Here is a 115,343-nt window from a genome sequence, read left to right on the forward strand (position 1 = left end):
TCGGGTTATCCGCGCAAACGGCATTCGCGCAACAGGCGCCGGCCGTGGTCGTGGCGCCGGCCGCCATCATGGACCTGCGCGAAAGCGTGGACCTGACGGGCAAGGTGACGGCGATCCAGAAGGTCGACATTCGCGCCCGCGTCTCCGGCTTCCTCGAAGCGGTCAACTTCACCGAAGGGCAGAAGGTGACGGCTGGCACGGAACTCTACCGGGTGGAAGACGGCGCCTATCGCGCCGCCGTGCAGGAGATCGAAGGCCAGATCGAAGCGGCCGAAGCAGCCAAGGAACTGGCTATCCTCGAACGAGACCGCGCCGAACAGCTTCTCACGACGAAGACGATCTCCCAGGCCAAGGTCGACGAGGCGCATGCCGAAGTCCGCAAGGCGGAGGGCGACCTGATCCGGCTGAAGGGCAGCAAGGACAATGCCGACCTCAACCTTTCCTACACGAAGATCGTCGCCCCCTTCGACGGCATCATCGGATTGACCGGCGCCGATGTCGGCGCGCTCGTCGGACCCGACAGCGGGCCGCTGGTGACCTTGACCCGGCTTGATCCGATCTACGTCCAGTTCCCGGTGGCAACCGCCCTCTACCTCACCTATCGCGAACGCGTGCTCAAGGGCGAGATCAGCGGCGGCGCCAATGTCGGGCTGGGGCTGCCGAACGGCACCGAGTACAAACAAAAAGGCACGATCAACTTCATCGCCAGCAACGTCTCGCAGGGCACCGACACGGTGACGGTGCGGGCCGAATTTCCCAATCCGGACAGCATCCTGCTCGACGGTGCGCTGGTCAGGGTGATGCTCGAGCAATCCGACAAGCAGGATGTGCTCGCCGTCCCGCAGCAGGCGATCCAGCGTGACCAGCAGGGCGCCTTCGTCCTGGTCGTCGACGGCAGCTCCAAGGTGGAGCTTCGCCGCGTCGACGTCGCCCGCAATACCCGCGGCCAGGCGGTGATCAGCAAAGGCCTGAAGGAAGGCGAAAACGTCATCACCGAAGGGGCCGGCAAGGTGCGGCCCGGCATCACCGTCGACGCGGCCACGGCGGCAGGTGGCTAAGCGATGATTTCAGAGATCTTCATCGATCGCCCGCGTTTCGCCACGGTCATTTCGATCGTGCTGACCCTGGCGGGCCTGCTCGCGCTTACCCGCCTGCCGATCGCGCAATTCCCCGACATCGTGCCGCCGCAGGTGAGCGTCACGGCAAGTTATCCCGGCGCTGGCGCCGACGTGGTCGAGACCACCGTCGCCCAGCCGATCGAAAGCAAGGTCGTCGGCGTCGACGACATGCTCTACATGAAATCGACCAGCGGCGCCGACGGTTCCTATACGCTCACCGTCACCTTCGCTGTCGGCACCGATCCCGATATCGCCACCGTCAACGTGCAGAACCGCGTGTCGCTCGCCGAGGCCGGGCTGCCGGCGGAGGTCAAGCAGAGCGGCGTCAGCGTGCGCAAGAAGTCGTCTGCGCTGATGCAGGTGGTCGCTATCTACGCCGCGGACGAGAAGCAGAGCTTCGATTCGCTCTTCCTGTCGAACTACGCCACGATCAACGTGCTCGATACGATCAAGCGCGTGCCTGGCGTCGGCGACGCCCAGCTCTTCGGCGCGCAGGACTATTCCATGCGCGTCGTGCTCGACGTCGATCGCATGACCAGTCTCGACCTGACGCCGACCGACGTGATCAACGCGCTGAAAGCTCAGAACGTCCAGGCCGCGATCGGCCGTATCGGCGCCCAGCCGATGACCGACGATCCGCTGTTTCAGCTGAATTTGCAGACGCAAGGCCGCCTCACCGATCCCAAACAGTTCGAGGATGTGGTGCTGCGGGCAAGGCCCGACGGATCCTACGTGCGCATTCGAGATGTCGCGCATGTCGACCTCGGCGCCGCCAGCTCCGATTCCAACGCCCGCATCAACGGCAAGCCGGTCGCCATGATCGGCACCTATCAGGCGCCGGGCGCCAACGCGCTTGCAGCCGCCCGGGGCGTGCAGGAGGCGATGGAGCGGCTGTCGAAATCGTTCCCGCAGGGCCTGACCTATTCGGTCGCCTACGACACGGCCCAGTTCGTCGAAGCCAGCGTCGACAACGTCGAGGAGACACTTCTCGAAGCTTTCGTCCTCGTCATCATCATCGTCTTCCTGTTCCTCGGGAACTGGCGGGCGACGCTGATCCCGCTGGTTGCCGTTCCGGTCGCGCTCATCGGCACCTTCGCCGTGCTGCTTGCGATGGGCTTCTCGCTCAACACCGTGTCACTGCTTGCCATGGTGTTGGCGATCGGCATCGTCGTCGACGACGCAATCGTGGTGGTCGAGAACGTCGAGCGGGTGATGGAGGAAAATCCGGGCCTGTCGGCGGCCGAAGCCGCCCGGCGCGCCATGGGCGAAATCACCGGCGCGATCGTCGCGATCACGCTTGTATTGCTCTCTGTTTTCGTGCCCGTCGCCTTCATTCCGGGCCTGAGCGGGCAACTGTTCCAGCAGTTTGCCGTCGCCGTCTCGGTGTCGATGGTGATTTCGGCGATCAACGCGCTGACGCTGAGCCCGGCGCTCTGCGCGGTGCTTTTGAAGCCGCATCATGGACCAAAGCGCGGCATACTCGGCTACATCTCGCGCACCATCGACAAGGGGCGTGACGGCTACGCCTATGTGGCCGGCCACATCGCCCGACGGGCGATCATCGGCCTTGCTCTTCTGGCTGTCGCTTTCGTCGCCACCGGCTTCCTCTTCAAGGTCGTGCCGACCGGCTTCCTGCCGGCGGAAGACCAGGGCGCATTCTTCACCGAAATCCGACTGCCGGAAGGCGCGTCCTACAACCGCACGGATGCGGTGGTGCAGCAGGTAGAGACGATGCTCGGCGGCATCGAGGGGGTCGCCAATGTCATCAGCGTCACCGGCTACTCCTTCCTCGACGGTCTGTCCAAATCCAACTCGGCTTTCGCCATCGTCACGATGAAGCCGTTCGCCGAGCGCTCGAGCCCTTCTTCGGGCGTCGAAGCGGCGATCCGCACGGCCATGGGCAAGGGACAGGCGATCCGCGGAGCGCAGATCTTCGCCTTCAATCTGCCGCCGATCATGGGCCTGGGCACCGGCTCGGGCTTCGAATACCAGTTGCTCGACCTGCAGGGCCGGTCCGTCGCAGATCTTTCGGCAACGGCCGGCGGGCTGATCATCGCCGCCAACCAGAACCCAGCGCTCGGGCCGACCTTTACCACCTATTCGGCGAGCTCGCCGCAGCTCTATCTCGACATCGACCGCGACCGGCTGCAGTCGCTCGGCGTCTCGGTGAGCGACCTCTTCACCACGTTGCAGGGCACGCTCGGCAGCTACTACGTCAACGACTTCAACCTGTTCGGCCGCACCTGGAAGGTGACGATGCAGGCCGCACAGGCCGACCGCAACGCGGTGGACGATATCCAGCGCCTGCACGTGCGCAACGCCAGCGGCGACATGGTGCCGGTCGCCTCGGTCGCCAAGGTCGACTACATCGTCGGTCCGCAGTCGATCGTGCGCTACAACAATTATCGCTCGATCACCCTCAACGGCCAACCGTCCGCCGGCCATTCCTCCGGCGAGGCACTTGCCGCCATGGAGGCGCTGTCGGCCTCCACGCTGCCGCCAGGTTACAGCTACGAATGGACCGGCACCGCCCTGCAGGAACTGGAAGCGGCCGGCAAGACGACCGCGATCCTGGCGATGGCCGTGCTCTTTGCCTACCTCTTCCTCGTCGCGCTCTATGAAAGCTGGACGATCCCGGTGCCGGTGCTGCTGTCGGTCGCCTTCGGCGTCTCGGGCGCGCTGCTCTCGATCCTCGTCGCCGGGCTTTCCTTCGACATCTACGCCCAGATCGGCCTTGTCGTCCTGATCGCGCTCGCCTCGAAGAACGCGATCCTGATCGTCGAGTTCGCCAAGGCCCACCGCGAAGCCGGCGCGTCGATCGTCGATGCGGCGATCGAGGGCGCACGCGCCCGCTTCCGCGCGGTGATGATGACGAGCTTCGCCTTCATCGTCGGCCTGCTGCCGCTGGTGGTCGCCAAGGGAGCCGGCGAACTCAGTCGCCGTGCGGTCGGCACCGGCGTTGCCGGCGGCATGCTCGCCGCAGCCCTGGTCGGCATCTTCGTCATCCCGGCACTCTACGTCGCCTTCCAGTGGCTGCGGGAACGCGGCCACAAGCTCGTGGGCATTTCCAGGCATCCGGCGGTCGAAGGCGAAGCGGCGGAAGGCAAGGCCGAGACGCCGGCCGGTCACTAAGGCCGGCCTGGCCCAAAGGCTGGGGAGTGAAGGGCCTCTCCGGTCCGGCGAGCTCCATCGAGACAGTGGTGGACAGCGACACCTTTTCGGGAGGTGTTAAGCAGAGGTTGCCGACAGGCGGATGCCTTGCTCGGCGAAGTAGGTTTCGAGGGCCTCCGGCCGTGCTCCCTCCGTCACCAGCGCCACGTAGGTGTCCGGGCGCACCAGATAGGCCGCATCCCGCGCCAAGCCTGCACCCGCCTGTTGCGGTCCCCATGGGAAGACGTGAAGCGGCACGTGCTTTGCCGCGCACCATGTCCGGATGTCGCCGCCCGCTCCGCCATAGACATGCACCTGCCACGCGATGGCTGCTAACGAAGCATAGTTGTCGAGGCCATTGACGCGCACCCAGGGCAGCCGGTCACCGCCTTGCACCCGACCGTGCGCGGTGCGGCTTAAGGGGCTGCCGCGATAGTTGAGCTGCGTCTGCGACAGGATGCGGAACAGGAACTCCCTGACACCGCCGACGCGGTAAGCGATGCCCGCCAAAGCGGGGGCGATCTGAACGCGCAGAAAATCCGCAACGCTGCCGTCCGCCGTCACGAAAGTGAACAACCGGTCGGTGGTTTCGACGAGCTGCCGGGCAAACCTGATCCGTTCGGCTTCAAAACTGTCGAGCAGGCTGTCGGGCGCATGCGCTTTGAGGACCGCTGCAAGCTTCCAGGCCAGATTAACCGCATCGCCGATGCCGGTGTTCATGCCCTGGCCGCCGACCGGACTGTGCACATGCGCCGCATCCCCCAGCAGGAACACGCGACCGCGTCTGAAGCGATCGGCGACACGATGATGCACACGATAGGTGGAGAACCAGTTGACCTTGTCGACGGTGAGGCGAAGGCTCTCAATGGCGCGATGGCTCACATCGGCGAAGGTAAGGTCGTCTGCATCCTCCCGCGTCTCCCGCACGAGACCGATGAGGCGGCCCCGCCCCTCGGCATAGGCGAGCAGAGCGACGAAATCGCCGGTCTCGAGCGAAATATGGGCTTCGCCATTCGCCGTCGCGCCGCTCACGTCAACGTCGGCGACGTAAAAGGTCTGGTCGTAGGTCCCGCCTGCAAAATCGACCTCCAGCCTCTGCCGAACCGGCGAGCGCGCGCCGTCGCAACCGGCCAGATATTGCGCCGTGCAGACTTCCGAGCCGCCATCGGGTAAGCGCAGCCGCGCGCTCACCCCGGCGGCATCATGCGCGAAGTCGACAAGCTCGGTCTGCCGCTCGACCTTCACGCCCAAGGCCGCAAGTCGGGCCTCGAGCAGCCGCTCGTGATGGTCCTGCGGATAGACAAGAACGAAGGGATAGGGCGTCAAATTTCCGCCGGTCGGGCTGAAGGATATGCGCGCCTTGACCCTGCCCTTCGCCCAGAGGTTGACCGAGGGGTTGCGGTGCCCCGCTTCGACCACGGCATCGGCCAGATCGAGTTGCCGGTAAAGCTCGAGCGTTCGCGCATGCACCACCATCGCCCGCGACGTCGGGCCGGGACCAACGTTCTTGTCGATGATGCGGACCTTCACGCCCTGGGCGGTCAGCCAGAGAGCCAGCACCAGGCCGGTCGGCCCCGCGCCGACGATCAGCACATCCTGTTTCACCCTCTCCTCCCCGCTCGCACTGCCGGCGGCCCGGTCGCATCGGGATTTGGGTTTCTCCGCCAGTAACAGCAGCCTACGCGCAGGTGACGGCAGATGCCAAGCAGTGCCGCGGGACCCGCCTTGAGCCTTGCCCGACGGACGCAGCCTTGGATCAGCCGCGCGCCCTCAAATTGGCGATCAACTGCTGCTGGCCGACACGGATCACCTGCTCCATCGCAATGCGTGCGCCTTCCTCGTTGCGCAGGCGGATCTGCTCGACAATGCGGATATGCGCGACGGCGACGCGGTCGATCTCTGCGCCGTCGGCGGCCGCATTGCTCAGCTGAAAGACGCCCATCAGCGCCGCCTCGATCAGGCTGCCGACCGTCTGCATGAACGGATTGAGGGAAGCCTCGAGCAGCCGCAGATGGAATTCGAGATCCGCGCGCGCCAGCGTCTGCGCTCTATGGCCGGCATCGCCCATGGCGACGGCCAGGCGCATCATCTGGGAAATGTCGGCATCCGTGGCGCGCCTAGCCGCCAGTCCAGCCGCATAGGGTTCGAGCGCCAGGCGGACTTCACTCACATGGCGAAGAAACGCCTCGTCGACGCCGGCCCGGAAATGCCAGGAGAGCACGTCGCCATCAAACAGGTTCCAGTTCGCCTGCGGCATGACGCGCGTGCCGATGCGGGCCCGGGCGACGATCAGCCCCTTGGCGGCGAGCGTCTTCATCGCCTCGCGCAGGACCGTGCGCGAAACATTGAAACGCGCCGCCAGCTCGACATCGCCCGGCAGGATGTCTCCGACCGCGAATTCTCCTGCGACCACCGCCTGGCCGAGCTCCTCGACCACGAGCCGGTGGCTCGTGCGCTTGCGCGGCTGATGGAAGGACGGCCACATCGCCCTCTGCCTCACGCCCGCTGCTGGCGCTGGCGCGAAACGAAGATGATGCCCTTCTGAAGCAGAATGAAAGCAAAAAGCAGGAGCCCGATCAGGATCTTCGTCCACCAGCTCGACAGCGACCCGTCGAAGGTGATGTAGGTCTGGATCAACCCTTGAATGAGGATGCCCACCAGCGTGCCGGCAACGAAGCCTGAGCCTCCGGTCAGAAGGGTGCCGCCGATGACGACGGCGGTGATGGCGTCGAGCTCGACGCCGACAGCGGCAAGGGAATAGCCGGCAGAGGTGTAGAGCGAAAAGACGATGCCGGACAATCCCGCCAGCAAGCCCGAAAGGGCATAGATGCGGATTGTCGTCGCTGCGACCGGCACGCCCATCAACCGCGCCGTCGCCGTGCCGCCGCCGAGCGCATAGACATTGGTGCCGAAGCGTGTGCGGTGTGCGATCAGGATACCGATCGCAAAGACGAGCAGCATCAGCCCGCCGATCAGCGTGATACGGCCGCCACCCGGCAGCTTGAAATAAAGCCCCTTCAAGGTCGCGTAGAAGGGATGCCTGATCGGAATGCTGTCGATCGACAGCACGAAGGCCATGCCGCGCGCGAGGAACATGCCGGCCAGCGTAACGATGAAAGGGGGCATTTCCAGATAGTGGATGATCGCCCCCATCGCCGCGCCGAAGAGCGTCGCGATCGCCAGGACCATTGCGAAGGCGATGAGCGGGTGGATGCTTGTGTGTTCCAGCACCACAGCGAGAAACACGCCGGTAAAGGCGATGACCGAGCCGATCGAAAGATCGATGCCGCCGGAGATGATGACGAAGGTCATGCCGACGGCGGCGATACCGAGAAAGGCGTTGTCCGTCAGAAGGTTGCCGATGACACGCGTCGACAGCATGTTCGGATACTGCGCCACGCAGAGCGCGTAGCCGAGCAGGAAGATCACGAGCGTCGCGGTGAGCGGAAGATATTTGGGCTTCATTTTGCGGCTCGCTCGCTTGGGTTTCTCGCGCCGCGCGCCGGCACGAGGAAGGCAAAGGCGGTGCGGAACCGCGGCGACTGAAGCACCAGGATGAAGACGATGATCGCAGCCTTGATGATCAGGTTGAACTCCGGCGGGAAGCCGGAGAGAAGAATGCCGGTGTTGATCGCCTGGATGATAATGGCGCCGAGCACAGATGCGGCGATGCTGAAGCGGCCGCCAAGCAGGGACGTGCCGCCAACGACGACCGCGAGAATGGCATCGAGTTCCAGCCACAGACCGGCATTGTTGGCATCCGCACCGCGGATATCGGCGGCGGCGATGATGCCGGCGATGGCGGCGCATAGCCCGGAAAGGACATAGGCGGCGATCAGGAGTACCGGCGTCAGCACGCCGGACAGCGTGCTCGCCTGGCGATTGACGCCGATCGCCTCGATCAGCATGCCGAGCGCGGTGCGCCGGACGAGCAATGCGATCAATATGCCGAAGACCAGCCAGATCACCACCGGCATCGGCAGGCCGGCAAAGGAACCGCTGCCGATGAAGATAAGGCCGGGATCGTTGAAGGTCAGGATCGCACCCTCGGTGATGAGCTGGGCGATGCCGCGTCCGGCGACCATGAGGACCAGCGTCGCGATGATCGGCTGGATGTCGAGCACCGCGACCAGCACCCCATTCCAGAGACCGCAGAGAATGCCGACGCCGAGCGTAATCAGCAGCGTTGCGGCGAGCGAATGCCCCGAGGTAATCGCGGCGGCGGCGGTTGCCCCACAGATCGCCATGACGGCGCCGACCGAGAGATCAATACCCTTGGTGGCGATGACGACCGTCATGCCGATCGCCAGAAGCACCACCGGCGCGCCGCGATTGAGGATATCGATGAGGCTGCCATAGAGGCGGCCGTTCTGGATCTGCAGATTGAGGAAGCCGGGAAACACCAGCGATACGGCCACGACGATGATGCCGAGCGCGATCAGTTGCGGCAGCAACCGGTTGAAATAGAGCCTGAGGAACGACGTCACGACGTCCTCCTTTCATCGGTTGCGGCGATCGCTTCGACGATCTCACCGGCGGTGATCCGGCTGCCATCGAGTTCGGCGACATGGGCCCGATCGCGAAGCACGATTACCCGGGTGCTGTAGGCGACCAGTTCCTCGATCTCCGAGGAGACAACGATCAGGGACAGGCCCTTCTCGCGCAGCGCCTCGATCAGCTTGACGATTTCCGCATGGGCGCCGACATCGATGCCGCGCGTCGGCTCGTCGAGGATCAGGAATTCCGGTTCGGTGGCGAGCCAGCGTGCGAGGATCGCCTTCTGCTGGTTGCCGCCGGACAAGAGCTTGATCGGCTTCTCCCGGTCGGCGGTGCGGATATCGAGCGCGCGGATATAGTGGTCGGCCAGCCGGTTCTGCTCCGCCCGCGAGATCGGCCGGGTCCAGCCGCGACGGGCCTGCAGGGCGAGCACGATGTTTTCGCGCACCGAGAGATCGCCGATAATGCCCGATGTCTTGCGATCTTCCGGGCAGAAACCGAAGCGGTGGCGGATGGCGGCGCGCGGCGACGAAAGGTCGACCGCACGACCGTCGATTTCGGCCTCGCCGCTATCGGCGCGATGGGCGCCGAAGAGGAGTTCCGCGGTCTCCGTCCGTCCGGAGCCGAGCAGGCCGGCCATGCCGACCACTTCGCCGGCGCAAACGTCGAGATCGAAGGGACGGACACGACCTTTGCGGCCATAGTTGCGAAAGCGATAGCGCAACGGCCCTTGCTGGGCCTCCGAGCGCGGCGCATGGATTTCCGCCGCCAACTCGCGGCCGATCATCATCGCGATCAGTTCGCGGCGATCGAGGCCGGCGGTTTCGCGCGTCCCGACGAGCTGCCCGTTCCGGAGCACCGTGATCCGGTCGGAAATCTCATAGACCTGTTCGAGAAAGTGGGTGACGAAGACGATGCCGAGGCCGCGCATCTTGAGGCGCCTGACAATGCGGAACAGCATCGCCACCTCATGCGCATCGAGGCTTGCCGTCGGCTCGTCGAGGATCAGCACCTTTCCGGAGAGATCGACGGCCCGGGCAATCGCGACCACCTGCTGGATCGCGACCGAATAGCTGGCGAGATCGCGAGTGACGTCGATGTCGAGTTCGTAATCGGCAAGCAGATCCCGCGCGCGCCGGTTCATGGCACGGGTATCGACCATGCCGAAGCGGCGGGGCTGGCGCCCGAGGAAGAGGTTCTCGGCAACGGTCAGGTTCGGCAGCAGGTTGACCTCCTGGTAGACCGTGCCGATGCCGAGTGCCTGGGCCTCGAAGGTGTCGCGCGGATCGACCTCGGCATCGTCGAGCAGAATTGCGCCGCCATCGCGCCGGTAGGCGCCGGTCAGGCATTTGATCAAGGTGGACTTGCCGGCACCGTTTTCGCCAAGCAGCGCATGAACCTCGCCGCACCTGAGGTAAAAATCGACCTTGTCGAGAGCTCTGGTCCCCGGAAAGGTCTTTTCGATCCGGATCGCCTGGAGAATGTGGTCACTGGTCTGCATCGATACCGTCTCCGCGATGCTGGTATCTGCCGGCGAAAAGCGCAGCGCCTGGCTGCGGCAAGCTGCGCTCTTCAGCCGGAAACTCGAGAAAGAGCGTGGCCCGCGCGAGAAGCAGCGCGGGCCACGGCCGACGTCAGTAGCCGAGGCCCTTCTTTTCCTCGTAGACCTTCAGCGGCTCGTCGGCTTGCGTGTAGAGCTTAGATTCCGTCTGGATCCACTTCGGCGGCGCCGTGCCATCCTTCTGGAATGCGGCAAGCGCATCGAAGGCGGGACCGGCCATGTTCGGCGTCAGTTCGACCGTGGCATTGGCTTCGCCGGCGGCCATCGCCTGGAAGATATCCGGAACGGCATCGATCGACACGACAAGGATATCCTTTCCTGGCTTCAAGCCGGCTTCCTTGATCGCCTGGATGGCGCCGACGGCCATGTCGTCGTTGTGGGCGTAGAGCGCGCAAATGTTCTTGCCGCCGTCCTCGGCCTTGAGGAAGCTTTCCATGACTTCCTTGCCCTTGGTGCGCGTGAAGTCGCCGGTCTGGCTGCGGACGATCTTCAGATTATCGTGGCCGGAAAGCGCTTGTTCGAAGCCCTTCTTGCGGTCGATCGCCGGCGACGAACCGGTCGTGCCCTGAAGCTCGACGATGTTGCAGGGCTTGCCCGCGGTCGCATCGACCAGCCATTTGCCGGCCACATTGCCCTCATGCACGAGGTCGGAGGTGACTGCCGTCAGGTAAAGATCCTTCGACGAATCGACCGTACGGTCGAGCAGGATGACCGGGATTTCCGCGTCCTTGGCTTCCTGCAGCACTTCGTCCCAACCGGTGGCGACAACCGGGGCGACGAGGATGGCGTTCACCCCTTGCGCGATGAAGGAGCGGATCGCCTTGATCTGGTTTTCCTGTTTCTGCTGTGCGTCAGCGAATTTGAGGTCGATGCCGCGCTGCTCTGCCTGCTGCTTGGTCAGCGTCGTCTCGGCGGCGCGCCAGCCGGACTCCGAGCCGATCTGCGAAAAGCCGACGACCAGATCGGCCGCGGAAGCGCTGCCAAACGTGCAGGCAGCAAGGATCGTTGCACTCGCAAGTGCCTTGGCGATTTTCATGATTTCCTCCCAAAGAAAGCTGCCTCCACGCAGCCCATGAGAAAAAATCATATAATATTACTTTTGTAAACGGGGCACATTTCGCCTGTGACACGCCACGCGGTCGATTTTTTTCGCGAGAGGTTGGCGTGGAGGGAGCGCAGGGCCCGCTGAGGCGCCGGCACCCAACCAGGATTTTTAGAAGGCCGACTGGCTGCTGCGCGCTAGGCTTTCGCAGCCAGCAAGGTCCCCGTGGCGCTCGCGAGCATGACGAGGGCCACGCCGAAGATTTGGTTGAGGGAGAGCGCCTGCCCGAGCACGAGGAAGCCGGCACCGGCACCGATCGCCGGCTCGAGGCTCATCAGGATACCGAAGGCCGACGGCTGCATGCGCCGCAGCGCCATGAATTCGAGCGCGTAGGGCAGCAGCGGCACCAGGATGGCAAGCCCGGCCGTCATCAAAAGCATGTCGAATGAGAAGCCGGCTTGGACCTGAGACAGGCCGAACGGCGTCGCAAACAGCGCGGCAAAGAGCAGCGAAACGGCAAGCCCCTCCAATCCCTTGAAGCGTTGGCCGGCCTGCTTCATCAGGATGATATAGCCGCCCCAGCCGATCGCCGCACCGAAGGCGAACAGAAGCCCGCGCGTATCGGCAACCCAGGAGGAGCCGTCCCAGGAGAGGCAGAGTACGCCGGCGGCAGCGATTAGAGGGCAGAGCAGGCGCCAGCCACGACCGCCGAAAACGGCCGCAACGGTCAGGGGACCGAGAAACTCGATCGCCACCGCAAGGCCGAGCGGGATGCGCGCGATCGCCGCGAAGAAACAGAGCGTCATCACCGCCATCGTCGCGCCGAGCGAAAGCCCGGAAATCCACTGCGCCCGGGTGTAGCGGAGAAAAGGCGGGCGAACGAGAACAAGCAGGAAGGCGGCCGCCCAGGAGAGCCGCAGCCAGGTCGCGCCGAAGGCGCCGACGCTTTCCATGGCCGGTTTGGAGAGTGCGGCGCCAAACTGCACGCTCGACATCGAGAGCAGGCAAAAGACGATGGCGATCGTGACGCGCCCGTTGGCGTCACCCGCCGCACCCGGTTCGCTCCACGCGCTATCCGCTGTCGTCTCGGCTTCCGCCATGTCCGTTCTCCTCTTGGGCTTGAACAGACATAGCAATCCCGGCACAATAAGGAACGCTAATAATTGTGATGCCTTCATAAGGGATCGTTATATGAATGATTTGGATATCGCTCTGTTGCGCGCCTTCGTCGTCACCGCCGAATGCGGCAGCGTCAGCGGTGCGGCGCAGCGGCTGGCAAGGACGCAAGCGGCCGTCAGCATGCAGTTGCGCCGGCTGGAGGACGATCTCGGCGCGCGACTGTTGAACCGCAATGCAAGAGGCATGGACCTGACCGAAGCCGGACATGTGCTCCTGCCCTACGCGCAGAAGATGCTGGGGCTCAGCGCCGGCGCCCGGCGCGCGCTTGCCGGACAGGCGCTCCAGGGACCCATCCGCTTCGGCATGATCGAGGACATTGCGGTGGGCTCACTGCCGCGGGCGCTGCAGCGCTTAGCCGACTGCCATCCGAATGTGGCGCTCGAACTGACGGTGACCGAAAGCACCGTACTGTCGGAAAAGCTGTCGCAGGGCCAGCTCGATGTCGCGATCGGCGACCCGGCGCTGATCCGCGGAGAGCCGATCCTTACCTGGCGACTGCCGCTCCGGTGGGTTGCCGCACGCGGTTTCGAGGTGCCGGCGGAAGGGCCGTTGCCGCTCATCACCTTCGACGGGGTCTGCACCTGGCGGCAGAAGATGATCGAAGCGCTGAAGGGCGGGCATCGTCCCTGGCGCACGGTGCTGACAAGCGCCAGCCTGTCCTCCATCCAGTCGATGATCGAGGCGGGGCTTGGCATCGCCGTTCTCCTGGATCTCAACATTCGTCCCAACACGATGCGGGTTCTCGGCGCCGAAGAGGGCCTGCCGCCCGCCCCGGTGATCGAGCTTGGACTTTTCGCCGCCGACGACCAGGGCCTGGCGTCCCGCCCGGTCGCAGCACTTTGGGCGTTTCTTTCCGACGAACTCCAGGCGCAGGCCCTGGCAACCGGCCGCGCCGCGTGACGGCGCGCGGCCACGCCCCTTTCCATGAACGAAATAAGGCGCCCAGAGATTGAAAAAACCGAGGCAAAATTTTACTAAATAAGAATTGCGCCGCGCCCGAAAGGAAGGCCGCGGCGGCGGGCAGGACATTGGATATGGTCACAATCAAGGAAATCGCTTCGGCTGTCGGCGTCTCCTCGGCGACGGTCTCTCGGGTGCTGAACTACGATCCGACCCTTTCGATCTCGACCAAGAAGCGGCAGGCGATCATCGAAACGGCCGAGGCGCTGAACTACGCGACACCGCGCAACCGCGGCCGCGGCGCGGGTCCCCTGCAGGGCCTGAAGTTCGCGCTGGTGCATTTCCTTCAGCCCGCCCAGGAACTGATCGACCCCTATTATGTCGGTGTGCGGCTCGGCATCGAGAACCGCTGCCAGGCTCTGAAGATCGAGGTGGTGAAAGTCTTCCACAACGGCAATCTGCCGGAGGCGGCAATCCTGCAGGGGGCGAATGGCGTCGTCGCCGTGGGCCACCACTATGGCGAAGAAGTCCACTGGCTGCGGCGGCACAGCCGCCATCTGGTCTTTGCGGATTTCGCCCCCGACGATGATGTCGACGACAGTGTGATGAGCGACGTCTCGATCGCGATGAACCGCCTGCTAGACGGCGTTTACGGCATGGGATACCGCCGCATCGGCTTTCTCGGCTGGATCGACGCCTTCCGCGACAAGGACCACATCCATTCGGAACGCCGCTGCCGCGCCTTCATTCAATGGATGACGAGGGCCGGCCTTTACGACCCCGAACTCTGCATGGTCGAGAAGCTGACGCCTGACAGCGGCTATACGCTCGCCAAGGCGATGCTATCGAAGCCCAATCCGCCCAAGATCCTCGTCACCTGCAACGACAACATGGCGATCGGCGCCTACCGCGCCATTCACGAGATGGGCCTGCGGATCCCCGACGATGTCGCCGTCGCGAGTTTCAACGACATTCCTGTCGCCCAGTTTCTCGGGCCACCGCTTTCGACGGTGAAGATCCCAGCCGAAGTGATCGGCGAGACGGCCGTCGACCTTCTGGTCGAGCGGCTGACCGGACGCGACGTCGCGAAGAAGGTGATCCTCGGAACCGAGATGGTCTGGCGCGGCAGCACGGCTGCCGCCGGCGCGTAAAACGGTCGGTAAAAAACGCGTGGTAAAAATTTACTGAAATATTGCCTTCTCCAGAATTTTGCGAAATACTCCGCGCCGAGACTAGGAGGAACGTCTCGGGGAACGAATTTCGAGGGAGGAGAAACTAATGGACATGCGTACCTATCTGCCGCGCTTTGCCGCCATCGCGCTTGCAGGCGCCAGCCTCTTGGCCGTCACGGCCGCCGAGGCCAAGGAAATCACCATCTGGTGCTGGGATCCGAACTTCAACGTTGCGATCATGAAGGAGGCCGGCGCGCGCTACACCAAGACGCATCCGGACGTGACCTTCAACATCGTCGATTTCGCCAAGGCCGACGTCGAGCAGAAGCTGCAGACCGGCCTTTCGTCAGGCACCGCGGACGCCCTGCCTGACATCGTTCTGATCGAAGACTACGGCGCGCAGAAATATCTGCAGTCCTTCCCCGGCGCCTTCGCGCCGCTCTCCGGCACTGTCGATTATTCCGGCTTCGCTCCCTACAAGGTCGAACTGATGACGCTGGATGGCCAGGTCTACGGCATGCCGTTCGATTCCGGCGTCACCGGGCTCTACTATCGCAAGGACTATCTGGAGCAGGCCGGCTTCAAGCCGGAGGACATGCAAGGCATCACCTGGGACCGCTTCATCGAGATCGGAAAGCAGGTCGAGGCCAAGACCGGCAAGAAGATGATGGGCCTCGACCCAACCGACGCGGGCCTCGTGCGCATCATCATGCAATCGGCCGGGCAATGGTATTTCGACAAGGAAGGCAAGGCCAACATCACCGGCAACGCGGCGTTGAAGGCGTCGCTGGAAACGATCAACAAGATCATGGCCGCCAACATCTACAAGCCGGCCGCTGGCTGGTCCGATTGGGTCGGGACCTTCACCTCGGGCGATGTCGCCACCGTCATCACCGGCGTCTGGATCACCGGCACGGTCAAGGCGCAGCCGGACCAGTCCGGCAAGTGGGGCGTGGCGCCGATCCCGGCGCTGTCGATCGACGGCGCAACGCATGCCTCCAACCTCGGCGGATCGAGCTGGTACGTGCTTGAAGGCTCGGCCGAAAAGGCCGAAGCGATCGACTTCCTGAACGAGGTCTACGCCAAGGACGTCGATTTCTACCAAACGATCCTGACCGACCGCGGCGCTGTCGGCTCGCTGCTTGCCGCCCGCGGCGGGGCCGCCTACGGCGAGGCCGATGCCTTCTTCGGCGGCGAGAAGGTCTGGCAGAACTTCTCCGACTGGCTCGCGAAGGTTCCCTCCGTCAACTACGGCGTCTTCACCAACGAGGCGGACACGGCCGTTACCGCACAGCTTCCGGCGCTGCAGCAGGGGACGCCCGTCGATGACATCCTGAAGGCGATCGACGCCGAGGTCAGCGCACAGGTCCAGTAATCGCCACGGCGATCGTCTGCATTGCTCCTGGCCGCGGTAATCACACCGCGGCCAACGGCTCCTGCTATTCATGGGGATGATGATGGCTCTCGCGCGTCGCGGCGGCATCGGCCGATACTACAACGTCAATGGCTGGCTCTTCGTCGCGCCGGCGCTCGGGCTGATCGCCCTTTTCATGATCTATCCGATCGTCTGGTCGCTGTGGATGTCGTTCCAGTCCGGCCGCGGCATGATGCTGAAATTCGCCGGCTTCGCCAACATCGTCCGCCTCTGGAACGATCCGGTCTTCATCAAGGCCCTCACCAACACGCTGACCTATTTCGTCGTGCAGGTGCCGATCATGATCCTCCTGGCGCTGATCCTGGCGTCACTGCTCAACAACCCCAAACTCGTTGGCCGCGGCTTCTTCCGCACCGCCATCTTCCTGCCCTGCGTCACCTCGCTCGTTGCCTATTCGGTGCTGTTCAAGGGCATGTTCGCGCTCGACGGCATCGTCAATTCGACGCTCGAGGCAATCGGCCTCATCGCCTCGCCGATCCCGTGGCTGACGCATCCCTTCTGGGCAAAAACACTCGTCATCATCGCGATCACCTGGCGCTGGACCGGCTACAACATGATCTTCTACCTCGCGGCGATGCAGAACATCGACAAGTCGATCTATGAGGTCGCCCGGATCGATGGCGTGCCCGCCTGGGCGCGGTTCACCCACATCACCATCCCGCTGTTGAAACCCGTCATCCTGTTCACGACGATCATTTCGACGATCGGCACGATCCAGCTCTTCGACGAGGTCTATAACCTGACCGAAGGCAAGGGTGGCCCGTCGAACGCGACGCTGACGCTCTCGCTCTACATCTACAACCTGACCTTCCGCTTCATGCCGAATTTCGGCTACGCCGCGACGGTCTCCTACGTGATCGTCGTGCTCGTCGCGCTGCTTGCCTGCCTCCAGTTCTTCGCGGCACGGGAGCGCGACCGATGAGCAACGGAACCACACGTATCGCCGGCACCATCATCACCTACGGCTTCGTCGGGCTGATGGCCTTTCTCTCGATCTTTCCCTTCGTCTGGATGCTTCTCGGCGCAACCAATTCGTCGATCGACATCATCAAGGGCAGGATGATGCCGGGCAGCGCGCTTGCCACCAACATCGCCACCTTCTTTACCCAGGTGAACGCACCGCTGGTCTTCTGGAATTCGGCCAAGATCGCCATTCTGGCGACGGTGCTGACGCTCGCCGTCTCGTCGCTTGCCGGCTACGGCTTCGAGATGTTTCGCTCGCGCCACCGCGATCGGATCTACAGCGCCATGCTGATCACGATGATGATTCCGTTTGCGGCGCTGATGATCCCGCTCTTCATCATGATGGGCAAGGCGGGGCTGATCAACACCCACATTGCCGTCGTGCTGCCGACGATCGGCTCGGCCTTCATCGTCTTCTATTTCCGCCAGACCACCAAGGCGTTCCCGTCCGAACTGCGCGACGCGGCCAAGGTCGACGGCCTCAAGGAATGGCAGATCTTCCTGTTCATCTACGTGCCGGTGATGCGCTCGACCTATGCGGCCGCCTTCATCATCGTCTTCATGACGGCGTGGAACAACTATCTCTGGCCGCTGATCGTGCTGCAGTCGAACGAGCAGAAGACGATCACGCTGGTCATCTCCTCTCTCGCGTCTGCCTACTACCCCGACTACGGCGTCGTCATGGTCGGCACCATTCTCGCGACGCTTCCCACCCTCGCGGTCTTCTTCTTCATGCAACGCCAATTCGTCCAGGGAATGCTGGGCTCAGTCAAATAGGAATGATCATGCGTTCTGTTACCTCTTTCAACGACACCTGGATTTTCTCCGAAGGCTTCGATGCGGCAAGCGCCGGACGCCTGCAGGTGGGCAAGTCGGTCAGCCTGCCGCACAATGCGGTCGAACTGCCGTTCAACTATTTCGACGAGACCTCCTATCAGCGCGCCTTCACCTACCAGAAGGTGCTCGCCTGGCGTCGGGAGTTTCACGGCCGCGAAGTCTCGCTCGTCTTCGACGCCGCCATGGCCGACGCCGTCGTCTATCTCAACGGCGAAGAGATCATCGCCCACAAGGACGGTTACACGCCCTTCGAAGCGCGGCTGGCGGAGAAGCTGCGGGAGGGCGACAACCTGATCACCGTCAAGATCGACGGCAGCGAGAACCCCGAGATCCCGCCTTTCGGCGGTCGCATCGACTATCTCACCTATGCCGGCATCTATCGCGACGTCTGGCTGAAGGTCACCGATGCCGTTTCGATCGCCAATCTCAAAATCGAGACCCGCGATGCGCTGAGCGAAACCAAGTCCGTCTCGATCCGTTGCGACCTCGCCAATCCGGAAGGACTGGCCTTCACCGGCACAATCACCGCGCTGCTCCAGGACGCGAACGGCAAGGTGCTGGCGGAAGTTGCCGGCGAAAGCCGCGGCGAGAGCGTCACGCTTGAGCTCAAGGGGCTGAAGGGCCTTTCGCTCTGGGATATCGACAGCCCCGTTCTCTATGAAGTCGAGGCGCAACTGCGCAGCGACCGTGGCAGCGACCGGCTGTCGTCGCGCTTCGGCTTCCGCACGGCCGAATTCACCACCGAGGGGTTCAAGCTCAACGGCCGGCCGCTGAAGATCCGCGGCCTCAACCGCCACCAGGCCTTCCCCTATGTCGGCTACGCCATGGGCCGTACGGCACAGGAGCGCGACGCGGAACTCCTGAAGAACACGCTGCATTGCAATCTCGTGCGCACCTCGCACTATCCGCAGTCAAAATGGTTCCTCGACCATTGCGACCGCATCGGCCTGCTGGTGTTCGAGGAAATCCCCGGCTGGCAGCACATCGGCGGCGAGGCGTGGAAGCAGGAAGCGATCGAGAATGTCCGCCGCATGATCGAGCGCGACTGGAACCATCCGTCGATCATCATCTGGGGCGTGCGCATCAACGAATCCCAGGACTCGCATGATTTCTACGTCGAGACCAACCGGCTGGCGCGTGAACTCGACCCGACGCGCCAGACCGGCGGCGTGCGCTACATCACCGACAGCGAATACCTCGAAGACGTCTACACCATGAACGACTTCATCCTCGGCAACGAGGAACTGCCGGGCGCGAACCGCCCGCGCACGGCGCTGCGGCCGCAGCAGGAATGCACCGGTCTCACCCGCAAGGTCCCCTATATGATCACCGAATTCGGCGGTCACATGTTTCCGACGAAGATCTACGACCAGGAGCAGAGACAGGCCGAGCATGTGCGCCGGCATCTGGAAGTGCTGAACGCAGCCTATGGCGACCCGAGCATTTCCGGCGCCGTCGGCTGGTGCATGTTCGACTACAACACCCACAAGGACTTCGGCTCCGGCGACCGGATCTGCTATCACGGTGTCATGGACATGTTCCGCCAGCCGAAATTCGCAGCCTATGTCTATGCCAGCCAAGGCGAACCGTCGGAGGGCGTGGTGATGAAGCCGGTCACCTTCTGGGCCCGTGGCGAGCGCAATATCGGCGGCGTGCTGCCGTTGATCGTGCTCACCAATTGCGACGAGGTCGAGCTGAAATACGGCTCGCTCGTCAAACGCGTCGGCCCGGACCGCGAGAACTTCCCGCATCTGCCGCATCCGCCCGTCGTCATCGACCATCGCCACTTCACCAAGGACGAACTCGGCGTCTGGGGCATGAAGTGGGAAGACGCAGCCTTCACCGGCTTTATCAACGGCGAGTCCGTCGCCAACCTCCGCATGGTCGCCGATCCGGTGCCAACGGCGCTGGAAGTCGTCCCCGACAGCACGGCGCTTCGGGCCGAAGGGCGCGACAGCGTGCGGGTGATCGTGCGCGCACTCGATCAGGCCGGCAACGTGCTGCCCTTCCTCAATGACGCGGTCGACGTGACAGTCACCGGCCCTGCCCGCCTTCTCGGCCCCGATCGCCTGATCTTCCAGGGCGGTTCGACCGGCTTCTGGCTGGAAACGACGGGTGCTGCCGGCGGCATCGCCGTCGCGGTGACCTCGACGCGGCTTGGAACCGTGAGGCTGGAGCTTTCGGCGGTGTCGGACGAGGCGGCGGCTGCATGAGCGAACTCCAACTTAAAGACGTCAGAAAGTCCTATGGCACCTTCGAGGTCATCAAAGGTGTCGACCTCGACATCAAGGCCGGCGAATTCGTCGTCTTTGTCGGGCCGTCCGGTTGCGGCAAGTCGACCCTGCTTCGAATGATCGCCGGCCTCGAGGAGATCACCTCAGGTGATCTCACCATCGGCGGCGAGCGCATGAACGATGTCGACCCGTCGAAACGCGGCATCGCCATGGTGTTCCAGTCCTATGCACTCTACCCGCATATGACGGTCCGGGAGAACATGGGCTTCGCACTGCGTTTTGCCGGCGTGCCCAAGGCCGAGATCGCGCAGCGCGTCGGCGAAGCCGCGAACATCCTGGAACTAGGGCAGCTGCTAGATCGCAAGCCGAAACAGCTTTCGGGCGGCCAGCGCCAGCGCGTGGCGATCGGCCGGGCGATTGTGCGGCATCCGAAGATCTTTCTCTTCGACGAGCCGCTGTCGAACCTCGATGCGGAATTGCGGGTGCACATGCGCATCGAGATCGCCAGGCTGCACAAGAAGCTTCAGACCACGATCGTCTACGTCACCCACGACCAGGTTGAGGCGATGACGCTTGCCGACAAGATCGTCGTCATGCGCGGCGGTGTGGTCGAACAGGTCGGCTCCCCGCTCGACCTTTACGACAATCCCGCCAATCTCTTCGTCGCCGGTTTCATCGGTTCGCCGAAGATGAACTTTTTGAAAGGGATCGTCGAAACGGGCGCCGGCGGAGAGAAGCATGTCCGCCTGCCGGATTTCAGCAATGCGACGCTGCCGATTGCGGTCAAGGACGCAACGTCCGGCAGCACAGTGACCATCGGCATTCGCCCGGAGCATTTCGGCGACAGTGGCTCGGCGAGCCTCGACCTGACGATCGACATGCTGGAGCATCTGGGCGGCGAGACCTTTGCCTATGCGCGGCACGGCGACGGCGAACTGATCATCATCGAAACGAAAAACGGCCGCGGCCTGAAGTCCGGCGACAGCATCGCCGCCCGCTTCGAACCCACGGCCGCTCTGGTGTTCGACGCGGAAGGCAGGCGCCTGCGCTAGAGAATATCCACCATCGCAGAACGGCGCCACCTGCGAGGATGGCGCCGTTCGTTATTGTCACGGGAACATGCCCTTCGGCGTTTCACCCTTCAGGAAGGGCTCGATGAAAGCCTCTAACAGTTCCGTCTGGTTGATGACGGCGGTGTGCGACGTCGCCGGCAGGATCGCGAGCCGCGAAGGCGACAGCGGCTTTCCCATGTCGCCCATGGCGCCGCCACCAAGCAGGCGGAACAGTGCCACCGTGTGCTCCAACGTCGCCACATCGGCATCGCCGGCGATGACGAGAACCGGGGTCTTCAGTGCCTTGACATCCGGCTCCCAGGCCATCGGCTCTTTTTCGAGCTGGATCAGCTTCTTGACCAGATCGGGAAACCCATCCGGATTGGCGGCGAGCTTGCGGTAGTCTTCGGCAAAGGGCATGCCGACGAACATCTCGACAGTCATCTGCGGGATGAATGCTTTGAATTCCGGCTGCCAGCCCTCTGCATCGTAGCCGACGGACGCGGCGGCTAGCTTGTTCACCTTGTCCGGATGGCGGATCGCCAACTGCAGGCCGGCAGCCGCACCCATTGAGTAGCCGAAGACATCGGCCTTCTCCAGCTTCACCGCATCCATGAAGGTGGCGACGTCGTCCGCGAGGTTCGGATAGGTGATCGGTCGATCGATATCGGTGGTGCGGCCATGGCCCTGGAACTCGATTGCATAGACCTTGTGGGTCTCGGCCAGCTTCGGGATGATCGCACCCATCGAGGGAATGTTCATGTAGGCGCCGTGTAGCACGACCAGCGGCTCGCCCTCGCCCGAGACCTCGTAATACATCTTCATGCCGTTGACTTCGACGGTCTCAGCCTCGGCAAAGGCAGTGCCGGACATGAGCAGGGCGCCAGCGATCAAAGCGGTACGAAACATTCTCAATCTCCTTGTTGTCAGCGCGGTTGTGCACCGCCTTCGAGATTAAGACGCATGACGTCGTCATCTCCCGACATCGACAGCCAAGAAAATTTCGCGCATTCGTTGCGGTGCCCAGCAAACGCGTCGCGCCTTGGTCCGCCGGCGCTTCAGCCTGACGGGTTGAGGCTCACCCGCAGGGGCGCGAACTGCGATACGGCAAAATCCATGAGCTTTCGCACCCGCGGCAATTCACGTAATTCCGGGTGAACACCGAGCTTCAGCGGCAGAACCGGCGCGGCAACGCCGAGGTCAAGGGCCACAAGCCCATTCCGGCCGGCGGCGATAAAGTGCGGCAGCGTGGCAAGTGCCTGTCCGGTCTCAACCGCACTCAATTGCGAGCGGATCGAATTCGTGCGCAGCAGCACTCTCGCCTCCGGCAAAAGATCTTTCAGCCAGGTCGAGAGCGATACCCGCACAGGCACCTCCACCAGCTCGACAATCGTCTGGTTCCTGCCTTCGCCCGCAACATCCGGATGGCCGAAACGATCAAGGTAGGCCTCTGTTGCAAACAGGCCGTAGGCGACATCGGCAACCTTGCGCTCGACGATATCGTTTTGGTCGAAACTGCCGAAACGCAAGGCGATGTCCGCGTCCCGCCGGGACAGGTTGAAGCGCCGGCCATCGTTCAAAAGGTGAATGCTGACGCCGGGATGCATTGCTGCAAACTTGGTCAGGATCGGCGCCAGGAGGTAGTCTCCGATCCAGTCGAGGCTGGTCACGGTGATGGTGCCTTCTAGTGCGTCGTCCTGCACCGCAAGGCGCCGTTCCACCGCAAGCGCGTTCGCCTCCATGTGCTCGAGCGCAGAAAGGATGGAGAGGCACACGGCGGTCGGCACGAGGCCGCCCGGTTGCCGCTCGAACAGTGTTTTGCGCGTCTTCTGCTCAAAAGCCTCGAGGCGACGGCTGAGCGTCGGTTGCGTGGTGCCCATCGCACGGGCGGCTGCACTCAGCGAGCCGTGGCGGACCAAGTGCTGAACAAGATGGAGTTCTTCCCAGTCCACAGGCACCTCAGGGTTCAGCCGGCCGAGGCGGCTCGCCTCGACGGTAATTCATAGGCACTTTCGTGCCCGCCGTCATGCCCCCGTCGATCGGCAGTACCACGCCGGTGATGTAACTCGCCGCATCGGAACAGAGCCAGAGGACACTTGCGGCCACCTCCTCCATCCGGCCAAGCCGGCGCATCGGCGTCGAAAGTGCTGCGTGCCGCTGGATGTCCGCGCCGGCGGTCTCGAGATGGTGGGTGAGGATCGGCCCGGGCGCAACGACATTGATCCGGATGCCCTGGTCGGCATAGTCCAGCGCCGCCGCCTTGGTCAGCCCGATGATCCCAGCCTTCGCACCGACATAGGCGGAAAGCCCAGAGGTGCCGTTGATGCCGGCAACCGACGCCATGTTGACGATCGCACCGCCACCGCCCCTCGCCATCGCCTCGATCTGGTAACGCATGCCGAGAAAGGTGCCGCGAATGTTGGTGCGGATGCCGCGATCGAACCCTTCGATATCGAGATCGGCAAGCGAGGCCGGCATGGTTCCATCCGTCGCATTGTTGAAGGCGGCGTCGAGCCGGCCATAGTGCTGCATCACACTTGCAAGCGCCTGCTTCATGGCACTCTCGTCGCCGACATCGGCAGCGATCGCCAGTGCGTCGCCGCCCGCCTGGCGGATGGAAACCGCCAACGCCTCGACCGCCGGCTGCGAGCGGGAAAGAAGGACAACGGATGCGCCGGCCTGCGCAAAGGCGCGGGCGGTGGCCGCGCCGATACCCTTGCTGGCGCCTGCGACTAAGGCGACTTTGCCTGCAAATCCCAGAATGTTTGTGTTCATCAACCCGACTCCATCTGACGTTGTCGCACCGTTTTTAGCGCCGGACGACGACGGCTGCCTCGTGCAGGCGCGTATGCCTCCCATACGGGAACAGACGATCGACTTTCGCTGCGAACGGGCTTTGCCTTTGTCCGGGAGCCCGAATTTCGCCCTGAAGCGTCGACCGGGCCGCAGTTTCGAGAAGCAGGAGACGATCATGGATGCGACAAGACAAGGAAGATCGGAGCGCAGAACGCGGCTGAAGGCCGAACTCGACCGGGTAATCGCGGAAGCCCTGGATGAACAGCGCATCGTCGGCACAGTCGTCGAGATCCTTATCGACGGCGAGCCCGGCTACCGACATGCCGCCGGGCTTGGGGACCGCGAGGCCGACCGGCCGATGACCGAGGACAGCATCTTCCTCCTCTCCTCGGTCGCAAAGCCAATCGTCACGGTCGCCGCTCTCAACCTGGCGCAAAGCGGCACCATCGGTCTCGACGATATCGTGTCGGAGTGGCTGCCCGCGTTCAGGCCGCAGCTGCCGGACGGCAGCGAGCCTCGGATAACCATCCGCCAACTCCTGACGCACAGTGCCGGTTTGAGCTACCTGTTCATGGAGCGAGGCGACGGCCCTTATCGCCGGCACGCCATCAGCAGCGGCCTCGACGACACCGACGATGATCTCACCGCCCTCATCGGCAAGCTCACCGCCATTCCGTTGTCCTATCCGCCCGGACACGGCTGGGGCTATTCGATGAGCCTCGACGTGCTTGGCGCCGTTATCGAAGAGGCGACGGGATCAAAGCTGCCGGAGGCGATCGCAGCACTCGTCACACGCCCGATGGGGATGAACGACACCGCCTTTTCCGTGACCGATAAACGCAAACTCGTGGTCCACTATGGCGATGCCTCGCCGCGGCCACGGCGGCTCGTTGGCGACGACGCGGTCCCCTTCTTCGGCAATCCCGTGCGCCTCTCGCCCGGCCGGATCTTCAATCCTAGAGCCTTTCCCTCCGGAGGAGCCGGCATGGCAGGCACGGCAGGCGACGTGGCCCGCCTACTCGAAAGCCTCAGGACCGGACACTCGCCGGTGCTCGACGCCGCCAGCACCCGCTCGATGTTCGACATTCAGGCAAGGACGGGCGGATTGGCCGCCGGCGCCGGGTGGGAGTTCGGTTTCGGCGGCGCCGTGCTTGTCGAACCCGAGATGGCGGGAACACCGCAGTCGCGCGGCACGCTGCAATGGGACGGCGCCTACGGGCACAAGTGGTTCATCGACCCGGCCCGCGGCCTGACAGTCGTTGCGCTCACCAACACCGCTTTTGAGGGCATGAACGGACGCTTTCCGGACGATCTTCGCGACGCCATCTATCGGAGCCTCTAGCCATGCGGAGCGCCCCATTTCCCGTCGACCTCGGCCGCTACTTCGCCCGCATCGGTCATGCCGGGCCGCTCTCGCCCGATCTCACAACGCTTGGCAGGATCGTCGCCCGCCATGCCGCGTCGATCCCCTTCGAGGCCATCGACGTGCTTTTCGGCCGCCGGATCGACCTTTCGCCGGCGGCGGTCGACGCCAAGCTCATCGACCGCCGGCGTGGCGGCTATTGCTTCGAGCAGAACGGCCTGTTGCAGCGCGTGCTCACGTCGCTCGGCTACCGGGTGGATCCCTTGATCGCCCGCGTCCTGTGGATGCGCGCCCCGGGCGCGCCGCCGCCGGCCTGGTCGCACATGGCGCTCCGCGTCTTCGTGAACGATGTCGGCTATCTGGTCGATGTCGGCTTCGGCAGTTGCGTGCCGACCGCGCCACTGCGTTTCGACCGGACCACGCCGCAACCGACGCAGCATGAGCCGTTCCGTCTCAGCCGAACGCTCGATGGCTACGTGCTGGAGGCATTACTTGGTCGTGACTGGGTACCGGTCTACGAGGTATCGCCGAGCATTTGTGGAGAGGATGCGTATCGGATCGCAAACATTGCGACATACACGGATCCGCATTCGCTTTTCCGACAGACCCTGCTGGTGACGTTGACCACCGAGGAGACACGTAACATCCTGCTCGGAAACCGGCTGACGATCCGTGACAGGAACGGCACCGTGACGCGCCAGGAATTCGATGCACCGGCAATCGAATCTGCCCTTATCAACGTCTTCGGATTACCCCTCGACGGCGACTGGAGCCGGATCGCTGCGCGCGCCGGCGGCGCATTCGAGGCATCCATTCCAACGACATGACGTGAACCCGGCGCCTCGTCTATCGATGGGTGAGGATGTAGCCTTTGAGGATCTCCGCATGATTGCGGGCCTCATCCTTCACGCTGTAAAGCAAAGTCACCGGGCCCTCAGCAATGCGCTGTCGCAACAGGTCAACTGCCACCGGATTGCCGTCGAGCTCGGCAAGGTAGCGCTCGCGAAACTCTTCCCACGTGCCTTCATCCGCATGGAACCAGCGGCGCAGCTCCGTGGTCGGCGCTATGTCCTTCAGCCAGAGATCGACCGCGGCTTCCGCCTTGGTCAAACCGCGCGGCCAGAGGCGATCGACGAGGACGCGCATCCCGTCGCCATCGGCCTTCGGCTCATAGACACGTTTCGTCTTCAGCTGCATGAACGCCCCTCATTGGTCTTGATTTGAGGACCATAGCTGCCGCCGATTGGCGATCCAAGCGCGAAGGCGCTTGCCGGCAAGCGGTAAGGGCGCGCCTGCCGCCTACACGCCGCGTCGGTTACCCCAGAGCAGAACATGCAGTTGCGGCAGCACGCGCGCTTCGAACCAGCGGTCCTCCGTCACCTTGCCGACAAGCCACAGCATGCGACCGATGATGCCGTCGATGTCCACCTGGGCGTCGTCGTCATCAGGCGGTGGCGGGGTATGGTTGCCCGGCTGCAGATAGAGCGGCAGATGCGGGTAGCGCGCCGCCGCGTCCCGGGCATAGGCATAATCGCGTTCGTCGAAGACGACGATCTTCAGCGCCACCTCCGGCCCATCCGCTGCCATGCGAAGACAGTCGTCGAACGCATGCCAATCGGTCTCCATGCCGCTCGACGGCGGCTTCGGACTCAAGACCAGTACGTCGAGATCGGCAAACCAGTCCTTGGCGAGGCTGCCCTGCGTCTCCAGCGCGAAGCGGTACCCCTCCTCGCGTCCGCGTGCGATCAGGGGCGCCAGCGGCTGGATCGCCGGGTTTCCACCGGAAAGCGAGACCGTCAGCGGCTTGCCGCCGGAAAGCTTGACGACCTCCTGCCAGATCTGCTCGACACCCATCGGCAGCCATTGCTCACGGTATTCGCTGTCGACCGCGTGCAGCGTGTCGCACCAGCTGCAGCGATAATCGCAGCCGCCCGTGCGCACGAACACGGTCGGAAGCCCGATCAGGATGCCCTCGCCCTGGATCGTCGGCCCGAAGATTTCGCTGACACGGATGCGCGTTTCGCCGGGCCCGCTCATGGCCGGTATTCCGCCCAGGTCTTCGGCGTCTCGCTGACACGCACGGCGGAGGTTTCCGGCAGCCTCGCCTTGCACCAGTCGTAGAAATGCTTCGCCAGACATTCGGCCGTCACCCGGTCGTGGCCGAGAACGTCGTTCAGATGACGATGGTCGAAACTCTCGTCGATGTAGCGCTTCAGCGGCGAAAGCTCATGATAGTCGCGCACGAAGCCGTGCTCGTTGAGCTCCGCGCCGGCAAGTTCGACTTCGACGATGTAGTTGTGGCCGTGCAGCCGCGCACATTGATGGTCTGCCGGCAGGCTCTTTAACTGATGCGAGGCGGAGAAATGGAATTCCTTGGTGATCCGGAACATCACTTCACGTCCTCGGCCGCAAAGGCCGACGTCGCCGCCACCCAGAAATCCGGATCTTCGTAGTCGGTCGGATCCGCAACGCCGGCCAGATGGAAGGCCTCGCGCCGCTCGACGCAGGTGCCGCAGCGCCCGCAATGCCGCGCGCCGCCCTTGTAGCAGGACCAAGTCGCTTCGAAGGGCGTCTGGTGGCTCGCACCGTCGGTGACGATGTCCGCCTTGGAGATCGTCACATAGGGCGCGTAGAGCCTGACGTCGGCGTAACCGTCGAGCGCCTGGTTCTGCATCGCCTGAAACGCGTCGATGAAGCCGGGACGGCAGTCGGGATAGATGAAATGGTCGCCGCCATGCACGGCGACGGCCACCGCATCCGCCTTCTGCGCCGCTGCCAACCCGAAGGCGATGGCAAGCATGATGGCGTTGCGGTTCGGAACCACCGTCGCTTTCATCGTTTCCTCGGCGTAGTGGCCGTCGGGCACGTCGACATCGTCCGTCAATGCCGATCCGGTGAGATGGGCGCCGATCGCGCTTATGTCGATGATCTGATGCGGAACGCCGAGCCGCTTGGCACAGGCGGCGGCAAAGTCCAGCTCCTTACGGTGTCGCTGGCCGTAATCGAAGGAGAGCAGGCCAATGAGTTCGTGTTCGGCTGCGACCTTGTGGGCAAGCGATACCGAGTCCAATCCGCCGGAGCAGATGACGATTGTCTTCATGATAGGTGTCCTTGTTTTGACCGGGTAGGCTGCGACCGGATTACGGCGCGCCTTCTAGGGCAAAGCAGGACCGATGGGAAGCATTATGTTGAAGTGGGGGAGTACGCAGCCTCTTCCTGCGTGCCATACACGCGACCGGCGCATTCTCAAACTGAGCCAGAAACGCACGCGTCAGGTTTCAGGGGATGTTTCGATGGCTACTGCTGCAGCCCCGGATAGGCCCATACGCCCGAAACACGCATCAGATCACGGTAAATGACCAGTCGCTCGTCAGCCCCGACCTTTGCGGCTTCACCCTGGGTTGGCGCGTCCAGTGCATTCAGCGGCACCACGGCCGATGGCAGATCGCGCTGCTTCAAGGCATCCTCCATGACCGTGCGCGCGCGGCGCATGTGGCTCGAACTGGTCACCAGGATTACCGTGTCGGCCTGATGCCGCACCAGGAGATTGGCGGCATTGATCACATTGCCGATCGTGTCTTTCGACTTGTCCTCAATCATGATGCGATCGCGACTGATACCCTTGTCGACCAGCCACTTGGACATGACGTCACCTTCCGTAACGCCATTTTTCGGCACGCCGCCACTCACCATGACAAGCGCTGTCGGGTTGGCCTCGGCGGCCTTCAACGTCACCTCAAGCCGGTCGAGCAGAGTTTGCTGCGCCTTGCCGTCATCGGCAAGCGCATAACCCAGCGCGACGATCACGACTTTGCCTGGCACGGTCGGGACGTCGAAGTTCGGCTTTTCAGCCATGATCTGTTCTGCCCGAACGAACCGCTTGCGGTACTCCTCCGCCCGCTCGCGATCGAGACCGGCCAGGGCCTGGTGGGCAAGCGCCGCGCTGGTCTCATCGCCACGAATACGGGCAATGGCCTCGAGCCAGCTTTGCGCATCAAAAGCGGTCGGGTCTTTGCCAAGGATGCCCTGGAAGGTCGCCTGGGCGTCGTCGAGCTTCTTCTGGATGATCTGGGTCGCCGCAACGGCATATTGGAAGTCCAACCGCTCAGGCGCGAGCGTCGCCGCTTCCTTGAAGGCTTCCTCCACGACATCATACTTGCCATGGAGCGTAATGCCCTTGAAGACTTCAGCTTCCGCCTTTTTGACGTCGCCGCCCGACCAGTAATACTGCATGCCGGTATCGACCAGCTGTTTGATACGGGCAGCGTTGGCCTGGTCGAAGGCGCCGGCCGGAAAGGCTGAAATGAGACACGCAGTCGCTGTCAACAGTCCGAGGAGGCGACGCCTTGCGCTGCGCGCCTTTACCGAACGCGGGGTTCCCGATGTAGTCACGGTCGACCCGGAGGGGGCAAAAATGGAACTCGGCTTCATCTAAATCTCCCAGTTTTCCGGTTGCCCGCCGGCTTTCTCGCCCTCGGGCCGATAGCGTTCCGTATTCACTTCCGATTTGGCCCATCTCTTTGCGGCCAATATTAGAAATACCAAAACATGACCACCTGTCCAGGTCGCGGCGGCGCAACCACCCGGAACGGCGACCAAAGCCGCAACAGTTCGTGTTACATTTCTTACAGATAGCGAATACAAGTTGCGTGCGTGGCCCGAAACAGTCGCTGATTGGCGTTATATTGGTACTATCCAATTGCGCAGCAGGCACGCGCAATCGCTGAATGACCAAGGTGTCATGGCGGGCCGGCAGTGATTTTCAGCAAATGCAAAGCCTGCTTCAACGACCTCGCTGCCGATGGGCCGTCGAGAACCTACCCCGCCGCTCGGGAAGTCTCAGCGCACTCTTTGCGCGCCGCTGTCGAAGGCACCATAAGAGGGGGCCGATGCGCCGACCCGTTTGGACGGTTCGAAGGGACCTGAGGTTTGAAATCACGCAAATCCGAAGAGGATGGCTCCTCGCGGTTTTCAGATTTGCTCGCGGCCCGGCGCTGCGGCGCCGGGCCGCGACCTTTCCTTACTCATCGTCATGCATGCGCATGCGGATGCTGACGTTCGTCCCAGACGGCCCAGATCGCGAGCACGGTCACCAGCGCCCCGAGGACGACATGCGTCCACATGGGGTTGGGACTGGTCGAGAAACCGAGCAGCCAGGGTGAAGCGATCAGCCAGAGCCCGACGATGAGGCTTGCCCATTCTTCCCATTCCGCAAACATGGCAAGCGTCGCGATCGCCAGAACGCCGAGCACGACGCCGGCGCCCCAGGCGTTCCAGGCCGGAACGCTCTCGACAACGAAACCCATGATCCAGGGGGAGACGAACAGGCAGATTGCAAGAACCAGATTGATCCAGTCCTGTGCTTTCTTTCCTTCCATCAGTGCCATGACAACCTCCACGAATGAAGCTTGGCCAAAGCGTACGATCGCGTGCGGTCGCACGCTCTGAAAACATAATAAATTCAACCGGAACCGCTTTCAAATCTTTTTCGCGTGAGCAGGTGGTGGTGGCATGCGCGAAATCGAGCGGCGCCCCGGCGATCCGCCGCCCTTAGTCGGTGACAAGGCACGGTTTGTGCGCCGTTTCGCGCGGGCTCTAGTAGCCGCGCGCAGCGCCCGCGCCGATGCGGCTGTCGACCGCGCCATTGTAGCGGGCGCCACCTCCGGCCTCGATGTCAGACAGGCTCTCGCCGCCAACGAGAATGCCGGTCGCCTGCCCCCAGATCGTCCAGCTTTCGTCGATCTGGACGTTATGCCCCATAGCTGACAGCAGCTTGCGGGTATCGGGCGAGAGCGCATAAGGCTCCATGAACACCTTGTCCGGCAGCCACTGGTGGTGAATGCGCGGTGCGTCGACCGCCTCCTGGATGTTCATGCCGTGGTCGATGACGTTGAGGATCGCTTCCAGCGTGATGGTGATGATGCGTGCACCGCCGGGGCTGCCGATCACCATGAAGGGCTTGCCGTCCTTGGAGATGATCGTCGGGCTCATCGATGACAGCGGCGTCTTTCCGGGCGCGATCGCATTGGCCTCGCCCTGCACCAGCCCGTAAAGATTGGGCACGCCGGGTTTGGCGGTGAAATCGTCCATCTCGTTGTTGAGCAGAATGCCGGTTCCTGGCGCCACCACGCCGGCGCCGAAGGAACCGTTCAGCGTATAAGTGACGGCGACGGCATTGCCTTCGTCGTCGATGATCGAATAGTGCGTCGTCTCCTTGCTTTCGCCGAAGCCCTTGGGGATCAGCGTCGCCGAAACGCCGGCGCGAAACGGGTCGATCTTGCCACGGATTTCCTCGGCGTAGGCTTTGTCGGTGAGCTTGCTGACGGGGTTCTCGACGAAGTCCGGATCGCCGAGCGCCGTGTTGCGGTCGACATAGGCGTGGCGCATGGCCTCGATCATCACATGCACGGTCTCGGCGGCGCCATAGCCCATGTAGGAAATCGGATAACCTTCGAGCACGTTGAGGATTTCGCAGATGATTACGCCGCCGGAGGACGGCGGTGGCGAGGAGACGATGTCATAGCCGCGGTAGTTGCACTTGACCGGCTCCAGTTCGCGCACAGCGTAACGCTCGAAATCCGCTTTCGCCAGAATGCCGCCCTTCTCCGCGCTCGCCTTGACGATCTGGTCGGCAATCGCACCCTTGTAGAAGGCGTCGGTTCCCTTCTCGGCAATGCTCGAAAGCGAAGCGGCAAGGTCGGCCTGGATCAGCTTCTCGCCGGCGACGAACGGCTTTCCGTCCTTGAGGAAGATGGCGGCGGCGGCCGGGTCCTTGGCGAGCCTCTCCGTTTCGCCCTCGAAGGAATCGATATCGCCCTGCTCCAGCACGAAACCGTCCTTGGCAAGCGCGATCGCCGGCGCGATCAATTCGGAAAGCGGCTTGGTGCCATAGCGACTGCGCGCGGCTTCAAAGCCCATGACTGGCCCCGGCACGCCGACGGCGAGATAGCCCTCGGTGCTGAGGCCATCGACGACATCACCCTTGGCGTCGAGATACATGGTCTTGGTCGCAGCTTGCGGCGCGCGTTCGCGGAAGTCGAGGAACGTCGTCTTGCCGTCCTTGAAGCGGATCGTCATGAAACCGCCGCCGCCGATATTGCCGGCGGTCGGATAGGTGACGGCCAGCGCATAGCCGACGGCAACGGCCGCATCCACCGCGTTGCCGCCGCTTTTCAGCACGGCAACACCGACATCGGACGCCAGGTGCTGGGCGGAAACCACCATGCCGTGCTCCGCCTTCACGGGCTCGGGTGAGGCCGCCTGCACCGCCCAGGGCGTCAGGCTCGATGCAATAAGCAACGTAATCGACAGGGTCTTCAAGCGGGAACTCGGCATGCGTCTCTCCCTCGCAGGCTCGCGGCGCATTGCCAAAATTCAATGACCGTGGCCTCGCCGCGTCGAGTGCGGTGGCAACGATCGTTCGGGTAGGGGCAAGCACCTGATGTGGGCGGCTATGAAGTGCGGGAAGTATAGTCACGCTCAATCGACGATGGCAAATCACAGGTGACTGCGGCCGACGCCCGAGCGCCGCCCGTCGGTCCGCGTCCGCTTCCCCCGCCTTCGAGACGGGGAAGCGCCGCGCAAGCGTCAGGCTGCATCCGCAAGGATGAGGTCGGCGCCCTTTTCCGCTACCATCATCGTCGGCGCGTTGATGTTGCCGGCGGTGATGTTGGGGAAGATCGAGGCATCGACGACGCGCAGGCCGGGAACACCGTGGACCTTCAAGCGGCTGTCGACCACCGAACTCGCCTGGTCCGGCCCCATCGCGCACGTGCCGCAGAGGTGGTAGATCGAGCCCGAGTTTTCACGGAAATAGTCCATCAGCGCCTCGTCGCTTTCGACGCGCGGCGTCGGCGAAATTTCTTCCGCGGTCAGCGAGGAGAGCGCCGAGGCAGATGCGATGCGCCGGACGAGCCGGCTCCCCTGCAGCACCTCGTCGATGTCGCGATCGGTCGTCAGATAGTTCGGCCGGATCAGCGGTTTCGCCGAGGGGTCGCCGGACGCGATCGAGATGCTGCCGCGGCTGGTCGGGCGGCAGGAGTTGAAGCAGATCAGGTAGCCGGGATAGGGCTCCGGCTTCAGCCCGGCCTTCGGGTCCTTCGGGATCCGGTAGGAGAGCGGGTTGAAATAGAGCTGGATGTTCGGCCGCTCTTCGTCGGGCCGGCCGCGGAAGAAGCCGCCCGCCTGGTTGACGCTCATCGAGAAAGGGCCCTTGCCGGTCAACAGATATTGCAGGCCGAGACGCATCTGGCCGAAGAGGCTGCCGAACTCGTCATTGAGCGTCGGGATCGTTGCGCGATAATAGAAGCTGGCGCAGAGGTGATCCTGCAGGTTCTGGCCGACGGCCGGCAGATGCCGGCGCGTTTCCACGCCCGCTGACGACAGCGCCTTGCCGTCACCGATGCCGGAGAGCTGCAGCAATTGCGGGCTACCGACCGCACCCGCGGCCAGGATGACCTCGCGCCCCGCCGTGAAGCGGCGGCGCGTGCCATTCTGGATGACATCGACGCCGGTCACGCGCCCATCTTCACCAAAGACCAACCGCTCGGCCTGCGCGTAGCGTTCGATCGTGAGGTTAGGACGCTTGAGCGCTGGCCGTAGGTACTCCGCGCTCGAATGCGAACGGCGGCCGTTGTTGGTGTTGACGTCGTAGACGCCAGCGCCCTCGATCGAGGCGCCGTTGAAATCCTCATTCAGCGGCAGCTGCAGCGATCCGCAGCTTTCCAAAAATGCGTCGGTGATCGGGTGCGTCATGCCGCGCATTGGCGTGATGTGGATCGGGCCTTCGCCGCCATGCCACTCCGACGAGCCGCGCGCATGGGTTTCCAGCCGGCGGAAATAGGGCAGCACCTCGTCGTAGCTCCAGCCGGCATTGCCGGCGCTCTTCCAGTCGTCGAAGTCGTCGCGCGCTCCGCGCACATAGATCATCGCGTTGATCGAGCCGGATCCGCCTTGGACCTTGCCGCGCGGCACGTAGATGCTGCGATCCTGAAGCGCGGCCTCGGGCTCGCTCGAATACATCCAATTGACCGCGGGATTGTAGTAGCTGCGGGCGTAGCCGACCGGGATCTTGAACCAGAAGGAATTGTCGTTGCCGCCGGCCTCGATCAAAAGCACCCTGTGGCGACCATTTTCGCTGAGCCGGCTCGCAAGGATACAGCCCGCCGACCCGGCGCCGACGATGATGTAGTCGTAGATCATCTGCATGTCCTATAGTCGGAGTTATCCGCGTGCCGGCGCGAAGGCCTTCACGTCCGCCGGCCGGCTGTCCATCTGCAGGTGCAGGCGCTCGCCGGTATAGGGCGTGTGCTTCTCGACGACATCCATGTTGAGCTCGATGCCAAGGCCGGGCTCGCGCGACGGGATGATGTAGCCATCCTCGACCACGAGCTTGGTCTTCAGCACATCCGCGTGGAACCCGCTGAAATCGAGGATCGCCTCATGGATGAGGAAGTTCGGTGTCGCGGCCGACAGCTGGATGCTGGCGGCAGCGCCCACCGGGCCGTTATAGAGATGCGGAGCGATCTGGGCGTAGTAGGCCTCGGCCATGCCAGCGATCTTCTTCGCCTCAAGAAGCCCGCCGACGCGCGCCACGTTCATCTGCAGGATCGAGGCAGCCTTCATTTCGAGGACGCGCTGGAACTCGTACTTGGTCGTCAGGCGTTCGCCGGTCGAAATCGGAATGGAGGTCGCACGCGCCACTTCGGCCATCGCCGCTTCCTGGCCCGGAGGAACCGGCTCTTCGAACCAGAGCGGATCGTATTTCTCAAGCCGTCGGGCCAGCCGGATCGCCGAAGACGGCACCATCTGGCCGTGGGTGCCGAAAAGCAGGTCGGCGCTGCTGCCGACCGCCTCGCGGATCTTGCGGCAGAATTCCTCCGAGCGGTCCATCACGCCAAGCGAAAGCTGATGACCGGAATAGTTGGTATAAGGACCTGCCGGATCGAACTTGACGGCGGTAAAGCCCATCTCGACCATTTCGACGGCACATTCGGCCGCGAGATCCGGATCGTTGAAGTCGAACTCGCCGGCGGCATTCTTCGGATAGAGATAGGTATAGGCACGCAGCTTCTCATGCACCGTGCCGCCCAAGAGGTCTGCGACCGGCCGGCCGGCCGCCTTGCCGATGATGTCCCAGCAGGCGATTTCGAGGCCCGAGACGATGCCCATCATCGTCGGATCCGGGCGCTGGGTGAAGCCGCTCGAATAGGCCGAGCGCCAGAAGCGTTCGATCTGGTGCGGGTCATGCCCGAGCAGATGCCGCTCGAACACGTCCTCGATCAGGGGCGTCAGCGCCTTCGGATGGAACGAGGTCGCGTAAATCTCGCCGATGCCCTCGATGCCGCAGGCGGTCGTGAGACGCACGAAGATCCAGTACATGCCACCCACATGCGGCGGCGGGACGGCGACGGCATAGGTCTTGAGAGACGCGATCTTCATGGGGGTCATCCCTTTTTCTTGAGGCGGGCCATCAGCGCCAGGGTGGCGATGGCGCCGAGGGCGCAGATGGCCGCGATGTAGCCGAAATAGAACTGGTAGCCGGCGATGCCGGGGTAGCGGTCCGAGAGATATCCGTTCACAAGCGGCAGGTAGGTGTCGGGCGCGTAGCCGACGAGCGAGATGATGCCGATCGCAAGGCCGGTGATGTTTGCCGGCACGTGGCAATCGTCGAGGATCGCCCAGTAGAGGCCGCGGATCGTGTAGGTGATGAGGCCGACGAGCAGCACCAGTCCGACGAAGAGGACCGTGGAACCGACGCCCGGCAGGGCGATCATCGCCAAAAGGCTGGCGGCGGCAACGAGGAAGCTCAGGAGCAGGATGCCGGTCTTGCCGAAGCGGTCACCGAGCAAGCCGCCGCCGATGCCGCCGACCGGGCGCAGCCAGAGCTTGATCGTGACGATCAGGCCGGCCATTGCGGCGGAAATACCGAAGCCGCCTTCCTGCAGATAGGCCGAGAAGCTGTAGGTCGCGAGGAACACGTGATAGCCGCAGAAGATGATGGCGGCGACGAGCCAGACCTCGGGGATAAGGAGCAGCGTCTTGATGTCAGCAAGCAGGTTGCCTTCGCGCTTGCGCGCGCCTTTCTCGACAGCGACGGGCTGCGACACGGCGAAATAGGCGATGCCGACGACGATGCAGAAGACGGCATAGAGCAGCACGACATCACGGAAACCCATCGCAAGCCCGGCACCGCGCGTTTCCGTCGTGAAGACGAAGAGCGCTATAGCGACGCTGGCCAGCAGCGCCTCGACCAGGCCGCGGCCGCCGTCGAGAATGCCGAAGAAGCGTCCCTGCTCATTGGCGCCGGCAATCAGGTTCACCTGCTTCAGCGTGGCGGCCCAGAACGTCAGGCCCGTCGTGACGCCGAAGCCGCAATAGATGACGAGAAGCGATGAGTAGCCGGGCAGCGTCGCGTACCAGAGGCCGAGCAGTCCCGTGCCGACCATGGAAACGAGGATCAGGATGCGCGGCTGGACACGGTCGGCGAGCCAGCCGCTCGGCAGGTAGCCGACCAGGAAGCTGGTGCCGAGGATGGAATAGAGAACGCCAAGCTCGGTGTTGGTGAGCTTCAGCACCTCCAGCATCGTCGTCTGGTAGGATTGGCGCAGGTAGAGGATCGGATAGATCGCGCCGGCGGCGATTACGATCAGCGCCAGTTGCAGGTAACGGCTGCGGGCCGACACGGACGGCGCAGCGATGTCTGTATCGGAAATTGAGCTCAAGGGTCGTCTCCTCCCCGACCGATGGCGGGAGCAATGCCATCGGCCCGGTCTTGATGTTGATGTCCGAACAATTCCGGTTCCCGTCCGGAATTGCGTCATTTCAAATGATCAGTGTTTCAGGACGACGAGCCGGGTCTGGGTGAATTCCAGCATGCCGTGCTTGCCGTCGTCGCCGCCAAGGCCCGAGCGTTTCCAGCCGGCGTGGAAGCCCTGATAGGGATCCGCCGGGAAGCGGTTGACGTAGAGCTCGCCCGCCTCGATCGCGTCGCTGGCCCGCATGACGGTGCGATAGTTCTCGGTGAAGAGCACCGAGCTCAGGCCGAACTGATGGTCGCTCGCCAACGCCAGCGCTTCCTCGAAGGTGGAATAGCGGACCACCGCAAGCACCGGACCGAAGACTTCTTCGCGCACGATTTCCATCTCCTGCCGGCAGCCGGAAATCAGAGTTGGCGGATAGAAGTAGCCCGCGCCTTCCGGCAGGTAGCCGCCGGTCTCGACCGTTCCGCCTTCCGCCTTCGCCTGTTCGACCATTTCGTGCACGCGCTTTTGCGCGGCGGCATTGGCAAGCGGTCCCATGCGGGTCGCATCCTCGGCGCGGTCGCCGAAGGCACGGGCTGCAAAGCCCTCCCGCAACTTGGCGAGCAGCATGTCATGCACGCTTTCGTGGACATAGAGCCGCTCGGCGCTGGTGCAGACCTGGCCGCAATGGGCGGTCTTGGCGGCAATGATCGCCTGTGCCACAGCATCGAGATCGGCGTCCGGTTCGACGATGACAGGCGTCTTGCCGCCGAGCTCGAGCGAGGGCTTGGCGATGTTTTCCTTGCAGTAGTCGAGCACGATGCGGCCGGCCGAAACGCTGCCGGTCAGCGTGATCATGCCGACGCCGGGATGGGTGCAGAGCGTTTTCGCAACGTCATGCGACATGGTGAGGATGTTGACGAGACCCTCCGGCAGGCCGGCCTCGACGATCGCTTCGGCAAAGGCGAAGGCGGATGTCGGCGTGTTGTTGCTCGGGCGCACGACGACGGCGTTGCCTGCAATCAGCGCAGGGGCGATTTTGCGCACCAGCGTGTAGATCGGATAGTTGAACGGGATCAGACCGGCAACGACGCCGATCGGAACACGCTTCAGGAGAAGCGTTTCGCCGGGATTGTCGCTCTCGATCACCTCACCCTCGATGCGGCGCGCCCATTCGGCGTGGTAGCGCATCAGTTCGGCGCCATAGATGACCTCGGCGGTCGCGTCGGCGAGACTCTTGCCCGACTCTTTTGCCAGGGCAGCGCCGATGTTCTCGGCCCGGTTCTCCAATACGGTCGCCAGTTTGCGGAGCGCGTCACCGCGCTGGATAGCCGGCAGTGCCGCCCAGGCGCGCTGCGCCTTCATTGCCGCCTCGACCGCCGCTGTTGCCTCCTCATCCGTTGCTGCCGGCACCGATGTGAAGACCTGGCCGGTTGCCGGATTACGGACGTCGATCGTCACCGCAGACGTGCTTTCGATGAAACGACCGCCGGAAAAATTGCGATAGGGGCTCATGGCATCTCGGATGTGTTGGCCGCGGCTCCGGGCGCCAAAGGCGCGCAGGACAAGCGGACTGCGCGGGAGAGAGCACGACGAGCGACGGCCCGTCTCTCTCCCCAACCGAGACCGTCACGAAACTGTTGCGACGATAGGGCCGAAGGCACAAGCGAGTAATTTTCAGCGAGAGCATTCCAAAATGGAATGCTTGGCTCAGGCCGCGCGGTCGGCCGAAACTTCCGTAAGCAGCCAGGCACGGAACGCGTCGACCTTGCGGTCGTTCCCGGCCTGGGGCCGCGTGACGAACCAGTAGGACTCATGCCCCTCGACCTCGACGTCGAAAAGCTGCACGAGCTGCCCGGTCTCAAGCTGATTGCGAACCATCGAACGATCGGCAACGGTGACGCCCAGACCCGCGCAGGCCGCCTCGATCGCCAGATCGAGCAGGTCGAACTCCAGCCCGCCGCGCGTATCGACATCCTGGAACCCGGCCGCATCCAGCCAATGGCGCCAGGTCAGATAACGCCGGTCGGGCGAGGCCAATATATGCAGGAAGGTAAAGCGCTGAAGATCCGTCGGACCCTCGACTTTCACGCCCTCGAGCAGCGACGGCGCGCAGACAACCACATGCCGTTCCGTCATCAGGATGCTCGCATCCAGCATCGGCCACTCGCCATCACCGAAGCGGATGGCGCAGTCGAGAAGACCTCGCTCGGCAAGCGTGTCCGTGGCCTCCGTGCTGAGGCTGATATCGACGTCAGGCAAAGCTGCGCGCAGTCGCGGCAGGCGTGGCAGCAGCCAGCGCTTGGCAAAGGTCGGCGGCACGTTGATCCGCAAGCGGTTCTGGTTGCTCTTCTCGGTGATGCTGCGTAGCGACACCTCGATGCTGTGAAACGCCTCCTGGATCGTCGCCAACAATTCGGCGCCGGCCGGCGTCAGTTCGAGATGGTGGTGGCGGCGGATGAGCAGGTCTTCGCCAAGTTCGTCCTCGAGATTGCGGACCTGACGGCTGACGGCGCTTTGCGTGAGGTTGAGCCGCTCAGCCGCCCGCGTGAAGCTGCGGGTCTGCCCGACCACTTCGAAGACCTTCATCGCCGACAGTCCAGGAAGTCTTCGCATCGATAACGTGGCCTCGAGAAACGCTGCATCCCTGCGGACTGTCGCGGGATCGATGCTTACTCTTGCGTGCCATGCTCCAGCGCACAAGCACGAAAATCCAAACCGCACCTACTGACCACAGTCATGCGCCCGGTTGTCTCGCAACGACAAACGGCGGCTCTCGCCGCCGTTCACCTATCCAATCCATCGCCTGGCCAAGCCCAGACGAAAACTGGAAACTTAACCGCGCCTACTCCGCAGCATAAAAGCCGTAGAGCACCGGCATCAGCCCGACCAGCGCCTCGAAGCGCTTGAAGGACTTACGTTCGGGTCGCGTCCATCCGGTTTCGGCGAGCGCCGAAAGCCGCGGAAAGACCAGCCGGTCGAAGACGGCGCGGTCGGTCATCGGTTCGGACCAGATGCAGCACTGCACGCCGAGCAGATGCTTCTTCTGCGCATCCGTCCAGCCTTCCACGGGATCGAAGGTGTAGAGCTTTTCCGGATCCGACCAGCCGGCCCAGCTGCCGCCCGGCTCCGACCAGGCCGGGCTGTTGGCCATGTCGAGATAATAGACCTGGCCGGGGCAGACGACGATGTCATAGCCTTCCTCCGCAAGTGCTGCCGATGCCTCGACCGTGCGCCAGCCGAAGAGCAGCGATTTCGCCTTGTCGATGACATTGCCGTGGGCCGCCTCCTGCCACCCGCCGGTGACGCAATCGCGGCTTGCCAGGAATTTCTGGACGCGGGCCAGGAACTCGCCCTGCAGCACCGCAGCACCCGAGCCGTCGATCTCGTCGGCACCGTGGGTGTTGGTGACGACGTTCAGCCGCTTGGCGTGGGTTTCCGCCACCTCGTCGCCGGCGAGCGCGCGTAGCCGTGCCAGTGCTTCCGGCGAACCGGACCAGGCGCCGAGCGGTACCTCGTCGGCGCCGACATGGATGGCGCGCATCGGGAAGAGCTCGATCAACTCGTCGAAGATGATCTCCAGCACGCGATAGGTCTCTTCGCGCGCCGGGTTGAGGCAATTGTCAGGGAAGCCCTGGACCGAATGATAGCTGCCCTTCTCGTCGGGATCGCGCAGCTCCGGGATCGCCTGCAGCATTGCATAGGAATGTCCGGGAATGTCGATCTCCGGCATCACCTCGATGCCGAGGCTCGCGGCAAGCGCCACGATCTGACGCACCGCCGCCTTGGTGTAATAGCCGCCGGTCGGTTCAGGACCGGAGCCGAGCAGCGGCGGGATCTTGCGGCCGTGGCCGCGCCAGGCGCCGATTTCGGTCAGCGCCGGATAGGCGTCTATCTCGATTCGCCAGGCCTCGTCATCGGTCAGGTGCCAGTGGAAGCGGTTGAGCTTGTTCCAGGCCATCAGCCTCAGGAAGCGCTCGACTTCCGCCGTGCTGTAGAACTGCCGGGCAACGTCGAGATGGGTGCCGCGCCAGCCGAGCGCCGGCTCGTCCTTGATCTCGCCGCCCGTCGGAAACACGAAGGTGCCCGGATGCGACCGCGCCCCGCGCAGGACCTGACCGAGCGTGATCAGTCCGTAGAGGATGCCCGTCTCGCTACCGCCCGAAACCGCAACGCCGGCGGGCGAGAAGCGGATCTTATAGGCCTCCGGACCAAGGTCTGCTGCCTTTGACAGGGCGACCGGGAAACCGCCTTCCGCCGCCGGCCGGACGATGCCCTCCACCGGAAACAGGCTGGCCGTGAGATCGGCAAAGGCCTTGGCCGCGGCGGACGCCTCACTGCCTTCGGCCTTCAGATCAAGGCCCGGAGGCGCCAGCAACTGACCGGAGACCGCAACGGCCTGCGGCCAAGGCACGATCGAGACCGGCACCGGCGCCACCTTCGGCACCGGATAGACGGCGGCGCCGCGCTTCAGCTCGGCATTGTCGCCGTGCGCCCGCGAGGCAAGCACGGCCACCGGCGCATTCGTGCCGTCGGACAGAACGAGGAAAGCGGCATTGGCGCCATCGGTCCAGTGGCGCGGCTCGAAGCTCATGCCGAGGGCCCTGAGCGTCCAGGTCGCGCCGGGCTTCAGCTCAAACCCTTCCGGCGGCGCGAACTCGGCATAGTTGGAGAGCCGGACGAGAAGCTGCCCGCCTTCGACCTCGGCGGCAGGATCGATGCGCGCGGGGCCGGAGACGCCGAGGCGAAAACCCTTGATCGTCCGGTCCGAATTGTTGGTGAGCGTCAGCGCATAGACTGACCTGTCGGCGGTGCCGACCGGCACCCAGAGCGTTTCCAGAAGATAGTCAGATTTGGCGGCAAACGTCATCAAATGGCTCCATGAGTGATTGGTCTCTGCGTTCGGCCGGAGGGCCAGCGCGTTTCTTGGCGAAGGCGTGTCCTCGGTTCACATAGCTCCCGTCGGCGTTTGGCCAAGGGCACGAACGAAGTGATTCACGGTAACTTCTTCCACCACGTCGGAGGCCGGACGGCTCTTTCGCCGCACCTCGTCGGCATGGGCGAGGAAGCGGGCGCTTTGCCCCGGCACGAAAGGGCGATCGGGATCTGGAACCGCGGACAGAAGCAGTTGCGTATAGGGATGGCGGGGATTGCCGATGACGGCATTGGTCTCGCCCCACTCGACCATCTGGCCTGCAAACATCACAACGACCTCTTCGGCAATGTGCGCGGCCGTGGCGATATCGTGGGTGATGTAAAGCATGGCGAGGTTGCGCTCGCGCTTGATGCGCGCAAGCAGTTCCAGGATGTCGAGCCGGATCGAAACGTCGAGCATCGAGGTCGGTTCATCGGCGACGAGCACATCCGGCCCGACGGCGAGCGCCCGGGCAATGTTGACGCGCTGGCGCTGGCCACCGGACAGTTCGTGCGGAAATTTTCGCGCGGTCACACTGGGATCAAGGCCGACATCGGAGAGCAGGCGCGCGACGGCGGCCCGTGCTTCGGCCCCGGTCTTCGCATGACCGTGCAACAGAAGCGGCCGCGCGAGATGGTGGTAGATGGAGAACACCGGATTGAGTGAGGCGAACGGATCCTGAAACACCATCTGGATCGCCCGGCGACGCAACTTCTCCTCGGCACGGTCGCCGGCCTCGGTGACGTCGGCGCCGCGAAACGCCATCCTCCCCGATGTCGGCGCATCGAGCCTTGCGACGATGCGGGCACAGGTGGTCTTGCCGCAACCGGACTCGCCGACCAGTGCCAGCGCCCGGCCAGGTTTCAAGGCGAGCGAAATCCCCCGCAATGCCTCGACGGCGCCAAAGCTGCGCCTGATATCCTTGAGGCGTACGATCGCGTCGTCTTCACCAGCCATGGTCGTCGCTTGCGGCATCACGTTCATTCGACGACCCCCAGGCTGCGGACGGATGACGGCAGTTGCGGGATCGCGCCCCAAAGTTTCCGCGTGTAGTCGTGCTCCGGCGCCCGGCTGATCTGCTGCGTGTCGCCGACCTCGACCAGTTGCCCTTTCAGCATAACACCGATGCGGTGGCAGAGCTGCGCCATCAGGTGCAGGTCATGGGTGATGAACAGCACCGAGAAGCCGAGGCTGCGCTGCAGGTCGACGATCTGCTCCAGGATCTCCCGCTGCACCACCACGTCGAGCGCCGTCGTCGGCTCGTCCATGATGATCAGCTCCGGCTTCAGCGCCAGGCAGATGGCGATGACGATGCGCTGCCGCATGCCGCCGCTGAACTGATGCGGATAGTCGTCGAGGCGACCCACCGGAATGCCGACGAGGCGGAACATTTCTTCTGCCCGCGCACGCGCCTGGGGCCGCGTCGCGCCGGTGTGCCGCCGCAGCACGTCGAAGAACTGTGCCTCGACCCGCATCAGCGGGTTGAGCGAATTCATGGCGCTCTGGAACACCATGCCGATCCGCCGCCAGCGCACATTCTGCAGCGCCGTCTCCGGCATCTTCAGGAGGTTCTGCCCGTCGAGCAGGATTTCGCCGCCGGCGACCCAGGCCGGCGGTTTGGACAGCCGGGTGATCGCATAGGCAATGGTGCTCTTGCCGCAGCCGGATTCACCGGCAAGGCCGAAAAGTTCATCGCGGCGGACCTCGAAGGAGACCTCGTTGACGGCGCGGAAGGCGCCGTCGTCGAGCAGATAATCGACGTTGAGGTTGCGGATTTCCAGAAGTGCATCGCTCATCGGGCCGCCTCCAGTTCACGGCGGCGCAGTCGCGTCAGCCGCAGCCAGCGGCTGAGTGCTGGACCGGAGCGAAGCTGCGGATTGGCGATCTCGTCGAAGGTGAAGTTGATGAGTGCAAGACCAAGGCCGACGAGCGCGATCCCGGCGGCCGGGACAGCAATATCCCACCAGGCGCCGACGATGATCGCCGATGAGTTCTGGGCGTTGTAGAGCATCGTGCCCCAGGTCACCCGGAGCGGATCGCCGAAGCCGAGATATTCGAGCGTCGTCTGGGCGACGATTGCATAGATGATGCTGCCGACGACGTTAATGCCGATCAGCGGAACCAGATTGGGCAGGATCTCGACGAAGATCACCCGCCAGTGCGGCTCGCCGACCATGCGCGCCGCCACCACGAATTCGCGCTGCCGGAGCGCCATGGTCTGCGACCGGGTCATGCGAGCACCCCAGGGCCAGGAGGTGAGCGCGATGATCGCCATGATCGCCATCGGCCCGACCGTGCCGGCAAAGGAAGCGAGCAAGATCAAGAGCGGAATGTTGGGAATGACCAGCACGGCGTTTGTCGCAAGATCGAGCGTCGCATCGGTGCGGCCGCCGAAATAACCGGCGACGAGGCCAACGATGGTGCCGAGCGCGGTGATCGCAAGTCCGGTGGCGAAACCGACGGCAAGCGACGGCCTGGCGCCCCAGACAAATTGCGAGAAGACGTCACGGCCCATCTTCGTCGTGCCGAAGACATGCTCGACGGTCGGCGGCTGATGCGAACGGCCGACGCGCTCGCTCGGATCACCCGGTGCCAGAACCGGCGCAAACAGCGCCATCAGGCAGAGCGTGAGAATGATGATAAGGCCGGCAACGGCTTTCTTCTGCCGCCAGAACAAGGAGACGCCCGCATTCATGCCCTGCCCTCCCTTATGCGCGGATCGACCACGCCATAGATGATATCGACCAGGAGATTGGCGCCGAGCGTCGCGATGGTCATCAGGAGAAGCTGCCCCTGGATGACCGGATAGTCGCGGGCGACGCTTGCGGTATAGAGCGTCAGACCGAGGCCCGGATAGTTGAAGACGATCTCGGTCACGATCGAGCCGCCGAAGACGGCGCCCAGCATCAGCGCCAGATTGGTCAGCACTGGCAGCATGGCGTTGCGCGCCGCATAACCGAACATGACCGCCGCTTCCGACAGGCCCTTGGCGCGACCCATGGTGACGTAATCCTCGCCGAGCACCGAGATCATGCTGGAACGCATCGTCGTCTGGAACTCGCCGATCAGATAGGGCGAGAGCGTCAGCACCGGCATGATCGCATGCAGGAAGACGCTGCCGAAAAAGGTGAAGTTCAGCCCCGGATCGAGGCTCGGATCATAGGCATACCCCACGGGCAGCAGCCGGAGCGTCACGCCGAAGGTGAAGAGAGTCGCGAGCGCGATGATGACAGGCGGAACGGCGATCATCACCACCGAGAAGGGCGAGACGAAACTGTCGAAACGCCCGCCGCGACGCCAGGCGGCAATCGCGCCGAGCAGCACGCCGACGCAAAGCGAGAAGACGATGGCGGTCACCACGAGGAATGCCGTCCACCCGGCCGAGCGGCCGAGCACTTCAAGCACGGTTTGCGGATAATATTTGACCGAGACGCCGAGATCGAAATGAGCGAGCCCGACGACATAGTCGGCGAACTGCTGCCAGATCGGCTGCTCGATAGCACCGAAGCGCGCCTTGATCGCCTCGACGGCCGCGGGTGTTGCCCGCGGTCCGAGTTGGGCGATCATGCTGTCGACGGGGGACCCCGGCATGAGCCGGGGAACCGCGAAATTCATGACGATCGCGAAGAGGAACGCCACGCAGTAGACGGTAAGCCGTCGACGGGAAAGTCGCATCGCTGAAACCCGCTTTCGCTTATTGTACGGGCTTCAGGCGAAGCAGATGCACCAGCCGCATCCGGTTGTTGTCGTGATCCTCGGGGTTCATGACCGGCTCGTCCTTCGTCACCCAGCCGGTGAAGCGCTTGGTCGAGTACTGATACCAGGTCGGACCGTTGAAGACGGGAACGACGGGCAGATTGTCGGCGACGATCACCTGCACCTGGTCGAACAGCTTCTTGCGCTCCTCGTCCGTCGCTGCGCGGCGGTAATCGTCGAAGACTTTGTCGAGGTCCGGGTTGGAATAGCGTGACGGCGCGCTGGTGATACGCCCGCCGAAGCCGGTCGACAGCGACTGGAAGTAGCCGCGGAAAGGCGTCGGCCCGTCGGCGCGCGAATTCATCACCGCCTCGAAGCTGCCGTCGAGGATCTGTTTCTGCCACTGCTCGTATTCGGGCGTCGCGACGGAAGCGTTGACGCCGATCTTGCGCAGACCTTCCGCCGCGATCTGCACCGCGTCGATCCAGTCGGTCCAGCCGTTCGGCACGATGATCGGGAAGGCGATGGGCTTGCCGCTCGTCGTGGTGCGGAAGCCTTCGCCGTCCTTCTTGTAGCCGGCATCGTCGAGCAGCTTGTTGGCCTTGTCGATGTCATAGGCGAGCCACTCGTCCTGCGCGCCCTCGGCGGCCTTGTTGCGCCAGCTGTCGAAGCGCGGCGGCAGGCCGCTCGCATGGTTGTTGACGACCGGGTAGCCGAACCCGGCGATATCGACCATCGCGGTGCGGTCCATGGCAAGGCTGAAGGCGCGACGGAAGGTCATGTCGTTGAAGGCCTCGGCATTGCCGGGGCTCGACGACTTGAAGTTCATCTGGAAGGCAACGGTTTCGGCCGGCGGCTGCCAGTAGCCGTTGTGCTCGGCATCGAGGCCGACATAGGTCTTGTCGATCTGCGGCAGGAACGAACCGAACCAGTCGATCGCGCCTTCCGGCAGGAGCGCCAGCATCTGGTCGTTGCCGGAGATCTGCGGCAGCTTCAGGCAATCGACCTTCAGCGTCGCGGCATCCCAGTAGTTGGGGTTGCGGCACTGCTCGTAGACCTGCGGTGTGAAGCGGCGGATCTCGGTCATCGGGCCGGAGCCGACGGGCGTCTCGTTCTTGAAGGCCAGCGGATCCTTGACGTCCTTCCAGATGTGCTCGGGCACAACCGGGAAATCGGCAAGCGACTCCGGAAAATGCGTGTCCACGTCCTTGAGATTGATCTTCACCTCGGTCGGCGACGGCGCCTCTACGGAAGCGACGGTCTCACCGACACCGACGGTATCGACGGCCGGGTTCTTGAGCATCATCTCGAGCGTGAATTTCATGTCGGCCGAGGTCAGCGGCTTGCCATCCGACCATTTAACACCGTCGCGCAGCGTATAGGTGATCGACTTCAGATCGTCGGCAAACTTGTAGGCCGTCGCCAACCGAAAGACCGGCTTGCCGCCGTCGTAATCGTTGAAGATCACCAGCGGCTCGTAGACGAAATCCATGGTGCTCTGCCGACGACCGCCAAGGTCGAACGGGTTGAAATTCTGCACCCAGCTCGTCTGCTCTTCGATGTGCATGGTGAGCACGGATTCGGCGCGCGCCTCAGCGGCGCCGATCATCATCAGCACGGTCGCGAGCGTCCCAAAACGCCATGCCGTACCGCTCCTCCCGACCCTCGGCGCATTGCGCAAAGGCCGCATTTCCTCGACTGCCGTCATGACGAATTCCCCCTCAGGCTTCGTTGATCGAACTATTAAGTCAAGTAATTTGACTTAACGATAAGTCCGCCAAAGTCGCGCTGTCAATCGGGGTATTTTCGCCGAGACTAAAGTTATGGTCCGAACCGCCAAGTGGTATTTCGAACGAGAATACCACTTCCGAAAAAGCGGCGTTCATCGGTTTGTTCAGGCCGCTAAATTGGTCGCAGACGCACCGAGACTGGATCATGAAAAGCGAGAATCACTGCGCGGACCGGCGAAGTTTGGCGGCTACCGGAGCTGCCATGCCGGGCTCGCAGCGGCCGTGTGCTAGGAGACAGTACGCGTGCGACCGAAGGCGCGCAGCAAGAGGTTCACGGAAACCGCGACCTTGTCGATATCAGGGATGTCCTGCGAGTATCGCCCCGTATAGAGCTTGACGATCATTTGGTCGCGTTCCTTGCCCTCGAGGTTGTAGTAAAGGTGAAGGTAGAAGCGCCGCTTGTCGCCGGTACGCGATATGTCGCCGCGCCGCTGCGTCACTTGCCTGAGATCGGCCTGCAGCGGCTCGAAACCGTCGAGCCTGAGGGTCACTTGCGCAGACTTGAAGCGCACCTCCGGCGGAACCGCGACCACCGCCTTGTCGAGCGAGAGGCTGACCACGCGCCCCTGTGTCCCATCGACATTGGCGGGCTCGTCGAGCTTGAAAGCCTGGAAAAGGCGACGCGGTTTTTCGAAACAGATCAGCGACGCGATGACGAGCACGACGATGTTGATGCCCGACCAGACAGCTCCGATCGCCGAGAACGAGCCTTGAACCTGTGCCGTTTCCGGCACAAGGTTGATCAGAAGTCCCAGCGCCGTGACGGCAATGAAAGCGGCAATCCAGGCAAACGTGTAGGCGTCGAAGCTGTTTGCCTCGTTGCCGGTCCCTTTCGGGGTTACCTTGAACGGCTTACCGAAGGGGCGCACGAGACTGGAGAGAACGGTCGGCAGCATGCGGAAGGTCGCAAAGGTTCCGACTGCACTGGAGACCACGGGCAGATAACGCGTCGGCGTGATCCAGAACATCAGCAGGAAATAGGCCGCGAGCACCGGCAGCTGGTTTGAAACATAGTCGGCAACGCCGGTGAAGTGCAGCGGCAAGGCGCCGAACCAGAGATAGGCGATCGGCACGATCAGGACGATCAGGCGCACGACGTACTGGACCAGCCAGGACATGGGGAGAAACATGATCCGCTGAAACAGCGACAGGCCCGGTCCACGCAAGGGGCCGTTGTGGAGATAGAGCGTCTGGATGCCGCCCTGGCACCAACGTTCCCGCTGGACGAAATAGCCTGTCAGGTTCTCGGCCGCCAATCCCATCGACAGCCGTTCGTTCAGGTAGCGGGTCTTGTAGCCCTTGTTCAGCATCGACAGCGTCGTCAACAGGTCTTCGGTGATTGACTCCGTCGGGAAGCCGCCAATCGCATCGACGGCCCTGCGGCGGGCGATCGAGCACGAACCGCAGCAGAAGCTGACGTCCCAGACGTCGCGGCTTGGCGCGATCTCGTCGAAGAATAGGCGCTGTTCGTCCGGCCAGATGTTCTCCAGGCCCAGGTTCGATTGCACCGGATCGACGTTGAAGAAGTGCTGCGGGGTCTGGACGATCCCGATCCCCTCGTCCGAAAAGAACGGCAAGGTCCGCTTGAGAAAATGGCGATAGGGAACAAAGTCTGCGTCGAAGATGGCGATGAAATCGCCCGAACTCGCGCGCAGCCCATTGTTCATGTTCCCGGCTTTCGCGTGCGCATTGTCCGCTCGTGTCAGGTGGACCGCGCCCCGCTCTGCGCAGAAGGTCCTCAGCCAATCACGCCGGCCGTCGTCGAGGACATAGACCTTAAACCTGTCCTTCGGATAGTCGAGCGCCAACGCTCCGACGATCGTACGCTCAAGCACATCGAGCGGCTCGTTGTAGGTCGGAATGAAGACGTCGACCGTGGGCAGATCCTGCGCCTCGCGCGCAAAGAACGTCTTCCCCAAGCGGTCCGCCTCGAGGCTACGGTCGACGTATCGGCTCATCAGAATGAGGAACAGAACGACTTCTGTGAAGGCAAGGAGCTCGATGACGAAGACGATCCAAACCCACCAGACGTTTGCGCCATCGGTTGGATAGGGAAGGACGGTTTCGAAGAGGCGCCAGACCATGTAGCGCAATGCGACCGCCCCAACGACCGCGCAAGTGATGGTGCGCGCCCAGCTTTGATGCCGCGACCAGTTCGATGGCCCAAGCAGGAAGAAGGCGATCACCAGCAATGTGGGCGCGAGAGCTAGAAGAGGTTGAACCAAAGCCCTTTGATCCACTGTGTCAGTTGCAGATTGTGCCGGGAGATGCGGACCTGGGCGGACCGCCCCACCTGGCAAAAATTGCCGAAATCGGTGTTGAGGGCGGAAGGGAGGAGTTGAACGCGTATCCTGGCATCGCGCTCCTCGGTTTCCGGCTCTTTGGCCGCGAGATTGTCTTTCTCAACGACAGCGGATGAGCCTTTGACGGCCTGCACTTTCCCCTTGAAGACTTCGCTTCGCCCGAGAAGCCGGACTTCCGCCTCACGGCCCGGGTAGATCTCGTCGTAATCGACTTCGGGAACGAGAATGTCGACGAAAAGTTCGCGGCAGTCGAGGATACGCAACAGCTCGTTGTTCAGGATGACATTGGAGCCGTTGACGACGTTGCGGGTCCACACCACGCCGCTGAAGGGCGACGCGATTTGGGCCAGTTCGAGACTGCGAACGCGCTTCTCCTCCTCCTCCAGCTGCCGCTCAATCTGCTCGGCGCGCGTGCTGTTTTCGACGATGCGGGTGTTGATGTCGTTTATGCGAACGATCACCTCGTCCTGACGCTGGCGCGAATAGGGCACGTCGTTTTGGCCATCGCCGACGATGAATATCCCCTCACGCAGGGCCATCAGCCGTTGTTCGAGAAGATCGAGCGACAAATTGCTGATCTCGACTTCACCGCCCGTGGCCGCGCCGGCGGCGGCTGCCGCCTCGACCATCTTGCGCGTGAATATTCCCTTGGACTCCAGTTCCTGCCGTCTATCTAGGTCTACCCTTGCAACGACGTCCTGGGCACGCGACACCTCCACCCGCTTCTGCAGGATGCGAAGTTCGCGCTCCAGACTGGCAATGGTGGCGTTCTTGAATTTCTCCAGCCGATGGGCGAGTTGGTTGCGCAAGGCGACGAGTTCATCGCGTTCACGCTCCAGCGCCGTGACGCGGTCGGCGGCCGTTTTTCCTTCCGCCTGCAAGGAAGCAAGGATCGCCCGATTGACCCGTTCGTTGCGTATGGTCAGAAGCGTCCCGTTTTCGGCGACCGGCGTGCCGATGCGTGGCGGCGCTTGTCCGATTTCCCCGTCAATCGGCGCGTTGATGACGGCAAAGCGGGCATTCACGGTGCCGTCGAGGCTGGTAAAGCCCGTCAGTCCAGGCAGGAGCACGACGATTGCAAGCGTGAGCAGCAGGACGCCGACTGTGATGCGTGTGATGCGATGGTTCAGGAGCATGCCAACCGTTCCCAGTCACGACCCTTGCCGGAGGTTGCAGACATCAGCGCGTAATCCCGCACCAACTGCCGTTCCGGCTGCATGAAGAAAATCGTGCGCAAAGGCGCTGCGGGCAACCCTTAGAAATTGGTGCTTTTGTCATTCGGTTAACCAGTTACGAACGATCCACGCCCTGGACACAGCCGGTCGTCCTCTTCATCCGGAACGATCATGTCAGCGCAAACGCTTCGACTTAAAGTGGGAGTGGTCCTCAGGCGACCGATCTTGACGGCAAAGCAACCTGACAGATCATGGCGAGGATGAGCATCCCTGCGACCACCAGCTGGATCGCGGCTACGGCCACCGCGCCGACCTCGGCGGAATTGCGCTTGACCAGCGCGATGCTCGTCGCCCAAAGCAAGGCCGAGACGACAAAATAGAGGTGAGCCGCCTCGACGCGGGCGCCGGGGCCAAGAAACAGCAAGCCCATCCCGGCAAGCGCGACGGCGATCGAGATCCAGAGCGCTCGCCCCACAGGCCAGCCGAAGAACAGCAAGCCGAAAACCGGTACCAGCAGGTTGCCGGTCGAGGAGATGAAGGCTGCAACGCCAGGGTTCGTCGTCTGTTTCAGACCGAAAATCCAGGCCATCATGGCGACGGCAAAGGCGAGCGCGCCTGGAAGCAGCAGGCGCACCGCCCTGCCCAGTTCGGCAAAGGTCGCGAACCGCGCCAGGAGACCGATCAGCATGCCGGCGATGACGAAGCGGCTGCCGAGAAAGAGCAGCGGCGGCAACTCGGCTAGCGCATGGATCGAAAACAGCCATCCGGCCCCCGCCACGAAGGCCGCGATTGCGATCTGCAGGTCGGCAATCGGCTGAGAAGGGTGCTGGGCGAAACGATCAGAAGACATTTGGACACGAGAAAAGCCGGCGGGCCCGTAACGAGCGGCCTGCCGGCTTCTCTATCGCTTAATACCGGGATCTACCAGTGATCGTTTGAGGCGAAAGGCCGTCTACTGGTTCGCCTTGGCGTAGTCCTTCATGTTCTCGGGCGTTACCAGTTCGAACGGAACCCAGATCTGCCGTTCCGTCTTTTCCTCCCGCGCCAGGGCCACGGCGGCATCCATCGCGGTTGCGCCCTGCGCGATCGCGTTCTGGAAGACGGTGACGTCGAGATCGCCGGCGGCCATGGCGGCAAGCCCGTCCGGCGTCGCATCGATGCCGCCGACTACCACCTTCGACATGTCGGTGCCCGCCGCCTTCATCGCCTGGATCGCGCCGATCGCCATCTCGTCATTGTTGGCGATGACGGCATCGAATTCCCGTCCGGTCGACAGCCAGTTGGTCATGATGTTGCTGGCCTCGAGGCGATCCCAGTTGGCGCTCTGCTCCTCGATCACGCTCATGCCCTTGCAGCCGTCGGTGGCGATGACGTCGTGGATATCCTTCGTGCGGGTCAGCGACGAATGATTGTTGAGCGGGCCCATCAGTACGTAGACGGCACCTTTGCCACCAAGCAGCCGGCACACTTCCTTCGTTTCCAGCGTGCCGGAGTCCACCTCGTTCGATCCGACAAAGGCCGCCGTTTCGGGAAGCGCATCGACATCGGCCGGCGGATGGTTGGCATAGACGATCGGAATGCCGGCAGCACTCGCCATCTTTGTCAGCGCCGGGGTGCCGTCACCATCGACGGCGACCACGACGATCGCATCGACGCCGGAGGAAATGAAGTTCTGCACCTGATCCAGCTGCTTGCTCGGATCGTTCTGGGCGTCCTCGACCTGGACCGACACGCCATCGAGCTTGGCTGCCCGGTCTTCCATGCCCTGACGCAGGATGGTCAGGAACGCGCTGTCGGAACGGGCAATGGTGATGCCGATGTTCTCGGCGTGAGCGGTGCCAGCCAGCAGAACCGACATGGCGGCAAACAGCAAATTCCTCATTCGAAACCTCCCAGGGGACCAGACGACTTATGAGGGCTAAGCGGAATGCATGATCCATTAAATGTCAATAATGAAACACACATTTCATTATGCGCAACTATGGAATGATTGAAAACCCTGCGAAACCCAGGATTTTCAGCGTGCATAATTCTGATAACATAAACCTATACGTGCATCATCTTGACACACGCACCGCGGTCGCCGGGGAGATTTCGACTGGGCCCTCGGGAAACGAGGGAGCCTCTTTCGGCTGTCGTCTCACCGGACATACCGGCGGCGCGCGGCGCATGCATCCGTGACTTTCACCCACCCAACCCAAGCAGTCGGCAGGAGATCCCGATGACCGTACAGGAAGCAATTCTCAACTTCGGCTATGATCCCACGATCAAGGAAGACGGCCCGCTGCTCCGGCCGCCGATACCGGCATCGCTGCCGAGCGCGGCAACCGTCAACGCGTTCTATTTGCCGCCGCCCAAGGCGCAGGGCACACCGAGCCATGTCGGCAGTCCCGGCAGTTGCGCCGCCTGGGCCACGACCTACGGACTTGCCAGCTATTGGGCGGCCGTCTCGAGCGGCGAGGCGCCGTTGCAACCCGTGCGGCAGGCAAGCCCCGCCCATATCTACATCGAGGTGATGAAGAGCTACGGGAAGACGGGCTGCGCGGGATCACAGCTCGCCTCCTATCTCAATCTGCTCAAGCAGGGCGGCACCCCGAACTGGAAGACGGCGCCCTATTTTCCGAATTGTCCCGAGCTCTGGTCGCGCTACGATCCCAACGCCCTTGCCGATGCCAGCTTCCAGATCCCCGGCTGGGCGACGGTCGAGACCAGCGATCTCGACGCGATCAAGGCCGTCATCGTCGCTGGCGGCGCGCTTTGCTACGGCACATCCCTGAACAAGGGCTTCATGCAATATGAAGGGCCAGGTGCGTTGAGAGGCCCGCTGGAAAAGTTGCCGAACACCGGCCATTGCATGTTGATCATCGGCTATGACGACGAGCAGCAGGCCATTCTCATCCAGAACAGCTTCGGTGAGAAATGGGGCTGCGAATGGAACGGGCGTCACGGCTATATCTGGATGGGTTACGAGCTGTTCCAATACCTCGCCCAGGGCCAGGCGATGTACATTACCGCCTGACGTCGGACGGCTTGCCCGCCGCCCGATCTGCCATCTTCGCAAGGAGCCGTGGCGCTACTCTGCCGCCACGGCTGCGGGATAGGCTACGGTCTTTGCGTCCTCGGCCTCGAGGCTTTCCGCCGTCTCAGGCTCGGCGGAACGCTTCTTCGGTTCGCGCCCGAAGAAGAGGGCATAGCCGGCCGGAAGAACCAGGATCGTCAGCACGGTCGCAACCAGAATGCCGCCCATCATGGCGTAGGCGAGCGGCCCCCAGAAGACACCGCGCGAGATCGGGATCAGCGCCAGCACTGCCGTCAACGCCGTGAGCGTGATCGGACGGAAGCGCCGCACGGCCGACCCAACGATCGCCTCGGCACGGTCCATGCCCGCCGCGATATCCTGGTCGATCTGGTCGACGAGGATGATCGAGTTGCGCATGATGATGCCGAGCAGCGCGATGACCCCGAGGATCGCGACGAAGCCGAAGGGCGCGCCGCTGATCAGAAGGGCGGCCGCGGCACCGATGATGCCGAGGGGACCGGTCGCGAGAACCAGCATCGCCTTGCCGAAATGCTGCAGCTGGATCATCAACAGGATGACGATGACGCCGAGCATAATCGGCGCCTTGGCGGCGATCGACGCCTGGCTCTCGGCCGAATCCTCGGCACCGCCCTGGATGGCGATCGAGTAGCCGGCAGGCAGGCTGTCGCGCAACGGCTGCATCTCACCGAACATTTTCATCGCCACGTCGTTCGGCTGCACGCCGTCCGGCAGCGTGCCGCGCACGGTAATCGTCGGCAGGCGATCGCGCCGCCATTCGATGCCCTGTTCGAGCACCGGCACGACCTTGGCCACCTGCGAGAGCGGTACGAAGCCGCCAAAGTCGGTCGGGATGTAGATGGAGTCGACCGAGCTCAGGAGTTTACGGCTGTCCGCCGGCTCGCGGGCGACGATCGCCACCGTCTCCTCGCCGTCGCGGAAATTGTCGAGCGGCGCACCGGTGACGCTCGCCTGCAGCATCTGGCGGATGCGCTGCGAGGTGACGCCGAGCGCGCGGGCGCGGTCCTGGTCGATCACCAGTTTCATGCCCGGCACCGGCTCCAACCAGTCGTCATGCACGGCGCCAAGCTGAGGGTTCTCGTGGAACTTCGCCTTGACGCGATCGGCGATGCGCCTCACCTCTTCCCGGTCCGGTCCCATGATGCGCATCTGCACCGGCCAGCCGGTCGGGGGCCCCAGGAACAGGCGATCGACCTTGGCGCGGATCGACGGGAAATCGGCGGCTAGAATTCCGCGCATCTTGGCGATCAGCCGTTCGCGCGCCGGCTCGTCCTTCGCCATCACGAGAAGCTGGGCGAAGTTCGGATTGCGAAGCTGCTGGTCGAGCGGCAGGAAGAAGCGCGGCGCACCCTCGCCGATATAGGTGGCGATGAAGCGCTTGTCCTCGTCGTCCATCATGCGGGCTTCGAGTGCCTTGGCCTGTTTCTCGACTTCCTTGATGCTGGTGCCCTCGGGCAGCCAGAGGTCGACGAGGATTTCCGGCCGTGACGATTGCGGGAAGAAGTTCTTCGGAATGAACTGGAAGGCCCAGAGGCTGACGAAGAAGATGACGAGCGTCGTCGACAGCACGATGATGCGATGGCGCACGGCCCACGTCACCGTCGTGCGAAGATGGCGATAGAAGCGCGTGTCGAAGACGTCGTGATGGTTGCCCGCGTGGCTGCGCTGCTTCAGGAGCATGTTGCCGAGCCAGGGGGTGAAATAGACGGCGACGAACCAGGAAACGACGAGCGCGATGCCGACCACGTAGAACAGCGAGCGCACATATTCCCCGGCGGTCGAGGCGGCAAAGCCGACAGGAATGAAGCCGGCCGTGGTGATCAGCGTGCCCGTCAGCATCGGGAAGGCGGTGGAGGTATAGGCGAAGCTCGCAGCTTCGACCTTCACCAAGCCCTCTTCCAGTTTTCGCTCCATCATTTCGACCACGATCATGGCGTCGTCGACCAAAAGCCCGAGCGCAATGATCAAGGCGCCGAGCGAGATGCGCTGCAGGTCGATACCGAGCTCGTACATGATGGCGAAGGTCGCGGCCAGAACGAGCGGGATGGTGATCGCGATCACCAGGCCCGAACGCCAGCCGATCGAAAGGAACGACACGACCAGCACGATCGCCAGCGCCTCGCCGAGCGCCTTCATGAATTCACCGACGGCTTCCTTGACCACTTCGGGCTGGTTGGAGACCTGGTCGACCTTGACGCCATAGGGCAGCGACGCCTCGAAGCGCTCATAGGTCGCCTCCACCGCGTTACCGACATCGGTCACCTTGAAGCCCTTGGCCATGACGACGCCGATCTGCACGCTGTCTTGGCCGTTGAAGCGGAACTTGCGCGAATAGGGATCTTCAAGACCGGAACTGACCGTGGCGATGTCGCCAAGCCGGGTGATCTGGCCGCCGGCGCGAAGCCTCAGGTTCTTCAGGTCCTCCACCTTGTCGAGACTGCCTTCGACCGAGATGCGCACCGAGCGCGTGCCGGTATCGACCGCACCCGCCGGATCGATGTTGTTCTGGCCGGCAATCGTGCTGCGCAAATCGTTGAGCGTCAGCCCGCGCTCGGCCAGCGCATTGGACGAGACGTCGATATAGATCTTCTCCGGCTGGTCGCCGATGATGACGGCCTTCTCGACGCCGGGCGTCGTCAAAAGCATGTCGCGCGCCTGGATGGCGAACTTCTTCAGCTCCGGATAGCTGTAACCTTCGCCGCTCAGCGAATGCAGCGTGATGAAGGTGTCGCCAAACTCGTCGTTGAAATAGGGACCGAGCAATCCTTCGGGCAGCTCGTTGGCGATGTCGCCGACCTTCTTGCGGACCTGATAGAAGGCGTCCGCCACCTGCTGCGCGTTGGTATCGCCTTCGACCTGCAACGTGATGATCGCGCTGCCGGCACGCGTATAAGAGCGCACGAAATCGAGATGCGGCGTTTCCTGCAGCTTGCGCTCGATCTTGTTGACGACCTGGTCCTGCATCTCCTCGATCGAGGCGCCCGGCCAGAAGGCCTGCACGACCATGACGCGGAAGGTGAAGTCCGGGTCTTCCTTCTGCCCCATGCGCATCAGGCCGAAGACGCCGGCAAGGATGATGAGGCCGAACAGGAAACGCGCCATGCTTGGATGCGCGATCGCCCAGCGCGAAAGGTTGAAGGGCCGCTTTTCGTCGGAAGAGGAGGTGGTCATCGGCTCGGTTCCGCGGTTTTCGGGTGTCAGCGCAGGAGGGGGACTTCGACCTGGGCCGAAGCGGAGTGCTGCATTGTCGCGTTCGAGATCGTCACCTTGAGATCGTCGGCCATGAACTGCGTCCCGGCGGCGACGACGAGATCGCCAACCGCAAGCCCGTCGGTGACGCGCACGCCGTCGGTGGTGAAGTCGGAGAGCGTGACCGGGCGGCTGCGGACGGTTTCCGTACCGCGGTCGACAACCCAGACGATGGTGTAGCCGTCCTTCTGGGCAAGCGCGCTCAAGGGAACCGAGACATAAGGCTTGCCGCTGCCGGCCGATGCCTCGACGGTGGCGGTCATGCCAAGCAGCACCCGCGGATCGTTCGGCAGGCTCACCCGCACGGAAAAGGTCCGCGACTGCTGGTCGGCGCTACCCGCCACCTCGCGCACCGTGCCATCCAGCGACAGGCCGGTGTCGGACCAGAGCCCGACCTTCACCGGAAGACCGGTCTTGAAATTGGCGATCTCCGTCTCGGGCACGGCGACCTGCACTTCCTTTTCGCCCTCGACGGCGACGGTGGCGACAGGCGTGCCCGAGCCGACGACCTGGCCGACATCGGCATTGATCGTGGTGACGATGCCCGGTCGGTCGGAGACGAGGTTCGTATAGGTCACCTGGTTCTCCGCCTGCGACAGCGCCGACTTCGCCGCGTCGCGCGTCGCCACAGCCTGATTGTAGCTCAGCACCGACTGATCGAACTGGGCCTGCGAGGCAAACTTCCGGGCGAGCAGCTGCTCGGCACGGTCGCGCACCAGCTTGACCGTCTCGACCTGGCGCTCGGCCGCTTCCAGATTGGCCGAGGCACTGCGCACGGCAAGTTCGTAGTCGGTAGCGTCGATACGGGCGAGCAGATCGCCGACCTTGACGCGGTCGCCGACATTGACGACCCGCTCGACGATCTTGCCGCTGACGCGGAAGCCGAGGTTCATTTCGGTCCGCGCCCGAACCGAGCCGGAGTAGCTGAGCTGGCGGGCCGTGTCAGCCTCGGCGATCTCGACGACCTTGACCGGGCGCACAACAGCAGTGGCTTCGGTCTTTTCCTGCGAGCAGCCGGCAATGGCCGCCGTGAGCGTCGTAAGGAGTGCAGCAGTGGCAAAGAATGAAATACGGCGGCGAAATTCTAAGGGCTTAAACATGTTCGCACTCCCAAAACAGGTTGGCGCAGGCAGAAGTCGCGCCGGAAATATTTCTGCTAAACTTTCAATGCGTTAATCGCGAACTCGACCAACTCTTCGGGGCTTGCACGGTTCGATTTACTCAGACACTGGGCGACCATTTGCGGGTGACAGAGCGTGACGGTCGCAGCCCCGAAACAGCGGGACGCGGCATCGGCGTCCTGGTCGCGGAACTCGCCCGCGGCAATGCCTTCGCGGATGACGTCGGCGAGAAGCGCGTCGATCCGGTCGATATGCTTGTCGATGACGTGCCATTCGCGCTCGATGGCAACGATCACCATCTCGTGCACCTTGGTATCGTCGAGCATGAGCTCCACCGTCATGCGGTGCTGGGCATGGACGTAGCGGCGCAGGCGCTCGCTGGCGGTGAGCGGCAATTGGCAGATTTCCTGCGCCTGCTGGTAGCTTGCTGCGAGCATCCGCGCGCAAAGCGCCTGGTGGATCTCAGCCTTCGATGCAAAGAAGCGGTAGATGTTTGCCGGCGACATGCCGAGCTCGCGGGCGATGTCGGCCACGTTGGTCTTGCTGTAGCCGAAATGCCGGAACAGGCCCTCCGCCGCATCGAGGATGCGCGTGATGTTGTCCTGCCGTGTCTGGTCGACGACGATATCGTTGCTCACCGGATCGCTGGCCTTTCGATTTACGACTGACGAATTTTGTATTTCGTCAGTCGTAAATCGAAACGAGGTGTGCGTCAATGGCACAGGCCGGGCAACGCGATCACGTTTGAAGACCAGAATGGCCGGCGCCGGACCGCCGGAAGCCTCCACGATGCAGACCACGCTTGATGCAACCCCGGCGGCCGTTGACTCGACACGCTATGGTGGTTACTGGCGACTTAACCGCCGCTTTTCGGATTTCTCTCAAAGGGTTCAGCCATCAATGGCCACAGGTCTCATCGCCCTCCTCGACGATATCACCGCGATCGCCAAGATGGCTGCCGCCTCGCTCGACGACGTCGCCGCCCAGACGGTGAAGGCCAGCACCAAGGCTGCGGGCGTGGTGATCGACGACGCGGCGGTGACGCCACGCTATGTCGTCGGCCTGACGCCGGAGCGGGAGCTGCCGATCATCGCGCGGATCGCCTTCGGCTCGCTCAAGAACAAGCTGCTCTTCCTTCTGCCCGGAGCCCTTCTTCTCGGCTACTTCGCCCCCTGGGCAATCACGCCGCTGCTCATGGTCGGCGGCATCTATCTCTGCTACGAGGGCGCCGAGAAGCTCTACGGCGCGCTCTTCCCCCATGCCGCCCATGCGCATGAGGAAGCCGTGCTCGGCGCAACCAGCGATCCGGCAGCACTTGAAAACGAGAAGGTTGCCGGCGCCATCCGCACCGACTTCATTCTTTCCGCCGAGATCATGGCGTTGACGCTCTCGACCGTTGCCGACGCCAGCATCTACATGCAGGGCGCGGTTCTGGCCGGCGTCGGCATCCTCATCACGCTCGCCGTCTACGGAGCGGTCGCTCTGATCGTGAAGGCCGACGACGCCGGCGTCGCGCTTGCCAAGAACCCCGTCTCGCTCCTGCGCCCGCTCGGCCGCGGGCTCGTGCTCGGCATGCCGGTCTTCCTCAAGCTGCTCGCTGCCATCGGCACGGCCGCCATGCTCTGGGTCGGCGGCAGCATCCTCGTGCACGGCATGGCGCAGATGGGCCAGGCCGGTCCGGAACATTTGATCCACGACATCTCCGAGCACGTCGCCCTGGCGCTTCAGGTCGCCCCCGGCCTCGTCGGCTGGCTTGCAACCTCGGCGCAGCAGGCCCTGCTCGCCATCGTCGTCGGCGCCGCGACCATCGTCGTCATGGGCAACGTCGTCGCGCCGATCTGGAGCCGGCTGCGACCAGTGCGGGATCAGCGCGGCTGAAATCATCGGCTTGATAGCGCTCCCCCCGCCTGAAGGGCCAAACGCATGGCTAAAGACAACAGCGGATACCGCCCCGCAGGAACGCACCTGCTGCTCGATTTCTGGGGGGCGACCGGGCTCGATGACGCCGTCGGCATCGACCAGGCCCTGCGGGAGGCTGCCGACGCCTGCGGCGCGACACTGCTTGACGTGCGCTTGCACGAGTTCGGCGGCGAGGGCGGCGTGACGGGCGTCGCCTTGCTCGCGGAATCGCATATCAGCGTCCACACCTGGCCGGAGACCGGATATGCGGCGCTCGACGTTTTCGTGTGCGGCGGCTGCGATCCGAGGGATGCCATCGCCCCGCTCAAGCGACGTTTCAACCCGACGGATATCAAGATCACCGCGGTCGCCAGAGGTTCCGAGCCACTTCTTTCAGCCGAGAGTTGCATCGCATCTTGAACGACGACGCGAAGCCGCATAAGCCTCTCCCAGCATTTTCACAGCCTACGATCTAACGGGCCTTCCATGGACTTCAGGAACTTCGTTTTCGACGATGTCGCGCGCGCGCCGGCATTCGTCCTCCTCTATCTCGTTCTGTTCCTGCTTTCGAAATGGCTGAAGGGTATGCTCCGGCCCTATGACATCGATCACGAGCTGGCTTCGAAGGACAACCAGGCGATCGCGATCGCGACCAGCGGCTACTATCTCGCGACAGCCATCATCTATTGCGCTGCACTCGTCGGTCCTTCAAACGGTCTGACGCAGGACCTGCTTTCCGTCGGCGGCTATGCATTGCTCGGCCTTGTCATGCTGAACCTCAGCGGCTGGATCGTCGATGCGGCGATCCTGCGAAAGTTCAGCGACACCGAACAGCTCGTCCACGAGAAGAACACCGGCGTCGGAGCGGTCCATTTCGGCGTCTACTTTGCCACCGGCCTGATTGCGGCGGGCGCGATATCGGGCGAAGGCGGTGGCGTTGTATCCGCCGTCGTCTTCTTCGTGCTCGGGCAGGTTTCCCTGTTCGTCTTCGCCTTTGTCTACGAGAAGCTTTCGCCCTACGACATCCACGACGAACTGCTGCGCAAGAATTCCGCAGCGGGCGTCGCCTTTTGCGGCCACGTGATCGCGCTCGCGATCATCGTGATGAACGCCTCGGCCGGCAACTTCAGCGACTGGAAGAGCGACCTGCTGCAATTCGCGACCGCGAACCTGATCGCCTTCATCTTCCTGCCGGTCATCCGCGTGGCGATCGACCGGTCGATCATCCCTGGCCAGTCGCTGGCGCGGGAAATCCGCGACGATGGCAATATCGGCGCCGGCATCCTCGAGGCGTCCAGCGCCATCGCGTTCGCCACCGTTCTCGCATTTCTGTTGTAGGCGGGCGCAAGCGTGGCAGATGCGTATCGCAAACAAACCACCGGCAGCGGGCCGACCATCGCGGTCGGGCTCGATTACGGCCGGATCGCATCGGTTTACATATGCTTCGGCCTATTGAGCCTGTTCACCGCCTGGGTCTTCAGCTGGGAATCGCAGAAGATCTTCACCGGCCCGGCAAGGATGGCGGCGAGCTCGCCGGCGGCGGTCGAAGCGGACGAAGCGGGCGAACGCGTGCCGACGCAAAATTATGAGCTGATCGGCCCCTTCATGGTCACGCGCGCCAACCAGGTCTTCCGGGTTCAAGTGACGGCCGATGTCCAGGTGAACAGGTGGTCTTTCGTCGAAGTGGAACTGCTCGATGCCGAAAAGGACTACATGCTGTCCTTCGGCCAGGAGCTTTGGCATGAAATCGGAGCCGACAGCGATGGCCCTTGGGAGGAGGCCGACGAAATCTATGAAATGAAGCTCACAATTCCGCAGCCGGGCGCATACTACCTGAACGTCAAGGCACAGGGCCCCGTCCGCGCCAACGTCATCAGGGTGGCTATCAGCCGAAGCTATGGCAGCAGCATCCCACACCTGATCTTCGGCATCCTCACGCTCTCGATCGGTCTCCTGGTCAACGAAATCGTCAACCGAACGATTATTCGGCTGGCAACGAGGTTCCGCTCATGACGAACGAGACCAGACGCGTGGTATATGTCACGGCGACGATCCTGGGCGCGATCTACATCGCCCTCTTCTATTTCGCTCTCGACGGCTATGGCTATTCCGGCCACGGCGGCTCTAGTTCCGGCTCATCGCGCTGGTACTGGGGCGGCCCTGAAACCTACCACGAGCCAAGCAATCGCGCCGGCAGCCTCGACGGAACCAACCGGCTGGGCGGCGGTCCGGAAAGCGGCAAGTGACCGAGATCCCGGAAAAAGCGCCCGATGAACGATCGACAGGCAGCTCCAGACGCTCGCTGACGCTCGTCTTCTGCGCCTTCATCTCCGGGCTGTGCTCGATCATCTACGAATTGTTGATCGCCACCACGGCCTCCTATTTCCTCGGCGACAGCGTGAAGTTCTTCTCGCTGACCATCGGTATCTACATGGCCTCGATGGGGGTCGGGACCTATCTATCGAAGTATATCGAGCGGGATCTGCTGGTCCGCTTCGTCCAGATCGAACTGGCGCTCGCCTTCCTTGGCGGCGTGAGCATTCCGGTTCTCTATTTCGCCTATGCCTGGACGAGCTTCTTCATCCATTTCTATCTGATCTTCACGGTCACCATCGGCGTGCTGATCGGCCTGGAGATCCCGTTCCTCACCCGGCTGATGGAGCGCTACAACCAGCTCAAGGTGAACATCGCCAACATCCTCTCGTTCGATTATTTCGGCGCGTTGATCGCCACCATCTCCTTCCCCTTCTTCCTGCTACCGTTCTTCGGGGTCTACCAATCGTCGCTGCTCTTCGGCTTCGCCAACATGTCCATCGGCTTTGCGGTGCTCCGGGTCTTTGGTGACGAGATCGGCGAGAGGTCGCGCCCGCTCATGCGGCTGACGCTTGTCCTGACGGTGCTGCTCGCCGCACTGATCGCACTCTCGCACTACTTCCTCGAACGCTGGGACCAGAGCCTCTACGAAGATCGCATCGTCCATAGCGACCAATCGCGCTACCAGCGCATCGTCCTGACCAAGGATCGGGACGACGTGCGGCTCTATCTCGACGGCAATCTTCAGTTCTCATCGATCGACGAATATCGCTACCACGAGGCGCTCGTTCACATTCCGCTCTCGCTGTCGACGCGGCCGGCCGGCCGCGTGCTTCTGCTCGGCGCCGGCGACGGCCTCGCCGCGAGAGAGCTGTTGAAATATCCCGATGTCCGCGAAGTCGTGCTGGTCGACCTCGACCCGAAGATGATCGACCTCGCCCGGAGCAACCCGCATATTCTGGCGCTCAACGGCGACGCGCTCGCATCGGACAAGGTCAGGGTCGTTCTCGGCGACGCCTTCGGCTTCCTGCAGGAAAATCGCGCCCCCTTCGATTTCATTATCGCCGACCTGCCGGACCCCAACAACAGCGGGCTCGCCCGGCTCTACAGCAAACAATTCTACCGATTGGTCCGCAACAATCTCGTCCCCGGTGGCCTGCTCGTAACCCAGGCGACGAGCCCCTATTTCGCGCCCAAGGCGTTTGCGAGCATCGCGAAAACTGTGGAGGCTGCAGGCTTCGCCAATCTCTACCCGTACCACGCCAACGTTCCCTCGTTCGGCGATTGGGGTTTCGTGCTGGCGAGCGACACTGCTCTCGATCCGGAGCGACCGGCACTCAAGGTGGAAACGCGCTATCTCGACGAAGCAAACTTCGCCAAACACTTCCTGTTCGAGAAGGACGTGATCGCAGACGGGGTCGAGGTCAACACGCTCGATCGCCCCGCCTTGCTCGACTATTACCTCGCCAGCTGGCGGAATTATCGATAGCGCTGCGAAAAGCAGCGCTATCGCCCCAACGACCGGCGCTAGCGCTTGTACTTCACACCCGGCAGAACGCAGAGCATTTCATAAAGCAGGTTCGCCGCGGTGATCGCGGTCGTGCCCGTCGTGTCGAAGGGCGGGCTGACCTCGACGAGATCGGCGCCGACGAGGTTGAGGCCGCGGCAGCCGCGGATGATCTCGATCGCCTGGATGATGGTCAGACCGCCGATCTCGGGCGTGCCGGTGCCCGGCGCATAGGCCGGGTCGAGGCTGTCGATGTCGAAGGTCAGATAGGTCTTGTGGTTGCCGATCTTGGCGCGGATGCCTTCGATCAGCGGCACCAGCGACTTGTGCCAGCATTCCTCAGCCGGGACGACGGTGAAGCCCTTGTCGCGCGACCAGTCGAAATCATCAGACGCATAGCCGGTACCGCGCAGGCCGATCTGGAAGACGAGATTGGGATTGAGGCAGCCGTCCTCATAGGCGCGACGGAACGGCGTGCCGTGCGCGATCTTTTCGCCGAACATCGTGTCGTTGATATCCGCATGCGCATCGACATGGATGAGGGCGACCGGCCCGTGCTTTTCGGCGACCGCCTTCAGGATCGGGTAGCTGATCGTATGATCGCCGCCGAGCGTCAGCGGAATACAATCGTGCTTGAGGATCTCGCCGATGCCGCGGGTGATGATCTCCATGTTGGCCGGCAGGTTGAAGGTGTTGATGGCGATGTCGCCGATATCGGCAACCTGCAGGCTTTCGAAGGGTGCTGCGCCCGTCGCCATGTTGTAGGGGCGGATCATCACGGATTCCGCGCGGATCTGGCGCGGTCCGTAGCGGGTGCCGGAGCGGTTGGACGCGCCGATATCCATGGGGATGCCGACGAAGCACGCGTCGAGGCCTTCAGCCGACATCGCCGTCGGGAGGCGCATCATCGTGCCGGGGCCACCGAACCGGGGCATGTCGTTGCCGCCGAGCGGCTGGTTGAATTTTTCGTCCATGGAAGTTCTCCCTTTCTGTCGCCGGAACCCTAGCAGCCATTGGCATCAGAGAAATGCCCTTCGATCGAACGTTACTTCGATCGCGGTCAAACAAACATGCCCGATGCAGCGAAGGCAGGCGTCGATTGCCGTTTACGCCGCCTGCACGTCTCCCGCACCTAGCCAAAGGGAGTGTTGCCCTCCAAGGACCCGCCAATCACTTTGGCGAAAACAAAAATACCGTGTCCTTGGGAGGAACCATGCAAAACTTAACCCGCACCGTAATGCGCTCCATGTTTGCGGCGTCGCTCGTCGCCCTTGCGGCCTCAACGGCGGCCCACGCGCAGGACAAGCTGTTCATCTACAATTTCTCCGACTACTTCGCCGAAGACACCGTTTCGAACTTCCAGGCGAAGACCGGCGTCGAAACGCGGGTCGACTTCTACGATTCCCTCGAAGTCCTCGAGACCCGGCTGCTTGCCGGCGGCAGCGGCTTCGACGTCGCCTTCCCGAGCGCCACGGTCGGCGAGCGTCTCATCCAGTCCGGCGCGCTGAAGCCGATCGACGTCACGGCGCTGAAGAACTACGGCAACCTCGACAAGGACCTCCTCAAGCTTGTCGCCGAGCACGACCCCGAGAACAAATACCTCGTTCCCTATATGTGGCTGACGACGGGGGTCGCCTACAACGCCAAGCTCGTCAGCGAGCGCCTGCCGGATGCGCCGACCAACAGCCTCGACATGTTCTTCAAGCCCGAGGTCGCGGCAAAATTCCAGGACTGCGGCATCGGCATCGTTGACGCGCCGAACGAGGTGATCCCGATCGCGCTCAACTATCTCGGCCTCGATCCCTATTCGACCAGGCCGGTTGACCTCGACAAGGCGAAGGAGCTCTTGCTCAAGCTTCGTCCCTACATCCGCCATATGCAGAGCGGCCAGCTCGTCGCCGACATGGCATCGGGTCAGCTCTGCCTGGCGCTGATGTGGAGCGGCGACGCCGGCATTGCCGCTGCCCGCGCCGAAGAGGCCGAGACCGGCGTTGCGGTCGACTATTCGATCCCGAAGGAAGGCACGATCATCTCCTTCGACACGATGGCGATCCCGGCCGACGCGCCGGATCCGCAACAGGCGCTCGCCTTCATCGATTATGTTCTGGAGCCGAAGACGGTCGCCGCGATCAGCAACCACGTCTTCTACGCCAACGCCAATGCGGCGGCGACGGCAGAGGTCGACGCCGGCATCCGCGACAACCCGAACATCTATCCGCCTGCCGAAGTCCGCTCCAAGCTCTTCGTCGACAAGTCGCTGCCACCGCGCCAGACGCGCGAGCGCACCCGCGTCTGGTCCGCATTCCGGGCCGGCCAATAGGCGAACCGTCAACAGCAGGACCAGATCCCGTGCCATCCTATATTTCGATCGAGAACCTGGCGAAGTCCTATGGCGTCGTCACGGCCGTCAACAACATCAACTTGGGCATCGAGAAGGGCGAGTTCTTCTCGCTTCTCGGGCCCTCGGGCTGCGGAAAATCGACGCTGCTCAGGATGATCGCCGGCTTCGAGACGCCGACCTCCGGCGCGATCAGGCTGGAAGGGGCCGATGTCACCGACGTGCCGGCGCACAAGCGCCCGACCAACATGATGTTCCAGTCCTATGCGCTGTTTCCGCATCTGACCGTCGGCAAGAACATTGCATTCGGATTGCAACAGGACGGGCTCGACAAGAGCGAAATCAGGAAGCGGATCGACGAGGTGGCGGAAAAGCTGCAACTGACCGCGCTTCTCGATCGCAAGCCGGTGCAGCTTTCTGGCGGCCAGCGCCAGCGCGTGGCGCTCGCCCGCGCGCTGGTCAAGCGGCCGAAGGTGCTACTGCTCGACGAACCCTTGGGCGCGCTCGACAAGAACCTACGCACGGAAACCCAGCTCGAACTCGTCCGCCTGCAACGCGAACTTGGCCTCACCTTCATCATCGTCACCCACGACCAGCACGAGGCTATGACCGTTTCCACCCGCATCGCCATCATGAAGCAGGGACAGGTGCTGCAGGTCGGTTCACCTTCGGAAGTCTACGAGGCGCCGCGATCGCGCTACGTCGCGAAGTTCCTTGGCGAAACCAATGTGTTTGCCGGTGGACGCGCGGAGCGGAGCGGCGAAGAACTGCGGATCGACAGCGATGAGGCCGGCGGTGGCGTCCGCGCCGCCTTCACCGACCGGGTGGCGCTCGACCGGCCGTTCTGGGTTTCGGTCCGACCCGAACGGGTGGAACTTGCGACTTCGGGCAGCGGCCTTGAAGGCACCGTGGAGCAGCTCACCTACACCGGCGTCGAGCGGCACTATCGGGTGCGGCTGAAGTCGGGCGCGACACTCGACGCGCGTCGGGTCAACCTTGGCACTGAGAGCGATCTCGGCGTCGGCGATCGGGTGTTTGCAAGCTGGCCGCCGCAGGCAAGCCGGCTGCTGGCCGAATAGGAGAGCACCATGACTTCCGTTTCGGCATCGCCAGCAAAGGCGAACTGGGGCAAGCGCCTGCTGATCGCCATTCCCTATGCCTGGCTTCTCGTGTTGTTCCTGGCACCCTTCGCACTGGTCGCCGGCATCAGCCTCTCGACCGTGCGGCTCGGCATGCCGCCCTTCGAGCCGCTGACCGCCTGGGACGGATCGATCCTCAATCTCAGGCTCAACTTCGAGAACTTCCTCTATGTGCTCACCGACGACACCTATCTTCTGGCCTATCTGACGAGCCTGAAGATCGCGGCTATCTCGACGGCCGCCATGCTCTTCATCGCCTATCCGCTCGCCTATGGCATCGCGTCCTGCTCGCCCTCGTCAAGATCGCTGCTGGTCTTCCTGGTGATCGTGCCGTTCTGGAGCTCGATGCTGATCCGCGTCTATTCCTGGATGAGCATCCTCAGGAACGACGGCCTGTTGAACATGCTGTTGTTGAAGATCGGCCTCATCAGCGAGCCGCTGCGCATCCTCAACACCGAGACGGCGATCTATATCGGCATCGTCTACACCTACCTGCCCTTCATGGTGCTGCCGATCTATTCGACCTTGAGCAGCGCCGACCGGACGCTGATCGAGGCGGCGCGTGATCTCGGCTGCTCGCGCATCTCCGCCTTCTGGCGGGTCACCTTCCCCTTGAGCCTGCCGGGCGTGCTCGCCGGCTGCGCGCTGGTCTTCATCCCGGTCGTCGGCGAATTCGTGATCCCGGATTTGCTCGGCGGGGCCGACACGCAGATGATCGGCCGCGCCATCTGGCTCGAATTCTTCAACAACCGCGACTGGCCGATGGCGGCTGCGGTGACCATCGTCCTGCTCGCCCTGCTGGTCGTGCCGATCGTCTATTTCCAGTCACGCCAATCGCGCGCGCAGAGTTGAGGAGCAAGCGATGACCAAACCAAGCTGGTTCAATCGGCTGTCGATCCTGTTCGGCCTTGCCTTCCTGTATCTGCCGATCGTCGTTCTTGTCGTCTACAGCTTCAACGGCTCGAAGCTCGTAACGGTCTGGGGCGGTTTCTCCACCCAATGGTATGCGACCGTTCTCAACAACCCCTCGATCATCGAAGGCGCGAAGGTCAGCTTCCTGGTCGCCGCGATCTCGGCGACCACCGCAACTCTTCTCGGCACGCTTGCCGCCGTCGTCATGGTGCGGCTGCGACGCTTCCGCGGCCGGGCGCTCTTGAACGGCATGCTGCTTGCGCCGATGGTGATGCCCGAGGTGGTGATGGCCGTCTCGATGCTTCTGATGTTCGTGACTCTCGGGATCGACCGCGGGCCGCTGACCATCACGCTGGCGCACACAACCTTCACGCTCTGCTTTGCGACCGTCGTCTTGCAATCGCGGCTGGTCGAACTCGACCCGTCACTCGAAGAGGCCGCACGCGACCTCGGCTGCCCACCGGCCAAGGCTTTCGTCAGCGTCGCTTTACCGAACATGATCCCAGCGCTCGTCTCCGCCTGGCTTTTGTCCTTCACCTTGTCGCTGGATGATCTGGTGATCTCGAGCTTCACCACCGGACCGGGCGCCTCGACCCTGCCGATGAAGATCTATTCGCAGATCAAGTTCGGCGTGACGCCGGAGATCAACGCGATCTCGACGATCATCCTCGGCATCGTCGTGCTGGGATTGGTGGCAGCCCAACTGGTCTCGCGACGCTCCGAACAACGGGCAGGCGCCGCTACTTGAGGTATCTCCGGGGAAGAAGGTCTTCTCCGGAATTGCCGACGCAATGCGCGAGGGTCAGTGCGGCCTCAGCGCACCAGCCGGCGAAAGATAGGTGGCCAGCGGATCTTCAAACGCGTTGCTCGCCGAAGACACGGCGTCGATGAACAGCGAGAACAGCGCCGTCTGCGACGTGATGTCGAGCTTGGCGTAGAGGTTGCGGCGATGCAGTTTGACCGTCGCTGGCGAGATGCCGAGCTTTTCGGCAGCCCCCTTGACCGAGTAGCCGCGCAGGATCATCTGCGCCACCTGGCACTCGCGGTCGGTCAGCAGGCTGCGGCCAAAGTTCCTGACCGCCTGCGCCAGGGCGCTTTGCAGCGGCGAACCGTCGTCGCCCAGGCTTTCGGGCCTCAGATCGCGATAGTGCCGAAGCACGGCCATGCTGATGAGCGGGGCGGCACTCTGCAGGAAATCCTGGTCTTCGCCGCTGAAAGCTGCGTGCGCATGGCGCCGCGCCAGAGAGATTGCGATCTTGGTGTCGGCATCGATGCCGATGAAGACGTTGAATTCGTCGTGCAAGCCCGAATGCCGGTAGTAGTCGCGGTAATATTGCGACCGGTCGAAGGACGGATCTATCTGCCGCAGGCGGTAAAGCCCGTCGTCGCCGTTGTCGAGCGCCAGACGGTAGAACGGATCCATCCGGTAAGGCCCCTGCAGGTAGGCGCGAATATCCGACAGCCCCCTGTCCGTGCGCCAGTCGTTGTAAAGGATCTTCGGCGCGGCGTCGCGGCGATAGAGGAGCATCAGGCCGGCATCGATCGCGATGTGCCGCTTGAGCGAATGGGTCAGCCGGTCCTGGAAATCCGAGCGGCCCACCCCCTCCATCAGCGACAGCGCCAGATCGCCCACTCCAGACACCCGCTGCGTCGGCGCGCAGACTTTGATGATCGTATTATCGTTCATGTTGTTCTCCTCCAAGCACAGACTAGGTGAAGGTTCGGCCGGTCGCAAGTAACGGATTTTCACTACGGGATTTCCAAAACTATCTTTTGTCGAACCAAAACCACTTCCTAAGTGGCGGACACCCGGCGGTGCGGGGCCTTGCGGCACGGGACAGACAGCGTGCCGAGGCCCGAACCTAGCCCTTTGGCGTATTCCGAGCTGCGATCCCGGCGCCTAGAAAAATGATGCAAGCCGCACAGTAGATCCGCGGCAGGCAAGGCGGCACGGGACTGCCGAGACGGCATATTGCTCTCGGCCATCTGGTCGTTCCGCAGAAGAATGAAGCAACGAAACCCTGGCGCGCCGCCGACGACTTGGCGCTCGTCTTTCTGAACTGGAGTGAACATGTCGAAGGTCATCAAACTCGGGCGCGATGGTGTCGGCCTCAACGCGCTCGAAAAATGCAGCGTCGTGCCGCCGGAGGCGATCCTCTCGGGCTTTGCGGACGAACTCGGCGACGTGCATTTCGAAAGCCCCGACAAGGCCGTCGTCATCGGCACATGGCAGTCGACGCCCTACGCGGAAATGCTGTCCTATCCCGATGGCAACGAATACAGCGTCATTCTCTCGGGCAAGGTTGCGATCACCAACCCCGATGGTTCGGTCGAGACCTTTTCAGCCGGCGAAAGCTACGTGCTGCCGGCCGGCGTCGAGGTCCGTTTCGAGGTGATCGAAACGATGCGCAAGGTCTACGTCCTCTACACCGCCCCTGCAGCGAAGTGATGTGAGGCGTCCCCATGACCAAGGTAAGAAGCAAAGCTCTTGCGGATGTGACGATGACGCCTTTCTGGCTCGATCGGCCGGATGCGCCTGAGCCGCGAGAGCGGCTGTCCCGACATCTGAAAGCCGACCTGCTCGTCGTCGGTGGCGGTTTTACCGGATTGTGGGGCGCCATCCAGGCAAAGCAGCGCCGGCCCGAGATCGAGGTCGTGCTGATCGAGAAAGGCTCGGTCGCCAACGGCGCTTCGGGCCGGCCGGGCGGCGTGGTTTCTACCTCCGTCATGCACGGGCTGTCGAACGCCGTGCGCATTTTCCCGAAGGACATCGCGGCGCTCGAGAAGCTCGGCCAGGAGAACATGCACGGCTTTCTCAAGACGCTTGAGGAGCATGCGATCGACTGTCATGCCGAATGGGGAGGGGAGCTGACCGTCGCGGTCGACGATGCTCATATCGAGGCGCTGCACGAGGAGCACGAACTTCACCTGAAATACGGCCATCAGGCGGCCTTCCTCGATCAGAGCGCCGTCCGCGCCGAAATCAATTCGCCGCGCTACAAAGCCGGCGTCTGGTCGAAGCATATCTGCGGCACGGTGCATCCGGCGCTGCTCGCCTTCGGGCTGAAGCGGGTCGCGCTCACGCTCGGTGTACGGATCTTCGAAAACACCGAACTGACCGGTCTCGAAGACCTCGGCGACCGGATGAAGGCGCACACGCCTTCCGGCAGCGTGACCGCGCCGAAAGCGCTGCTCGCCACCAATGCCTTTGCCTCGGGCCACAGGAAGATCAAAAACAGGGTCGTCGCCGTGCGCGACCGGGTGCTTGCGACGGAGCCCCTGTCGGCAGACCAGATGGCATCAATCGGCTGGAGCCATCGCCAGGGCGTCTACGACACGCGCACCCAGATGAACTACATGCGGCTCACCAAGGACAACCGCATCATATTCGGCGGCCGCCTCGCCTATGCCTTTGCCGGTGATCCGTTTCCATCGGTCGACCGGGAGCTCGATACCTATGAGCCGCTGGCTGCAGCGTTCTTCGATACCTTCCCGCAACTCGAAGGCCTACGCTTCTCCCATGCCTGGAGCGGTCCGATCGATCTCAGCACCCGCATGGCCGTGCATTTCCAGCGCTACCACGACGAAAAGGTCGTCTATGCTGGCGGCTATTCCGGCTTCGGCGTTTCGGCCTCGCGTTTCGGCGCACGCATCGCGCTCGACATCCTCGACGGCTCGAAGACCCCGGAAAGCCGGTTGGATTTCGCCACCAGCCTTCCGAACACGATCCCACCCGAGCCGTTTCGCTGGCTCGGCGCACAGATCACCATGTATGCGCTCGACACCGCCGACAAGTCCGGCGGCTGGCGCAGGCCGTGGCTGAAAATGGTCTCGGCCATGGGCTTCCCGCTCAGTTGAGCATGCGTTTTCCGGCGCTTTCAACGGGCAAGCGGAGCCGAAACCTTCGGCCCCGCCACCGGCCGATGGCGGCGTCGCATCCGGCCCGGGCGCAACGGTGGTAGTAAATCGTTAACCATGATTAGATAGCCAAAGCTACCCATTCCGCTGGCTGATTCGCGAGCGTTCGTAGCACCGGCGGCACCCATGCGACAAACACCGCTCGCGGTTCTTTCCAAACGCCTCGGCCTTTTCACGGCACTAGCTTCCCTTGCCTTCTCGACGCCCGCGCTTGCCCAGTCCGTTTGGACCGGGGTAGCCGACAATGAGTTCGGCAACGGTGCGAACTGGGCGCCGGCCCTGCCCGGCGCAAACGACGCAGCGGAGGTCAGCACCGGTTCTCCGCAGGTCAACGACGGCCGGACGATCCGCCAGCTCGGCGTCGATGGTGGCAATGTCACCATCTCCAATACCGGCGCGCTGACCGTCACCAACGGCAGCACGATCAATTCGGGAAGCGTCAGCATCAACGCAGGCGGCGCACTCACCTCCGATGTCGAGTTGAACGGCGGCAGCCTGTCGATCGACGGGGACCTCAACGGACGACTGACGCTGAACAACGGCGACGTGTCGGTGAACGGAACGCTGGACAGCGCCAGCGTCGGCAGCGCCACGTCGCTCTCCAACAACGGCCAGGTCGGTGACGTCAACGTCTGGGCCGGGGGTACTTTCGTGAACAACACCGGCGCCGTCGCCGGCGCGACGGTGAATGCCGGTACCGCCTCCAACGCCGGAACCATGGGCTCGCTGACGAACACCCAAGGGAATTTCACCAACAACACCGGCGGCACCATCACCGGGAAAACGACGGTGTCGGGCGGAACCGTCACCAACAACTTCGTCGTCACCGATGCGGATGTCGCGGCCGCCGCAGCCTTCGTCAACAACAATGGCGCAACGGCGGGCGCGATGACCAACGCCGGCACGGTCTCGAACGCCGGCACCATCGCATCGGTGCGCAACGACGCCGGAAACTTCACCAACAATTTCGGCGGCGAAGTAACCGGCGAGACTACGGTCTCGGGCGGCGCCGTCACCAACAATGCGACACTCGGTACGGTCATCGTCGGCACGAACGGCACCTTCACGAACACCTCGGGGGCGAGCGCCGGCGCGGTCACTAACAGTGGGTCCGCCTCGAATGCCGGCACGATCGCCGGACTGACCAACACGGCCGGAAGCTTCGCCAACAATGCCGGCGGCACCATCGCCGGGAAGACGACGGTTGCAGGCGGCACGGTGACGAACAATTTCGTCGTCACCGACGCCGACGTCGCGGCCGCCGCCGCCTTCGTCAACAACAGCGGCGCCGTCGCCGGCAACGTCACCAACGCCGGCACCCTGTCGAATGCCGGAACCATCGCGTCCGTGCGCAACGATAGCGGATCCTTCACCAACAACGGCAACGGCACGGTGACCGGAAAGACAACCGTTGCCGGCGGCAGCGTCGTCAACAATGCAGCGCTCGCAGACGTCGAGATCGGCGCCAACGGCACGTTCACCAACAACAGCGGCGCGACTGCCGGGGCCGTCTCCAACGCCGGCACCGGGTCGAATGACGGAACCATTGCCGCGCTCGCAAACAGCGGCGGCCTGTTCCAAAACACAGGCACCATCAGCGGCGCGGCAAGCATCACGGGCGGCACGCTCGTCAATCAGGGCACGATCGCCGGGACGGTCCAAATCTTCGACGGCGGTCTGTTGTCCGGCAGCGGCATCGTCGGCGGCCTGACGGTCGATGCCGGCGGCGTGGTCTCGCCAGGCCCGGGCATCGCGGTTGCCACCGTCAACGGCGACCTGACGTTCCGTTCGGGCTCGATCTATCAGGTGGATGTGGATGCGGCAGGGCAATCCGACCGCCTGGCCGTTTCGGGCGCGCTTTCGCTTGACGGCGGCAGGCTCGCGGTCCTCGCGGGCGGCGGCGTCTATGACCCGTCGACGAGTTACACGATCGTTTCCGCCGGCACTGTCAGCGGCCGGTTCGACGCGGTGACCAGCAATCTTGCCTTCCTTTCGCCAACGCTGACCTATGGCGCCACCGGCATCGATCTGACGCTCGACCGTAACGACGTTGCCTTCGCGGATCTTGCAGAAACCGCCAACGGGCGCGCAACGGCAAGCGCCGTCGAAGCGTTGGGCGTCACGAACCCGCTCACGCTGGCCGTGCTCTCTCTGGATGATGCAAAGGCCGCAAGCGCCTTTTCCCAGCTGAGCGGAGAGGTCCACGCCTCGGTCAAGAGCGCGCTGATCTGGGACAGCCGCTTTCCGCGGGACGCCGTTCTGGAGCGCGCGAGCTCCTCCGTCTCGACACTTCAGGAAACAGAGGACGCCGTCTTCTGGACGTCGGGTTTTGCAGGCACGGGCCATTTGTCCGGTGACGGCAACGCCGCCGCTATCGATAGCCGTACGGCAGGTGTTCTCGTTGGCGCCGATATGGCGGCTTCCGACGATTGGCGCCTCGGCGGGATCCTCGGTTACAGCCATCTCACCGTTCAACCACAGGCGCGCGTCGACGCCTACCATGCCGGCCTCTACGGATATGGCAACATCGGAGCGCTGAACCTTGCAGGCGGTGCGATCTATAGCCACAACGAGATTTCGTCGGAGCGTGACCTCGCCTTCGGCTCGTTCGCCGATCACCTGACCGCCGACTACGACAGCACCGTTGCACAGGTTTTCGCCGACCTTTCCTTCACGCTCAGTGCAGACGACATCAGGCTGCAGCCGTTCGCAAACCTGGCCTATGTCTATCTCGATACGGATGCGTTCCAGGAAAACGGTGGTTCGGCAGCGCTATCGGCAGAGGGCGCCACGGACGACGCCATGCTCACGACCATCGGCCTGCGCTGGTGGGCGGATCTGCCGGTGGACCAGATGCCGGTTTCTGCCTCCGGCATGCTCGGATGGCGCCATGCGCAAGGCGACCTTTCGCCGTCCTCGCGCCTTGCCTTTGCCGGTGGCAGCCCGTTTACCATCGCGGGCGTTCCCATCGCGCGCGACGCGCTGGTGGTGGAAGCGGGCATTTCCGCCCGGCTCTCCAAATCAGCCCGGTTGGCACTCACCTATCTCGGCGAATTCGGCGACGGCGCGCGGTCGAGCGCCGGCCGCGCAAACCTGATCGTCGATTTCTAAATCGCATGTCTACCAAGACCGGCAACGGCCGATCGCGGCCGCATCACGGCTGTACCTTGGCGACCGACCCGGCTCCGGCAAAGAGGTCCGGGTAGGAGCGTTCCAGCGTTCCGGCGATCGCAGCGGCGAAGCGTTCGTTGGCGATCCGGTTCGGGTGCGCGTCTGATGGCGACACCCACAGCGTTTCGGGAACGAGATCCTCGACCGACGGGCGAAGATCGAGGAAGGGAACCTTCTCGCTTTCGGCGATCTTTTCGACAGCGCCGGTGACTTCCGGGAACGGATACTGCTTGACTTCATGCAGCTCGGGATAGTTGACGATCACGAGCTTGATGCCGCGCTCGCGGCAGAAGCTGATCAGCCGCCGCATGGCATCCTGCCCTTCCGTCCAGCCAGGCTGGTCGGCTTCATAGAGGCCTCGGTAATAGGCCTTCCAGTCCGCCCGGCCGAGGAAGATGCGCGAGATCTTGTCGACCGCCGAGGCGAGCACGACATAGGCCTGCGAATATTCGCCCCAGCCGACCTGGTGACGACGCGGCGTCGGCTCGGCGTCGTTGATGAAATAGTTGAGCACGACCACGTCCGGCTTGAGCTCGATGCCCTTGGTCATGAAGTAGGCAACTTCCATCTGGGTGTTGTAGTTGCCGACACCGGTGTTGATCACCTCGTATTTCGGCGCCCCCTGGCTGCCGCCATTGAGGACCGTTTCCAGCAACCTGGACGGCGTATCTTCCTCTTTGACGCCCCAGCCGAAGGTCAGCGAATCCCCGAGCATCATCACACGCGTCGTCCCGGCGGCAACCGGGCCGATTTCACGGTTGCGCAGGCCGATCGAATTGATGCTGACCGGCACACCCATGAACACGCCGCTCGAATTGGGAATGTGCTCGTGGCCGATCGCCGGCTCGGCACTGACCCGTTTCAGGTCGCGGGCGTATTTCCACATCTCGAGGTCGAAATCCATGCCGTTGTCAAAGACGGTGCGCGCCATGCCTTCGATCATGAGACCGCAGAGCGCCAGGCTGAAAGCCGTCGCGAGAACAGCAAGCAGGGCACGTTTGAGAATGGAGGACTTCCGGACGCTGTTTTGTTCCATTTGAACGACACGTGTTGCATTGGAATTCATCGGATCTTCCTTTCAGGTCCGCCGATTACTGTCCGACCTGAGAAAACTTCAGGCAATCAGGCTCCACCGGAGCGGTTTTTACGAAGGGGTGCTCGCCGACCGTCAGGCCCTTGCCGCCGCTCCAATCATTGACCAGCCATTGGTCGATCGCCTCCGCGACAAGAAAATGTCCGAGCGGAGAAAGATGCTTGTCGCCGATGCCATAGGTTTTCATCGGATCGTTGGCAGAGAGCTTTTCGGTCGGATCGACCACGTACACGCCGGGCGTCGCAGCGGCGAACGCCTTGATCATTTCACGTTGTTTTTCCGGCTGCAGGCCGTCGTCGCGGCCAGCCAGCTCCGCCCAGCCCGGCAGGATGACGACGAGCAGCTCGGCGCCGTTGTTACGGGCGTCGTCGGCAAGCCGGACGAACAGGCGCCGCGTCAGCTCGATCGCGTGGCCGATGTCACGGCGGGACGACCGGTCGCCGACATAGGGTCTGAGCAGCGTCGAATAGAACCAGTTGTAGAGCTTGCTGTTCTGCCACAGGTACAGATGCGCCTGCAAAGCGAGGCTGGGCTTCTTCGTTCCGCTGCCGGCCGGCTCGACGGTGATGTCGACGGACGACGGTGTCAGCACCGCACGCTCGGCATTGTCCTCGAGGTCGGTGCTGAGCGAGAGGCCGACGACGACGAGTTTATGAGGGATGCTGTGGCCCTTGTCCTCGTAGACCCGGATCTCGTTCGGCTGGCCGTAGCCGCCGGTGCCGTAGTTCTTGAGAAGCAGCTGCGGGTGCCATGCGTTCAGCAGCGAGCTGAAGGTTTCGCTTTCCTTGACGAGCGAGCCGCGCACCATGGAATCCCCGAGCACGAACACCGGAGACCCCGTTCCCGTCGCATTGTCGCGGAAACCGTCGCTGTTGATCTGGACGCGGTTCCAGGGGTCGAGCGGGCTGAAGCGCTCGAAATAGCTGTTGCCCGGTATTTCGGTATAGCCATAGAGCGCATGCGACTGATGCCGCGCCCGTGGCACGCCGCAATAGACATATTCGCCCTCGCCGACCGGAAGCTGCAGGCTCGGCACCATACGCAGCAGCATCTCGCACAGCAGAATGGCGACAAGGCCCGAAACGAGAATGATCAGCCCATCCATGATTCCGCCGAAATTGCGCGAACGGCGCATACGCTTCAGGGTGCCGCTCGATGAGGGCTTGTCCTGATCGATGAAATCCGCAGGCGTCGCCGTCGGATTGTTGTTGTTGAGCGCATCCTGACGTTCGGCTTTTCGGGACATGTCAGCTGACACCTTGATTGTGCGATCTGTGTTGAAACATTTCGGATGGTTGCTGCATCGCCCGCTTCAGGCGCTTCCGGCCTCGCGCCAATAGGATCGTGCCAGGCTGGCGAGATAGGTGGTCGTACGCCTCGCCGTCTTTGCGACGGAGGGACGCTTCGGTTCGCCGGAGCTTATGTGCTCGCCGGAGTTTGCGAGCCGGATGCGCTTGGAAGCATCCGGCCGCAGGAGCTCGATCGGTCGAAGCAGTCCGGGCAAAGTTCCGTACCCCGTCAACTGGTCGCGAAACAGGCTGGTCGCGGCATAGACGACATCCGCCGTCTCGACCGCTTCCCGCACGCGGGCATCATCCGAAATCTTGACGTAAAGCACGCCGGGAATGAAAAGAGGCAACGTCGGCACCACGGGATCCAGGACCCGGTTGACCGCGGCCGGCGTCACCTCGTTTAAAACGAAGACGGTAAGCCGCTTCTGGCTCAAACGATAACCCTTTATGATTATCTCGACCGGAAGCCGACCGTCTGTTTCAGCTATTTCAATAACACTTTGAACATGCATAGTGGCTCTCCGGAACAAAGAAGAACACCGTCAATATTTTCAGAATACGAGAACATGAATCTATTCGTTATATAGCGACATGAGCTTCGGAGGTTTCACTTCTCTGCCGGAGACGCCTTACAATTCCGAACTCTATCCCAGGATTTTCGTTCTGAATATATCCAGATGGATATACTCCGGCCCTGTTTCTTACAGTTCACTTGCGACAAAAAACGCCGATCGCGGCGTTTCGTCGCCGTGGTTCGATCGATTTTGAAGGAGGAGGGTCAGCGCAAAGGCAGGCGGCCCGCAAGCGCGGCCGGCGCCGTCACGAAGGGCTTTTCGGAAGCCGGTTCGCAAGATTGGCCAGCTCGACGCGCGTCGAGATGCCGAGCTTGCTGTAGATGCTGTGGAGATGCAGCTTGACCGTGCCCGGCGATATGCCGAGCCGGGCGCCGATCTCCTTGCTTCGGATCCCCGAGGCCGCCAGCCGCGAGACCTCGATCTCGCGCTGCGTCAACAGGTCGACGCCCCGGGTCTCAACGGCTTCCTGCGCGCGGATTCGCTCGATCGCGGACTTCAGCGCCTGGTCCTGGAAATAGGTCTTGCCGCTGGCCACGACATTCATGCAGTCGATCAGGGTGTCCGGAGCCTGTTCCTTGAGGACGATGCCGTTCACCCCGAGCCGGATCGCTTCGGCAACCTGGTCGTCGCCGATATCAGCCGTCAGGATGACGATCGCGATCTGCTGTCCGTGGGTGCTGCGCACCTGGCGTATGAATTCGAGCCCGTCCATATGCGGCATGCGAAGGTCGGCGACGACGATATCGGCGCCCCGCTCGGACAGAACCTGCAGCGCATCGGTCGCACGCTCGCAGGTCGCCACCACCTCCCAGCCGGGCACGGTCTCGATCAGCCGGCGCAGCCCGTCGAGCACGATCAGATGATCGTCGACGACGACCGCGCGCAACGCTATTGCGGCATTGGCAGCATGACGACCACTCGAGTCCATTCCGCTATCCTTTCGATCGCGAGTTTTCCGCCACGCGCTGCCGCCCGTTCGCGCAGGCTCCGCGGTCCGATTTTTTCTCGTTCAAGCTCGGCATGGTCAAGACGCTCACCATAACCGAAGCCGACCCCGTCGTCGTCGATCGTCAGCATGATCGATCCGTTGTCGATGCTGAGCGTGATCCTGACCTTCTGCGCGCCGCCGTGCCTGACCGCGTTGGCGGTCGCTTCGGACGTCATGCGCGCCAGCTCGTAGGTCAGCGCCAGCGGCAGGTCGATGCCGGATGGCGGGTCGAAGGCGATCGAGACGTCGATCTGCCATTGCTGCCGCAGCCGCGCGGCGACCGCTTCCAGTTGTCGCTCGAGCTGCATTTCGCCGGTAGCCTGGAGATTGCCGCCCGGCTCGAGCGCGCGAATGAAACCGCGAAGCTCCCGCTGTTCTTCGAGCAGCATCGCCTGGATGGCCTCGAGGCGTTCGGCAATCACCTCCGGCCCCGCATCCTTGAGCTTGCGCAGCGACTGAAGCTGCAGTGCCGTGCCCGCAAGCGCCTGAAGCACGCCGTCGTGCAGGTCGCGGCCGATGCGGATGCGCTCGTCGACGGCCGCCTCGTCGCTCAGGCGCCTGACCAGGATCGCCTGTTCGAACAGCGCCTTGATCCTGTCGGCGATGATTTCGGCGATCGCCACGTCGTCGAGCGTGAGCGCAGGCGGCTCCAGAACGAAAAGGCGCGCCTGCAGATCGTCGACCTGGAAGAAGGTCGAGACCGCTGCGTTGATGTTGAAAGCTTCCACAAGCGCTGGCGAGATCGGGGGAGCGGGATCCGACCATTGATGAAACCGCCCCTCGCCGACATGCACGAGAACGCGACCACGCGCGGCCTCGGTGACAAGCAGGCTGCTGCGCAGCAATTTTTCGTCCGTCCAGGTGCCGAAGGCATCGGGCGGCATCTGCAGGACCTCGAGCTCGCCTTCGTTCCACAGGGCCGCATAGGTCCAGGGCTCCTCCGCATCGGTCCACAACAGGAGGGCCCGCGGAACCAGCATGACATGGGCGGCATAATCGAGGGCCGCGCGCGCCGGCCACTCGCGTCCCCGCGGCTGGCTCGGTGTTCGCTGCACCAGCCGAAGAAGCTCGGCCCGGACCGCCTCCTGGTGGGCGCCCAGCCAGACGAGCAGCGCAGCCGCAACGAAGATGAAGAGGATCCGCGAGGCGTTCGTCGTCGTATCGGCATCCGGATCGAGCATATCGCCGGCATCGAAGTAACCGAGGTAGAGCAGGGCCGCCAGGCAGACGAGACCGGTGTAGAGCGCCCCGCGCCAGCGCCAGTGCAGCGTCGCGGACAGCAAAGTGAACGGCATCAGCATGAAGAACGGGCTTGCCGGGCCGTCGGTCATCGACATGAAGATCGCAAACGCCGCGACATCGATGATGTGACGCACCAGCGTGCCGCGCACGCGCGAAATCTCCGTGCGCCAGACGAGGAAGGCGGCCGCGATGGCATAGAAGAGATAGCCGATCAGCAGGAAGTAGATGGGCTCTGGCGGCAGCGGCACGTGGACGGAATCGAGCCATGCGATCCAGACGCTGCCGAGCGCCAGCAGGATGCGCCCGACGGCGATCACCTTGTCGGAGCGGGCTCGGAAGGTGTTCGTCCAGACCTTGCGGCCGGACGCCTGGTCCAGATCCATCGGCGCGCCGGCACCGTGTGGTGGAGCGACCGCCGCCGGGCTCAAGCGGCGGGCGCTGAAACGGTTTGACGGCTCTAGCCTCATGCCAAGTCTCCGCTCTGCGCCGCCCCTTGGAAAACAACCCTGCGCGTGACGAGCGAGGATAAATCAAATCGCGGCCACCGACCGTCGCCGACCGCATCTTCGACGACGAGGACGGCACGGCCCTGGCAGCCGCTGCAATCTGCATATTCAAGTGTCGTCAGCATACGCTCGTCTCTTCCCGCGCTCAAATGCATTCGCCACCAGTATAGCCAAGGTTACGCACGCGCGCCCGGACCACACGAACCTTGCACTGCTGCAGGCAAGCCCTGGAACAGGGCCGACCGGCGGGCATCAACCCGAGTATCAGAAGATCGCGCCAAGAATCGTAAGCCGGATATGACCCTCTATATCCATTGGCATATTGACCTGCCCCAGTATTTGCCGCTCATATTCTCCCAATATAAATGACTAAAAAGTTTTTCATTCGTCGGCACAATGAAAATTGTGCGTTTTTTAGCTAACCGCTCTGAGGTGGATAGCAATGAGCATTTCTCACGGACCACTGCACGAGAGGCCCCCGGAAGGACCGTCGAACAGAAGTTTCGGCTATACCGTCGGCGGCATCCTTACCCTGATTGCGCTCGTAAAATGGTGGCGGGCTTCCGAGATTACGACCGTAACGGCTGTGCTCGCTCTGATCGGCGTGGTTCTGGTCGTCCTGGCCCTGATCGCGCCTTCCACCCTGACACGCGCCAACCATCTCTGGATGCGGCTCGGCCTTGTGCTGTTCAAGATCGTCAATCCGGTCGTGATGTTCCTGATTTACGTCACGACCTTCGTGCCGATCGGCTTTTATCTCAGGCTTCGCGGCAATGACGCGCTGACCGAACAGTTCGACAAGAACGCCAAGACTTACTGGATCGACAAGCCGCAGGCCGAAGCAGCCCAGGCAACGATGAAGAACCAGTTCTGAATTTTGAAGAACCTATCCCTTATTGTATCGGACAGAGGACACGAAAATGGACCTTGCTAGGGAACTCCTGTCTTACATGGGCAACCGGAAGAAGTACTGGTTGCTGCCGATCCTGGTCATGACGACCATCTTCGGAACCCTGGTAGTACTGACGCAGGGAACGGCCGTCGCCCCCTTCATCTATACGCTGTTCTAGGGCGGCACCATCGTGCGTATCCTCGGTATCTCGGCCTTTTACCACGATAGCGCGGCCGCGCTCGTCGAAGACGGGCGCATCGTAGCCGCCGCACAGGAAGAGCGCTTCACGCGCCGGAAACACGACCCCGACTTTCCGGCGCGGGCAATAGAGTACTGCTTGTCGGAAGCAGGCTGCACCATGAACGACATCGACCATGTCGTCTTCTACGAAAAGCCGTTCCTGAAGTTCGAGCGGCTTGTCGAGACCTATCTTGCGACTGTGCCGCACGGCTTCAGTTCGTTTCGCGTGGCGATGCCGGTCTGGATCAAGGAAAAGCTCTTCCAGAAGAAGATGCTGCGCAAGGATCTCGGCAAGCTTGTCGGCAAGAAGGAATGGGAAGGCTCGCTGCTCTTCACCGAGCACCACCAGTCCCATGCGGCGAGCGCCTTCTTTCCTTCGCCCTTCGCCTCCGCTGCAGTCCTCACCATGGACGGCGTCGGCGAGTGGTGCACCACGTCGCTTGCCCACGGCCATGACAATCGCCTCGACTTCCTGAAGGAGCTGCATTTCCCGCACTCCCTCGGCCTGCTCTATTCGGCCTTCACCTACTATACGGGCTTCAAGGTCAATTCGGGCGAGTACAAGGTGATGGGGCTTGCGCCGTATGGGCGGCCGCGTTTCGCGCAGACGATCCTCGACAACCTGATCGATCTCAAGGACGACGGCTCCTTCCGTCTGGATCAGCACTATTTCGGCTATTGCACGGGCCTGAGGATGACCTCGCCGGCCTTTAACGACCTCTTCGGAGGCGAACCCCGCAAGCCGGAATCGCCGCTGACCCAGCGTGAGATGGACCTGGCGGCTTCCGTTCAGGTCGTCACCGAAGAGGCGGTCATGCGGCTCGCCCGCTATGCCCGGCGCCAGACAGGCGAAAAGAACCTCTGCCTTGCCGGCGGCGTCGCGCTCAACTGCGTGGCGAACGGCAAGTTGCTGAAGGCGGGGATATTCGACGACATCTGGATCCAGCCTGCCGCCGGTGATGCGGGCGGCGCGCTCGGGGCGGCTCTCTCCGTCTGGCACGAATATCTCGGAAGCACGCGCGTCGTGAAGGACGGCGATGCCATGTCGGGCGGCTATCTCGGGCCAGCCTTCGCGCAAGGCGAAGTCGAGCAGCGGCTTGCCAATGCCGGGGCGAACTTCGAGGTCCTTTCGGACGAGGAGATCACCTCCTCCACCGTCTCGGCCCTGACCGAGGAAAAGGCGGTCGGCTGGATGCAGGGGCGGATGGAATTCGGCCCGCGCGCGCTCGGCGGTCGGTCGATCCTCGGCGACGCCCGTTCGCCGACGATGCAGAAGATGCTCAATCTCAAGGTCAAGTACCGCGAGAGCTTCCGCCCCTTCGCTCCATCGATCCGGCGCGAAGACGTGTCGGACTGGTTCGATATCGACACGGACAGCCCCTACATGCTCCTTGTCGGCGACGTCCTGGAAAGCCGCCGCCTGCACGCCAATCATCCGCAGGAAAACCTGTTCGGCATCGATCTGCTCAACGTGCCGCGCTCGGAAATACCGGCGGTGACCCATGTCGATTACTCCGCCCGTATCCAGACGGTACACCGCGAGACCAACCCCCGTTACTGGGAGCTGTTGACCCGCTTCAAGGCGCGCACCGGCTGCCCGGTGCTCGTCAACACCAGCTTCAACGTGCGTGGCGAACCGATCGTCTGCAATCCGGAAGACGCCTATCGCTGCTTCATGGGAACGGAGATCGAACGCCTCGTCGTCGGCAATTGCATGCTGAAGAAAGAGGACCAGCCGGCGCACCTGAAGCAGGACTACAAAGAGAACTTCGAGCTCGACTAGAACGGCCGGGCAATGTGTTCCTTCAGCGCGCCGGGCCGCAGCAGCGACCCGGCGTTCTACCGTCCGGCGCGTAAGCGCGAAGCGCTCCGGCCGGAGGGCGCGACGCCGAACTCGCTCGTCAGCAGCTTGACGAAAAACGGCACCAGCCCCGACTTCGCGCGCGCCTTGTCGAAGGCCGCCTGGAACGGCGCCCTGTAGCTGAAGAGATCCGGACGGATCGGCCGCAGCAGCCCTTCGCTGACATAGCGGTTGGCAAAGTGATCGGGCAGATAGCCGAGATAGCGCCCGGAGAGGATCAGCCGCGCCTCCGCCTCCATGTCGCTGACCGTCGCGCGCGGGTTGGCGATCGAGAAGATCTTGAGGTCGCGGGCATTCCAATAGGAGCGGCCGATCAGATTGTGGGACCGGATGTCGTCGATTTCGATCGTGCTGTCGTCGCGGGAAAACAGCGGATGTTCGGCCCCGCAATAGAAGCGCTGCGTCTCCTCGTAGAGATCGACATATTCGAGCCCCAGCGTCGTGCGCGGGAAGCTGGCGATAGCGATGTGAAGCTCGCCCGTTATCACGTCGCGCAGCAACTCATGCGGCGGCCGGGTGACGATCGAAAGCGCCACCTCCGGCGCCTCGTCCGTCATCCGGGCAAAGACGCGGGTCAGGCGGGAGGCCGGGTCCGACAGGGTGTTGTCGATGAGGCCGACGGAAAGCGTGCCGTTCAGCCGGTGCTGCAGGCCCTTCATGCGGGTATCGAACTGGTCGATCGTGCCGAACAGGCGCTTGGCCTCCTCGTAGACGGCACGCCCTTCCTCAGTGAGCCGGAAGCCAGACCGGCCGCGCTGACAGAGAATCAGGCCGAGGCGGCTTTCCAACGCCGAGATATGATTGGAGATCGTCGAGAGCGACAGGTTGAGCTCTCCTTGGGCGGCGGCAAAACCACCCGCCTCCACGATCGTCACGAAGATCCGCAGCAGCCGCACATCCAACGAGTCCAATGCCATTCGATCGCGCCCTTAGCTTGCGAAAGTCCAAAGTGAAGCGCAATTATTATGAATTTTCAGGCACTAAGCTAGTGCATCATGGACCCAATAAAAAACCGGCCGGCGCAGGGAGCGCCGGCCGTGCGTGATCTGGATCGATGGGAAGTCGCCGCAAAAGGCTGCCGATCGACGTGTCCTCGCACGGCGACCGGTAAGCGACCGACGCTATCGCTCCCGATCAGGGCCGGCGATAGACCTCGTTTCCGGCGAGATAGGTCGCCTCCACCTTGCGTTCGCGGATGGAACGGTCGAGCGGATCTGCGAGGGTGCCGTCGATCACGACGAAATCCGCCCACTTGCCGACGCTGATCGAGCCGATCTGAGCCCCCCAGGGCGTCATGTCGGCACCGGCCTGGGTGAGACCGTGCAGGGCCTGGTCGAAGGTGACGGCCTGCTCGGGATGCCAGGGACCGTCACCCAAACCAAATGGGCTTTCGCGGAAGACGGCGTCGTTGATCTGGGTGAGCGGGCTCAGCGGCGATGTCGGCCAATCCGAACCGAACACCAGCGGCACGCCGGCATCGAGCATCGAATGCCAGACATAGGCCCGCGGCTCGCGATCGGTACCGATGCGTTCGGTGATGTACTTGCCGATCGTGCCGGTCGCATGGTTCGGCTGCATCGAGGCGACGACGCCGAGATCCTTGAAGCGCTGGATGTCCTTAGTCTCGACCACCTCGATATGCTCGATACGGTTCGGCTGCGGCCGCGGCACCGAGGCTTCGGCAAAGGCGTCGAGAACGAGGCTGACGCCGCCGTCGCCGATCGCGTGCACCGCGGTCGGGAAGCCGTTTTCGTTCGAGGCCTTGATTGCCGCCGCCAGCTGCTCCTTGGTCTCGAAAGGCTTGCCCTTCCAGCCGTGCTGGTCGGAATAGTCCTCGTGCATATAGGCGGTGCGGGTCGAGAGCACCCCGTCGATCACCGACTTGGTGTAGCCGAGCTTCAGCATCGGCCCCTTCACCTCCTGCTCGCCGGAATCGGCGGCAACCTTGTCGACCTCGTTGCGGTCCTTGACCGCTGCGGCAATCTTCTTCGGATCTCCCTCGAAGAAGCCGTACCAGACGCGAAGCGGCATCTTCTTTTCAGAGAGGATCGCGGCATAGTCGTGCACGGCGGCGAGATCCGACATGTCGTTGACGCCGGTGATCCCGAGGCTGTTGGCAAACTTCATCGTCTCAAGCAGCGCTGCCCGCCGTTCCGTGTCGGTCGCCACCGGACGATGCTTTTCGACGAGATCTCCGGCCTTTTCGAGCAGGATGCCGCTCGGCTCGCCCTTGTCGTTCAAGAGCACCTGCCCGCCCTCTTCAACTTCCGACTTCGCGGTAACGCCGCCCACTTCCAGCGCCTTGGAATTGACCCAGACGGAATGGAAATCGATATCGCGCAGGACCACCACCCGGTCCGGCACCACGGCGTCGAGGTCTTCCTTCGTCGGCAGCTTGCCCTCGCCGAGCGTATAGTCCCAGCCACCGCCCATCAGCCAGACGCCCTTCGGCAAGCGCTGATCGGCTTCCTTGATCTTTTCGAGCCAGGTCTTCTTGTCCGGGATGTAGGAGAGGTCGACGCCGGTCACCATGTCCATCCCGGACGTGAGATGGGTATGGCCGTCGATGAAACCCGGGGTCACGGTCTTGCCGCCGGCGTCGATCATCTTGGTCTCGGCATCGGCCAGCGCCTTGATTTCGTCATTGCTGCCGATTGCGGTGAACTTGCCGTTCTCGATCGCGAAGGCCTGTGCCTTCGGCTTGCCCTGGTCGACCGTGCGCACGTCGCCGTTGAGCACGATCAGATCGGGTGCGGCCCAAACCGGCTGCGCCGTGCCGATCAGGATCGCCAGTGCGGACGTTGCACCCAAGGCACGGGTTACTGCTGCCAATGTCATGAAATCCTCCTCCCGCGGCTGCATCCCTCCACCCCCGGCGAGCCGCGCAGCACCGGCGTTGAAGGGATGATGCTGCAAGTGGGGAGGATAGCGATATACTCCCTCGGGCTAGGTTCGAGCGATGCCGCGCTAGAACGGCGCGGGTCTGAGGCGAAAACGCGCGCCGATACAGCCCCGGCGGACAAGGCTCGCGATCCGGCGGCGCACAAAATCGTCACCCGGCGCGAAGGCGGAGGCCTGCGCCGCTCATAAAAACAAGAGTTTAGGGAAGCTTCCGGCTGGCGCCCTGGCTTCCCCGGAGGCTGGCCGATCGGCGCAGCCTCAGCTGAAGAGCGCCTTCAGGCGCGGCCAAAGACCAATGGCCGCGCGAACCCGCCGGGCGGCATAGGCGGCCCGAACGGAGCTGCCGAAATTGCAGTCGCAGACGATGTCGTGCAGTTGGTGGTCCGATATTTCGAAGAAGCGTTTTGCTTCACCGTAGCTGTCGTCTGCGAGCCCCGCGAGGCGCAATTGCGTATCCTCGAAGGCGACGGTCATGGGCGAACCGTTAACCTGCATGGCCTGGCGCGCGGCAGCGGTCGCGCGTTCAGTACCAGAAAGCGTGCCCAGCCGGCGATCGGGATTGCTTTCCAAGAGTTCGGCCCAACGCTGAAGCCGTTCCGTTCTCGTCATCGCGGGATCGGAACGAATTTCGGCGAGCGCTTGCAACTGTTCGATGGTTTGATGCTTCATCGTCGTCTCTCCTAGTGCGAAGATGCGACCGCGATACGCGCCCCTCCATACCGGGGTCGCCGTTCCTCAAACTCGCCGGAGGGAACCCCGGTTCCCTGTCGTGAGAAAAAAAGAGGACCCGCGATTACCGCCGCGCGAACGGCGCCAAGAGACCCAACTTCCGCTGGCAGAAATGCGCAAAATGCCGCCTCGAACAGCTGTCCTCACCGCTCCAGTCAAGCCCTATTTCGGTTGCCGCTCACGCGGCGTATGCTTTCTCGGGAACGTTGTTGCCCGATCCGCATCAAACGATGGTTTGGAGGTGGATGATGAACGATGCACTGCTGACAAGACGCACCACGGCGGACGCGGACCATTTGACGGACGAGGCGCTCGTCGAGCGCGCGCTTGCGACCGACCCGGAAGCCTTCCGGATCATCATGACGAGGCACAACCAGCGGCTTTTTCGCATCGCCCGCGCCGTCGTGCGCAACGACAGCATCGCCGAGGATGTGGTGCAGGAAGCCTATCTGCGCGCCTTCGAACACCTCGAAACCTTTCGCGGCGACGCCAGCCTCGCCACGTGGCTGCATCGCGTCGTGCTGAATGAGGCGCTCGGACGCCTGCGCCGGTCGGCGACGCGACGGGAGGTTCCGCTCGCGACGGACAGTGCAGGCGCCGAGATCGTACCCTTTCCCAATGCTGCGAATGCCGACGATCCGGAACGCAGCCTTGCGCAGCGGCAGATCCTGCGGCTGGTGGAAGAGGCGGCCGACGCCCTGCCGGAAGCCTTCCGCCAAGTGTTCACTGCCCGGGTGATCGAAGCGATGAGCGTCGAAGAGACCGCAGCCCTGCTCGGCATCAACCCGAAGACGGTCAGAAGCCGCCTGCACCGGGCCCGCCAGCTTCTGCGCCAGCAGATCCATCGCCAGGTCGGCCCCGTACTTTTGAATGCCTTCCCCTTTGCCGGGCGCCGTTGCGCCCGTTTGACGGAGGCAGTCATGAACCGGCTCGGGCTTTCAGGCTGACATTTCCGGGAACCTTTGAAGGCGGCGCGCATCCAATGGGCGTGATCCATCAAGACCGGCGGCGATCGCCGCCGGAGAGGAGTTCCCGATGTACGCCCGCCTCACCTCAGCCCTCGCCGTCGCCTGCCTCATCAGTGGCGCGACCCTTGCAGCCGGGACGAAGGTCACCGACCCCCAGATCGCCCATATCGCCTATACCGCAGGCGTCATCGATATCGAGGCCGCCAAGCAGGCCCTGAAAATCTCCACGGACAAGGAAGTCATCAGCTTCGCCAACGACATGCTGCGCGACCATGAGGCCGTCAACAAGCAGGCCCTCGATCTCGTCAAGAAACTCAAGGTGACGCCCGAGGACAACGATACCAGCCGCGCGCTGACGAAAGCGGCGAAGCACGAGCGTGAAAGGCTGGCGAAGCTGAGCGGCGCCGACTTCGACAAGGCCTATGTCGCCAACGAGGTTGCCTACCACAAGCAGGTCAACGGCGCGCTTGAAACCCTGCTCATTCCCTCCGCGAAGAATGCCGAGCTCAAGGACCTGCTGGAGACCGGCCTCAAGCTGTTCCAGGGCCACCAGCAACATGCCGAGCATGTCGCCGAGATGATGAAGTAGGAGGCGTCATGATCCGAAAGCGAAGCCTTGGCGCGCTGTGCGGCCTGGCCCTCATGCTGATTGCGCCGTCGGCACAAGCGGAGACCATCCGTGTCACCATCGATAAGCTCGTCTTTTCACCCGCCGAAGTCAGCGCCGCCGTCGGCGACGTGATCGAGTGGGACAACAGGGACGTCATGGCGCACACGGCAACGGTCAAGGGTGATTTCGACGTGGTGATACCCCCGAAAAAGACCGCGACGCTCACCGTCACCAAAGCCGGAACCTTCGACTATATCTGCCGCTTTCACCCGAACATGAAAGCGCGCCTGCAGGTGCGATGAAAGACTTGAGGACGGCAGCGCGTGGTCACCCTCGCGCGCTGCCGTTCACGGCGAAGTCACCGGACACCGGCTGTATCCGGAACCCGAATTGTGCCATGGAAGTCTGGTTCCATCGAGGAGGCGGCACGGCCATGAAGAAGATCGGTTTTCTTTCCTTCGGACACTGGACGCCCTCGCCGCAGTCGCAGACGCGATCGGCGGGCGACGCCCTGCTGCAGTCGATCGATCTCGCCGTTGCGGCCGAAGAACTCGGCGCAGACGGCGCCTATTTCCGCGTTCATCACTTCGCCCGCCAGCTCGCCTCGCCGTTTCCGCTTCTGGCGGCGGTCGGTGCAAAGACGAGCCGGATCGAGATCGGCACGGCCGTCATCGACATGCGCTACGAGAACCCGCTCTACATGGCCGAGGATGCGGGTGCGGCCGATCTCATTGCCGGTGGACGACTGCAGCTCGGGATCAGCCGCGGCTCGCCGGAGCAGGTGATCGATGGCTGGCGCCACTTCGGCTACCAGCCAGGCGAAAGCGAGACTGAGAGCGACATGGCAAGACGGCACGCGGAAGTGCTGCTCGACGTCCTGCGCGGCGAAAGCTTCGCCGAACCCAATCCGCGACCGATGTTTCCCAACCCGCCCGGCCTGCTGCGCCTCGAGCCGCATTCGGATGGCTTGAGAGAGCGCATCTGGTGGGGCGCAAGCTCGAACGCCACGGCCGTCTGGGCCGCAAAGCTTGGCATGAACCTGCAAAGTTCGACGCTGAAGGACGACGAAACAGGCCTGCCATTCCACGTCCAGCAGGCCGACCAGATCCGCGCCTACCGGGAGGCCTGGAAGGCGGCGGGCCACACGCGCGAGCCGCGAGTCTCGGTCAGCCGCAGCATCTTTGCGTTGGTGGATGATCGCGACCGGATGTATTTCGGCGGCGGAAACAAGCAGGAAGACCAGATCGGCTTCATCGACGACAAGACACGGGCGATCTTCGGGCGCAGCTACGCTGCAGCACCCGACGTTCTGGTCGAGCAACTGGCGAAGGACGAGGCGATCGCCGAGGCCGACACGCTGCTACTGACGGTCCCGAACCAGCTTGGCGTCGAATACAACGCCCATGTGATCGAAGCGATCCTCAAGCATGTCTCGCCGGCGCTTGGTTGGCGCTAACACCAGGTGACGCGTCTCAAACGCCTGGAATCTGACATCGGGCAGCCGGCCGGAGGGGGCAGCCGGCCGGAGGTAGGTAGCGCGGCTCTAGGGCCGCGCCCCTTCACTCAGTCGCCGTTTCAGGGAACCTGCGGCGGATGCGCGACGCCGAGGTAATAGTCGCCCTGTCCGCCGCTCTGATACTCGCCCGTATAGCGCTGGCGCGCGTCACCCAGCGTGCGTGCCGGTGGGCGATAGATGTAATCCGGGGCCGGGTCGACATAGATGCTGCCGGTCGGCATCGGATCGACATAGACCTGAGGCTGCACAGGCTCGACATAGACCGGGCCGGGCGCGGGCTCGACATAATAGGGTTGCCCGTAGAGAACCCTGTTCTGGGTGCCCGGCGGATTGTGGGGATCGATACCGGTGTAGAAACCGTTGGCCATCGCCGGTGCTGCCGCGCCAAGGGCGAAGACGATTGCGGCGAATGACATTCCCTTCGAAAGCTTCATGGCGTTGCTCCTGTCTCGGCTCGGCATCCGGCATTCACCGGGCAGCGTCGCCCCCGGTGAATGCCGCTTCCCCAAGATAACGCCCAGCCGCTGCAACCGTTCCGCAAGCAACCTCAATGCAGTCCGAAGATGCCGAGCAGTTCCTCGCGCTGGCGCACGAAGGCGCTGGCGCTGCGGTCGCGCGGCCGCGGCAGGTCGATCTCGATCAGCCGCGGTTCGCCGCCCTTTTCGCGCGGCAGGATGAGGATGCGGTCGGCGAGATAGATCGCCTCCTCGAGATCGTGGGTGACGAGCACGGTCGTCACGTCCTCGTCGCGCCAGATGCGTGCGAGCTCCTGCTGCATGCTGATCTTGGTCATGGCGTCGAGCGCGCCCAGCGGCTCGTCGAGCAGCAGGATTTCCGGCTGGACGGCGAGCGCCCGGGCAATGCCGACCCGCTGCGCCATGCCGCCCGACAATTGTCGCGGATAGGCGCCTTCAAACTGTTGCAGGCCGACCAGCTGGACGTAGCGCCGCGCCCGCTCCCGCGCCTGCCCACGGGAAAGCCCACGCGTCTCCAACCCGAAGCCGACATTGTCGAGCACGGTCAGCCACGGCAAAAGCCGCGGCTCCTGGAAGATCACCGCACGGTCGGTACCGACGCCTCTGGTCAGCTTGCCGTCGATCAGCACCTCGCCGGCATCCGGATCCTCGAGACCCGCCAGCACCCGAAGCAGGGTCGTCTTGCCCGAGCCGCTGGCGCCGACGATGGCAAGCGTCTCGCCGGAGCGGATATGAAGGTTGATATCCCGAAGCACGGGCAGAGGCGCGCCGTTCAGGCGGTAGGTCTTGGAGAGGTGACGGATCGTCACCTCTCCCCGGCGAAGGTTCTGGGCAACACTCATGGAACGTCCTCAGTTGCTGGCCGTTGCGCCATCGACGGCAAAGAGCACGTCCTTCGGCGTCAACTGGTCCTGCTTGAGCTTGCCCTCGCGCACCAGCACGTCGATCCAGAACTGAAGGTCACGCTCGACCGGCAGGCCACCGGCCCGCACGCCATAGCCGCGGAAGTACTGGGCGATGTCGGGATTCTCGCCGCGGGCCTTCAGGGCCTTCGCCAGGATCTCCTTCGTTTCCTGCGGATGTTCGCGGGCATAGTCGAGCGCACGGGCCGACTGCAGCACGAAGGTCTTTGCCGCTTCGGGATGGTCCTTCACGAAGTCGCGTCGCAGAACGACGAAGCCGCCGGCGATCTCGCCGAGCACGTCGGTGTCGTCGAAGATGGCGCGCAGGCCGCCGTTCTTGCGGGCCGCCCCTTCGAAGGTCGTCTGCCAATAGCCGAAGGCGGAGATATCCACCTGGCCGGAGCGCAGGACCTGCTCCAGCTGCGGGCCGGGAACGACGACCTGATTGGCCGCGTCCGTCGGCAAGCCGACCGAATGCAGCGCCTCGCGGATCGTATAGTCGAGGTGAGCACCGAGCGTGTTCACCGCAATGCTCTTGCCGGCGATGTCCTTGATGCTTTTGATCGGGCTGTCTTCCAACACGTAGAAGATCGACTGCACCTCGTCATTGATGCCGTTGGAGGGATAGGCGGCGACAAAGTCGTTGCCGCTGATGATCGAGTTCAGCACGGCCGAGGTCGCCGCGCTGCCGATCTCGACATCGCCGGATGCAAGCGCGATCAGCGACGCCGGCCCGCCGGTGGCAAAGCCGACGCTCTCGATCGTGATGCCGGTGCCGTCGAAATAGCCGAGTTCCTGCGCGAGTTCATGGGCCGACAGGCCGCCCTGGCTGGCGAGATAACGCAGCGTGACGGCGTCGGCGGCGGCGGCCGGCGCCGCAAGGCCAAGCGTGACGGCTGCCGAGAGAAGGAGATTGCGGGGATGGAAGGTCATCTTGATATCCTTTCGAAGGAGAACTGGTAGAGGCGGTCAGACGCTCGGCGCAGACCAGCGGCAGAGATTGCGCTGGATGAGAACAAGCAGCGCGTTGGCGGCGAGACCGAGCAGGGCAAGCAGCAGGATCGACGCAAACATCAGCGGGATCTGGAAGTTGTACTGGGCGTTCATCACCTGGAAGCCGATGCCCTTGTTCGCTCCGATCATTTCGGCGGCGATCAGAAGCAGAAGCGCGGTCGTCGCCGAGAGCCTGAGGCCGACGAAGATCGCAGGCACCGAGGCCGGCAGAACCACGCGGCGGAAGACCGCGAGCGAGCCGGCGCCGTAGGTGCGGGCCATCTCGATCAGCTTCCTGTCGACCTCCTTGACCCCGCCGATCGTCGATAACAGGATCGGAAACAGCGTCGCCCAGAAGATCACGAAGACCTTGGAGGTCTCGCCGAGGCCGAGCAGCAGGATGAAGACCGGATAGAGCGCCAGGGCCGAGGTCTGGCGGAAAAGCTGCAGGATGGGGTCGAGCGCCTGCTCGACGAGCCGGACCTGGCCCATGAACAGTCCGAGCGGTATACCGACGGCGACGGCAGCGGCAAAGGCAATGCCCGACCGCTGCAGGCTGATGGCGATATCGTCGAGCAGCGCGCCGCCGGCGATGCCGTCCCAAAGGGCAGCCAGGATCACGTCGAGCGGCGGAAAGACCGCCGCGTTGACCCAGCCGACGGTGCTTGCAACCTGCCAGAAGGCCAGAAACGCAAGCACGAGACCGTAGCGGGCGACGATCGCGCCGAGCAGGCGGCGCCAGCGCGGCACGCTGTTCGGCCGGGAATGCGCGGCGGGCGCCGTGGAACTTTTGGTGGAAGCTTCACGGCGCGCGGTCGCAAAGCCTGCCGCAAGCGAAGGGTTGATAGTTTCATAGGACATGGCGGCACCTCATTCCGCTGCCTGAACGGCCGACCGGGCGGCAGTCCAGCGGTTGACGGGAACGGGCAGGCCGAGATTTTCGCGCAGCGTCTTTCCCTCGTAGGCGGTGCGGAAAAGGCCGCGACGCTGCAATTCCGGGATCACCAGTTCGACGAAGTCGTCGAGCGCCGTCGGAAACCATGGCGGCAGGATGTTGAAACCATCGGCGGCTTCGTTCTCGAACCACTCCTGCAGGGTATCGGCGATCTGGCCAGCCGTTCCGACGATCGTGTAGTGGCCGCGCGCCGACGCGATCCACTGGTAGAGCTGGCGAATGGTGAAGTTGTTTTCGTCGGCGATCTGGCGGATCAGCGCCTGGCGGCTCTTCATGCCCTCGGTCGGCGGCGCCGGCGGCAACGGCCCATCGAGGTCGTAGCCACGAAGATCGAGCGTTCCGCCCGTCAGGCCGTTGAGCAGGCCGATGCCGTCCTCTTCGACAATCAGCGAGGTCAGCCGTTCGTATTTCTCCCGCGCCTCGGTTTCCGTCCGGCCGACGAAGGGTGAGACGCCGGGCATGACCAGGATATGGTCCGGGTTGCGGCCGAGGCCGCGGGCGCGGGCCTTGATGTCGCGATAGAATTCCTGCGCCGTCTCGATGTGCTGATGCGCCGTGAAGATCACCTCCGCGGTGGCGGCGGCAAGGCCACGGCCATCCTCGGACTGGCCGGCCTGGACGATGACGGGATGCCCCTGCGGCGAGCGCGAAATGTTGAGCGGGCCGCGGACCCTGAAATGCTCGCCGCGGTGATCCGTGTCGTGCAGCTTCGCCGGATCGAAGAAGACGCCCGTTTGCTTGTCGCGGATGAAGGTATCGTCCTCGAAACTGTCCCAGAGCTTCCTGACGACATCGACATGCTCGGCCGCGCGCCGGTAGCGCTCGGCATGCGGAAGCTGGGTGTCGCGGTTGAAATTCTGCGCCGTCGGATCGCCCGTCGTCGTCACCACGTTCCAGCCGGCGCGCCCGCCGGAAATCAGGTCCAGCGAGGCGAACTTGCGCGCTGTGGTATAGGGCTCCTCATAGGTCGTCGACGACGTCGCGATGAAACCGAGATGGGTGGTGAGCGGCGCCAGCGCTGAAAACAGGGTGACGGGCTCGAAGCCGGCAACACGGGCATTGCCGCCCTCTCGCGCGCCACCGAAGCCGATCGCTAGCCCGTCGGCCAGAAAGTAGGCGTCGAACAAACCGCGTTCGGCGGTCAGCGCCAGCTGCTTGTGAAACTCGAAACTGGTCGCCCCATCGGCGGGCTGATCGGGGTGGCGCCAGGCCGCGATATGCTGCCCGCCGCCGGGAAGAAAGGCTCCAAGCCGGATCTTGCGTGTCATCTCAATCCTCTCCTGTTCTCTCTTTAAACTCGAGGAGATCGCCCTGCCGAGGGCGAAGCGCACAAGGCGCTCCGCGACACGCGACGAACTCCGGCCACGACAGACAGGTTACATTATACACTATTTTTATAGAGAAAGGAGATTTCAACGAGGCGCGGCGGGATTGAAATGTTTTTCGTCAGTTCGCCCGGTTTGGAGATCGATGACCGCTTCGCCGTCCTTAAAGGCAAACCGGCCGGAGCGAGCGTGCGCGGTTGATCGGGGAAAATATTCCACTTGGAATAGTTTTCGAGCCAAAGGGTTTCTTATCTCGACCAGAATACTCGACTATTTTTCGGGCACTTGCGGCGGCCATTGCCTAAAAATGTGGCCGCCGCCACACAATGAGAGTGAAAGACGTGCCCCAAGTAACCACCCAATCCTCACCAAAGCCGATCTATGCCTCCTTCGGCTTCCAGGTCCTGGCGGCCATGGTCATCGGCCTGCTGCTCGGCCTCATCGCCCGAAACATGGGCGTCGATGCCAGCGGCAATGCCAACTGGCTGACGGTCACCCTGCAGACGATCGGCTCGATCTTCGTCCAGCTTCTGCGCGCGCTCGTGCCGCCGCTCGTCTTCACCGCTATCGTCGCGTCGATCGCCAATCTGGCGACGCTGCAGAATGCCGCCAAGCTCGTATGGCAGACGCTGCTCTGGTTCGCGATCACTTCGCTCATCGCCGTGGTCATCGCGATTGCTCTCGGCCTGATCATTCAGCCGGGCGTGGGTTCAGCCGTTTCACAGGAAGCTGCCAAGGCGCCCTCCTATTCCGGCTCGTGGCTCGATTTCCTCAAGGGCCTTGTGCCCGCCAACATGCTCGGTCTCGAAGCCAGCACCAAGGTCACTGACACGGGTGCCAACACCTCGCTCAATTTCAACGTGCTGCAGATCCTCGTCGTTTCGATTGCCGTCGGCGCTGCTGCACTGAAGGTGGGCGATGCTGCCAAGCCGTTCCTCGCCTTCAACCAGTCGCTGCTTGCGATCGTGCGCAAGGTCCTCTGGTGGGTCATCCGGCTGACGCCGATCGGCACGATCGGCCTGCTCGGCCGCGCCGTCGCCCAATACGGCTGGGAAACGCTGGCGCAGCTCGGCTGGTACACCGCTGCCGTCTATATCGGCCTTGCGATCGTGCTCTTCGTCGTCTACCCGGCGCTGCTCGTCGGTCACGGCCTGAAGCCATCGCGCTTCTTTGCCGGCGCCTGGCCGGCGATCCAGCTCGCCTTCGTTTCGCGCTCCTCCGTCGGCACCCTGCCCGTCACCGAAACGGTGACCGAAAAGAGCCTCGGCGTGCCGCGCGAATATGCCGCCTTCGCCGTGCCGCTCGGCGCCACCACCAAGATGGACGGCTGCGCCGCGATCTATCCGGCAATCTCGGCGATCTTCATCGCGCAGTTCTTCGGCCTGCCGCTCGGCATCCAGGAATATGTGCTGATCGTCTTCGTCTCGGTGCTCGGCTCCGCCGCCACCGCCGGCCTCACCGGCGCGACCGTCATGCTGACGCTGACGCTTTCGACGCTCGGCCTGCCGCTCGAAGGCGTCGGCCTGCTGCTCGCCATCGACCCGATCCTCGACATGGGCCGCACAGCGGTCAACGTCGCCGGCCAGGCGCTGGTGCCGACGATCGTCGCCAAGCGCGAAGGCATTCTCGACGAGACCGTCTACAACGGCGACAAGGTGCTCGACGACCTGGAACCGCTTGGCGTCGCTGCGCGCGCGGCCTGACGGCATGAAACGACGCATGCGGGCCGCAAGGCCCGCATGCCGTGTTATACTTCAGGCGTTCCGCCTGTTGAGGGATCGGCGATGTCGTCGACCAATTTTCACCTCGTCACCGAATGGACGATCGCCTCCCCGCTTGAAGACGTATGGCGTGAACTCAGCACACCGGAGCGCTGGCCCGAGTGGTGGCCGTCGGTGAAACAGGTGACGTTGCTGCAACCGGGTGACGAGCGCGGTGTCGGCGCCGTCAGGCGCATGCGCTGGTCGACGGCGCTGCCCTACGAACTGGTCTTCGACATGGAAACCACGAGGGTCGAACCGCCCCTCTTGATCGAAGGTCGGGCCTTGGGCGAACTCGACGGCATCGGCCGCTGGACGCTGCAAGGCGAAGGCGGCGCTTGCCGGGTTCGCTATGACTGGATCGTGGCGGTCACGAAGCCCTGGATGAATCGGCTTTCCTTTATCCTCAGGCCCGTCTTCCGCTGGAATCACGGGGTGGTGATGGAGCGTGGACGCCGCGGCCTCCTGAAACGGCTGGCCTAAAGCAACGGCGGGCACATTCCGGAAAGACGCGGAGGCGAACGGCTATTGCCCCAAGGCGCGCGCCTCTTGCAGAATGATTTCTGCCCAGGCAACGCATCCGCGTTCAAGGGCTGATCGTTTCCGATCATGTCGATCTCATCCCGGAGTTCGATCGCAAGATGAGCGCCTGGATCAAGGAACCGAAGATCCAGCTGCGCGAGACCATCGTCGATGGCCTAGAAAATGCGCCTGACGCCTTCATCGGCCTCTTCAAGGGCGCCAACACCGGCAAGATGCTCGTGCGCCTCTAGCGGAAAACGGGCGCATCGGCGAACCGGATCACGCCGCCCCAGACCAAACCTATGCCCCGCCCTGTCGCGGGGCATAGGTGCGTCAAGTGCAGGAACGTAGCGACGCGTGTCTCGGATGTGCGGGCGCGTGGCGATGACAGACGAAGGCACTCCCCGCCGTCGGACATCGCAGAACCATCGAAAATCGCGCCCTTGATATATCCTATCCAGGAGGATAGGATCTCAGCATGACCGAGCACAGACACGACACCCATCCCGACATCGTCAAGCGGCTGAAACGCGCGGAAGGGCACCTGAAGAGCGTCATCGCCATGATCGAAGGCGGCCGCCCCTGCCTCGACATCGCCCAGCAGCTCCACGCGGTGGAAAAGGCGATCAGCCAGGCGAAGCGAACACTGATCCAGGATCATCTGGATCATTGCCTCGAAGACACGATCGGCGCGCTCCCACGCGAGCAGCGCCACTCCATCGACGAGTTCAAGGCGATCACGAAATATCTCTGAGCAGCAAACCCGCTGCCGCAACCCGCCACCGAGCGAGGCCCCATCGTCATGCTGCAGATCCTCGCAAACCGCACCTATCGCCACCTGTTCCTGGCGCAGGTGATCGCGCTGATCGGAACCGGCCTCGCAACCGTCGCGCTTGGGCTTCTCGCCTATGATCTGGCCGGCGCCGAAGCGGGCGCGGTGCTCGGGACGGCGCTTGCGATCAAGATGATCGCCTATGTCGGCGTGGCGCCGATCGCCGCCGCCTTCGCCGAACGGCTTCCACGCCGTGCCATGCTCGTCAGCCTCGACCTGGTACGCGCCGCCGTGGCGCTGTTCCTGCCGTTCGTGACCGAGATCTGGCAGGTCTATGTGCTGATCTTCGTGCTGCAGTCGGCCTCGGCCGCATTTACCCCCACCTTCCAGGCGACCATTCCCGACGTGCTGCCGGATGAAAAGGAATACACCCGCGCCCTGTCGCTCTCGCGGCTTGCCTATGATCTCGAAAGCGTCGCAAGCCCGATGCTCGCTGCGGCACTTCTTACCGTCGTCAGTTTCCACGACCTGTTCGCCGGCACGGTATTCGGCTTCCTCGCCTCGGCCGCCTTCGTCGTGTCGGTCGCACTGCCAAGCCCGAAGGCGGCGGAACGGCGCGGCATCTACGACCGCACCACGCGGGGCTTGCGCATTTATCTCGCCACACCGCGGCTCAGGGGCCTGCTCGCGCTCAACCTTGCGGTCTCGGCGGCCGGGTCGATGGTCATCGTCAACACGGTGGTGCTGGTCCAGGCCGGCTTTGGTCTTACCCAGACCGACACGGCGATCGCGCTTGCCGCCTTTGGCTGCGGTTCGATGATTGCCGCGCTGATGCTGCCACGCCTGCTCGACCGGACACCCGACCGCTTCGCGATGTTTTCCGGGGCGACGATCCTCGTCGCCGGCCTGTTCATCGGCCCGCTCGTTCCAAGTTTCGCTGCGCTGCTGCCGCTTTGGCTCGCCATCGGTCTCGGTTACTCGCTGACCCAGACGCCGTCCGGCCGGTTGCTCCGCCGCTCCGCCCAGCCCGAAGACCGGCCGGCGCTCTTTGCCGCCCAATTCGCCCTTTCGCATGCCTGCTGGCTGATCACCTATCCGCTGGCCGGTTGGCTCGGCGCTACCGCCGGTCTCGGAGTGACCTTCGTCGCGCTTGGCCTTATCGCCATCGGCGCCATCACTGCGGCCGCCCGGTTCTGGCCGGCGCCCGACCCGGACGAAATCGAGCACGTGCATCACGCGATGGCGGACGATCATCCCCATCTTGCCGGCGCGACGCGCGTCGGCAGCGGCCACCGCCACACCCATGTCTTCGTGATCGACAGCCATCACCCGGACTGGCCGGCCCAGCAGTAGGCAAACGACTGCTACCTGGAAACGGTGTTGTTGCCGGCAAAGGACAGGATCGCCGCATCGGCGATCTCGGCGAAACGGGCGCTCGGCCCTTCGGCGCCGCTGCTCTGCTGCGCGGCGCGCGCGCCATCGATCAGCAGCAACAATGTGTCGCCGAGCAGTTCCGCATTGGCGATGCCGGCGCGGCGGCAGAGTTCGACGACGCGGTCGCGCTGCGCATCCTTGAAGAGCCGGATCACCTCGCGTCCCGGGTGGCCCTCATCGGTCAGCTGCACGGCGGCACTCATCATCTCGCATTGGCACTTGTCCTCGCCGAGATGTTCGGCGATCCGCCGGACCCAGGCCCTGAGCTGACCGAGACCGTCTCCCGGGTGCTCGTCTTCCAGCTCGCGCCAGAAGCCATCCATCTCCATTCCCGCATGGCGCAGGCATTCGACGATCAGATCGTCCTTCGAACTGAAGTGGCGGTAGAGCGTCATCTTGTTGCTGTCGGCAGCGTCGGCGATCGCATCGACGCCGGTGCCGCGAATGCCGCGGCGGCGGAAGAGATCGCGCGCAGCCTCGACGATGCGATCGCGCGGCGAACGACGGGATGGTTTGCACAAATCCGTTGTCATCGCAGTGGCCCGGCGTGAACGGCGCGGAAAATCTTGCCCCTTGACGCCCTGTCATTGGTCGATAACATGCGACGATGTTACCGACCAGTAACATTTTCGCCAGCGCGGCATATCGTGGCGCAGCCACTTGCCGCGAAAAGCTCTTCCGGAAACGACGGCGGTAACTAGCAGAAAAATTTTTATGCGCAGTGTCGGTGGGCGCGGTCGTCAGGCGTCTTTTAGCCAGAGCGCACACCGCAGAGACTTTTAAAATTCGATAACGCTCGTGATTTGGTCGTCGTGATTAGGGCCGGACCGGCCCGTCATGATCTCGTGCTGGAGCCTTACGATGCGCATGCTGGATGGGCTGAAGGCTGGGAAGACCGTCGCTGACCGCAAGGTCCGCGCGGCGCGCACATGCATGCCGAGTTTCTGCCCCGCTGCCTGCTGCGATGGTGGCGCTCCCATAGGATCGGCCCCATGATCGACTTCTTCATCCACCGGCCGATCTTCGCATCGGCGATCGCCATCATCATGACGCTTGCCGGCGGCATCTGCTACTTCCTGCTGCCGATCTCGCAGTTTCCCGACGTGACGCCGCCGCAGATCGTCGTTGCCGCCAACTATCCGGGCGCCAGCGCCCAGGTGGTCGCCGACACAGTAACGACGCCGCTCGAACAGCAGATCAACGGCGTGCCGGGCATGCTCTACATGACCTCGACCAGCTCGAACGACGGCTCGTCGCGCATCATCATTTCCTTCGAAGTGGGCTATCCGATCGACGTCGCCGCGCTCGACGTACAAAACCGTGTCTCGCAGGCCGCCTCCTCGCTTCCGGCCCTCGTCAACCAGACGGGCGTGACCATCGCCAAGCAAATCCCCAATTTCACCGTGCTCGTCAGCCTGGATTCGCCCGACAATTCGGTCGATTTCGCCGCCGTCAGCAACTACGCCTACCTGCAGATCCTCGACCCGCTGAAACGCCTGCCGGGCGTTGGCGACGTCCAGCTGTTCGGCGAGCGCCGCTATTCGATGCGCGTCTGGCTGGATCCGGATCGCATGGCCAATCTCGGCATTACCGCCGTCGACGTCCAGAACGTCATTGCCGAGCAGAACATCCAGGTTGCCGGCGGCAAGATCGGGCAATCGCCGGCGCCGGCCGGAACGCCCTTCGAAATGCAGATCAACGCGCTTGGACGCTTGAGCGACCCATCGCAGTTCGGCGACATCGTGCTTCGCGCCGACCAGACGACGGGGGCGACGACGCGGCTGCGCGATGTGGCGCGCATCGAACTCGGGGCACTGCTCTATTCCTCGTCGGTCACTTTCAATGGCAAGGAAAGCGTCGTGCTTGCCGTCTTCCAGGCGCCGGGCTCCAACGCGCTCGACCTGCAGGCGCGCGTGCAGGCGAAGATGGACGAGCTGTCGCAGCGCTTCCCCGCGGGCATCGCCTACCACATGTTCTACGACACCACGCGTTTCGTCTCGGCGGCGATGAAGGATGTCGTGTTCACGCTGCTCGAGGCGCTCGCCCTCGTCGTCTTCGTCGTCTTCATCTTCCTGCAAAACCTGCGCACGACGATCATCCCGACGATCGCCATTCCGGTTTCGTTGATCGCGACGCTGGTCGTCATGTATCTCTTCGGCTTCTCGCTCAACATGCTGAGCCTGCTCGGCATGGTGCTCGCCATCGGGCTTGTGGTCGACGATGCAATCGTCGTCGTCGAGAATGTCGAACGCCAGCTCGAGGCCGGGCTGCCGCCGCTCGAGGCCACTAAAAAGGCGATGCAGGAGGTGACGGGGCCGATCATCGCCACGACCGCGGTGCTGCTTGCCGTCTTCATCCCCGTCGCCTTCATCCCGGGCGTCGCCGGCAGCCTCTACAACCAGTTTGCGCTGACCGTCGCGATCTCCGTCGCCTTCTCCGCCTTCAATTCGCTGACCCTCAGTCCGGCGCTGAGCGCCGCGTTCCTGCGCTATCGCGGCGAACCGCGTTTTCCGCTGTTCCGCTGGTTCAACAGCGGTTTTCATGCGCTGTCGCACAGTTATGCGCGCAGCGTCGCCGGGCTCGTGCGCTGGCGCTGGGCGCTGTTTGCCGTCTTCCTCGCCGCGATCGCCTCGACCTACGCGCTATGGCAGCGCATCCCTTCGACCTTCCTGCCGGTCGAAGACCAGGGCTATTTCTTCGTCGTCATCCAGCTGCCCGACGGCGCTTCACTCGAACGCACAGAGGCGGTCGCGCGGCGTTCGGAAGAGATCCTGCGCGGCACCGCCGGCGTCGATTTCGTCGGTTCGGTCGTCGGCTTCAACTTCCTGTCCTTTGCCGCCCAGTCGAACTCGGCAGTGCAGTTCGCCGTGCTGAAGCCATGGGACGAACGGCCGCCCGAACAGGGGGCTTCGGCGTTGCGCGAGGCGGTGATGCCGCAACTGCTGCAGATCCCGGACGCGCTGGTGCTCGCCTTCGACCCGCCATCGATCCAGGGGCTGGGTGCCACCGGTGGCTTCGAGTTCCAGGTGGAGGACCTTGCCGGCCGCAGCGCCGAGGCGCTGAACGAAGCGACGCAGGCGCTGATTGCCGAGGCGCGCAAGCAGCCGGAAATCAATCCCTACCAGTTGTTTACCACCTTCAGCACCTCGAGCCCGCAGTTCGACTATGACCTCGACCGCGACAAGGCAAAGCTGCTGGGCCTGAGCCTGCCGGATATCTTCAGCACGCTGCAGATCTATTTCGGCTCGCTCTATGTCAACGACTTCAACATCTTCGGCCGAACCTTCCGCGTGACGCTGCAGGCAGACCAGGGTGCGCGGGCCTCGGCGACGGATCTGTCACGCCTGTATGTCCGCAACACGGAAGGCGAAATGGTGCCGCTCAACACGCTCGGAACATTCAAGCCGACGGTCGGCCCGGAAACCATCACCCACTACAACAACTACCCCTCGGCGCTGATCAACGGCGCGGCAGCGCCCGGCTTCAGCTCGAGCCAGGCAGTAGCGGCGATGGAGCGGGTGGCAAAAACGACGCTGCCCAGGGACTACACATTCGAATGGACCGGCATTACCTATCAGGAGATCCGGGCAGGCTCGATCGCCGCGCTCGTTTTTGCGCTCGCCCTCGTCTTCTGCTTCCTGATCCTGGCCGCCCAGTATGAAAGCTGGTCGATGCCTTTCATGGTGCTGCTTTCGGTGCCGCTTGCGCTCCTGGGTGCGCTCTCGGCGCTGTGGCTGCGCGGTATGCAGATCGACGTCTATTCGCAGATCGGTTTCGTGATGCTGGTCGGACTTGCCGCCAAGAACGCCATCCTGATCGTCGAGTTCGCAAGACGGCGGCGCGAGGAAGGGCTCGACGTGGTCGCCGCCGCCGCGGAAGCGGCGCGGCTGCGACTGCGGCCGATCCTGATGACGGCCTTTGCCTTCATCCTCGGCGTGCTGCCGCTGATGTATGCCAGAGGCGCCGGCGCCGCCAGCCGCCAGTCGATCGGCACCACCGTCTTCGGCGGCATGCTGGCGGCAACGATCCTCACACTCATTTTCGTCCCGGTCTTCTACGCGGTCATCGAAAAATGGCGCGAGGGCACGTCCTCGCAACCGATCGGCCAGCGTCAAGAGCCGGAGGCGGCGGAATAGGTATTGGAGCCTGACATGCGTGGTTCGAGACTGGTCCTTGCCGCAGTGGTCGTGGTCGCTGCCCTTGCTGCGGCCTATCACTACAAGAACGGCGGCTTCGAGCTGAAAGGCGGCGACGCCGGCGCGGCGATGGGGCCGCCGCAGCAGGCTGTGCCCGTTCCCGTCGCCTCGGTCGTCAAGAAAACCATTCCCATCTATCTCGATTATTCGGCGCGCACCGAAGCGATCCGCAACGTGACGCTGCGCGCCAAGATCACGGGCTATATCGAAGCGCAGGCGGCACCCGACGGCTCGGACGTGAAGGAAGGCGACCTGCTCTACCGGATCGACGCACGCGACTATGGCGCAGCGCTCGATCAGGCGAAGGCCCAGGTCGAGCGGGACGAGGCGTCTCTCGCCTATCTGCGCTCCAACCTCAACCGCGGCAACGAACTCGCCACGACGGGCTATCTCGACAAGGACAGCTTTGATCAGCGCCAGAGCGCGGTGCATCAGGCCGAGGCCGCACTTGCCATGTCGCGGGCGGCCGTGCGCACCGCCGAGATCAACTTCGACTACACTGAGATCCGCGCGCCTTTTGCCGGCCGTCTCGGCCGCGACCAGGCGCCGGAGGGAACACTCGTCAGCAACACCGCGGGAACGCCGCTCAACAACCTCGTGCAGCTTTCGCCGATCTATGTCTCCTTCAACCCGAGCGAAACGGAGCTCGCCGACATCCAGAAGGCACGGGCAAAGGGTAAGGTCGAGGCGGAAGTGCTTCTGCCCGGCGACAAGGAACCGCGCTATCGCGGAGAGCTCAGCTTCATCAACAACACCGTCGAGGGCAACACCGGAACGGTCGTCGCCCGTGTGACAATCGACAACACGGATCTCTCCTTGCTGCCCGGCCAATATGTTCGCGTCCGGCTGAAGATCCGCGACGAAACCAACGTGCTGATGGTGCCGGAAACGGCGCTCGGCTCAAGCCAGCTCGGCAAGTACATCTATGTCGTCGGTAAGGGGGAAACCGTCGAGCAGCGGCTCGTCACTCTCGGGCCGACGAGCGGCGATCTCATCGGCCTGACGTCAGGGGTTTCGGAGGGCGACCAGGTGATCGCCGGAAACCTGCAGAAGATTTTCCCGGGCGCACCGGTCAAACCGATGCCGGCCGAACAGGCGCAGAAGTAGGCCAGCCACTGGCCCGGGCTACGTCCTTTTCAGGATCGGGAAGACCATTCCGAACGTGATGACGGCAATGGCGACGACCTGAAGCAGCGTCGGAACTTCACCGAGAACGACGACGCCCGCCGCGGTCGTCGTCACCGGGACGCACGGCATGAACAGCGACGCAGGCTGCGGGCCCAATTGACGGATGACATAGGTGTAAAGAACACTCGCGAGCGCTCCGGCGAGAAAGCCCTGGATGACGAATTGCGTAGCGATTTCGGCGAACGGGGCGGTGGCAAATCCGCTCGGCGCCAGGATGTGCAGCAAGGGCAATGGCAGGCAAGAGAAGAAGACGACAGCGATCGTCGCCGTGACCGCATCGACGGACCATAGCCGCACCAACACCGCATAGGCCGCGAACATGACCCCCGATACGGCAAACAACAGATCGCCGCGCAGCGTTTCCCCGTCCCCAACGCCCGACTGGACGACGAACAGCAGAAGGCCGGCAATGACCGTGGCGATACCTGCAAGGCGCACGCCGGAGACCTTGTCCTTGAAGACGACGCGCGAGAACAGGAACGAGAAGAAGACGATTACGGCTGGAGAGAGCGCGGCCGCATGGGCCGCTGGCGCAAGCGCCAGTCCCTGATTGATGATCAGCGGGTAAGGCAGCCCCGTCAACAGCGCCAACACAGCGGCCTTCCGCCAGCCGAGTTGGCTCAGCCTCGGTACGCCGATCCCCAGGAGCACCGGCAGGAACGCAAGGGCAGCGCCCGAGAACCGCAGGCTAACGATGTCGGCTGGCGTCAGATGCGCGCGCAGACTGAACCTTGCGGCGACAAACTGGACGGTGGTGATGGCGACGACCGCCAACCCTGCGAGGATGGCGAGCCGCCGGCGACTGGCACTGTCATCGAACGTCATATCATCAGCGCTTGCAGCCATGGCGCTCACCCCCTCATTCTCCGCCTGCGATATGCGCATGGTATTGCCGCATTCAGTGCGTCTGAATATGCTGATTGCAGCTCCATTGCGTGAGATTCACTCTATTGAGGATCGTTCAGCGTGAAGAATGAAATTCCTGGTCTCGACGCCATCGACCGAACCTTGCTGAGGCTGCTTCAGGAAGACGGCCGGCGCACCACGCTTGAACTGGCAGGCCGGGTCGGCCTGTCGCCGACCGGCGCCAGCCAGCGCGTCAAGCGCCTCTTCCGCGAGGGTTATGTGAGGGCCGTGCGCGCGATCCTCGATCCGAAGAAGATCGGCCGGGGCACCGTCGTCTTCATCCAGGTGCGCCTCGACCATACCGCCCCGCATATCTTCGAGCGCTTCTCCGAAGCGGTCGCAAAGGCACCTGAAGTTCTGGAATGCCACATGGTGATCGGCGGCTTCGATTATCTGGTGAAGGCGCGCATTGCCGACATGTCGCTGTTCCAGGATTTTCTCGAACGGGTCATCCTGCCCCTGCCTGGCGTCCGGGAGACGCACACCTACGCCTCGGTCGGCGACGTCAAGCCGGACGCGCTGCTGCCGATCTGATGCTACGGCGGGCTCCGGCCACGGCCAGATCCGCCCCCAAAGCAAAGCGGCGCAGTTGGCCCGCGACGGGTCGTTGGAGTGCCGGCGCGCTGTTGTACCTTGAGCGACGAGCGATCTATCGCGCGGGCCGCAGATCCCTTGATCACAAGGTGCAGTCTTCGCCCGGCACGGCCGCCCTGAAACCGAGGAGCGCGCCGAGCGTCGAGCGCTTCTCAACGAGATCCGCGAGCGTGTACTTGTCGAAGACCGCGACGAAGGCGGCCGTGGCTTCCGAAAGGACGGACGGCAGGCTGCAGGCGGGTGCGATGAGGCAACCCCGGCAGTCGATCAGATCCGACAGTTCCTCCGTGTGGCGAAGAAGAGCGCCGAGATTGATTTCGTTTGCAGCCCTTGCAAGCCTGATACCGCCGTTGCGGCCGCGCACGGCCTCGAGAAACCCTGCATTCGCGAGGTCTTGAACCACTTTCATCATATGGTTCTGCGAGACCGAGAAGGTATCGGATATCCCCCGGATGGAGCTGAGCCCCGCCGGCTGTGAGCCCAGATAGATCATCAGGCGCATCGCATAGTCGGTGTATTTCGTGAGCCTCATCGCGGGTCTGCGTCAAAAAGTCCGTTCAAAAAAACATGCATTTTATTAGCATCTTTGATCGCGAGCGAATAGATGTATTTCAGATACATCTTTAAGGGTCATTTGCGATGACCGCGCGAACGGCAGTCGGAACTGAGATCAGAATGATCGTCGAAGACTTCTACGGCGAAGCCCGCATCAACGGGATTTCGAGCGCGGGATGCATTGCCGCTAGGGACTGGGACACAGCCCCCGATCACCGGCCCATCGAAATGCCAGATGCATTTCCGAGATCACCAACCTGCCCTCACTGATACGTCCCACCGAAAGGAAAGATCATGCCGAAACCACTCTCCCCCGAGACTGTCCAGATCGTGAAGGCCAGCGCTCCGGCGCTCGCGGCCCATGGAGCGGACATCACGAAAAGCATGTATGCCCGCCTCTTCCAAGACGATCACATCCGCGCGCTGTTCAACCACGCCAATCAGGGCGAAGGCGGTTCACAGGTGAACGCGCTTGCGGCCGCCATTCTCGCCTACGCGCAGAATATCGATAATCTCGGCGTGCTTGGCCCGGTGGTCGAACGGATCGCCCAAAAGCATATCGGCTACCACATCCTCCCCGAGCACTATCCCTTTGTTGCCACGGCTCTTCTCGCCGCCGTCGAGGATGTGCTCGGAACCGCGGCGACCCCTGAGCTCCTTAACGCATGGGGCGAGGCCTATTGGTTCCTGGCCGACATTCTCAAGGAGCGCGAAGCCACCATCCGCGACGAGTTGGTGGCGCGCTCGGGCGGATGGAACGGCTGGAGAGATTTCGTCATCGCCTCAAAAGTTCGCGAAAGCGACGTCGTCACCTCGTTTATCCTGAAACCCAAGGACGGCGGTCGCGTTGTGCGCCACAGGCCCGGCCAATATCTGACGTTTCGCTTCCAGCTGGAAAACGGCCTGGAAATCAAGCGCAACTACTCGATCTCCAGCGGCCCGAACGACAGCTTCTACCGCATCTCCGTGAAGCGCGAAGCGCAGGGGCAAGGCGGATCGCGATATCTCCACGATCTGGCAACCGTCGGCACCGTCTTGAGCGCGACCCCGCCGGCTGGCGACTTCTTCCTTCCCGATGCGCCGGCGGCACCGGTCGTGTTGCTGTCGGGTGGCGTCGGCCTGACGCCCATGGTCAGCATTCTCGAGACGATCGCCGAGGAACATCCAAACCTCGAGGCGCACTTCGTCCACGGCGCGCTGAACAGCGGCACGCATGCCATGGATCGGCATGTTCGCGAACTCGCCGATGCCCATGGCAAGATCACGATCAGCAGCTTCTATAGCGCGCCGGCGAACGGGGACGCCGTGGGGATGTCGCACGACTTCGATGGCTTCATCACGGCGGAATGGCTTCGCAACCACACGCCCATCGCCAATGCCGAATTCTATCTCTGTGGCCCCAAACCGTTCCTTCGGGCGCTTGTCCCGGCTCTTGCCCGGGAAGGCGTTTCCGGCGAGCGGGTCCACTACGAATTCTTCGGCCCAGCCGACGAACTCATTGCAGCCTGAAATGCGTTCTGTCTGCACTTCCACGGACCGTGGAAGTGCTTGATCTCCTCATTGCCGTGGCGCGACCTTCGCGCCGCGGCAAAGCCGATCTTCGCCGAGGATCGCGGGAGTCGCTTGTGTGCGTGAGCGCCATTCGAAAGATCGTCCTTGCTTTCGGACCGGCCATGCTGCATTGCAAAAAGAGCCGACACGGCAGGTCAAGCTTGGTCAGAATGCGGTCGTGGCATGCAGCACAGCAGACTAAACGTCCTGGTTATCGACGAGAACCGCATCCGCGCCGCGATCATCGAGGACGGGCTGCGCGACGCGGGCTATGACCAGGTCACCGTCATCGACAACATGCATGGTCTTGCACGACGCATCGCCGATCTTAATCCCGACGTCATCGTCATCGACCTCGAAAACCCGAACCGCGACATGCTGGAGAGCATGTTCCAGCTTTCGCGCGCGGTCAGGCGCCCTATCGCCATGTTCGTCGACAAGTCCGACGAGGCCTCCATCGAGGCGGCGGTCGAAGCCGGGGTCTCTGCCTACATCGTCGACGGCCTGAAGCAGGAACGGGTGCGCCCGATCCTGAAAATGGCGATCAGCCGCTTCAATGCCTTCTCCCGCCTCAACCGCGAACTGGAGGAGACACGCGGCGAACTGGAAAACCGCAAGGTGATCGATCGCGCCAAGGGGCTGCTGATGCGCTCGCGGGGACTTTCCGAAGAAGAGGCCTATGCGCTGCTGCGGCGGACGGCGATGAACCAGAACCGCAAGATCGTCGAGATCGCCCAAAGCCTCGTTACCGCCGCCAGCCTGCTCGATCCGGGAGGAAAGGAATGACGACGCGCCACGCCATCACCGCCGGTTTCGTGCCGCTGCTCGACAGTGCGCTGCTCGTCGTCGCCCGCGAGATGGGCTTTGCCGAGGAACAGGGGATCGACCTGACCCTGTTGCGCGAACGCTCCTGGGCCAGCATCCGCGACCGGCTTGCGGTTCGCCATGTCGAAGTCGCGCATATTCTCGGGCCGATGCCGATCGCGGGAAATCTCGGTCTCAATGTGCCAGCGCCTGAAATGATCGTGCCGATGGCGCTGGGTCTCGGCGGCAATGCGGTGACGGTGTCTCCGGCGCTCTGGCAAAGGATGGCGGAAAACGGCGCGACCACGGATCTCGATGCGCGCGCGAACGGTGCAGCCCTGCGCAAGGCGATCGATGCGCAGACAGGCGCGCCGTTGCGCTTTGCCGTCGTGCACCCCTATTCCGGGCACAATTACGAACTGCGCTACTGGCTGGCGGCGAGCGGCATCGATCCGGACCGTGATATCGAGATCGTCGTGCTGCCGCCGCCCGATATGGGCGATGCGCTCGCCGAAGGCGTGATCGACGGCTATTGCGCCGGCGAGCCCTGGAACACCTTCGGCGTGCTTCGCCGCGGCGCGCATCTCGCCACCGTCAAGGCAGCGATCTGGCGGTCGAGCCCGGAAAAGGTGCTTGGCGTCAACGCCCGGTGGGGGCAAGCCAACCCGGAGGCGATGGCCGCCTTGCTCGTGGCGCTTCACCAGGCGTCAATTTGGTGCGCCCGCCCGGACAACCACGAGGCGCTCGCGACCCTTCTGGCAAGGCCTGCTTATGTGGGGCGCGATGTCGAACTGCTTCTTCCCGCCCTCAAAGGCAACCTGCCGGTCGGCAACGGTGAGGTCCGGGCCGTCAGGGACTTCTTCGTTCCGAACGCCAAGGCAGCGACGTTCCCCTGGAAGAGCCATGCCCTCTGGTTCTACAGCCAGATGGTGCGCTGGCGGCAGATCGAGCATACGGCAGAGCGCCAGCGCATCGCCGCGGAAACCTACCGGCCGGACATCTACCGCGCCGCCCTGAAGCACCTTGGTATCGCCATGCCGTCGGCAAGCGCCAAGGTGGAAGGCGCTTTGACCGTGGAAACCCCGGTTGGATCGTCGGGCGCCCTGACGCTTGGGCCCGATGGCTTCTTCGACGGTGGACGCTTCGATCCCGACGACCTCGATGCCTATATCGCGGCCCAGTCTGCGGACTGAATGCGCGACGCCTAATTTATGCGCATTGCACAAAAAATGGCTTCGCACTGCATCAGGGAATGTCACCCGCCGGGATGACACCAGGCCGACAATTCCACTTTTTCTTTTATATCAATAGCTTGCCAAAACTGGCACGCTGATTGCTTTTCTTATTGCAGGCCCTCGGGCCAAGAGATCGGCGTCCAACGACGGGCGCCCTACCAGCAAAGCCGCTGATCAGGACTGCGCACACGGGGCAAACCGTGTCGGGCATACCTGGCCAGCGGCTTTTTGTTTTTCACCCCCAAGATGGAGCGGCACGACCTTGTCGGGCCTCGGAGAAGCCATGTCTGAGAACAAGCAGCCTTTATCCGCCAGCGAACCCGCCAAGGCTTTGTGGATGTCCACTTTCGCCTTCACCATCTGTTTCGCCGTCTGGACGATCTTTGCGATCATCGGCATCCGCATCAAGCAGGACCTCGCGCTGACCGAAGCGCAGTTCGGCCTGCTGGTCGGCACGCCGATCCTCACCGGCTCGCTGGTGCGCATCCTGCTCGGCGTCTGGACCGGGCGCTATGGCGGCCGCCTCGTCTATACGCTCACCATGCTGGCCGCAGCCCTTGCGACCTTTCTGCTCACCTACGCCACGACCTATCCACAGATGCTGCTCGCCGGCCTCGGCATCGGCCTTGCCGGCGGCTCGTTCGCCGTCGGCGTCGCCTATGTCTCGCCCTTCTTTCCGCCGGAAAAACAGGGCACGGCGCTTGGCATCTTCGGCGCCGGCAATGTCGGCGCGGCGGTGACGAAGTTCGTCGCGCCCTTCGTCCTCATCGCCTGGGGCTGGCAGACGGTTGCCGAGATCTGGGCGGCAGCACTCGTCGTGACGGCGCTCGTCTTCTGGTTCACGACCAGCGATGATCCGGCCTTCCGCAGCCGCCGCGAGCGCCAGACGCCGAAGCGCAGCCTGCTCCAGGAGTTTGCGCCGCTGAAGAATGCGCAGGTCTGGCGCTTCTCGCTCTACTATTTCTTCGCCTTCGGCGGTTTCGTTGCCCTCTCGCTCTGGCTGCCGCGTTATCTCGTCGGTGTCTACGGCTTCGATATCGCCGTGGCCGGCATGGTCGCCGCCGCCTACTCCATCCCCGGCAGCGTCTTCCGCGCCTTCGGCGGCGTGCTTTCGGATCGCAAGGGCGCACGCAGCGTCATGTACTGGATGCTCGGCATCTCGGCGGTGGCAACGCTGATCCTGTCGCTGCCCGCCGCCGGCGAAGGCCGCAGCTTCGGCATCACGCCGGCCGTCTTCATCGTCACGGTCTTCGTGCTCGGCTTCGTCATGAGCCTCGGCAAGGCCGCCGTCTACAAGCACATCCCGGCCTATTACCCGGACAATGTCGGCGCGGTCGGCGGCATCGTCGGCATGGTCGGCGGGCTCGGGGGCTTCGTGCTGCCGATCGCGTTCGGCCTGCTCAAGGATGCGACCGGCCTCTGGTCGAGCTGCTTCCTGCTTCTCTTTGCCGTCGTCGTCGCATCGCTTCTGTGGATGCATCTCTCGATCCGCCAGATGGAGCGCCGTGCGCCCACCCTGCCGACGGCTGCTGCCGCGTAAACAGACAAGGACAGACCATGACTGAGAAACTCGTCATCATCGGCAATGGCATGGCGCCGGGGCGCATGCTGGAGCACCTGCTGGACAAGGCGCCTGACCGCTACGCGGTCACCATTTTCAACGCCGAACCGCGCGTCAACTACGACCGCATCATGCTTTCGCCGGTGCTGTCGGGCGAAAAGGAATATGAAGAGATCATCATCCACGGCGACGGCTGGTACATCAAACACGGCATCACGCTCTATAAGGGCCACCGCATAGTTGCGATCGACCGCGATGCCCGAACCGTGACCTCCGACCATGGGGTCACCGAGAGCTATGACAAGCTGGTGATCGCCACCGGGTCGGTGCCCTTCATCCTGCCGGTGCCAGGCAAAGACCTGCCCGGTGTCATCACCTATCGCGACCTGGATGACGTGCAGGCCATGCTGCTCGCCGCCCAGTCCCGTGAAAAAGCCGTCGTCATCGGCGGCGGCCTGCTTGGCCTTGAAGCCGCCGCCGGCCTCGCCGGCCGCGGCATGGATGTCACCGTTCTTCACGTGATGCCGACGCTGATGGACCGTCAGCTCGATCCGGCCGCCGGCTACCTCCTTGAGAAGGAGCTGGAAGGCCGCGGCATCAAGATCATCTGCAAGGCCAATACCAAGGCGATCGTCGGCAACGGCAGGGTCGAGGGCATCGAGCTCGACGACGGCCGCGTCATTCCGGCAACGCTCGTCGTCATGGCCGTCGGCATCCGGCCGAGCGTCGGCCTTGCGAAGGAAGCCGGTCTTGCGATCAACCGCGGCATCGTCGTCGACCAGGGCATGCAGACCTCGGATGGCCGCATCTGGGCGCTTGGCGAATGTGCGGAAGTGGGCGGCATGGTCTATGGCCTCGTCGCGCCGCTTTACGAGATGGCCCGTGTCGCCGCCTCGCATCTGGCTGGCGACCGCTCCGCCGCCTTTGTCCATTCCGACACGCCGACCAAGCTCAAGGTCACCGGCATCGAACTTTTCTCGCTCGGCGACTTTGCCGATGGCGACGACCGCGAGGAGATCGTTCTGCGCGACGCCACGGCCGGCGTCTACAAGCGGCTGGTGCTGAAGGGAAACCGCATCATCGGCACGGTGCTTTATGGTGAGACCTCCGACGGTGCCTGGTTCAACGACCTGAAGAAGAAGGAGACCGATGTCTCCGAGATGCGCCAGACCCTGATCTTCGGCCAGGCTTTCCAGGGAGGCGCTCCGCTGGACCCTATGGCGGCCGTTGCAGCCTTGCCGGATGATGCGGAAATCTGCGGCTGCAACGGCGTTTGCAAGGGTAAGATCGTCTCGACGATTGCCGACAAGGGCCTGACGTCACTCGACGAGGTGCGCGCCCATACCAAGGCATCGGCCTCCTGCGGTTCCTGCACTGGCCTTGTCGAACAGCTGATGACGCTGACGCTTGGCGAGAGCTACAGTCCGGCCGCCGTGCAGCCGATGTGCGGCTGCACCGAACTCGGCCACGACGACGTACGCCGGCTGATCAAAGCCAAGGGCCTGAAGACCATTCCCGCGGTCATGCAGGAACTGGAGTGGAAAACCTCCTGCGGCTGCGCCAAGTGCCGCCCGGCGCTGAACTACTACCTCGTCTGCGACTTCCCCGACGAATATGCCGACGACTATCAGTCGCGCTTCATCAACGAGCGCGTTCACGCCAACATCCAGAAGGACGGTACTTATTCCGTCGTGCCGCGGATGTGGGGCGGGGTCACCAATTCCGGCGAGTTGCGGGCGATTGCCGACGTGGTCGACAAGTTCGAAATTCCGCTGGTCAAGGTGACCGGCGGCCAACGCATCGACCTGCTCGGCATCGAAAAGGAAGACCTGCCCGCGGTCTGGGCCGATCTCGGCAAGGCCGGTTTCATCTCGGGCCAGGCCTATGCCAAGGGTCTGCGCACGGTGAAGACCTGCGTCGGCTCGGATTGGTGCCGCTTCGGCACGCAGGATTCCACCGGCCTCGGCATTCGCATCGAAAAGTTCATGTGGGGTTCCTGGACGCCCGCCAAGCTGAAGATGGCGGTCTCCGGCTGTCCGCGCAATTGCGCGGAGGCCACCTGCAAGGACATCGGCGTCATCTGCGTCGATAGCGGTTTCGAGATCCATTTCGCCGGTGCGGCCGGGCTCGACATCAAGGGCACCGAAGTCCTGGGCCAGGTGAAGACCGAAGACGAGGCGCTGGAGCATATCGTGGCGCTGACGCAGATGTACCGCGAACAGGCGCGTTATCTCGAGCGCATCTACAAATGGGCGAAACGCATCGGGCTCGACGAGATCCGTCGCCAGATCATGGACGATACGGACAAGCGCAAGGCCTACTACGACCGCTTCGTCTTCAGCCAAAAATTTGCCCAGGTCGACCCCTGGTCGGAGCGCGTCTCCGGCAAGGACAAACACGAGTTCCGGCCGATGGCGACGGTCGGCTACCCCCAAGCGGCGGAGTGAAATGATGGACATGACCTGGCACCCGATCGGCGACATCTCGGATATTCCGCTGAGAGGCGCGCGCTGCGTGAAGACGCCTCAGGGCAAGATCGCCGTGTTCCGTACCGCCGAAAACGAAGTCTTCGCCATCGAGGACCATTGCCCGCACAAGGGCGGACCGCTGTCGCAAGGCATCGTCCACGCAAAGGCCGTGACCTGCCCCTTGCACAA

Annotated in this window: 99 protein-coding genes (2 of these 99 only partly in view); 46 read left to right on the forward strand and 53 right to left on the reverse strand. The window is 63.3% G+C overall.

Going from position 1 to position 115,343, the window contains the following annotated elements:
• Both JVX98_RS03285 and JVX98_RS03290 read left to right on the forward strand, forming a co-directional pair.
• Window positions 1-1,058: the 3' portion of an efflux RND transporter periplasmic adaptor subunit gene (locus JVX98_RS03285; RefSeq protein WP_205236849.1), read on the forward strand. The gene continues 55 nt to the left of window position 1, outside the view; only the last 1,058 of its 1,113 coding nucleotides appear in the window; its start codon lies off the left edge, out of view; its stop codon occupies window positions 1,056-1,058.
• Between the two features lie 3 nt (window positions 1,059-1,061).
• On the forward strand, window positions 1,062-4,250 hold the full coding sequence (locus tag JVX98_RS03290) for an efflux RND transporter permease subunit (RefSeq protein WP_205236850.1): 3,189 nt from the start codon (window positions 1,062-1,064) through the stop codon (window positions 4,248-4,250).
• A gap of 96 nt (window positions 4,251-4,346) precedes the next feature.
• Here JVX98_RS03290 and JVX98_RS03295 read toward each other — a convergent pair whose 3' ends face one another.
• The 7 genes from JVX98_RS03295 to JVX98_RS03325 form a co-directional block, all read right to left on the reverse strand.
• On the reverse strand, window positions 4,347-5,873 hold the full coding sequence (locus JVX98_RS03295; RefSeq protein WP_205236851.1) for an FAD-dependent monooxygenase: 1,527 nt from the start codon (window positions 5,871-5,873) through the stop codon (window positions 4,347-4,349).
• A 151-nt stretch (window positions 5,874-6,024) separates the two neighbouring features.
• A complete protein-coding gene (locus tag JVX98_RS03300; protein WP_205236852.1) occupies window positions 6,025-6,753 on the reverse strand; it encodes a FadR/GntR family transcriptional regulator in 729 nt (242 codons plus the stop codon).
• 11 nt (window positions 6,754-6,764) lie between these two features.
• Entirely contained in the window at window positions 6,765-7,733 is a 969-nt protein-coding gene (gene yjfF / locus JVX98_RS03305) for a galactofuranose ABC transporter, permease protein YjfF (RefSeq protein WP_205236853.1), read from the reverse strand.
• Window positions 7,730-8,755 (reverse strand): ABC transporter permease, encoded by a 1,026-nt coding sequence (locus tag JVX98_RS03310; RefSeq protein WP_205236854.1) that lies wholly within the window; start codon window positions 8,753-8,755, stop codon window positions 7,730-7,732. Before JVX98_RS03310 ends, yjfF begins: the two co-directional genes overlap by 4 nt.
• Window positions 8,752-10,266 carry a galactofuranose ABC transporter, ATP-binding protein YtfR gene (gene ytfR / locus JVX98_RS03315; protein ID WP_205236855.1) on the reverse strand — a complete coding sequence of 505 codons (1,515 nt, stop codon included), beginning with the start codon at window positions 10,264-10,266 and terminating at the stop codon, window positions 8,752-8,754. The genes JVX98_RS03310 and ytfR overlap by 4 nt, the downstream gene beginning before the upstream one ends.
• A 133-nt stretch (window positions 10,267-10,399) precedes the next feature.
• Window positions 10,400-11,362 (reverse strand): galactofuranose ABC transporter, galactofuranose-binding protein YtfQ, encoded by a 963-nt coding sequence (ytfQ, locus tag JVX98_RS03320; protein WP_205236856.1) that lies wholly within the window; start codon window positions 11,360-11,362, stop codon window positions 10,400-10,402.
• Between the two features lie 203 nt (window positions 11,363-11,565).
• On the reverse strand, window positions 11,566-12,468 hold the full coding sequence (locus tag JVX98_RS03325; protein ID WP_205236857.1) for a DMT family transporter: 903 nt from the start codon (window positions 12,466-12,468) through the stop codon (window positions 11,566-11,568).
• 91 nt (window positions 12,469-12,559) lie between these two features.
• Here JVX98_RS03325 and JVX98_RS03330 point away from each other — a divergent pair, with 91 nt between their 5' ends.
• The 7 genes from JVX98_RS03330 to JVX98_RS03360 all read left to right on the forward strand — a co-directional run bounded on the left by JVX98_RS03330 (window position 12,560) and on the right by JVX98_RS03360 (window position 21,140).
• Entirely contained in the window at window positions 12,560-13,447 is an 888-nt protein-coding gene (locus tag JVX98_RS03330) for a LysR family transcriptional regulator (RefSeq protein ID WP_205236858.1), read from the forward strand.
• A 134-nt stretch (window positions 13,448-13,581) separates the two neighbouring features.
• Window positions 13,582-14,598 carry a LacI family DNA-binding transcriptional regulator gene (locus JVX98_RS03335; RefSeq protein ID WP_205236859.1) on the forward strand — a complete coding sequence of 339 codons (1,017 nt, stop codon included), beginning with the start codon at window positions 13,582-13,584 and terminating at the stop codon, window positions 14,596-14,598.
• Between the two features lie 127 nt (window positions 14,599-14,725).
• Window positions 14,726-15,994, forward strand: a complete 1,269-nt coding sequence (locus tag JVX98_RS03340; RefSeq protein ID WP_205236860.1) for an ABC transporter substrate-binding protein — start codon at window positions 14,726-14,728, stop codon at window positions 15,992-15,994.
• A gap of 82 nt (window positions 15,995-16,076) precedes the next feature.
• On the forward strand, window positions 16,077-16,976 hold the full coding sequence (locus JVX98_RS03345; RefSeq protein ID WP_192449412.1) for a carbohydrate ABC transporter permease: 900 nt from the start codon (window positions 16,077-16,079) through the stop codon (window positions 16,974-16,976).
• Window positions 16,973-17,794 carry a carbohydrate ABC transporter permease gene (locus JVX98_RS03350; RefSeq protein WP_205236861.1) on the forward strand — a complete coding sequence of 274 codons (822 nt, stop codon included), beginning with the start codon at window positions 16,973-16,975 and terminating at the stop codon, window positions 17,792-17,794. The genes JVX98_RS03345 and JVX98_RS03350 overlap by 4 nt, the downstream gene beginning before the upstream one ends.
• 8 nt (window positions 17,795-17,802) lie before the next feature.
• Window positions 17,803-20,067, forward strand: a complete 2,265-nt coding sequence (locus JVX98_RS03355) for a glycoside hydrolase family 2 TIM barrel-domain containing protein (protein WP_205236862.1) — start codon at window positions 17,803-17,805, stop codon at window positions 20,065-20,067.
• A complete protein-coding gene (locus JVX98_RS03360; protein ID WP_205236863.1) occupies window positions 20,064-21,140 on the forward strand; it encodes an ABC transporter ATP-binding protein in 1,077 nt (358 codons plus the stop codon). The genes JVX98_RS03355 and JVX98_RS03360 overlap by 4 nt, the downstream gene beginning before the upstream one ends.
• Window positions 21,141-21,197: 57 nt before the next feature.
• Here the strand turns inward: JVX98_RS03360 and JVX98_RS03365 are convergent, their stop codons facing one another.
• From JVX98_RS03365 to JVX98_RS03375, 3 genes are all read right to left on the reverse strand, one after another.
• Entirely contained in the window at window positions 21,198-22,049 is an 852-nt protein-coding gene (locus JVX98_RS03365) for an alpha/beta fold hydrolase (RefSeq protein WP_192449408.1), read from the reverse strand.
• 149 nt (window positions 22,050-22,198) lie between these two features.
• A complete protein-coding gene (locus tag JVX98_RS03370; RefSeq protein WP_143556298.1) occupies window positions 22,199-23,092 on the reverse strand; it encodes a LysR family transcriptional regulator in 894 nt (297 codons plus the stop codon).
• Between the two features lie 7 nt (window positions 23,093-23,099).
• Window positions 23,100-23,915, reverse strand: a complete 816-nt coding sequence (locus JVX98_RS03375) for an SDR family NAD(P)-dependent oxidoreductase (RefSeq protein ID WP_205236864.1) — start codon at window positions 23,913-23,915, stop codon at window positions 23,100-23,102.
• Window positions 23,916-24,111: 196 nt separating this feature from the next.
• Between JVX98_RS03375 and JVX98_RS03380 the strand changes: the two genes are divergently transcribed.
• Window positions 24,112-25,278 carry a serine hydrolase gene (locus tag JVX98_RS03380; protein ID WP_205236865.1) on the forward strand — a complete coding sequence of 389 codons (1,167 nt, stop codon included), beginning with the start codon at window positions 24,112-24,114 and terminating at the stop codon, window positions 25,276-25,278.
• A gap of 2 nt (window positions 25,279-25,280) precedes the next feature.
• Window positions 25,281-26,126, forward strand: a complete 846-nt coding sequence (locus tag JVX98_RS03385) for an arylamine N-acetyltransferase (RefSeq protein ID WP_205236866.1) — start codon at window positions 25,281-25,283, stop codon at window positions 26,124-26,126.
• 19 nt (window positions 26,127-26,145) lie between these two features.
• Here the strand turns inward: JVX98_RS03385 and JVX98_RS03390 are convergent, their stop codons facing one another.
• The 22 genes from JVX98_RS03390 to JVX98_RS03495 form a co-directional block, all read right to left on the reverse strand.
• A complete protein-coding gene (locus JVX98_RS03390) occupies window positions 26,146-26,496 on the reverse strand; it encodes a DUF488 domain-containing protein (RefSeq protein ID WP_060528950.1) in 351 nt (116 codons plus the stop codon).
• A 102-nt stretch (window positions 26,497-26,598) separates the two neighbouring features.
• A complete protein-coding gene (gene queE / locus JVX98_RS03395) occupies window positions 26,599-27,336 on the reverse strand; it encodes a 7-carboxy-7-deazaguanine synthase QueE (RefSeq protein WP_205236867.1) in 738 nt (245 codons plus the stop codon).
• Window positions 27,333-27,689 (reverse strand): 6-carboxytetrahydropterin synthase QueD, encoded by a 357-nt coding sequence (queD, locus tag JVX98_RS03400; protein WP_060519321.1) that lies wholly within the window; start codon window positions 27,687-27,689, stop codon window positions 27,333-27,335. Before queD ends, queE begins: the two co-directional genes overlap by 4 nt.
• On the reverse strand, window positions 27,689-28,399 hold the full coding sequence (gene queC / locus JVX98_RS03405; protein ID WP_205236868.1) for a 7-cyano-7-deazaguanine synthase QueC: 711 nt from the start codon (window positions 28,397-28,399) through the stop codon (window positions 27,689-27,691). Before queC ends, queD begins: the two co-directional genes overlap by 1 nt.
• A 197-nt stretch (window positions 28,400-28,596) precedes the next feature.
• Window positions 28,597-29,730 carry a YdcF family protein gene (locus tag JVX98_RS03410; RefSeq protein ID WP_205236869.1) on the reverse strand — a complete coding sequence of 378 codons (1,134 nt, stop codon included), beginning with the start codon at window positions 29,728-29,730 and terminating at the stop codon, window positions 28,597-28,599.
• A gap of 599 nt (window positions 29,731-30,329) precedes the next feature.
• Window positions 30,330-30,686, reverse strand: a complete 357-nt coding sequence (locus tag JVX98_RS03415; RefSeq protein WP_043611028.1) for an SPW repeat protein — start codon at window positions 30,684-30,686, stop codon at window positions 30,330-30,332.
• 208 nt (window positions 30,687-30,894) lie between these two features.
• Complete coding sequence (gene ggt / locus JVX98_RS03420) at window positions 30,895-32,634, reverse strand: gamma-glutamyltransferase (RefSeq protein ID WP_205236870.1); 1,740 nt, start codon at window positions 32,632-32,634, stop codon at window positions 30,895-30,897.
• Between the two features lie 252 nt (window positions 32,635-32,886).
• Window positions 32,887-34,500 (reverse strand): GMC family oxidoreductase, encoded by a 1,614-nt coding sequence (locus tag JVX98_RS03425; RefSeq protein ID WP_205236871.1) that lies wholly within the window; start codon window positions 34,498-34,500, stop codon window positions 32,887-32,889.
• A gap of 21 nt (window positions 34,501-34,521) precedes the next feature.
• The gene (locus JVX98_RS03430) at window positions 34,522-35,739 is read right to left on the reverse strand and encodes a mandelate racemase/muconate lactonizing enzyme family protein (protein WP_205236872.1); all 1,218 of its coding nucleotides are present in this window, start codon (window positions 35,737-35,739) and stop codon (window positions 34,522-34,524) included.
• 5 nt (window positions 35,740-35,744) lie between these two features.
• Window positions 35,745-37,022, reverse strand: coding sequence for a nitrate/nitrite transporter (locus JVX98_RS03435; protein ID WP_246764859.1), 1,278 nt, complete (start codon window positions 37,020-37,022; stop codon window positions 35,745-35,747).
• Window positions 37,023-37,130: 108 nt separating this feature from the next.
• Window positions 37,131-38,555: an aldehyde dehydrogenase gene (gene aldA, locus JVX98_RS03440; protein ID WP_205236874.1), complete on the reverse strand. Its 1,425-nt coding sequence runs from the start codon at window positions 38,553-38,555 to the stop codon at window positions 37,131-37,133.
• A gap of 195 nt (window positions 38,556-38,750) precedes the next feature.
• The gene (locus tag JVX98_RS03445) at window positions 38,751-39,656 is read right to left on the reverse strand and encodes a LysR substrate-binding domain-containing protein (RefSeq protein ID WP_246764860.1); all 906 of its coding nucleotides are present in this window, start codon (window positions 39,654-39,656) and stop codon (window positions 38,751-38,753) included.
• A 229-nt stretch (window positions 39,657-39,885) separates the two neighbouring features.
• The gene (locus JVX98_RS03450; protein ID WP_205236875.1) at window positions 39,886-41,910 is read right to left on the reverse strand and encodes a beta-N-acetylhexosaminidase; all 2,025 of its coding nucleotides are present in this window, start codon (window positions 41,908-41,910) and stop codon (window positions 39,886-39,888) included.
• Between the two features lie 78 nt (window positions 41,911-41,988).
• Window positions 41,989-42,939: an ABC transporter ATP-binding protein gene (locus tag JVX98_RS03455; RefSeq protein ID WP_205236876.1), complete on the reverse strand. Its 951-nt coding sequence runs from the start codon at window positions 42,937-42,939 to the stop codon at window positions 41,989-41,991.
• Window positions 42,936-43,751 carry an ABC transporter ATP-binding protein gene (locus JVX98_RS03460; RefSeq protein WP_205236877.1) on the reverse strand — a complete coding sequence of 272 codons (816 nt, stop codon included), beginning with the start codon at window positions 43,749-43,751 and terminating at the stop codon, window positions 42,936-42,938. Before JVX98_RS03460 ends, JVX98_RS03455 begins: the two co-directional genes overlap by 4 nt.
• Window positions 43,748-44,650, reverse strand: a complete 903-nt coding sequence (locus JVX98_RS03465) for an ABC transporter permease (RefSeq protein WP_192449390.1) — start codon at window positions 44,648-44,650, stop codon at window positions 43,748-43,750. The genes JVX98_RS03460 and JVX98_RS03465 overlap by 4 nt, the downstream gene beginning before the upstream one ends.
• Window positions 44,647-45,630 (reverse strand): ABC transporter permease, encoded by a 984-nt coding sequence (locus JVX98_RS03470; RefSeq protein ID WP_192449389.1) that lies wholly within the window; start codon window positions 45,628-45,630, stop codon window positions 44,647-44,649. Before JVX98_RS03470 ends, JVX98_RS03465 begins: the two co-directional genes overlap by 4 nt.
• A 19-nt stretch (window positions 45,631-45,649) precedes the next feature.
• Complete coding sequence (locus tag JVX98_RS03475) at window positions 45,650-47,263, reverse strand: ABC transporter substrate-binding protein (RefSeq protein ID WP_246764894.1); 1,614 nt, start codon at window positions 47,261-47,263, stop codon at window positions 45,650-45,652.
• A 405-nt stretch (window positions 47,264-47,668) separates the two neighbouring features.
• A complete protein-coding gene (locus tag JVX98_RS03480) occupies window positions 47,669-49,666 on the reverse strand; it encodes a glycosyltransferase (protein WP_205236878.1) in 1,998 nt (665 codons plus the stop codon).
• Entirely contained in the window at window positions 49,648-50,880 is a 1,233-nt protein-coding gene (locus JVX98_RS03485; protein ID WP_205236879.1) for an HlyD family secretion protein, read from the reverse strand. The genes JVX98_RS03480 and JVX98_RS03485 overlap by 19 nt, the downstream gene beginning before the upstream one ends.
• A gap of 250 nt (window positions 50,881-51,130) precedes the next feature.
• A complete protein-coding gene (locus JVX98_RS03490; protein WP_205236880.1) occupies window positions 51,131-51,769 on the reverse strand; it encodes a DMT family transporter in 639 nt (212 codons plus the stop codon).
• 102 nt (window positions 51,770-51,871) lie between these two features.
• A complete protein-coding gene (locus JVX98_RS03495) occupies window positions 51,872-52,801 on the reverse strand; it encodes a sugar ABC transporter substrate-binding protein (protein WP_205236881.1) in 930 nt (309 codons plus the stop codon).
• Window positions 52,802-53,140: 339 nt separating this feature from the next.
• On the opposite strand from JVX98_RS03495, the gene JVX98_RS03500 reads away from it, so the two are divergent.
• Complete coding sequence (locus tag JVX98_RS03500; RefSeq protein WP_205236882.1) at window positions 53,141-53,938, forward strand: C1 family peptidase; 798 nt, start codon at window positions 53,141-53,143, stop codon at window positions 53,936-53,938.
• Window positions 53,939-53,992: 54 nt separating this feature from the next.
• Here JVX98_RS03500 and JVX98_RS03505 read toward each other — a convergent pair whose 3' ends face one another.
• The 3 genes from JVX98_RS03505 to JVX98_RS03515 are packed head-to-tail and all read right to left on the reverse strand — an operon-like array spanning window position 53,993 to window position 58,985.
• Window positions 53,993-57,148, reverse strand: coding sequence for an efflux RND transporter permease subunit (locus JVX98_RS03505; protein WP_205236883.1), 3,156 nt, complete (start codon window positions 57,146-57,148; stop codon window positions 53,993-53,995).
• 26 nt (window positions 57,149-57,174) lie between these two features.
• The gene (locus JVX98_RS03510) at window positions 57,175-58,326 is read right to left on the reverse strand and encodes an efflux RND transporter periplasmic adaptor subunit (RefSeq protein WP_205236884.1); all 1,152 of its coding nucleotides are present in this window, start codon (window positions 58,324-58,326) and stop codon (window positions 57,175-57,177) included.
• A gap of 56 nt (window positions 58,327-58,382) precedes the next feature.
• Entirely contained in the window at window positions 58,383-58,985 is a 603-nt protein-coding gene (locus JVX98_RS03515; RefSeq protein ID WP_043611063.1) for a TetR family transcriptional regulator, read from the reverse strand.
• Between the two features lie 262 nt (window positions 58,986-59,247).
• Here JVX98_RS03515 and JVX98_RS03520 point away from each other — a divergent pair, with 262 nt between their 5' ends.
• From JVX98_RS03520 to JVX98_RS03545, 6 genes are all read left to right on the forward strand, one after another.
• On the forward strand, window positions 59,248-60,225 hold the full coding sequence (locus tag JVX98_RS03520; protein ID WP_192449381.1) for a DUF808 domain-containing protein: 978 nt from the start codon (window positions 59,248-59,250) through the stop codon (window positions 60,223-60,225).
• Window positions 60,226-60,270: 45 nt separating this feature from the next.
• Window positions 60,271-60,666 (forward strand): adenosylmethionine decarboxylase, encoded by a 396-nt coding sequence (gene speD / locus JVX98_RS03525; RefSeq protein WP_205236885.1) that lies wholly within the window; start codon window positions 60,271-60,273, stop codon window positions 60,664-60,666.
• 66 nt (window positions 60,667-60,732) lie between these two features.
• Window positions 60,733-61,584 (forward strand): DUF350 domain-containing protein, encoded by an 852-nt coding sequence (locus JVX98_RS03530; protein WP_192449379.1) that lies wholly within the window; start codon window positions 60,733-60,735, stop codon window positions 61,582-61,584.
• Between the two features lie 12 nt (window positions 61,585-61,596).
• Window positions 61,597-62,259, forward strand: coding sequence for a hypothetical protein (locus JVX98_RS03535; RefSeq protein WP_192449378.1), 663 nt, complete (start codon window positions 61,597-61,599; stop codon window positions 62,257-62,259).
• On the forward strand, window positions 62,256-62,492 hold the full coding sequence (locus tag JVX98_RS03540; RefSeq protein ID WP_192449377.1) for a hypothetical protein: 237 nt from the start codon (window positions 62,256-62,258) through the stop codon (window positions 62,490-62,492). Before JVX98_RS03535 ends, JVX98_RS03540 begins: the two co-directional genes overlap by 4 nt.
• Window positions 62,489-64,048 carry a polyamine aminopropyltransferase gene (locus JVX98_RS03545; protein ID WP_246764861.1) on the forward strand — a complete coding sequence of 520 codons (1,560 nt, stop codon included), beginning with the start codon at window positions 62,489-62,491 and terminating at the stop codon, window positions 64,046-64,048. Before JVX98_RS03540 ends, JVX98_RS03545 begins: the two co-directional genes overlap by 4 nt.
• 38 nt (window positions 64,049-64,086) lie before the next feature.
• Here JVX98_RS03545 and speB read toward each other — a convergent pair whose 3' ends face one another.
• Window positions 64,087-65,040: an agmatinase gene (gene speB, locus JVX98_RS03550; RefSeq protein WP_205236886.1), complete on the reverse strand. Its 954-nt coding sequence runs from the start codon at window positions 65,038-65,040 to the stop codon at window positions 64,087-64,089.
• A gap of 239 nt (window positions 65,041-65,279) precedes the next feature.
• Between speB and JVX98_RS03555 the strand changes: the two genes are divergently transcribed.
• The 4 genes from JVX98_RS03555 to JVX98_RS03570 are packed head-to-tail and all read left to right on the forward strand — an operon-like array spanning window position 65,280 to window position 69,203.
• Complete coding sequence (locus tag JVX98_RS03555; protein WP_246764862.1) at window positions 65,280-66,386, forward strand: extracellular solute-binding protein; 1,107 nt, start codon at window positions 65,280-65,282, stop codon at window positions 66,384-66,386.
• A 29-nt stretch (window positions 66,387-66,415) separates the two neighbouring features.
• Entirely contained in the window at window positions 66,416-67,483 is a 1,068-nt protein-coding gene (locus tag JVX98_RS03560) for an ABC transporter ATP-binding protein (RefSeq protein ID WP_246764863.1), read from the forward strand.
• Between the two features lie 9 nt (window positions 67,484-67,492).
• The gene (locus tag JVX98_RS03565) at window positions 67,493-68,395 is read left to right on the forward strand and encodes an ABC transporter permease subunit (protein ID WP_205236887.1); all 903 of its coding nucleotides are present in this window, start codon (window positions 67,493-67,495) and stop codon (window positions 68,393-68,395) included.
• 10 nt (window positions 68,396-68,405) lie between these two features.
• Window positions 68,406-69,203, forward strand: coding sequence for an ABC transporter permease (locus JVX98_RS03570; RefSeq protein WP_205236888.1), 798 nt, complete (start codon window positions 68,406-68,408; stop codon window positions 69,201-69,203).
• Window positions 69,204-69,257: 54 nt separating this feature from the next.
• Here JVX98_RS03570 and JVX98_RS03575 read toward each other — a convergent pair whose 3' ends face one another.
• Window positions 69,258-70,142, reverse strand: coding sequence for a LuxR C-terminal-related transcriptional regulator (locus JVX98_RS03575; protein ID WP_205236889.1), 885 nt, complete (start codon window positions 70,140-70,142; stop codon window positions 69,258-69,260).
• Window positions 70,143-70,526: 384 nt separating this feature from the next.
• Between JVX98_RS03575 and JVX98_RS03580 the strand changes: the two genes are divergently transcribed.
• The 3 genes from JVX98_RS03580 (at window position 70,527) to JVX98_RS03590 (ending at window position 75,484) form a co-directional block, all read left to right on the forward strand.
• A complete protein-coding gene (locus JVX98_RS03580; RefSeq protein WP_205236890.1) occupies window positions 70,527-70,904 on the forward strand; it encodes a cupin domain-containing protein in 378 nt (125 codons plus the stop codon).
• 14 nt (window positions 70,905-70,918) lie between these two features.
• Window positions 70,919-72,313, forward strand: coding sequence for an FAD-binding oxidoreductase (locus JVX98_RS03585; RefSeq protein WP_205236891.1), 1,395 nt, complete (start codon window positions 70,919-70,921; stop codon window positions 72,311-72,313).
• A 186-nt stretch (window positions 72,314-72,499) separates the two neighbouring features.
• Entirely contained in the window at window positions 72,500-75,484 is a 2,985-nt protein-coding gene (locus tag JVX98_RS03590; RefSeq protein ID WP_205236892.1) for an autotransporter domain-containing protein, read from the forward strand.
• Between the two features lie 43 nt (window positions 75,485-75,527).
• Here JVX98_RS03590 and JVX98_RS03595 read toward each other — a convergent pair whose 3' ends face one another.
• The 5 genes from JVX98_RS03595 to JVX98_RS03615 all read right to left on the reverse strand — a co-directional run bounded on the left by JVX98_RS03595 (window position 75,528) and on the right by JVX98_RS03615 (window position 81,201).
• Window positions 75,528-76,610 (reverse strand): SGNH/GDSL hydrolase family protein, encoded by a 1,083-nt coding sequence (locus JVX98_RS03595; protein ID WP_205236893.1) that lies wholly within the window; start codon window positions 76,608-76,610, stop codon window positions 75,528-75,530.
• A 25-nt stretch (window positions 76,611-76,635) separates the two neighbouring features.
• Complete coding sequence (locus JVX98_RS03600; RefSeq protein WP_192449368.1) at window positions 76,636-77,883, reverse strand: hypothetical protein; 1,248 nt, start codon at window positions 77,881-77,883, stop codon at window positions 76,636-76,638.
• 66 nt (window positions 77,884-77,949) lie between these two features.
• Window positions 77,950-78,363, reverse strand: a complete 414-nt coding sequence (locus JVX98_RS03605) for a hypothetical protein (RefSeq protein ID WP_192449367.1) — start codon at window positions 78,361-78,363, stop codon at window positions 77,950-77,952.
• A 385-nt stretch (window positions 78,364-78,748) separates the two neighbouring features.
• Window positions 78,749-79,432 carry a response regulator transcription factor gene (locus JVX98_RS03610; protein WP_043611089.1) on the reverse strand — a complete coding sequence of 228 codons (684 nt, stop codon included), beginning with the start codon at window positions 79,430-79,432 and terminating at the stop codon, window positions 78,749-78,751.
• The gene (locus JVX98_RS03615; RefSeq protein WP_205236894.1) at window positions 79,393-81,201 is read right to left on the reverse strand and encodes a sensor histidine kinase; all 1,809 of its coding nucleotides are present in this window, start codon (window positions 81,199-81,201) and stop codon (window positions 79,393-79,395) included. Before JVX98_RS03615 ends, JVX98_RS03610 begins: the two co-directional genes overlap by 40 nt.
• Before the next feature lie 481 nt (window positions 81,202-81,682).
• Between JVX98_RS03615 and JVX98_RS03620 the strand changes: the two genes are divergently transcribed.
• From JVX98_RS03620 to JVX98_RS03630, 3 genes are read left to right on the forward strand one after another with little or no spacing between them, the layout of a single operon-like run.
• Window positions 81,683-82,114: an SxtJ family membrane protein gene (locus tag JVX98_RS03620; RefSeq protein ID WP_043611091.1), complete on the forward strand. Its 432-nt coding sequence runs from the start codon at window positions 81,683-81,685 to the stop codon at window positions 82,112-82,114.
• 46 nt (window positions 82,115-82,160) lie between these two features.
• Window positions 82,161-82,310 (forward strand): DUF5989 family protein, encoded by a 150-nt coding sequence (locus JVX98_RS03625; RefSeq protein WP_089043047.1) that lies wholly within the window; start codon window positions 82,161-82,163, stop codon window positions 82,308-82,310.
• 12 nt (window positions 82,311-82,322) lie between these two features.
• Entirely contained in the window at window positions 82,323-84,155 is a 1,833-nt protein-coding gene (locus JVX98_RS03630) for a carbamoyltransferase (RefSeq protein WP_192449363.1), read from the forward strand.
• Window positions 84,156-84,211: 56 nt separating this feature from the next.
• On the opposite strand, the gene JVX98_RS03635 is transcribed toward JVX98_RS03630, so the two are convergent.
• From JVX98_RS03635 to JVX98_RS03645, 3 genes are all read right to left on the reverse strand, one after another.
• Window positions 84,212-85,150 carry a LysR family transcriptional regulator gene (locus tag JVX98_RS03635; RefSeq protein ID WP_205236895.1) on the reverse strand — a complete coding sequence of 313 codons (939 nt, stop codon included), beginning with the start codon at window positions 85,148-85,150 and terminating at the stop codon, window positions 84,212-84,214.
• A 217-nt stretch (window positions 85,151-85,367) separates the two neighbouring features.
• Complete coding sequence (locus tag JVX98_RS03640; protein ID WP_205236896.1) at window positions 85,368-87,071, reverse strand: amidohydrolase; 1,704 nt, start codon at window positions 87,069-87,071, stop codon at window positions 85,368-85,370.
• A gap of 321 nt (window positions 87,072-87,392) precedes the next feature.
• Complete coding sequence (locus tag JVX98_RS03645; RefSeq protein WP_043611094.1) at window positions 87,393-87,803, reverse strand: hypothetical protein; 411 nt, start codon at window positions 87,801-87,803, stop codon at window positions 87,393-87,395.
• A 308-nt stretch (window positions 87,804-88,111) separates the two neighbouring features.
• On the opposite strand from JVX98_RS03645, the gene JVX98_RS03650 reads away from it, so the two are divergent.
• The 4 genes from JVX98_RS03650 (at window position 88,112) to JVX98_RS03665 (ending at window position 90,897) form a co-directional block, all read left to right on the forward strand.
• Window positions 88,112-88,810 (forward strand): RNA polymerase sigma factor, encoded by a 699-nt coding sequence (locus JVX98_RS03650; protein WP_205236897.1) that lies wholly within the window; start codon window positions 88,112-88,114, stop codon window positions 88,808-88,810.
• Between the two features lie 88 nt (window positions 88,811-88,898).
• Complete coding sequence (locus JVX98_RS03655; protein WP_205236898.1) at window positions 88,899-89,420, forward strand: DUF4142 domain-containing protein; 522 nt, start codon at window positions 88,899-88,901, stop codon at window positions 89,418-89,420.
• A gap of 8 nt (window positions 89,421-89,428) precedes the next feature.
• Window positions 89,429-89,743, forward strand: coding sequence for a cupredoxin family copper-binding protein (locus JVX98_RS03660; RefSeq protein ID WP_205236899.1), 315 nt, complete (start codon window positions 89,429-89,431; stop codon window positions 89,741-89,743).
• 131 nt (window positions 89,744-89,874) lie between these two features.
• Window positions 89,875-90,897 carry an LLM class flavin-dependent oxidoreductase gene (locus tag JVX98_RS03665; protein WP_205236900.1) on the forward strand — a complete coding sequence of 341 codons (1,023 nt, stop codon included), beginning with the start codon at window positions 89,875-89,877 and terminating at the stop codon, window positions 90,895-90,897.
• 119 nt (window positions 90,898-91,016) lie between these two features.
• Here the strand turns inward: JVX98_RS03665 and JVX98_RS03670 are convergent, their stop codons facing one another.
• From JVX98_RS03670 to JVX98_RS03690, 5 genes are all read right to left on the reverse strand, one after another.
• Window positions 91,017-91,391: a hypothetical protein gene (locus JVX98_RS03670; protein WP_205236901.1), complete on the reverse strand. Its 375-nt coding sequence runs from the start codon at window positions 91,389-91,391 to the stop codon at window positions 91,017-91,019.
• A gap of 113 nt (window positions 91,392-91,504) precedes the next feature.
• Window positions 91,505-92,275 (reverse strand): ABC transporter ATP-binding protein, encoded by a 771-nt coding sequence (locus tag JVX98_RS03675; protein ID WP_205236902.1) that lies wholly within the window; start codon window positions 92,273-92,275, stop codon window positions 91,505-91,507.
• Between the two features lie 9 nt (window positions 92,276-92,284).
• On the reverse strand, window positions 92,285-93,268 hold the full coding sequence (locus JVX98_RS03680) for an ABC transporter substrate-binding protein (protein ID WP_205236903.1): 984 nt from the start codon (window positions 93,266-93,268) through the stop codon (window positions 92,285-92,287).
• 36 nt (window positions 93,269-93,304) lie between these two features.
• The gene (locus tag JVX98_RS03685; RefSeq protein ID WP_205236904.1) at window positions 93,305-94,189 is read right to left on the reverse strand and encodes an ABC transporter permease; all 885 of its coding nucleotides are present in this window, start codon (window positions 94,187-94,189) and stop codon (window positions 93,305-93,307) included.
• 9 nt (window positions 94,190-94,198) lie between these two features.
• Window positions 94,199-95,551, reverse strand: a complete 1,353-nt coding sequence (locus JVX98_RS03690) for an LLM class flavin-dependent oxidoreductase (RefSeq protein WP_205236905.1) — start codon at window positions 95,549-95,551, stop codon at window positions 94,199-94,201.
• A 398-nt stretch (window positions 95,552-95,949) separates the two neighbouring features.
• On the opposite strand from JVX98_RS03690, the gene JVX98_RS03695 reads away from it, so the two are divergent.
• The 5 genes from JVX98_RS03695 to JVX98_RS03710 all read left to right on the forward strand — a co-directional run bounded on the left by JVX98_RS03695 (window position 95,950) and on the right by JVX98_RS03710 (window position 100,015).
• Window positions 95,950-97,311 (forward strand): dicarboxylate/amino acid:cation symporter, encoded by a 1,362-nt coding sequence (locus JVX98_RS03695; RefSeq protein ID WP_246764864.1) that lies wholly within the window; start codon window positions 95,950-95,952, stop codon window positions 97,309-97,311.
• A gap of 81 nt (window positions 97,312-97,392) precedes the next feature.
• On the forward strand, window positions 97,393-97,851 hold the full coding sequence (locus JVX98_RS03700; protein ID WP_205236907.1) for an SRPBCC family protein: 459 nt from the start codon (window positions 97,393-97,395) through the stop codon (window positions 97,849-97,851).
• Window positions 97,852-98,009: 158 nt separating this feature from the next.
• On the forward strand, window positions 98,010-98,141 hold the full coding sequence (locus JVX98_RS32510) for a hypothetical protein (RefSeq protein WP_256436965.1): 132 nt from the start codon (window positions 98,010-98,012) through the stop codon (window positions 98,139-98,141).
• Window positions 98,142-98,368: 227 nt separating this feature from the next.
• Complete coding sequence (locus tag JVX98_RS03705; protein ID WP_192449350.1) at window positions 98,369-98,644, forward strand: metal-sensing transcriptional repressor; 276 nt, start codon at window positions 98,369-98,371, stop codon at window positions 98,642-98,644.
• A 48-nt stretch (window positions 98,645-98,692) separates the two neighbouring features.
• Entirely contained in the window at window positions 98,693-100,015 is a 1,323-nt protein-coding gene (locus tag JVX98_RS03710) for an MFS transporter (protein WP_192449349.1), read from the forward strand.
• Window positions 100,016-100,026: 11 nt separating this feature from the next.
• On the opposite strand, the gene JVX98_RS03715 is transcribed toward JVX98_RS03710, so the two are convergent.
• On the reverse strand, window positions 100,027-100,629 hold the full coding sequence (locus tag JVX98_RS03715; RefSeq protein ID WP_205236908.1) for a TetR/AcrR family transcriptional regulator: 603 nt from the start codon (window positions 100,627-100,629) through the stop codon (window positions 100,027-100,029).
• A 459-nt stretch (window positions 100,630-101,088) separates the two neighbouring features.
• Here JVX98_RS03715 and JVX98_RS03720 point away from each other — a divergent pair, with 459 nt between their 5' ends.
• Together JVX98_RS03720 and JVX98_RS03725 are read left to right on the forward strand one after the other, a co-directional pair.
• Window positions 101,089-104,232 carry an efflux RND transporter permease subunit gene (locus JVX98_RS03720; RefSeq protein WP_205236909.1) on the forward strand — a complete coding sequence of 1,048 codons (3,144 nt, stop codon included), beginning with the start codon at window positions 101,089-101,091 and terminating at the stop codon, window positions 104,230-104,232.
• A gap of 15 nt (window positions 104,233-104,247) precedes the next feature.
• On the forward strand, window positions 104,248-105,399 hold the full coding sequence (locus JVX98_RS03725) for an efflux RND transporter periplasmic adaptor subunit (protein WP_192449346.1): 1,152 nt from the start codon (window positions 104,248-104,250) through the stop codon (window positions 105,397-105,399).
• An 18-nt stretch (window positions 105,400-105,417) separates the two neighbouring features.
• On the opposite strand, the gene JVX98_RS03730 is transcribed toward JVX98_RS03725, so the two are convergent.
• Window positions 105,418-106,326, reverse strand: coding sequence for a DMT family transporter (locus tag JVX98_RS03730; protein ID WP_246764865.1), 909 nt, complete (start codon window positions 106,324-106,326; stop codon window positions 105,418-105,420).
• Window positions 106,327-106,458: 132 nt separating this feature from the next.
• Here JVX98_RS03730 and JVX98_RS03735 point away from each other — a divergent pair, with 132 nt between their 5' ends.
• Window positions 106,459-106,920 (forward strand): Lrp/AsnC family transcriptional regulator, encoded by a 462-nt coding sequence (locus JVX98_RS03735; protein ID WP_192449996.1) that lies wholly within the window; start codon window positions 106,459-106,461, stop codon window positions 106,918-106,920.
• Window positions 106,921-107,062: 142 nt separating this feature from the next.
• On the opposite strand, the gene JVX98_RS03740 is transcribed toward JVX98_RS03735, so the two are convergent.
• Complete coding sequence (locus tag JVX98_RS03740) at window positions 107,063-107,512, reverse strand: Rrf2 family transcriptional regulator (RefSeq protein WP_192449345.1); 450 nt, start codon at window positions 107,510-107,512, stop codon at window positions 107,063-107,065.
• A 317-nt stretch (window positions 107,513-107,829) separates the two neighbouring features.
• On the opposite strand from JVX98_RS03740, the gene hmpA reads away from it, so the two are divergent.
• The 6 genes from hmpA to nirD all read left to right on the forward strand — a co-directional run.
• Window positions 107,830-109,044 (forward strand): NO-inducible flavohemoprotein, encoded by a 1,215-nt coding sequence (gene hmpA / locus JVX98_RS03745; RefSeq protein WP_205236910.1) that lies wholly within the window; start codon window positions 107,830-107,832, stop codon window positions 109,042-109,044.
• Window positions 109,045-109,269: 225 nt separating this feature from the next.
• A complete protein-coding gene (locus tag JVX98_RS03750) occupies window positions 109,270-109,872 on the forward strand; it encodes an ANTAR domain-containing response regulator (protein ID WP_192449343.1) in 603 nt (200 codons plus the stop codon).
• Window positions 109,869-111,083 (forward strand): CmpA/NrtA family ABC transporter substrate-binding protein, encoded by a 1,215-nt coding sequence (locus JVX98_RS03755; RefSeq protein WP_205236911.1) that lies wholly within the window; start codon window positions 109,869-109,871, stop codon window positions 111,081-111,083. The genes JVX98_RS03750 and JVX98_RS03755 overlap by 4 nt, the downstream gene beginning before the upstream one ends.
• Before the next feature lie 325 nt (window positions 111,084-111,408).
• On the forward strand, window positions 111,409-112,665 hold the full coding sequence (locus tag JVX98_RS03760) for a nitrate/nitrite transporter (protein WP_205236912.1): 1,257 nt from the start codon (window positions 111,409-111,411) through the stop codon (window positions 112,663-112,665).
• Window positions 112,666-112,682: 17 nt separating this feature from the next.
• Window positions 112,683-115,133, forward strand: coding sequence for a nitrite reductase large subunit NirB (nirB, locus tag JVX98_RS03765; protein ID WP_205236913.1), 2,451 nt, complete (start codon window positions 112,683-112,685; stop codon window positions 115,131-115,133).
• 4 nt (window positions 115,134-115,137) lie between these two features.
• Window positions 115,138-115,343, forward strand: partial view of a nitrite reductase small subunit NirD gene (gene nirD, locus JVX98_RS03770; RefSeq protein WP_371826511.1) — the 5' portion only. 130 nt of this gene lie beyond the right edge of the window; 206 of the gene's 336 nt are visible here — the first part of the coding sequence; its start codon is at window positions 115,138-115,140; its stop codon lies beyond the right edge, outside the window.

The organism is Ensifer sp. PDNC004 (genome assembly GCF_016919405.1).
Lineage (GTDB): Bacteria > Pseudomonadota > Alphaproteobacteria > Rhizobiales > Rhizobiaceae > Ensifer.

Bases quoted from the DNA above. Each gene is read 5' to 3' on its own strand.
- JVX98_RS03290 (WP_205236850.1), top strand. From the start codon at position 1,062: ATGATTTCAGAGATCTTCATCGATCGCCCGCGTTTCGCCACGGTCATT.
- JVX98_RS03300 (WP_205236852.1), bottom strand. From the start codon at position 6,753: ATGTGGCCGTCCTTCCATCAGCCGCGCAAGCGCACGAGCCACCGGCTC.
- yjfF (WP_205236853.1), bottom strand. From the start codon at position 7,733: ATGAAGCCCAAATATCTTCCGCTCACCGCGACGCTCGTGATCTTCCTG.
- ytfR (WP_205236855.1), bottom strand. From the start codon at position 10,266: ATGCAGACCAGTGACCACATTCTCCAGGCGATCCGGATCGAAAAGACC.
- ytfQ (WP_205236856.1), bottom strand. From the start codon at position 11,362: ATGAAAATCGCCAAGGCACTTGCGAGTGCAACGATCCTTGCTGCCTGC.
- JVX98_RS03325 (WP_205236857.1), bottom strand. From the start codon at position 12,468: ATGGCGGAAGCCGAGACGACAGCGGATAGCGCGTGGAGCGAACCGGGT.
- JVX98_RS03330 (WP_205236858.1), top strand. From the start codon at position 12,560: ATGAATGATTTGGATATCGCTCTGTTGCGCGCCTTCGTCGTCACCGCC.
- JVX98_RS03335 (WP_205236859.1), top strand. From the start codon at position 13,582: ATGGTCACAATCAAGGAAATCGCTTCGGCTGTCGGCGTCTCCTCGGCG.
- JVX98_RS03340 (WP_205236860.1), top strand. From the start codon at position 14,726: ATGGACATGCGTACCTATCTGCCGCGCTTTGCCGCCATCGCGCTTGCA.
- JVX98_RS03345 (WP_192449412.1), top strand. From the start codon at position 16,077: ATGGCTCTCGCGCGTCGCGGCGGCATCGGCCGATACTACAACGTCAAT.
- JVX98_RS03350 (WP_205236861.1), top strand. From the start codon at position 16,973: ATGAGCAACGGAACCACACGTATCGCCGGCACCATCATCACCTACGGC.
- JVX98_RS03355 (WP_205236862.1), top strand. From the start codon at position 17,803: ATGCGTTCTGTTACCTCTTTCAACGACACCTGGATTTTCTCCGAAGGC.
- JVX98_RS03360 (WP_205236863.1), top strand. From the start codon at position 20,064: ATGAGCGAACTCCAACTTAAAGACGTCAGAAAGTCCTATGGCACCTTC.
- JVX98_RS03365 (WP_192449408.1), bottom strand. From the start codon at position 22,049: ATGTTTCGTACCGCTTTGATCGCTGGCGCCCTGCTCATGTCCGGCACT.
- JVX98_RS03375 (WP_205236864.1), bottom strand. From the start codon at position 23,915: ATGAACACAAACATTCTGGGATTTGCAGGCAAAGTCGCCTTAGTCGCA.
- JVX98_RS03380 (WP_205236865.1), top strand. From the start codon at position 24,112: ATGGATGCGACAAGACAAGGAAGATCGGAGCGCAGAACGCGGCTGAAG.
- JVX98_RS03385 (WP_205236866.1), top strand. From the start codon at position 25,281: ATGCGGAGCGCCCCATTTCCCGTCGACCTCGGCCGCTACTTCGCCCGC.
- JVX98_RS03390 (WP_060528950.1), bottom strand. From the start codon at position 26,496: ATGCAGCTGAAGACGAAACGTGTCTATGAGCCGAAGGCCGATGGCGAC.
- queE (WP_205236867.1), bottom strand. From the start codon at position 27,336: ATGAGCGGGCCCGGCGAAACGCGCATCCGTGTCAGCGAAATCTTCGGG.
- queD (WP_060519321.1), bottom strand. From the start codon at position 27,689: ATGTTCCGGATCACCAAGGAATTCCATTTCTCCGCCTCGCATCAGTTA.
- queC (WP_205236868.1), bottom strand. From the start codon at position 28,399: ATGAAGACAATCGTCATCTGCTCCGGCGGATTGGACTCGGTATCGCTT.
- JVX98_RS03410 (WP_205236869.1), bottom strand. From the start codon at position 29,730: ATGAAGCCGAGTTCCATTTTTGCCCCCTCCGGGTCGACCGTGACTACA.
- JVX98_RS03415 (WP_043611028.1), bottom strand. From the start codon at position 30,686: ATGGCACTGATGGAAGGAAAGAAAGCACAGGACTGGATCAATCTGGTT.
- ggt (WP_205236870.1), bottom strand. From the start codon at position 32,634: ATGCCGAGTTCCCGCTTGAAGACCCTGTCGATTACGTTGCTTATTGCA.
- JVX98_RS03425 (WP_205236871.1), bottom strand. From the start codon at position 34,500: ATGATCTACGACTACATCATCGTCGGCGCCGGGTCGGCGGGCTGTATC.
- JVX98_RS03430 (WP_205236872.1), bottom strand. From the start codon at position 35,739: ATGAAGATCGCGTCTCTCAAGACCTATGCCGTCGCCGTCCCGCCGCCG.
- aldA (WP_205236874.1), bottom strand. From the start codon at position 38,555: ATGAGCCCCTATCGCAATTTTTCCGGCGGTCGTTTCATCGAAAGCACG.
- JVX98_RS03445 (WP_246764860.1), bottom strand. From the start codon at position 39,656: ATGCGAAGACTTCCTGGACTGTCGGCGATGAAGGTCTTCGAAGTGGTC.
- JVX98_RS03450 (WP_205236875.1), bottom strand. From the start codon at position 41,910: ATGACGTTTGCCGCCAAATCTGACTATCTTCTGGAAACGCTCTGGGTG.
- JVX98_RS03455 (WP_205236876.1), bottom strand. From the start codon at position 42,939: ATGAACGTGATGCCGCAAGCGACGACCATGGCTGGTGAAGACGACGCG.
- JVX98_RS03460 (WP_205236877.1), bottom strand. From the start codon at position 43,751: ATGAGCGATGCACTTCTGGAAATCCGCAACCTCAACGTCGATTATCTG.
- JVX98_RS03465 (WP_192449390.1), bottom strand. From the start codon at position 44,650: ATGAATGCGGGCGTCTCCTTGTTCTGGCGGCAGAAGAAAGCCGTTGCC.
- JVX98_RS03470 (WP_192449389.1), bottom strand. From the start codon at position 45,630: ATGCGACTTTCCCGTCGACGGCTTACCGTCTACTGCGTGGCGTTCCTC.
- JVX98_RS03475 (WP_246764894.1), bottom strand. From the start codon at position 47,263: ATGATGATCGGCGCCGCTGAGGCGCGCGCCGAATCCGTGCTCACCATG.
- JVX98_RS03485 (WP_205236879.1), bottom strand. From the start codon at position 50,880: ATGCTCCTGAACCATCGCATCACACGCATCACAGTCGGCGTCCTGCTG.
- JVX98_RS03490 (WP_205236880.1), bottom strand. From the start codon at position 51,769: ATGTCTTCTGATCGTTTCGCCCAGCACCCTTCTCAGCCGATTGCCGAC.
- JVX98_RS03495 (WP_205236881.1), bottom strand. From the start codon at position 52,801: ATGAGGAATTTGCTGTTTGCCGCCATGTCGGTTCTGCTGGCTGGCACC.
- JVX98_RS03500 (WP_205236882.1), top strand. From the start codon at position 53,141: ATGACCGTACAGGAAGCAATTCTCAACTTCGGCTATGATCCCACGATC.
- JVX98_RS03505 (WP_205236883.1), bottom strand. From the start codon at position 57,148: ATGACCACCTCCTCTTCCGACGAAAAGCGGCCCTTCAACCTTTCGCGC.
- JVX98_RS03510 (WP_205236884.1), bottom strand. From the start codon at position 58,326: ATGTTTAAGCCCTTAGAATTTCGCCGCCGTATTTCATTCTTTGCCACT.
- JVX98_RS03520 (WP_192449381.1), top strand. From the start codon at position 59,248: ATGGCCACAGGTCTCATCGCCCTCCTCGACGATATCACCGCGATCGCC.
- speD (WP_205236885.1), top strand. From the start codon at position 60,271: ATGGCTAAAGACAACAGCGGATACCGCCCCGCAGGAACGCACCTGCTG.
- JVX98_RS03530 (WP_192449379.1), top strand. From the start codon at position 60,733: ATGGACTTCAGGAACTTCGTTTTCGACGATGTCGCGCGCGCGCCGGCA.
- JVX98_RS03540 (WP_192449377.1), top strand. From the start codon at position 62,256: ATGACGAACGAGACCAGACGCGTGGTATATGTCACGGCGACGATCCTG.
- speB (WP_205236886.1), bottom strand. From the start codon at position 65,040: ATGGACGAAAAATTCAACCAGCCGCTCGGCGGCAACGACATGCCCCGG.
- JVX98_RS03555 (WP_246764862.1), top strand. From the start codon at position 65,280: ATGCAAAACTTAACCCGCACCGTAATGCGCTCCATGTTTGCGGCGTCG.
- JVX98_RS03565 (WP_205236887.1), top strand. From the start codon at position 67,493: ATGACTTCCGTTTCGGCATCGCCAGCAAAGGCGAACTGGGGCAAGCGC.
- JVX98_RS03570 (WP_205236888.1), top strand. From the start codon at position 68,406: ATGACCAAACCAAGCTGGTTCAATCGGCTGTCGATCCTGTTCGGCCTT.
- JVX98_RS03575 (WP_205236889.1), bottom strand. From the start codon at position 70,142: ATGAACGATAATACGATCATCAAAGTCTGCGCGCCGACGCAGCGGGTG.
- JVX98_RS03580 (WP_205236890.1), top strand. From the start codon at position 70,527: ATGTCGAAGGTCATCAAACTCGGGCGCGATGGTGTCGGCCTCAACGCG.
- JVX98_RS03585 (WP_205236891.1), top strand. From the start codon at position 70,919: ATGACCAAGGTAAGAAGCAAAGCTCTTGCGGATGTGACGATGACGCCT.
- JVX98_RS03590 (WP_205236892.1), top strand. From the start codon at position 72,500: ATGCGACAAACACCGCTCGCGGTTCTTTCCAAACGCCTCGGCCTTTTC.
- JVX98_RS03595 (WP_205236893.1), bottom strand. From the start codon at position 76,610: ATGAATTCCAATGCAACACGTGTCGTTCAAATGGAACAAAACAGCGTC.
- JVX98_RS03600 (WP_192449368.1), bottom strand. From the start codon at position 77,883: ATGTCCCGAAAAGCCGAACGTCAGGATGCGCTCAACAACAACAATCCG.
- JVX98_RS03610 (WP_043611089.1), bottom strand. From the start codon at position 79,432: ATGGACTCGAGTGGTCGTCATGCTGCCAATGCCGCAATAGCGTTGCGC.
- JVX98_RS03615 (WP_205236894.1), bottom strand. From the start codon at position 81,201: ATGAGGCTAGAGCCGTCAAACCGTTTCAGCGCCCGCCGCTTGAGCCCG.
- JVX98_RS03620 (WP_043611091.1), top strand. From the start codon at position 81,683: ATGAGCATTTCTCACGGACCACTGCACGAGAGGCCCCCGGAAGGACCG.
- JVX98_RS03625 (WP_089043047.1), top strand. From the start codon at position 82,161: ATGGACCTTGCTAGGGAACTCCTGTCTTACATGGGCAACCGGAAGAAG.
- JVX98_RS03635 (WP_205236895.1), bottom strand. From the start codon at position 85,150: ATGGCATTGGACTCGTTGGATGTGCGGCTGCTGCGGATCTTCGTGACG.
- JVX98_RS03640 (WP_205236896.1), bottom strand. From the start codon at position 87,071: ATGACATTGGCAGCAGTAACCCGTGCCTTGGGTGCAACGTCCGCACTG.
- JVX98_RS03645 (WP_043611094.1), bottom strand. From the start codon at position 87,803: ATGAAGCATCAAACCATCGAACAGTTGCAAGCGCTCGCCGAAATTCGT.
- JVX98_RS03650 (WP_205236897.1), top strand. From the start codon at position 88,112: ATGAACGATGCACTGCTGACAAGACGCACCACGGCGGACGCGGACCAT.
- JVX98_RS03655 (WP_205236898.1), top strand. From the start codon at position 88,899: ATGTACGCCCGCCTCACCTCAGCCCTCGCCGTCGCCTGCCTCATCAGT.
- JVX98_RS03660 (WP_205236899.1), top strand. From the start codon at position 89,429: ATGATCCGAAAGCGAAGCCTTGGCGCGCTGTGCGGCCTGGCCCTCATG.
- JVX98_RS03665 (WP_205236900.1), top strand. From the start codon at position 89,875: ATGAAGAAGATCGGTTTTCTTTCCTTCGGACACTGGACGCCCTCGCCG.
- JVX98_RS03670 (WP_205236901.1), bottom strand. From the start codon at position 91,391: ATGAAGCTTTCGAAGGGAATGTCATTCGCCGCAATCGTCTTCGCCCTT.
- JVX98_RS03675 (WP_205236902.1), bottom strand. From the start codon at position 92,275: ATGAGTGTTGCCCAGAACCTTCGCCGGGGAGAGGTGACGATCCGTCAC.
- JVX98_RS03680 (WP_205236903.1), bottom strand. From the start codon at position 93,268: ATGACCTTCCATCCCCGCAATCTCCTTCTCTCGGCAGCCGTCACGCTT.
- JVX98_RS03685 (WP_205236904.1), bottom strand. From the start codon at position 94,189: ATGTCCTATGAAACTATCAACCCTTCGCTTGCGGCAGGCTTTGCGACC.
- JVX98_RS03690 (WP_205236905.1), bottom strand. From the start codon at position 95,551: ATGACACGCAAGATCCGGCTTGGAGCCTTTCTTCCCGGCGGCGGGCAG.
- JVX98_RS03700 (WP_205236907.1), top strand. From the start codon at position 97,393: ATGTCGTCGACCAATTTTCACCTCGTCACCGAATGGACGATCGCCTCC.
- JVX98_RS32510 (WP_256436965.1), top strand. From the start codon at position 98,010: ATGAGCGCCTGGATCAAGGAACCGAAGATCCAGCTGCGCGAGACCATC.
- JVX98_RS03705 (WP_192449350.1), top strand. From the start codon at position 98,369: ATGACCGAGCACAGACACGACACCCATCCCGACATCGTCAAGCGGCTG.
- JVX98_RS03710 (WP_192449349.1), top strand. From the start codon at position 98,693: ATGCTGCAGATCCTCGCAAACCGCACCTATCGCCACCTGTTCCTGGCG.
- JVX98_RS03715 (WP_205236908.1), bottom strand. From the start codon at position 100,629: ATGACAACGGATTTGTGCAAACCATCCCGTCGTTCGCCGCGCGATCGC.
- JVX98_RS03720 (WP_205236909.1), top strand. From the start codon at position 101,089: ATGATCGACTTCTTCATCCACCGGCCGATCTTCGCATCGGCGATCGCC.
- JVX98_RS03725 (WP_192449346.1), top strand. From the start codon at position 104,248: ATGCGTGGTTCGAGACTGGTCCTTGCCGCAGTGGTCGTGGTCGCTGCC.
- JVX98_RS03730 (WP_246764865.1), bottom strand. From the start codon at position 106,326: ATGGCTGCAAGCGCTGATGATATGACGTTCGATGACAGTGCCAGTCGC.
- JVX98_RS03740 (WP_192449345.1), bottom strand. From the start codon at position 107,512: ATGAGGCTCACGAAATACACCGACTATGCGATGCGCCTGATGATCTAT.
- hmpA (WP_205236910.1), top strand. From the start codon at position 107,830: ATGCCGAAACCACTCTCCCCCGAGACTGTCCAGATCGTGAAGGCCAGC.
- JVX98_RS03750 (WP_192449343.1), top strand. From the start codon at position 109,270: ATGCAGCACAGCAGACTAAACGTCCTGGTTATCGACGAGAACCGCATC.
- JVX98_RS03755 (WP_205236911.1), top strand. From the start codon at position 109,869: ATGACGACGCGCCACGCCATCACCGCCGGTTTCGTGCCGCTGCTCGAC.
- JVX98_RS03760 (WP_205236912.1), top strand. From the start codon at position 111,409: ATGTCTGAGAACAAGCAGCCTTTATCCGCCAGCGAACCCGCCAAGGCT.
- nirB (WP_205236913.1), top strand. From the start codon at position 112,683: ATGACTGAGAAACTCGTCATCATCGGCAATGGCATGGCGCCGGGGCGC.